Origin of the sequence: Tahibacter harae (assembly GCF_024437735.1) — a bacterium.
Classification (GTDB): Bacteria; Pseudomonadota; Gammaproteobacteria; order Xanthomonadales; family Rhodanobacteraceae; genus Tahibacter; species Tahibacter harae.
Map to the genome: position 1 here is coordinate 169,978 of NZ_JANFQO010000001.1, position 115,343 is coordinate 285,320.

Consider the following 115,343-nt stretch of genomic DNA (forward strand, 5'->3'; position numbering starts at 1 on the left):
TTCTGGCGGGCGATCTCGCCCAGCAGCAGACCGGCAGCGACACGGCGGCGCGCGATTTCGGTGAAGGCTTCCGGCGGGAAACCGCCGGCCTGGCCCTGCTGGCGGGCGTTGGCTTCGGACTGGCGCGCCAGGGACTCCGACTCGGCCTGGATCATGCTGTTAGGCAGTTCCAGGTCGGCATGGGCGGCGACCAGCTTCTCGACCACTTCATTCTTGAGACGGCCCAGCAGGGTGCCCTTGAGTTCGCGTTCCAGGTTGGCGCGCACGTCTTCGCGGAACTTCTCCAGGCCACCGCCGACGATGCCGAAGGCGGCGAAGAAGTCGTCGTCCAGGGTCGGCAGTTCGGAGGTCTGCACGCGCACGATCTTGAGCGCGACGGACGCTTCCTTGCCGGCCAGGTTCTCGTTGCGGAAATCCGCCGGGAAGGTCAGGTTCAGGGTCTTCTCGTCGCCCGGGTTCAGGCCGACCAGGGCATCTTCCAGTTCACGGAACAGCGCGCCCGAGCCGATCACGGTGCCGACGCGGTCCACGCCTTCGGCCGGGAAGCGGTAGTCGCCGGTCTGGGCCGAGTATTCGAACAGGGCCATGTCGCCGGCCGCGGCGGGGTTTTCCGCGGCGCGCCAGCTGCGGCGCTGCTGGCGCAGGGTTTCGATCATCTGGTCGACGTCGGCGTCGGTCACGTCGGCGGCCAGGCGCACAACCTCCAGGCCGGAGACGTCGATGGTGCCCACGTCCGGGATCACTTCAAAGGTGGCGGTGTATTCGATCTCGCCGTTGCTGGGCACGCCCGTGGTGTTCACGGCCGGCGGCATGGCGGCGCGCAGCTTCTGCGTTTCCAGCGCCTGCGGCAGGGTGACACGGATCAGTTCGGAGAGGGCTTCGCCGCGCACCTGGGCGCCGAAGCGCTGCTCGATGACCTTGGCCGGAACCTTGCCCGGGCGGAAGCCGTTCAGGCGGACGCTGCGGCCCAGGTCGACCAGGCGATTGCGCACCTGGCTGTCGAGCTGGTCGGCCGGGACCCGCACGGTGAGCTTGCGCTCGAGTTTGCCCACGTTTTCAACGGAAACTTGCATTGTTGCTCCTCGAACGGCAATCGGCCGCATGCACACCACCGGCGCGCGCGGCCACGAAGTACTGATCTGGTGCGAACGGAGAGAATCGAACTCTCACGGGTTTCCCCACTGGAACCTAAATCCAGCGCGTCTACCAATTCCGCCACATTCGCACGCCTTCACGCCCCCAGGCGGGACCGTGATAACGCCTGCTTTGCGGAAAGCCACATGAGGACCGACGAAAGGAAGGTGGTGGGCCGCCCCAGACTCGAACTGGGAACCTACGGATTAAGAGTCCGCTGCTCTACCAATTGAGCTAGCGGCCCACGAAAAACTGGGGTGGATGATGGGATTCGAACCCACGACCCTCGGAATCACAATCCGATGCTCTAACCGACTGAGCTACATCCACCACAAACTTACGATCGCATTGGCGCGCCCGACAGGACTCGAACCTGCAACCGTCGGCTTAGAAGGCCGATGCTCTATCCGGTTGAGCTACAGGCGCAGTCTCTGGCTTGCGCGGTTGGTCGGGGTAGAGGGATTCGAACTCTCGACATCCAGCTCCCAAAGCTGGCGCTCTACCAGGCTGAGCTATACCCCGTCAGTCCAGACTTCGGTCACCCGTGACTATCCCAAAGAAACGAGGATGTTACGGATGGCTGTCAGTACCGTCAATTGCCGAGGGCGGAACCCGTTGCCTTGCAACAAACCACACGCGACTGAAACACCGCCAAACAAAAGGGTGCCGCAGCACCCTCATGTAAATGGCGCGCCCGGAAGGATTCGAACCTCCGACCACCAAGTTCGTAGCCTGGTACTCTATCCAGCTGAGCTACGGGCGCGCACTAACCTTGCCTTCCTTGCAACATCCGGCGCATCCCTTGCGCCGTCCCGCCGTTTGGTTTGCACCGCGACGAGAAGCGGGATTATTCGGATCCAAGGCTACCTCGTCAATAGGTTTCGTGAATTTTTTTTGGCTGCCGGTGATGCGGGCGCCATGTCACGACCCTGCCGATTGTAGCTTTTTCCACATCATCACAAATTACCGCAACAGCTTTTGCACAGGCGGATGCTTTCACATCGCCCTGCCCTGCACAGCGGGGCATCGCGATTGCAGCACCGCCGCCGGACACCGGCCGCGCATCGGCGCCGATCACGGTCCCCGCATTAAAAAAGCCCCGATCGCTCGGGGCTTTTCGCATCTGGCGGAGAGAGAGGGATTCGAACCCTCGATAGAGCTTTTGACCCTATACTCCCTTAGCAGGGGAGCCCCTTCGGCCTCTCGGGCATCTCTCCGGATTTTTTCCACCGCGGCCGCGTTGCGGTTCGGCGAGGCGCGGAAGAATAGCGGCTAGTCGGCGCCGGGTAAAGCCCGTCGTCAGGATTCGTTGCCGCCCGCTGCCGGATCCTGCTCGCGCTTGATGCGCTGGTAGATTTCCTCGCGGTGCACGGCGACATCTTTGGGCGCATTGATACCAATGCGGACCTGGTTGCCCTTCACTCCGAGCACGGTGACCGTGACTTCGTCTCCGATCATCAGGGTCTCTCCGACCCGGCGAGTCAGAATCAGCATCGTTCGTCTCCTTTCGCCTTACGTCCCGGCCCTACGTCCTGGCTACCGTACATTGATCAAGCGAATGCACACGGGACCGTTTGGCAGCCTGCTCAGCTGATTCCGCGGTCCTCCCCGTTTGTTCCACGATCCGAAGAAAATCAGCGAATCGTTTCAGCCGCCACTGAATTTTTTTCTTGCAGATTAGGGGGCGACCACGCCGGCCGATACTAGCGGACGCCCACCGGCCACGCAATTGAAGTGAGGCATTACTTTCGTCAGATTGCCGCCGCCGCATGCCCCACAGCTAGCGGACATCGGCCAGTACCGCTATCACGTAAAAACCGCGACGAAACCTTCACATCCGCGGCGGCAATCCAACGGTGCCGGCATCACGCCAGCTGCTGTTCCACCCAACCGCGCACCTCGTCCAGCACGCGCGGCAGCTGCGGCGAATCCTCGCCGCCGCCCTGGGCCATGTCGGGACGACCGCCGCCCTTGCCGCCGATCTGGCGCGCGACGAAGCCGACCAGATCGCCGGCCTTGACCTTGCCCAGGGCGGCGCCCTGGACGCCGGCGGCGAGGGAGACCTTGCCGTCCGCTCCGGCGGCAAGCAGGACGATACTGTCCGGCAGGCGCGCCTTGATCTGGTCCACGCCTTCGCGCAGGCCCTTGGCGTCCAGTCCGTCCAGACGCGCGACCACCAGCCTGATGCCGCCCAGGTCGACGGCGGTCTCGGCCAACTGGGCGGTGGCCGCGCCGGCGGCCTTGGCCTTGAAGGATTCCAGTTCGCGCTCCAGACGCTTCTGCCGCTCGAACAGCTGGCGCAGCTTGTCGGCCGCATCGCCGGCGGAGGAACCGAGCAGTTCGGCAACCTCGTCCAGGCGCCGCTCTTCCTCGCGCACGAAGGCCAGCGCGCCGGCGCCGGTCACGGCTTCGATGCGGCGCACGCCGGAGGCGACGCCGCTCTCGCCCAGGATCTTGAACAGGCCTATGTCGCCGGTACGGCCCACGTGGGTGCCGCCGCACAGCTCGGTGGAGAACTCGCCGAACTTCATGACGCGCACGTGCTCGCCGTATTTCTCGCCGAACAGGGCCATGGCGCCGAAATCCAGCGCATCCTTGTAGGCCATGTTGCGCACGTCGGCGGCGGCGTTGCGGCGGATCTCGGCATTGACCAGATCCTCGATCTGGCGCAGCTCATCGGCACCGACCGGCTGGAAATGGGAGAAATCGAAACGCAGCCGGTCGGGCGCTACCAGCGAGCCCTTCTGCGTCACGTGCGTGCCCAGCACCTGGCGCAGCGCGGCGTGCATCAGGTGGGTGGCGGAATGGTTGAGCACCGTGGCCTGGCGGCGGGCGGCGTCGATTTCGCCGTGGAGAGCTTCGCCCAGGCGCAGGGTCTTGCCTTCCCAGCGGCCGACGTGGCCGTGGAAGGTGCCGGCCAGCTTGATCGTGTCGCGCACCAGGAAACGGCCGTAGCCCGTGCTGAGCACGCCGGTGTCGCCGACCTGGCCGCCGGATTCCGCATAGAACGGCGTGCGGTCCAGTACCAGCGTGGCTTCCTCGCCGTCGCCGAGTTCATCGACCAGGCGCGCACCGCGCACGATGCCGACCAGCTTGAGATCGTCGGCAGCGTAAAGCGGTGCGCCGTGGCCGAGGAACTGCGTCGGCGGCAGCTGCTGGATGGCCTCGGCCGAGAGCGAGGCTTTGTTCTCGAACTGGCTGCCCTTGCGGCCGCGCTCGCGCTGCTGCTCCATTTCGGCCTCGAAGCCGGGCATGTCAACCGACCAGCCGTGCTCGCGGGCGACGTCTGCCGTCAGGTCGACGGGGAAGCCATAGGTGTCGTACAGCGTGAAGGCGATCTGGCCGGGCACCGTTTTCGATGCCCCCCCGGCATGCGAGGTGTCGTCTTTCAACGCCGACTCCAGCAGCTTCATGCCGTTTTCCAGCGTCTCGGCAAAACGTTCCTCTTCCTTGCGCAGTGCGCCTTCGACGAACTCGCGCTTCGCGGCGAGCTCGGGATAGGCCTGCCCCATCATGTCGATCAGCGGACCAACCATCTGGTGAAAGAACGGCTGCTTGCGTCCCAGCATGTAGCCATGCCGCAGCGCCCGCCGGATGATGCGGCGCAGTACATAGCCGCGGCCTTCGTTGGACGGCAGCACCCCGTCGACGATCAGGAACGCGCAGGCGCGGATATGGTCGGCGATGACGCGCAGCGACTTGTTCTCCAGGTCGGCCGTACCGGTCAGTGCCGCGGCGGCCTTGATCAGGTGCTGGAACAGGTCGATCTCGTAGTTGGAATGCACGTGCTGCAGCACGGCCGAGACGCGCTCCAGGCCCATGCCGGTGTCCACACACGGTGCCGGCAGCGGCGTCAGCGTGCCGTCGGCGGCGCGGTCGAACTGCATGAACACGTTGTTCCAGATTTCGATGAAGCGGTCGCCATCCTCATCCGGCGATCCCGGCGGGCCGCCCGGGATATGCGCACCGTGGTCGTAGAAGATCTCGGTGCAGGGGCCGCAGGGGCCGGTGTCGGCCATCTGCCAGAAATTGTCCGAGGCGTAGGGCGCGCCCTTGTTGTCGCCGATGCGGATGATGCGTTCCGGCGGCAGGCCGACGACTTTGTGCCAGATGTCGAAGGCTTCGTCGTCGGTGTGGTAGATCGTGACCAGCAGGCGTTCCTTGGGCAGCTTCCAGACTTCGGTCAGCAGCTCCCAGGCGTAGACGATGGCGTCGTGCTTGAAGTAGTCGCCGAAGCTGAAATTGCCCAGCATCTCGAAGAAGGTGTGGTGGCGGGCGGTGTAGCCGACCTGGTCCAGGTCGTTGTGCTTGCCGCCCGCGCGCACGCAGCGCTGCGAGGAGACGGCGCGGGTGTAGCTGCGCTTTTCCGCACCGAGGAAGACGTCCTTGAACTGCACCATGCCGGCGTTGGTGAACAGCAGGGTCGGGTCGTTGCCCGGCACCAGCGGGCTGGAAGGCACGATTTCGTGCCCCTTGCTCTTGAAGAAATCGAGGAAACTCTGGCGGATCTCGGCACTGCTCTGCATGGCGTCATCGTCACTGAGGCGGAATGGCGGACACGCCGCTGGACGACCGGCCAGGATGCCTCGGAAGTGCGGATCAAGCTGCCATCCCGTTGCGGATCGGGATGTGAGTGCGCTGCGACGGGCAATGCCGCACCGGCCCATGACGACCGGCGCGCCCGTTCAGACCATCCCTAATCGAACTCCTCGGCGGAGTCGTCCACGTCGTCGGCGTGGGTGATGGCTCTTACTGTGGCGGCATCAAAGCCCCGGCGCAAGAGGAAGGCCGCGCGGCGCTGGGTTTCCTGGCGGTCCGCCGCGGCACCGGCGCCGTAGCGGCGGCGGTAGATCTGACGCGCCAGAGCCAGCCAGTCGGCGCCTTCCTCGATCAGGGCCTGCTGGGCGGCCGCGTCGTCTATGCCGTGGCTGCGCAGCTCGGCGCGGATGCGCCGCGGCCCCTGGCCCTGGGCGACGCGGCTGCGTACCAGCAGGCCGGCGAAGCGGCCGTCGCTCTGGAAGGATTGTTCCTGCAGCCGGCCCAGCGCTTCGGCGGTCTCGTCGGGGCTGTAGCCGGTACGGGCCAGCTTGCGCTTGAGTTCGCGCCCCGAATGCTCGCGCCGGCTCAGCAGGCCCAGGGCCTTGCCGTAGGCGCTGGGCTGGGGCCGGGTGCGGCGGCCGGTGTCGTTTTCGTCGCCGTCCCGGCATCCGGCAGCATCGCCGCCGAGGGCCTGGCCCGTGGTATCGCCGCCCTGATCGCGGCTTTCGTCATGGCGTTGATAACGACTTCGGCGACCGTCGTCGCTGCGCCCCGCGGCGTAGTCATGGCCCGGGGCGCCGGGGCGCCCGCCTGCATCGGCACTGCCCCGGCTGCCGCCTGCATCGGCACTGCCCCGGCTGCCGCCTGCATCGGCACGGCCCCGGCCGCCGCCTGCATCGGCACGGCCCCGGCCGCCGCCTGCATCGGCACGATCCCGGCTGCCGCCTGCATCGTCAGGGTCACGGCCACCGTGCGCATCGTCTTCGTCGCGGCGGCCGCGTCCGGCGGACGGCCGCGCATTCCATCCGGCCCGCGCGCCCGCCCCGGTCTCCACACCTCGTCGGCGCCCCTCGCCTTCCGGCTCGGCGGCGCGGCCTGCCCGGCCGCGCCCGCCCGGACTGCGCGGCCCGTCGCTGCGGCTGCTCATGCGCCGGCCAGCCGGGCTTCAGCCCGGCTCAGGCTTCCTCCGGCTCGAACTCGGGCTGGGCGCTGGCGCGCTTCTCCGGCAGCATCTTGATGCGCAGCGCCGCTTCGATCTGCTGCGCCACGGCCGGGTGTTCGCGCAGGAAATTGCGCGCATTGTCCTTGCCCTGGCCGATGCGCTCGCCGCCGTAGCTGTACCAGGAGCCGGATTTCTCGACCAGCTTGTGGTCCACGCCCAGATCGATCAGCTCGCCTTCGCGGCTGATGCCTTCGCCGTAGAGGATTTCCGTGAACACCTGCTTGAACGGCGGCGCCAGCTTGTTCTTGACGACCTTGATCTTGGTCTCGTTGCCGATGATCTCGTCGCCCTTCTTGACCGAGCCGATGCGGCGGATGTCCAGGCGCACCGAAGCGTAGAACTTGAGCGCGTTGCCGCCGGTGGTGGTTTCCGGGTTCTGGCCCGGCATCATCATGCCGATCTTCATGCGCAGCTGGTTGATGAAGATGACCAGGCAGCCGGATTTCTTGATCGTGCCGGTGAGCTTGCGCAGCGCCTGGCTCATCAGGCGGGCCTGCAGGCCGACCTGCATTTCGCCCATTTCGCCTTCGATTTCGGCCTTGGGCGTCAGCGCCGCGACCGAGTCGATCACGACCATGTCGACCGCGCCGGAGCGCACCAGCATGTCGGTGATTTCCAGCGCCTGTTCGCCGGTGTCCGGCTGCGACACCAGCAGATCGTCCACATTCACGCCGAGCTTCTCGGCATAGGTGGGATCCAGCGCGTGCTCGGCGTCGACGAAGGCGGCGGTGCCGCCGGCGCGCTGGCAGCTGGCGATGGCCTGCAGGGTCAGGGTGGTCTTGCCGGAGGATTCCGGGCCGTAGATCTCGACCACGCGCCCGCGCGGCAGGCCGCCTATGCCCAGGGCCATGTCCAGGGCGAAGGAGCCGGTGGAGACCGCATCGATGGGCTCGGCAACCTTGTCGCCCATGCGCATCACGGTGCCCTTGCCGAACTGCTTTTCGATCTGGCTCAGGGCCGAAGTGAGCGCCTTGCGCTTGTTGTCATCCACAGTCATGTTGAATCCTCGTCGTAAAGGGTGCGCCGGAGAGTCTGGCGGCCGCGGTTCTCATGCGGCGAGACAGGCCAGGAAGGCGGCTGACCCGGGATTATTCCATACCCGCCGCGGGGGCCAGCGCATGCGGCGGATGCCGCGTCAGGCGCTGAGAATTTTCCGAACTCCGGCGAGCGCGGCGGCAACGGTATGGCGGCGCACGGCTTCGCGGTCGCCGGCGAAATGGAAGATCTCGCTCTGCGCATAGCCGCCGCGGCGCTTCCAGCCTATCCAGATGGTGCCCACGGGCTTGCCCGGCGTGGCGCCGCCGGGCCCGGCGATGCCGGTTACGGCGACGGCGACCGAGGCGCCGTAGCGGGCCAGCGCGCCGGAAACCATCTCGACCACGGTTTCGCGGCTGACCGCGCCATGCTCGGCCAGAGTTTCCGGCCGCACGCCGAGCAGGGCCTGCTTGGCCTCGTAGCTGTAGGCAACCAGGCCGGCCTCGAACCAGGCGGAGCTGCCGGCAATGTCGGTCAGGGTCTTGGCGATCCAGCCGCCAGTGCAGGATTCGGCCGTGACCAGCATCTGGCCGCGCAGTTGCAGGATTTCGGCGACGCTCTTGCCCAGCGCGATCAGAGCGGCGTCGTCAGGTGCGGCGGATTCGGACATCGGAAGGACCTGGTGCAGGAACGGCCAGCACGCTTCTAGCGCAACTGGGGCCGCAAGGAAACCGGCACAAGGCCCGGGCCGGCGATTCCGGCCGGGCGGGATCGGCCTGCGGGCCAGCCGACTTCCGCGGAACTGCGCTGCCTGGCGATCCTCGCGGGTGCAACGCCGCCGCATTCGCACCGCGACACGCCGGCCCGGCCCGCACCTACCGCAACATCGAAACGCGGCCTGGCACCGCAGCGCCACTTATTTATTGCGTTATTGCGCCAGCTCCACCCACCCCGGCTCCGCAAGCAGCCGCGTGCGCGTCTCGTCCAGACGCGACACCCAGACCGCATCCAGGCCGTAGCGGCGTCCCCGGGTCCAGTCCAGCGCCGGCAGGCCGGCCAGGGAAACGCCGCGCCAGCGCTGCAGGTCCTCGAACAGGCTTTCGCGCGAAACTTCCCGCCCCAGCGCGCCCAGGCTTTGCCGCAGGCGCTGCAGCAGGGCGCGGGCGACCGCGGCGCGCAGCGCGGGATCCGGCGGCGCGGCCAGGTACAGGCGCAGGTTGCGCGCCGGCGCGGCCGGCAGGGTACGCACATCGCAGCTGGCGGCCAGTGCCGCGTCCAGGGCCAGGGCGGAAGCCGCGGCAATACCCGGATCGGCGCAACCGGGCTGCGGAATCAGCGCCGCATGCCGCTCCGCCCATTGCCGCAGCGCCTGCGCGCGCCGCGCGGGATCGGCGGTCACGACCAGCGCGGCGGCGCCGGGCGCGGCGGCGCCAGCCTCGAACACGATGGTGGGAATGGCGTCCGCCGCCGCGGCGCGCAGGCTGGCGGCGCCGTCGGCACCGACGTCGATCACCAGCGCCACATCGTCGCGGCGCTCGCGCAGCAGTTCGACACGGCGGCCGTAGATTTCCTCCTGCGGCGCGGCGACAGCATCGGCGCCGAGCAGCGCGATACGGATGCGGCCCTCGTCCACGCCGGCGCTGGCGCGCGAGTCCAGTGCCGCAAGGAAGGCCAGCAAATCGTCCGCATCGGCCTGGCTCAGCGCGTAGCGCGGCATGGCCGGATCCAGCGCCGCGCCGGCGGCGTCCAGGCCCATGGTGACGGCGCGGCGCAGACGCGAGGCATCGTAGGCTGGCCGGCTGCGGCGCTCGTCGCGCAGCGGCCGGCCCAGTGCGCCCGGCGTGATGTCGGCCGGCCGCAGGCCGCCTTCGCTGCGGCCGCGGCCATCGGCGCCATGGCAGTTCATGCACGGCAGCAGCGCCGCCGACACCGTGCCGCCGCCGACCGCCGCCTGCAGCGGCGTGGCGCGCGGCGAAATCCCCTGGCGGTAGATCTGCTCGCCGCCGGCGACGGAACCCGTGCCCGCCGCCAGCGCGAACGCCGCGCCGGCCAGCGCCGCGAGCAGGCTCACTCGCCGCTTTCCGGCTGCAGCCGGTCGCGCAGGGCGCGGGCCAGCACCGCCGCATCGGCCAGTCCGTCCAGGCGCTGCCAGCGTGCGGGCTGCCGGCGCTCGTCCACGATCAGGGCAATGGGCACATGCGAAGCCGGATCGGCCGCCGACGCCCCCAGGGAGCGCAGCAGCTCATCCAGGTCCGCGCGCTCGCCGGTGACCAGGGTCCATCCCGGCTGCGCGCCCAGTCCCTGGCTCCACTGCGCCAGGCGCTGCGGTGTGTCGTTGGCGGGATCTATGCTGACCGAGATCAGGCCGACCCGCGCCATATCCTCGCCCAGCATTTTCTGCAATTGGGAAAAACGCGCACCCAGCAGCGGGCAGACCGCGGTGCAGCGGGTGAAGATGAAATTGATCGCGACCAGGCGCCCCTGCACCAGATCGCGGTAGAAGTGCCGCGGCTCGCCGGCCTGGGTCAGCACCGGCACATCGGGAATGCGCGCAGCGGTCAGCTCGCCCGGCGGCGGCGGCGTAGCCGGCGCATGGTGGATATGTTCCGGTCCGTGAGCGGCGGGCGCAGAAGCCGGCGCGCCAGGTTCATCTTCGTGAGACGCCGCACCCGCGCCGGATGCCGGCGCGGGATGTTCATGTTCGTGAGTTTCCGCATCGGCCGCCTGCGCCGGCGCGGGACTTGCGGAATCGCGCACCGCCTCGCCCGCGGTGCGCGCCGCCGGATCCAGCGCAACCGCCTCGCCGGCCTGCGCAGCTGCCGGCGGCGGCGCCGCCGCACCCATGGCGATCGTCAGCAGCAGCGTCACGAGGCTGCAATGGCGCATGCGTGAGTTCTCCTGATCCGCCCGCGGCAGGCGTGCGCCGCACAGTAGCCCGGCGCCGCCCGCGGCCGCAATCGGCTGCGCGTCGCCGCCAGCCCATGCCGCATCGCGGCGGCGCCGATGATAGTTCCGCGCCTCGTTTTGCGCCTGCCCAAATTGGGGAATCTGCAAGCGTTCATTTTTCGCGTCTTTGAGTTATTGTCTGGCGCGCCACTTTTTTACAAATCTACTACTCCCAGCCATCCGGCACCCGCCAATAGCGAGGTGGATCATGCGCTTATCGTTTCGGTCGTGGTCGTTCATCGGCGCCGTACTGACCCTGGCCGCGGGCCAGGCCGCCGCACAGGAAGCGGCCACCGGGGCGGCGGCGGAAAAACACGGCCATTGCGACAGCGTGGTGCGGGCCGACGTGGTCGCGCTGGACCAGGCCTTCCAGGTCAACCGCTTGGGCACCACCCGCACCGATGGCGAGATCTACGCCCTGCGCGCCGATGTGCAGTCCAGCGACGGCACGCCGGAGCTGAAACCCGGCAAGGTCATGTTGCGGCCGGACAAGCGTCCGCGCCCGCTGGTGCTGCGCGTCAACGCCGGCAGCTGCCTGGAGATCCGCTTTACCAACCTGCTCGATCCCGTCCCCAACGTGCTGCAGCCGGCCACGCGCACCGCGTCGATGCACGCCGCCGGCATGCAGCTGGTCGACACCATCGCCAGCGACGGTACCTGGGCGGGGCAGAATCCGAAGATCGGCAACGGCCAGCTCTCCGGCCTGGTCGAGCCGGGCGCCAGCATCACTTACCGCCTCTACGCCCAGGAGGAAGGTACCAATCTGCTCTACAGCACCGCCGGGCAATACAACAATTTCAATGAAATGCAGGTTTCCACGGGCCTGTTCGGCGCGGTCAACGTGCAGCCGCGCAGCAGCGAGTGGTACCGCAGCCAGGTGTCCGAGGCCGAACTGCGCCTGGCCACCACGGGCACCCTGCCCTCGGGCCATCCGAAGATCGACTACGACGCGGTGTTTCCGCAGGGCCACCCGCGCGCCGGCCTGCCGATACTGCGCATGCTCGACCGCGAAGGCCGCATTGCCCACACCGACCTGACCGCGCTGATCACCGGCCCGGGCCGGGGTCCGCTGCCCGGCGGTGCCGGCGACAACCCGCTGCTGCCCGAGCGCAACCTGCCGTTCCGCGAAGTGACCGTGATCTACCACGAGTCCCAGGACGTGGTGCAGGCCTTTCCTTATTTCATGTCGGCGAAGAACAGCCAGGTGCCGCGCGAGGACGCCGGCGCGGATACCTTCGCCATCAACTACGGCATCGGCGGCATCGCGCCGCAGGTGCTGGCCAACCGCATCGGCGTGGGGCCGGCGGCGGACTGTCCCGAATGCAAGTTCGAGGAATTCTTCCTCAGCTCCTGGGCCATAGGCGATCCGGCCCTGGTGGTGGACGTGCCGGCGAATGCGCCCTGCACGGCGGCGGAACTGACCCAGCTCACGGTGAAGTTCGACCAGGACCCGCTCACCTTCGAGCCGCCGGCCGATGCCTGCAAGCCGCAGACCGGGCGCAAGGCGACCAAGGCCTTCTATCCCGACGATCCATCCAATGTCTATCACGCCTATCTCGGCGACCACGTGCGCTTCCGCGTACTGCACGCCGGGGCCGCGGTGCATCACGTGCATCACCACCATGCGCACCAGTGGCTGCGCAGCCCCGAATCCAGCCAGAGCAATTATCTCGACTCGCAGGCGATAGGCCCGGGCTCCTCGTTCACCGCCGAACTGGTATTCAACGGCAGCGGCAACCGCAACCTGACCACCGGCGACTCCATCTTCCACTGCCACTTCTATCCGCACTTCGCCGCCGGCATGTGGGCGCTGTACCGCGTGCACGATGTGTTCGAGGGCGGCACCGCGCTGGACGACAGCGGCCGCCCGCGCAGCGATGCGCGCGCCCTGCCCGATGGCGAGATCGCCCGCGGCACGCCCATCCCGGCGGTGGTGCCGCTGCCGCAGTACGCCATGGCAGTGATGCCGGGCAAGGTGCATATCGTCGATGGCCAGGCCAAGGTCGACGGCGAAGGCCATCCGGGCTATCCCTTCTTCGTGCCCGGCGTGGCCGGCCACCGGCCGCCGCATCCGCCGCTGGATTTCGCCACCGATCCCAAGAGCGGCGAAAAACTCGACGGCGGCCTGCCGCGGCACCTGATTACCGGCGCCACCATCGCCAACGAACAGCACACCGCGCTGGACTGGTCCAAGGACCTGTTCACGATCAAGGCGTATGAACTGCCCGAGGACGGCACCGCCACCGAGAAGCGCGCCATGGCCTTCTTCGGCCAGCCGCAGCACGCCAGCTATACGCCCGAGGCCCAGCCCGCGCCGTTCAAGGTGAACGGCCTGCCGCGCGGCCCGCAGCCGGGCGCGCCGTTCTCCGATCCGGCCGTGGTCGACGGCAAGGCCGTGGGTAACGAAGTGCGCCGCTACAAGGGCGCCAACCTGCAATTGGACGCGGTGTTCAACAAGGCCGGCTGGCATTACCCGCAGCAGCGCATCCTGTCGCTGTGGGGCGATGTGAAGGATTACGTGCAGGGCCGCCGTCCGCCCGAGCCGCTGTTCTTCCGCGCCCACAACAACGACGTGATCGAGTACTGGCATACCAACCTGGTGCCGGCCTACTTCGAGCTGGACGATTTTGAAGTGCGCACGCCGACCGACATCCTCGGCCAGCACATCCACCTGGTGAAGTTCGACGTGATGGCCTCCGACGGCGCGGCCAACGGCTTCAACTACGAGGACGGCACCTTCAGCCCCGAGGAAGTGCGCGACCGCATCGAAGGCATCAACCGCACCGGCGGCCTGTGGGATCCGGCCCAGCGCAAGCAGCGCAAGCTGCATCCCAAGTCCATCGCCGAACTCGGCGACGGCCCCAGCCAGCACAGCAAGGCCTGGGTCGGCGCCCAGGCCACGGTGCAGCGCTGGTGGCTGGATCCGCTGATGCAGCAGCCGGCCAAGGTCGACGAGAAGGACCGCACCTACATGACCGTGTTCACCCACGATCATTTCGGCCCGTCCACGCACCAGATGATCGGCCTCTACGGCGGCCTGCTGATCGAACCGGCCGGCTCGACCTGGACCAGCCTCGATGGCAAGACCGAATTCGGCAAGCGCGACGACGGCGGCCCGACCAGCTACGCCGCCAACATCCTGTTCAAGTCCGCCGAGAACCAGGCCGACAACTACCGCGAATTCGCGCTGGAATGGGGCGACACCCAGCACGCCTATACCCAGATCAGCCGGCACAAGCCCGACTGCTACCGCTATACCCGGCCCGACGGCGTCGTGGTCGAGCAGGATCCGCGCGATTTCAACTGCGTCCCGCTGACCGCGAGCCAGCAGTACTACGGCTGGTCCGATCCGGCCCATGTGCTGAATTGCCTGAACTGTCCGCCGCAGCCGCTGGCGCAGAATCCGCAGTCGCTGGTGCCCAACCTGCCCGGCGCGGCGCCGTGGCCGCCGCAGCCGCTGCTGGTCACCGATTTCGGCGCCGGCATGATCTCGATGAATTACCGCGGCGAGCCGATTCCGCCGCGCGTGTTCAAGCCGCTGGTGACCAACCCCGACGCCGCACCCGACGCGGCCGACCTGTCCTCGGCCTTCCGCTCCATCCCGCGCCTGGATCCGGCCTATTCGCGCCAGCCCACGCCCGGTGCGCAGATCAATCCGCAATGCCGCGGCGCCGGCTGCTTCACCTTCCCCCTCGATCCCATCGCCCAGGGCATGGGGCCGAACGATCCGTATACGCCGCTGCTGCACGCCTACGAAGGCGACAAGGTGCAGATCCGCCTGCTCGCCGGCGCGCATACCTCCATGCACGACTTCACCATGCACGGCGTGCGCTGGCTGGCCGAGCCGTTCGAACCGGACTCGGGCTACCGCAGCACTCAATTCATCATTCTTTCCGAGCACTACGAACTGCTGTTCGACATGCCGCGGCTGAACGCCAAGGCGCCGGTGGACTACCTGTACAACCCGGATGCCTCCTACGAAGGGCTGACCAACGGCGCCTGGGGCCTGCTGCGCTCGTGGAATCCCTTGCAGCGCCAGTCCTTCCTCAAGCCGCTGTATGCCGACAAACCCGCGGCCGCGCCCGACGCCCACGCGCCGCCGCCGGGCATGAGCACCGACTGCAGCCAGGGCCGGCCCTGTATCCGCGAATACGAAGTGCATGCGATGACGGTGCAGCAGGCGCTGGGCCGGCCCGACGCCGCCCTCGTCTACAACAGCCGCGGCGCCAACCTCGGCGGCGGCACCAGTGACAGCGCCAACCCGCTGCAGGATCCGCTGGGCCTGGTCTACGTCGCCGTGCCCAAGGGCGGCACCTACCAGCCGCGCGACACGGTGGAGCCGCTGGTGCTGCGCGCCAATGCCGGCGACTGGATCCACGTCACCCTGGTCAACACGTTCCGCGGCGACGAACCGGTGTTCTCCGCCTACGAGGCGGCCTCGCGCTTCGGCCTTACCTACGCCGCACCGTATAACTATGTACAGATAGCACCTTCGTCCACGGTCGGCCTGCACGCCCAGCTGGTCAGCTACGACATGCGCGCCAGCGACGGCGCCAGCGTCGGCGGCAACGCCGTACAGACCGCGCCGCCGCAGGGCCGCACCGAATACTGGTGGTATGCGGGCCGCATCGAAGGCGGCAAGCAGACGCCGGTGGAATTCGGCGCGATCAACCTGCTGCCGTCGGATCCGCTGATGCACGTCTACCACGGCCTGTTCGGCGCGCTGGTGATAGAGCCGGCCGGCTCGCGCTGGCAGGCCGATCCGGATTCGGCCGCCCAGGCCACGGTATGGTCCGGCGACCGCGTGTTCCGCGAATTCGTGCTGCTGTACCAGAACGACGCGAACATGCGCACCAACGGCCATTCCTGGTGGGAGACCGGCAATCCGCTGGCCGGCTTCAACTACCGCTCGGAACCGGCCTGGCTGCGCTTCGGTACCCAGCTCAATACCGCCCTCGGCAGCGATGCACCGGCCGACTGGCGCAACCTGACCCAGACCGACCTGCAGAACATTTCCGTCCTGCCCATGTCGCTGGTGGACGAGACCGCGACCACCGCCAACCTGCTGGTCGGCGCCGAACCGCAGACGCCGATACTGCGCGCGCCCGCCGGCATGCCGGCACGCTTCCGCCTGCTCATGCCCGGCGGCGACGGCGACAACCAGATCGCCTGGGAGCTGACCGGCCACCTGTGGCAGGAAGAGCCCTACACCGAGAACTCCACCCGCATTGGCTACAACCCCAAGTCGGCCAGCGCCAGCACCCTGACCGGCTACGGCGCGGCCAGCGCCTACGATGTGGTGCTCGACGCCACGCCCGGCTCCACGCCGTCCGGCGGCCGTTTCGGCGTGCCCGGCGATTACCTCTACCGCGGCTGGACCGCGAACATGTTCCAGGCCGGCGCCTGGGGCCTGTTCCGCGTTGCGCCGTGGACGCCGCGCGCCGGCGGTGCCGCACTGCCCGATACCGTCGGCATCAGCGCGGTGGAGCACGGCAAGGACGGCGTCATCGTGCGCGGCTTCGTCACGCCCTGCCCGTACGCGGTCAGCGACAGCGAAGGCCGCAGGGTCTGCGCGGCCGGCGGCCATGTGCGCGAAGTGGCGATCGAGGGCGTGGGCAAGGCCACGGTGAACAACGGCCGGTGGATCTTGCAGACGCGCCGCGACCTGCCGGCGGAATTCGCTGTGCGTTCGCCCGCCGGCGGCTACGCCCGCTGGGGCGACACGGTGGCGGCACAGAAGGCCTTCGCCAAGTCGCTCAAGGCGCCGGCCGCGACCGCCGCCGCGACACCGGCACAACCGCCGCCGCAGCGCCAGGCGCCCCAGCGCACCAAACGGCTGCCGCGGCAATGAGGCAATCCGTCCTGGAACGGCGGCGCTGCCGGCGCCGTCCCGGCATGGCACTGCTGTTCGCGCTGCTGCCGCTGCCGGCCCTGGCCGGCGGCGGCGTGCGCCAGCAGCACGACGACCAGGGCATAGCGATCGCTTTCGAGACCCGCGGCGATGACACCGACACCCCGGTCGAATTCCGCTTCGCCCTGAGCGACAAGGCCAGCGGCCGTCCCATCAGCGGCATACGCCCGGCCGCCTGGCTGGGCCTGCGCGACGACAGGGCCGCGCCGGGCCAGGCCTGCAAGCAGCGCATCGCCAATTACCTGGCCGGCGATCTGTTCCACCGCGCCGACGTCGATCTGAACAGCTATTTCGTGCTGGCCATGAACGACGAAGCCTCGATCAGCGTGGTCGATCCGCTGTTCGGCTTCGGCGGCTCCAAGCTGCTCGCCCTGCTCACGCTGGAGCAGCCCGGACTGGACTGGCAGCTCACACCCGAACGCGAACGCCTGTTCGTGTCCATGCCGGCCGCGGGCAAGGTCGCCGTTGCCGATACGCGCCTGTGGAACGTGGAACGCAGCATCGCCACCGGGCCGAATCCGCGCCAGCTGCGCCAGAACGACGACTACATCTGGGTTGCCGATGACGCCGGGCTCACGCGCATCGACCGGCGCGATCTGTCCGTGCAGCGCGTGGCCCTGGGCACGGTGCGCGATCTGGAACTGGACGCGCGCGGCGAAAAGCTCGCCGCCCTGGCCGGCAAGAAACTGATCGTGGTGGATGCGCACAGCGCCGCGCGCCTGGCCGAGATCGAACTGCCCGGCACGCCGCAGCAGCTGGCCTACTCCGCCGCCGCGCAGGCGGTGTACGCGCTGGACGCGGAAGCCGGCCAGGTCCACGCCGTCGATCCCGCATCCGGCCGCCTGCGCGCCAGCATCGCCGTGGAAAGCGGCGCCGCGCAGATCCGCTTCGCCCCGGACGGCCGCCACGCCCTGCTGCCCAATCCGCAGCGCAACCGCCTGCAGGTGCTGGACGCGGCCAGCAATGCCATTGTGCAGAATGCGGATATTTCCGGCGCACCCGACCAAGTCGCGTTCACCCCGCTGCAAGCCTATGTGCGCCGGCGCGGCAGCGAGATCGTGCAGCTGATCGCGCTGGACCAGCTCGGCCGCACCGGCCAGCCGCTGAACGTGGCCGAATTCCCCGCCGGGCAGAACCCGCTGGGCCCTGCGCCCGCCGACGGCGGCGACAGCATCGTCGCCGCGCCCGAAGGCCCGGCCGTACTGGTGGCCAATGCGGCCGACAAGATGATCTACCTCTACCGCGAGGGCATGGCCGCGCCGGCCGGCGGCCTGCGCACCTACGGCCGCGTGCCGCGCGCGCTGCTGGTGGTCGACCACGGCCTGCGCGAAGGCCGCCGCGGCGAATACACCGCGCGCATGCCGGTACCGAAGGCCGGCAGCTACGACGTGGCGCTGTTCGCCGATTCGCCGCGCATCGCGAGCTGTTTCCGCCTGGACATCACCGACAAGCGTCCGCCGCCGCCCGCCCCCGCGCGCGTGGTCGCCCTGGATCCGCCGGCCCAACTCAAGGCCGGCATACCGGCGGAGCTGCGTTTCGCCCTGCTCGACGGCGCCGACGGCCGCCGCCGCAGCGGCGCCGACGTGCACGGCCTGGCCTTTCTCGCGCCGGGCATCTGGCAGAACCGCAGCACCCTCGCCGCCGCCGCCGACGGCAGCTACGCCCTGCGCTTCACCCCGCCGCAGGCGGGCCTGTACTACGTCTGGATCGAGGCGGAATCGCTGGGTCTGGCGCGCCGGCACAACCAGTTCCTGGTCTACGAAGCCAAGTAGTCCGTCCACCGCAGTTCTCACTTGCAGTTCCCACAAGGAGCCCCAGCCATGTCGAACGACCCAGGTAACTCCGGCGGCAGTTCATCCAATCCACTGATCGGCCACACCGCAGTACCCGTCGCGCCGAAGTACGTGCTCGACAACGGCAGCTACCAGCTGCAGGCCTTCACCACGCCGGCCTGCAACAACGACTTTCCCGACGATCCGGCCGCCTACGCCCGCCTCGCCGCGCTGTGGAGCCAGAACGTCGACGGCTTCACCAACCAGGCCATCACCGGCAATCCGTGGAATTCGCTGTTCGCCGCGCAGCAGACCGGCTACTACAACCCGCTCGATACCGGCATTCCGGACAAATCCACCATCGTCGATGTGGCCTGGATCGCCTTTCCCAACCGCCTGATCCAGTACCTGGGCCAGAACCAGGTGCCGCCCAATCCCTACAACCTGCCGCAGAGCGTGCTGAACCAGCTCGCCGACACCGGCGAATTGTCCAAATATCCCATTCCGTCCATCCGCTGCCCGCAGGCCGACTGGAGCGGCGAGCTGCAGCCCTACGGCCCCTACGGCCCGCGCGGCTGGCTGGATGAATACTGCGAGTTCAGCGTGGTGCGCAACGCGGCCAACAAGATCACCCGCATCGACTTCACCTGCGAGAACCCGGAGTACTACCAGACCTTGTGGCGCATCAGCCCCGAGCGCGTCTGCCAGGTGTACGAACAGGCGCTCAACGCCGGCGCGCCGCAGGACCAGTGGGTCAGCGTCAGCGTGGCCGACCTGCAGCTGGTGGATCCGGTCAGCGGCCAGCCGGTGATCGATCCGGAAACCGGGCGCCCGGCCTACAACCCGCTCAACCGCTTCAACAACGGCCCCGCGGCCACGCGCGGCGGCAGCGGCGCCAGCGGCGGCGCCATGCACCTGACCGCCACGCCCAATACCTTGCAGACCGAACTGGGCCTGGGCGCCGGCGCCACCGTGCAGCGCAGCTCCGGCAATACCGATCCGCAGGCGCTGATCTGCTGCGGCCAGTACGGCCAGAACTATCGCAACAGCGATCCGCATATCGGCCAGACCATCAACCTCGCCGTGGGCGCGGGGCTCAACATCTCGCTGGCCGATCCGCCGGGCCTGTACATCCAGATGCCCAGCTTCGCCCAGTACCAGCTGCCCAATGACCCCAAGCTGCCCAAGGGCGCCACCGCGGCCGACTGCTGGCACATCATCCGCGGCTTCGAGCAGATCCACGACGAGATCACCGGCCGGCCCTTCCCGGGCTCGCTAATCCTGCACGCCGCCTTCCAGATCCCGCAGTCCTGGATAGACGCCGGGGTCAGCTTCACCGTCGGCGACATCACCATCGCCGGCGAACCCATCGAGTACGGCTCGCAGGTGCAGGCCACGCTGGAAATCGCCCTGTTCGGCCGGCCCATCGCGCCGGTGGCAAAGACGCCGACGCTGGCCTGCGTAGGCTCACCTTCCGTCGTCACCCAGGCCCAGCCGCTGCAAATACTTTTCCAGAATGTGTGGGATGCCTACTACGGCACCACGGTCAACACGCCCTCGGGCGTGAGCATGGTGCTGGCGAGCAATTCCAGCATTATCCCGCCCACGGTATCGCCGGGCGAGAAGAATGTCGCCCTGGCCCTGACCTATGCCGCACCGACCGCGAACAGCCCGCTGCCGCCCACGCAGTGGCCCAGCGTCTACTTCACCCTGCCCGACGGCAGCGCCGATACCAGCATCACGGCGAGCGTCGCCGACTTCGTGCCCGAAGTGACCTACGCGGTGCCGGGCAATACCTATCCCAGCCCGTCGCAGCTGCTCAAGCTCAAGGTCAGCATCGGCATCAATGCGCCCGCCGGCGTGCGCGGCATCGTCATCGTCCCGGCCGGCCAGGTGTTCAGCCCGGCCATTACGCCGGCGCCGGCTTTCCTGGTCGTCGCCGCCACCACTGCCTGAGGAGCGAAGTCATGAAAAATTCCACACTGATGCTTCGTTCCGGCCTGCTCGCCCTGGCCGTGCTGGGCGCCATCTCCTGCAGCCGCGACCAGACGCGCAGCAGCGACACGACGCCCGCGACACCGGCAACGCCCGCAGCACCGGCCGCCCCCGCGACACCGGCCGCGGGCGGCGCCGCCACCATGCCGCAGGGCTCGACCAGCAACTGCCTCGCGCCACCGACGCTGAACTACACCGTGCCCAAGGATTTCGCCCTGACCCGCCAGGCCGACGCCAACTGCTTCGCCTGGCAGCAATTCCTCGCCCTGAACTGGGTCGCCGCCAGCGGCCAGCGCGGCCAGCCCGACACCGGCGTGCCGGCCAGCCAGTTCGGCGACCCCAACGACGAACGCGCGACGGTATGGGAGACCTACAAGGAATCCGACGAAGTCTTCCTGGCCGATGCCAAGGATCCCGGCCCGTGGAACAGCTGGGCCGGCGGCGCCAGTGTGAAACTGCTGGGCGGCATGAAATCCGAAACCGCGCCGGAACCCGAGCTGGATCTCAGCGCCATAGGCCAGGCCTCCCAGGGCAGCCCCTGGCTCACCGCGCAGAGCGGCATACTCACGCTGTACGAGCGCCGCATGAACGAGGACGAGTACAACTACATCGTCAAGAACAAGCTGTACAACGCCAATGTGCAGCAGACCTTCGTCAAGTCGCCCGGCATCAGCCTGCCCGACGGCACGGCCAGCAGTGCGGCCTACGGCAGCATCGGCGCCATCGAGACCAAGGCCGCCTGGCTGGAACTGCCCAACGCCGCCGACTGGCCGCGCTACAAGATCTCCAAGGCCGTGGTCACCTATCCGGGACAGAAGCCGAAACAGGTCATCGTCGGCCTGGTCGGCCTGCACATCATCCACAAGACCGCGCTGGGCCAGCAGTTCATCTGGGCCACCTTCGAGCACCGCGACAACGTGCCCAGCAAGAGCCAGGTCGCCGCGGGCAGGCTGGACCGTCCGTATACCTACTACAACCCCAACTGCAATCCGGCGACCGACTACTACAAGTGCGTGGTGAACGCCAATCCGGCCAAGGTCAACGGCGGCAAGAACCCGTACAACGCGCCCATCCAGGCCGTGCGCGAGACCGACATTCCGACCCGGCCCAACAACGATGTGGCCGGCCTCAACCAGTACGTCTGGTCCCAGGTCATCGCCGCGCAGAATCCCGATTCGGTGTATCTGAACTACGAGCTGGTCAACACCTTGTGGTCCAACCAGAACACCACCATCGCGCCCGGCTCGCGCGTGCCGCTGCCCGCGCCGCAGCTCTCGCCCGGTCCCAGCCAGGAACCGGTCGCGAACACAACGATGGAAACCTATGTGCAGAGCCTGACCTGCCTGGCCTGCCATGCCTCCGCGGCGATCGCGACGGTGAAGCCGAGCAAGTTCACCAAGATCTACGACCCCGCCACCGCCGGCAGCAGCGCCACCGCACAGAACCCATATGCCGCCGACTACTCCTTCCTGCTCAACAACGCGCAGCAGCCGGCGGCGCATCAGGGGAATCGCTGAAGGAGCTTTTTGGCTTTGAGCCGAAGCAGAAAAAGTAAAGAACGCTACCTCTCCCCCGGCTGCGCCGGGGGAGAGGGTTGGGGTGAGGGGGAAACCTCTGAACTCGCGGCCTGATTTGGTTTTCGCGGAAATCCACGAACCGCAAAAAACCAAACTGATCGCAAGATCCAGGCGCCGCCCCCTCACCCAACCCTCTCCCCCCAAGCGAGCTTGGGGAGTGGGCTCCGAGCACATTCCGCTTCACAACGCAGCAGATCAGCGACATCGCCGCCTCACACCAACCGTTTAGGGGGAATGCCATGTCCACACCCGTCCCGTCCTGGATAACCGCGTCCTGGGAGCGTCTCTGGGTCATCAACAACAACCAGGGCCCGCCGGAAAACACTGTCAACGTGCGCAATATCCAGACGCCGACGCTGTTCGGCGACTGCCGCATTCCCAAGGACCGGCCGCGCTATCCGCAGGCACATTCGCTGGCCGACCTGTCCAATGCGGAGCTGGCCACGCTGTATCCGCAGGAAGGCTTCAGCGGCTACACCACCACCGACGGCTACATCATCACCTGGCATCACGAGATCGATTACCAGCCGCCGGACGGCTCCATCGACATAGGCCGCTTTGAGCTGCTGGGCGGGCGCAACGTGCTGGAGCACGGCGTGCAGTCGGTCTATCTGGAGCACTGGTGGCGGCTGGAGGAACCCGGCGGCTACTTTCTCGGCATCAAGGTGATGCGCAACCTCGGCCACGGCCAGCAGCGCGTGCACGAGATACTGTCCGTATCGGGCGATCACTTCATCTACGCGCGCAACCGCGCCTTCGACCTGCCCATGGCCAACAACCTGGCCGACCTGATCAAGAAAGAAAAATACAGCCGCAAGCAGATCCTCGCCGTGCTCGACTGCGAGGTCTCGCACGGCTTCGTGCTCGGCGGCCGCCAGCCCTGGGAAGTGCAGTTCTCCACTTTGCCATTCAAGGAGGACAAGCCGCTCGAATTCGCCCAGCGCATCCGCGTGGATCCGAAGACCGGCCAGCTCAGCCAGCCCGGGCTCGCACCGGACCTGATCTGGTCCGTGCCGATCAACACGCTGGGTGTGGAAGACCTGCTCGTCCTGTTTCCGCCGGCCTGAGCGCCGGCTTTGCTCTGGGGGAATCACCATGAAGCTTCTGATCGCCACGCTGGCACTGGCCGCGCTCGCCGGCCAGGCCCAGGCCGCCGCCGACAAGAATCCCGCCGAACGCTGCCAGATCCAGAACAACACCAGCGGCAACGTGCTGCCGCCCGACGCCCACGGCGACGCGCTGTTCAAGCTGCTCAGCGCCCAGCCCTGGTGTCCGGGCAATGCACTGGAATTCCGCGCCCTGGTGCTGGCCAACAAGATGGTCTCGCGGCCGTCCATGGTCGCCAACCGCGGCTTCCACAATCCGCTGCCACAGGGCAGTTTCAGCTTTTTTGAATCCATCGACGGCAGCTACGCCGGGCAGACCCTGGTCCCCGGCGACTGGTTCTTCGGCCACTTCACCGCGGCCTCCATCGACAATACCGCGCTGACCAGCATCCTGGCGCCGCAGCAGGCGGCGACGCCGGACAACCTGCTGCTGGAAACCCTGGTCTGGGATCCGCGCAAGCAGGCCTACAATTTTTACGAGATCCGCGGCACCGGCCAGGGTGGCCAGTGGTTCTACCGCGGCGATTCCTACGATATCCAGGCCGATATCCAGAACCTCTGGCGCGCCTACGATCCCTCGCAGCCGGTATTCATGGGGCCGCCCGACGCAGGCAAGGCCACGCTGCCGCGCCTGCGCTGCTCCGGCTGCCATATGAACGGCGGGCCGATCATGAAGGAGCTGAGCTTCCCGCATGATTCCTGGTGGCGTCCGGAACGCCCGCTGCCGCTGGGCGCGCTGCGCATCGCGCCGGAATACAAGAACATCATCGACAGCCTGGTCAGCTCGGAAACCTTCTCCGGCTGGATCAAGGCCGGCAACGAAAAGCTCGCCTCGGCCGAGGCCTACATGAAGAAGCGCGCAACGCTGCCGCTGCAGGAACAGCTGCGGCCGGTGTTCTGCGAGCAGGAAGTGAACCTGGATTCCGACCTGCTGCCGCTGCAGGGCGACGCCGCCCAGATCAAGGCGCCGGTCGGCGCCTTCATCGACCAGCGCCTGGCCGGCGACATCCAGGCCATCAGCATCGACAAGACGCTCTACGTCAACGCGCTCAACCTGTTCCAGGCGCAGTTCTTCGACTACCAGAGCGGCAACTTCCAGAACTCGGTGCAGCCGATCAACCAGATCGACGCCGACCACGCCTTCGAGACGCCGGTGAAGTCGCATACCGACATGCTGCTGGCACAGAAGATGATCAAATCCGGCCTGATCGACGAGAAATTCCTCTACGACGTACTCAGCATCGATCCTACCCGGCCCATGTTCTCCGCCGAACGCTGCGGCCTGCTGCAACTGGTGCCCGGCAGCGCGCCCACGCCGGACTGGCGCAAGCAGTTCGCGCAGAACCTGGCCAATTCGCCGCGCCCGGCCGCGCAGCAATTGCTGGCCAATTTCAACGACGCCAGCCGCACGCCGGCCTGGCATCGCGCCCAGGCCAAGCAGATCCTGACCAAGGTGCAGACCCTGGCCGGCCAGCAGCTGCCGGTCAACGGCTACGTGCGCCTGCTGGCCGGACGCCGCATCGCGGTCTACCAGGCGCAGATCTCGCAGCATCCGCAGGGCCAGATCTTCGAGCCTGGTTTCCGCCTGATCTTCCCCACCATGCAGTTGTTCCAGAAGAACCAGCAGCAGATCGCCTACGGCGGCGTGCCGGAGCAGTATTGGCTGAATCCGGCCACGGGCGCGGTGGAGCTGGCGCCCTGAGGGGCGCCGGGATTGGGGATTGGGGATGCCGGGATTCGCGAAAACGGACCCGGCAGCTCGCTCCGGTGCGGGAGCTGTCGAAGCGATGAAGCCGGGAACTGCCTTGTATAAAAACATCAGACCCATAAGTCGGATCGCGCCGGCTCTGCTGCTGGCTGCGGCCGGCGCCGCTTGCGCCGAGCCGGAGACGTCAGCGCGGGAAAAATCCGCTCAGGCGACAACCGCGCAGGAAACGGCAACGCCGCGCAACGGCGCGGCAATCTATCTGGCCGACCTGCCGCTGGTCGATGCGGACGGCAACACCGTGGATCTCTACCGCGACCTGATCCAGGGCCACAGTGTCGTGATCCACAGCTTCTTCGCCCGCTGCGAAGGCAGCTGCCCGGTGATGATGAGCACTTTGCAAAGTCTGCAGAAAAGGCTGGGCGGACATCTGGGCCGCGAGGTGCGCATCGTCTCCATCACGGTGGATCCGAAGCATGACGGCCAGGCCGAACTGGCCGCCTACGCGCGCCGCGTACAGGCCGGGCCGGGCTGGTATTTCCTCGGCGGCTCGGAGCAGCAGGTCAGCACCGCACTGCGCCGTATCGGCCAGTACACCGACGCGCCGCAGGACCACATGAACCTCATCATCGTCGGCAACGACCGCAGCGGCGACTGGCGCAAGCTGCACGGCCTGGCGCCGGCGCGCGACGTGGTCGCCGGCATACTGGAGGCCATCGCACTGCCCGACTGAAACCTGCCGCCACCGCGGCGCGGCCTGGCGCCGCGCTTTCACGCATCGGCCTGCCCTTCGCGCCGGCCGCAGAGGTTTTGCGCATCGTGAAAAAAGCGGCGCAGTTGGTTTATGCTGGCCGCGGGAAAACAGGACGAAACCACAGCCGCACTGCGCGCCGCTCCGGTGCGCGCAGCCGCCCGCCTGCGGTTCCGGCTCACACCAGTGCGTAGGCAGCTCATTCACGGGGGCGCGGGCATGGAGGGACTGGGAGGCGACGGCGAGAATGATCAGCCCTCCGGGACGGCGGCGCTGACCGAATCCGAAATAGCCCCGCACCTGAAAGGCGTCACCGCCATGCTCCTGAGGCGGACCCGCGACGCCCAACTGGCCCACGATCTCACCCAGGACGTGGCCCTGGCCGTGCTGCTGGCCGTCCGCGAAGGGCGCCTGCGCGAACGCGGCGCGCTCTACGCCTACATGCTCCAGGCCGCGCGCAATCTGCTCATGGCCAGCCAGCGCAAGAAGGCGCCGGAGACCGTGGACACACTGCCGGAAGACAGCGCGCTCTGGCAGGAGCAGATCCTGCTGCCCGAACAGGTCTTCGAGCGCGGGCAACTGCATGATCTGATCGTCGAAGTGCTGGGCGGCCTTTCCGTGGAACGCGACCGCCAGCTGCTGCGCGGCTACTACGTCGACGGCCTGGACAAGCCCGAACTGATGCAGATTCTGCAGATGGACGCCACCCTGTTCGACAAGACCCTGTTCCGCGCGCGCGAGCGCATCTGTGAGGCAATGCGCAAAAAAATGCAGCGAAGCCCGGCGAACGTGGAAGAATCCGCGCCCTCGGCCGTCCCTGTCGGCGGCAAGCCGAGGTTTTCATGATCACTGCGCTGGACAAATACCTGCTGCGCGCCTACCTCGACGACAGCATGGACGAGGCCGCGGCCGAGGCCTTCGAGCTGCTGCTGATCGAACGCCCCGAGCTGGCCGAGCTGGTCATTGCCGATGTCGCGCTGGACCTGGGGCTCAAGGCCGAGGCCGACAGCGGCCTGCTGCCGCCGGCGCTGCACCGCGCCGCACCGGCGTCCGCCGCCAGTACCCGGCAAACCGGGGCGGCGCCGAAGGAGCCTGCGCCGCAGACCGCGGCCGTGGTGCCGCTGCGCACGGGCCAGCCCGCCGCGCCGGAAACGTCGCAGACAGGCCCGGCACGCGGCGAAATCCACCCACCCTTGCGCGAGCGCCGCCGCAGCGCGGCACCCTACCTCGCCGCTGCCGCGGCACTGCTCGCCGTGGGCCTGGGCCTGGGACGCCAGCTGCAACCCGGCCAGCCCATGCTCAGCGCCACCGAAGTCGCGGTAGCCGATACCTTGCGCGGCAGCGGCTTACGCCAGGTGCGCCTGCCGGCCGCGGGCGCGCTCACCTTGTCCGTGCCGGTGATACTGACCCAGGAATGTACGCCGCCCCTGCTGCTCAGCCTGGCCCAGGGCGGCCGGCGCTGGGAAATCGAGCCGAACAAGCCGGTGGACGACTATGTCCACGTCCGCGTCGACGCCGGCCGGCTGCAACCCGGCACGGCGGAAATCCAGCTCAGCTGCGCCGGCAAACCGCTGCAGACCACGGGCGTGGAGTTCACGCGCTGAAGCATTGCCGGAGGCAGGCGCCGCGCGGCGCCTGCCCGGTTTTTCCCGCTCAGTCGCCCAGCCTGTCGGCGAAGATCAGCTCGTTGTCCAGCCGCGCCAGGACCAGCTCGGTGATATTGCTCTGCGTATCGCGCTTGGCGTGGCCGACCAGCACCGGCCTGCCCGCCTGCAAGGTCAGGCTCATCGCATCGGCGTACGCTCCCTGGGGCACGATGTCGAACAGCGCGATACCGCCGCTGCCGAAGCTCGCGTCCGGCGTGCCGTGGCGTTCCAGGCGCACCGCGGCAAAGCCGGAGCGCTCGGGGAATACGCCGGTGACCACGCTGAGCACGGCCTTGCCGTCGGACTGCTGGCGCAGCGCCGTGGCGTACTGGCTGCCCGCCTTGGGCAGCACATCGACGGGCTGGAAGCCGGCCAGCAGCGGATCGCCGTAGTTCGCATCCGGCGCGCCGCTGGCAGTACGCCGGCCGACCACCAGTTTGTAGGCCGAATCGCCCGCATCGTAGTGGCCGGCAAACAACACCCCTCCATCGCGCTGCACCAGCAGCCGCTCCACGCTGTCGGCACCCGAAGCCGGCGTGAGCCAGTCCGCGCCGAACAGGTCCCAGCCGTCGCCGGAATAGCTGCTGTCGTAGCCGCCGTCGACATTCAGCCGCACCAGCAGGAAATCGTTGTTCTCCGGCAGTTCCGGCAATGGCACCTGCTGCATGCCGCCGACCATGATGCGGTCGTCCGGCAGCAGGCCCAGCGTGGTCAGGTTGCCGACATGCTCCAGCACCGCGCCGTTCTCGGTGCGCAGCAGCTCCACCATGCCGCCGCTGCCGAAGGCGGTATCCGGCTCGCCGCCGGGCAGGAAACGCGCGACCACGCCGCGCGGGAACGAAACGCCGCCGACGCGCTCGCCGCAGACCACGATGCGGCCCTGGCTGTCCACGGCCAGGTCATGCCACTGCACCTGCGGCGTGAGACGCAGGCCGCGCTCGCCGAAACTGTCGTCATTGCTGCCGTCCGCATGCAGCTTCATCACGAAGCCCTGCGCCGGTCCGCGCACGAAGGCCGAGCCCGCGATCACGATGCCGCCGTCGGCCAGCACCTGCATGCCCTCGGTGATCTGCATGCCCATGGCTTCCACCGGCTCGGGCAGCACGACCACGCCGGGGTTGGCCGGGTCGGCGCCGAAGCCCGTATCCGGCGTGCCGTCCGCATTCGTGCGGATCAGCGCGGGCCGGTAATGCGGCTCCCAGGGATGGGTGGGCTCGAAGTAATTGCGTGCGCCGCCCAGCAGCAATTTACCGTCGGCCAGAGTTGCCGCCGTGGTGGGGCGGAATTCGTGGATGTCGTTGCCGTCGGGCGTGACGAAGGCCACGCCGCCCTGGCCGAAACCGGCATCCAGGGAACCGTCGGCCGCCGCCGCCGCGGCCGCCAGTACCAACAGACAGGTACCGCTTATGTTTGCTATCGATTTGCTCACGATAAACCTCGTTGCGGGGAGATGGCGCCAGTCCTGGCGCCCGACCCGGCTTGCGCCGGGACCGCAGCGGCGGACGCACCGCCGCCGCGCAGGGTCGCAGCCTGGAAAAATTTTTCCGCAAAACGCCAAGGCGTTGGCAATGAATTGAAAACAACCGGTTAAGAAAATCGCGCATGTGACAGTTATTGCGCGCAGCGGCGCAGCGTGACGATCGCGGAACCGCGCTGAAATTCCGTGCCGAATTGCAAACGATGCGGATGGCCCCGGCGCAGAACGCGCGATACGCAAACACGGCTCGCACGCAAACCGGTTGCGGTGTTGCACGCGCGCAATACGCAGACCACGACGGCGACGCACCGACCCGCGGCCTCGCATCGCCCGGCGCAGACACCCGGCGCGCAGGAACAGATATGCCGCGCCGCCGGCGCCTGATCCCGCACTCGCGCCGCCCGCACTCACGCCGCCCGCGTCCGCCGTTCGCGCAGGCAGCGCAACAGCTCTTCCAGGACGAACCCGCCCGACACAAGAAAAACCAGCACGACGACGGCGACCGCCCAGCCCGGCGCCGCAGGCGCCGCGGAGCCCGCGTCCGCATACAGCCACAGCGCCAGCGCCCAGGCCACCACCGGCAGGCTGATGAGGAACGCATGGCAGTGGTTTTCCGCGATCGAGATATAGCGCCCGGGCCGCGCGCAGCGCTCATCCCACCAGGCGGTGAGGCTGTGCGCGAGCACGCAGGCCGCGCCGGCGGCCAGCGTCCAGGGACGCAGTCCGAAGCCCAGTACCAGCAGCACCGGCAATACGATCTGCGTCCACTGCAGCAGATGCAGCAGGGATTCGCGCACGCCGACCGAAGTCGCCGAATTGCGCGCGGCACGGTGGCACAGATAATCGCCCAGGCCGCCCAGCGCCCACAGCGGCAGCAACACGGCGAAGGCGAACCAGCCCAGGCTCATCTCAGCGCACCGGACGGAACACCATGAAATAGAAAATACCCAGGAAGCAGAACAGGGCGACGAAACCCAGCACTACCCACTGGCGCAAACAGCGGCCGAACTGCGCCGGCAGCGCCGTCCCGGCCGCGACCGCCTCGCGCGCCAGCGTGCGCATGCGCAGCTGCAGCACCACTACGCGCAGCCAGCACAGCGCCGCCACGGCGAACAGCAGCAGGGAGCCGCGCAGCCAGGTGCTGCTCCAGGCCAGCCCGGAGCGGTGCACCAGCCAGGCGCCGCTCAGCGGCTGCAGCAGCAGGGTCGTCGCGGTGAACAGCCCGTCGGCCAGCACCAGGGCCTCGGCGACGAAGGCGACGATGCGCGGATCGCGCGAACGCGCGGCGACCAGGAAATACCAGGCCGAGCCCACGCCGGTGCCGAACACGATCGTCGCGGACAGCACATGGATCCACTTAACGACGAGATAGTCCACGGGGAGCCTCCACCAGCAACAGCAGCAGGGTCAGCGCCGCGACCGGCACGTTCTTCGCGACAGGCGCATACGGATGCAGCCAGAACTCCGGCAGCGCGAAGCTGATTACAGCGGTATAGCCCGCCATCAGCAGCAGCTGCAGCCCATAGGCGGCGCGGCGCCAGCGCCGCCACAGCAGCGCCGCGCCCGCGGCGATGTCCAGCAAGGCCGCGCTCCACAGCGCCGCAACGGCAAGGCCGCCGCGCAGGCCCGTGCGCGCAAGCCAGCCCAGGCTGATATCCGGTGGATACAGCAGCGAGGCCACGCCGCTCCAGATCCACAGCAGCACCAGCGATCCGCGCGCCAGCGGTGCCAGCCAGAACCAGGCGGACTGCCAGCGCGCCCAGTCCAGGTCGGCCGCGGCGAGGAACTGGCACGGATCGCGCGGCGGCCGCCCCAGCAGCGCAGCCAGTGGCGCGGCGTCGGCGCAGTTGCCGCGGTCCAGCATGGCCAGCGCTTCAGCGTCGGCGAGATCGCGCAGCGGCGTGAGCCGCGCCAGCCGCCGCGCCACACCGGGCGCCACCGCAATGACGCGCGCCGGCCTTGCGCCCAGTTGTCCGCGCAGCGCGGCGACGTACTCGCGCAGCGTGATGCAGCGCGGACCTGCCAGCGCGATCCGGCCTTCATAGCGGTTCTCCACCAGGCGCAGCAGCGCTGCCAGCGCGTCGTCGCGGTGCAGCGGCTGCAGTCGCTGGCCGCCGCCGCCGGGCAGGAGCAGCAGCGGCAGCCGGGCCAGCGCCAGGAACAGCCGCGCACTCGCGCCGCCCGGGCCGAACACCAGCGAAGGCTGCGCCACCGCGACGCTGAGCGGCAGGGCCAGCAGGAACTCGTCCAGGCGGCGCTTGCTGCGGTGATAGCCGCTGGCCGCCTGCGCGTCGGCGCCCAGTGCAGAAATATGCACAATGCGGCACACCCCGGCTTCGACGCAGGCGGTGTAGAGCGCCTGCGGTCCGTGCACATGCGCCGCATTGAAATCGCCCGGGCGATTTTCACGGAACAGGCCGGCGGCATTGACGACCACGTCCACGCCGCGCAGCAGGCCGGTCCAGTCGGCCACGCCGCGCCGCAGACTGAAGTCGACCTGCCGCAGCGCGATTCCGGCCCAGCGGCGCCGCGCCGCCGCCAGATCGCGCACGCCGGCGGTGACCTGGTGACCCGCATCCTGCAGTGCGGCTACCAGGGCCGAGCCGAGAAATCCGGATGCACCGATCACCAGCACATGCATACGCCTGCTCCCGTCCGTGACACCCCGCGCCCGGGCCTTGTGCGCGCCGCCTGGCGTTCCGGCGCATTCGCCGCGCTGGGTTCCACGCTCGCCGCCGCCGCGCTGAGCCGGCATTTCACCCGGCACGCCGCCAGCACCACCAATGCGACCAGCCACTGGCTGTGGGACCGCGCCGCGTTCCGCGTGCACCGCGTCACGCTGCGCCATACCGTGGCGGGCTATCTGATCCACCACGCCAGTTCCGTCTTCTGGGCGCTGTTCTTCGAAGCCTGGCGGCAGCGCGCGCCGCGCCGCGCCGCGACCAAGGCCGCGACGGTGGCCGTGACCGCGGCCCTGGTCGACTACCGCGTAGTGCCGCGACGGCTGACGCCGGGCTTCGAGGCACACCTGCCGCGGGGCGCGGTCGCCCTGGTCTACGCGGCATTCGCGCTGGGCCTGCTCGCGGGCAGCCGGCGGCGCGGGACGCGGACTCATCGCCGCGCCGCCGCCGCGCCCCGCGCGCCGCAACGGCGCCGGGCCCCATGACGGTGCGCCGCGGGCGGGCTCATTGCCTCGCGCTGCCCGGCCTGGCCACCTTGGCGTGCTTGGCGGCGAGACGCTCGTCCGAGGTGAGGCTGGCCATGGCCACTTCCAGCTTGTTGCGCCAGCCCGCGATCACGTCCGCCTCGCCCCGGTTCATCGCGTCGTAGCCGATGCGGGCGACTTCGGCCGGATCCATCTTGCGGCCGGCGGCGAGCTTGGTGTCGAGCATGCCGGCGCGCTCGAAGAAATCCGTATCGGTCACGCCAGGCATCAGGCAGGACACGGTCACGCCGCTGTCCTTGAGTTCGTCGCGCACGGCCAGCGCGAACGAATCGACGAAGGCCTTGGTCGCGTTGTAGACCGCCTGGTAGCTGCCCGGCTCGAAGCCGGCGATGGAGCCCGTGATCAGGATGCGGCCGCGGCCGGCCGTGCGCATGCGGTTGCCGATGGCGTGCAGCAGGGCCACGGTGCCGCTGACGTTTGTGTCGATCACATGCTGGATCTGCTGCGGCTGCTGGTCCAGGAATGCGCCGCCCAGGCCGTGCCCCGCGTTGGCGAACAGGGCATCGACGCTGCGCGTGTCCAGCGCGGCCAGCAGTTCGCGCAGGCCGCCCGGCGTGGCCAGGTCGGTTTCCACGGCGGTGACCTGCGCGCCCAGGCCCTGCAGCATCGCGCTGGCCTGCGCCAGCGGACGGTCCGCCGCAATGAGCAAGTCGTAGCCGTCGCTGGCCGCGAGCTTGCCAGTTCCAGGCCTATGCCGGACGAAGCGCCGGTGACGATGGCGAAAAGACGGGTAGGCATGGGCATGACGATCTCCTGGCAAGGCCGCTGTCGCTGCCGGTAGTGCCTGCCGCGCAATGGCGCAACGGCGGGCGCGGCAGGTCGCGGCGTGGATGGATGCAGCGATGCCTGCGGCATCGGCGACGGCTGGTTCAGCAACACACATGCCACGGCAGTGCGGCGCGCGCTGCCGGCAATGCGGCGCGACGCGCACGCCGCGCAATGCAGAGCCCGCATAATCCACAAGTCACTTATGCACGAATACCAATGAAAGCCCTTGCAGCCTGCACGAAGGGCGCGATCTGCGTTCACGCACCGCCCACGAGTGGCCGGGACAATGCAGGCCGGTGCCATCCGACGGCTGCGAGGATCGAAAATGACCAGACTGTTGCGCTGCTTCTGCGCCGAGTCCGCCATCAGGCCGCTACCGCATCACAGCGCGGCCTGCAGCAGAAAACGGCGCGCGTGCGCGGCAGTCCGCTGCCGATGAATGATTCCGCTTCCCAAGGTACCGGCCGCCTCGGGCTGATGGCGCGCTCGGCGCAGTTACTGCGCTTCGCTTCGCGCTACCGCCATCTGGCCGGCGCCGCCGGCGAGCGCGGCTCGCGCGAGGATGCCGACGAGTTCGTCGCCGATATTCAGCGCCTGGGCCCGGCCTTCATCAAGATCGGCCAGGCCCTGTCGGTACGTCCCGACCTGCTGCCGCTGAACCACCTCAAGGCGTTGCAGAAGCTGCAGGACGACGTGACGCCGGTGCCGGTGGCCGACGTGCGCGCGGTGATAGAACGCGAACTGGGCGTGCGCCTGTCGAAGATCTTTCCCGAGTTCGACGACGCGCCGCTGGCCGCGGCCTCGCTGGCTCAGGTGCATGCGGCCGTGCTGCGCGACGGGCGCGAGGTGGTGGTCAAGGTGCAGCGGCCGGGCATCGCCGACAGCATGGAAAGCGATATGACCGTGCTGCGCGGCTTCGCCGGCGCGGCCGACCGCTTCACCGACCAGGGCCGCCGCATCGGCTTCGGCGACTGGATCGAGGAAATGGCCGAGACCCTGGCCGAGGAACTGGACTATCGCCTCGAAGCCGCCAACATGCGCGCCCTCGCCGGTCAGCTGGCGGACTATCCCGCCCTGTTCGTGCCGGCGCCCATCGCGGATTTCAGCACGCGCCAGGTGCTGACCATGGACCGCGTGCGCGGCAGCAAGATCAGCCAGCACCCCGGCCTGCAGCGGCTGGAACATCCGCTGGCGGACCTGGCGCGCGATCTGGTGCGGGCCTATCTCGACCAGATCTTCGTGCATCGCCTGGTCCATGCCGACCCGCATCCGGGCAACCTGATCCTCTGCGGCGAACGGCTCGCCCTGATCGACGCCGGCATGGTGCTGCGCCTGGCGCCGCGCATGCGCGACAACCTGCTCGCGCTGATGCAGGCCACAGTGGAAGGCGACAGCGGCCGCGCCGCGCAGCTGATCGAACGCATGGGCGAACGCCTGCCCGTATTCGACGAACGCGCCTGGCAGCGCCGCTGCGACCGCCTGGTGCTGCGCTACTGCAATCAATCCCTCAACGACGAGGTCGGCGCGGGCGAACTGCTGCTGGCGCTGGCACGGCAGAGCGTGGAATCCGGCCTGCGCCCGCCGCCGGAAATGCCCGCGCTGGGCCGCACCCTGCTCGCGCTGGAAGGCTCGGCCAAGCGCCTGGATCCACGCCTGCGGCCGAATCTGCTGGTGCGCGAAAAACTCGACGGCCTGATCGGCCGGCGCGTGAGCGAGGAATTTTCGCCGACACGCCTGCGCGCGCAGCTGATCGAACTGGCCGGTCTGGGCACGCGCCTGCCGCAGCAACTGCGCGACGCGCTGGAGCTGGTCGCGCAGAATCGTCTGCGCGTGCGCATCTCCGGCCTGGGCGAGGCGCGCCTGCTGGAAAACCTGCAGAAGATCGCCAACCGTATCAGCGCCGGGCTGATTTCCGCCGGACTGGTGGTGGCCGCGGCGCTGACCCTGCGCATCGACGCCGGCCCGCGCCTGCTCGGCTATCCGGCGCTGGCACTGATCCTGTTCCTCACCGCCTTCGGCCTGGGCGCCGCGCTGGTCGTCAGCGCGCTGCGTTCGGACCGCCGCAAATGACGCCGGCATGAAGACCGTGCGCATCGGCTGCGCCGGCTGGTCCCTGGGCAGCGCGCACAAGGCGCATTTCCCCGCGGAGGGCACGCAGCTGGAGCGCTATGCGGCGGTGTTCAACGCGGTGGAAATCAATTCCTCGTTCTACCGCCCGCACCGTCCCGAAACCTATCGCCGCTGGAGCGCCAGCGTGCCCGGGGACTTCCGTTTCGCCGCCAAGCTGCCGCGCAGCATCACGCACGAACATCGCCTGGCCGGCACGACGGCGCTGCTGGATAAATTCCTGGCCGAAGTCGGCGCGCTCGGCGCCAGCCTCGGCGTGCTGTTGATCCAGCTGCCGCCCAGCCTGGCTTATGCGGAGGACCGCGCCGGCGCGTTCCTGCGCACGCTGCGCGAACGCCATGCCGGCGGCCTGTGCCTGGAGCCGCGGCACGCGAGCTGGTTCAGCGCGGCGGCCGAATCGCTGCTGGACGAATACCGCGTAGCGCGCGTGGGCGCGGATCCCGCGCTCAACGCCGCCGCGGCCGTGCCCGGCGGCGGCGCCGGGCCGCGCTATACGCGCCTGCACGGTTCGCCGCGCATGTACTGGTCTGACTACGGCCCTGAGCAGTTGCAGGCCGTCGCCCGGCGCCTGCGCGCGGAACAGGCCGCCGGTGCCGACAGCTGGTGCATCTTCGACAACACCGCCGCGGGCCACGCGCTGGGCAATGCACTGGAACTGCGCCGGCTGCTGCGGACGGCAGCGGCAGGCGGCGATCCGTCCTGAGCAGGCGCCGGCTGCGGATGGAGCGTTGCGCCCGGCACGATTTTAATTTTTGCCACTTTTATCATTTTTTCCACAACTGCTGTCACGCACGACCACAGCCATCGCATGGTGCACCCGCGCGCCTGCGACGCACACAGCCCCATTCAGATTGCGCGCAATGCATCGGGCAAAATGCCTGCCATGGCGATGCGATTGCGGACTCTGTTTGCAAAACTCGCAAGAAACCGGCGGTCCGGCGCGGAAAATCACAAACTCGCCACGCCGTGCTGGTTAGAAACACCTACCAGGTTCGTTACTGCGCTCGCTCACGATCATGGACCGCACTCCGCATCCCCGCAGCCCGCCCGCGGCTGCCGCTCCGCCCTCAGGCCGGCCGGCTTCGCCGGATACCGCGCACCCCTCGCAGACCGGCGACCCCAGCACGGCGCGGGATGGCTTCGCACACCGCGTGCTGCTGGTGGAAGACCAGCCGGACGTGGCGCGCGCCACCGCCCTGGGACTGGAATTGCTGGGCGCGCAGGCCGTGATCGCCGCCAGCGGCGAAGAGGCCCTGCGGCAGGCACCGCAGCTGCGGCCGACCCTGGTGCTGCTCGACATAGACCTGCCCGATATCAGCGGCCACGAAGTCGGACGGCGCCTGCGCCAGATGCGCGAACTGGACGCCGCCGTGATCGTCGCGCTGACCAGCTGGAACACGCCGGAAATGCGCCGGCGCTCGGCCGAGGCCGGCTTCGCCGAACACGTGATAAAGCCGCTGGACCTGGACGGACTCAGCGCACTGCTGCAGCGAACCCGTCCAGCGCATTGACCGCGGCGGCATCCGCATCCGGCGCCGGCGCAATTGGCAGATGCACGGAAAAGACCGTGCCTTCGACCGCATCGGATACCACCTCGACCTTGCCGCCGTGGCCGCGCGCGATCTCCTGCACGATGAACAGGCCCAGACCCAGGTGCGCGCCCGGCTTCGCATTCGAGCCGCGCGCCGTCGGCGAGAACAGGCCGGACAGTTCGGCCTGCGCAATCACCGGCCCGCGGTTGTGCACCGACAGCACGACGCGGCGCGGATCCTTGTTCAGCACGACGCGGATCACGCCCTGGCTGTCGCCATGTATCGCCGCATTGCGCAGCAGGTTGGACACGAGCTGCCCCAGGCGCGCGCGGTCCCATTGACCGAAGCACTGGCCCTGCGTCTCCAGCACGAAACGGTGCGAAGGAAACTCGGCGTTCACTTCCGAAACGATCTCGGCCGCCAGCAGGGCCAGATCCATGTCCACCGGCCGCACCGTCATGCGGCTGTGCAGGCTGGCCGCGGCGACGCCCATCAGGTCATCGACCATGGGCACCATGCGCGCCAGCGCGCGGCGCAGCTGGCCCATGGCCTCGTCCTCGCGCACTTGCGGATGACGGTGCGCCAGGATATGCGCGGTCATGGACGCGGTATGCAGCGGGCCGCGCAGGTCGTGCGCAACTATGCCCATCACCAGCGCGCGGTCGCGCTCGGCCGCCTGGGCGAAAGCGAGCACAGCTTCCGCGGTGATGCGGTCCAGCGATTCATTGAACATCACCAGATCGTCGAACGCCTCCGGACTGCGCACAAAACCCGCGCCCGCCCACAGGCGCAGCACCACGGCGCGCAGGGCGCGGAATTCCGACGTCATGGCGACCAGCGACAGCCCCGCGGCGTGGCGTTGCAGGCCGTGCTCGGAGCCGCCGGCGATCATGCTTTCGTTTCTCGCGGCGGACTCCGCCGCGCCGCAGGCGCCCTGCGGCGCACGCATGTCGTCGGCTACCGCATCCAGCAGACGGCCTGCATGGGCATGCAGCTCGGCCGCCGAGGTCTGCCCGTTGAACGGCGGCAGCCCTTCCGCGAACTGCTGCCACGCTTCGACGATGCGGCCATGGTTCGCCTTGATGAACTCTGCCAAGCGCACGACGGGCTCCTCCTGCTGAGTTGGTTGATGCCTCCCCGGCCTCCTGAACTGTGCATGGAACCCAATGCGCGCAGGCGCGTCAACTGGGTGAAATCATTGTGTTACCGCCGCGACCGGCAGCCCGGCGATCTTCATGTTGGAAAGCCGCGGCACCACCGGCGCCGGTCCGTCGATGAACACGCCCGTGGTCCGGCTGTGGGATACCGTGCTGTCGATCAGCTGGACGGCGCAGGGCGCGCCTATGGTCAGTGTGCCGATGACGGACGCTCCGCGCGCCGCGGTTCAGACCGTTTTCCTGCGCCATGCGGCCGCAAGCACGCAAAGCAGCCAGGTGCCGTTGATCGCACCGAGCAGCGTGAGCAGCTGCATTGCCTGCTCGTGCATGGCCTGGGCCGCGTCCGGGCGCCAGGCGAACAGCGCAATGTCCTCGGGAAGGTTCAGGCCGTGCTGTCCGGCTGCGCGGCGCGCGAGCCGCCAGTGCGGCGTGAAGCGGGTGAACCGCACCACTTCGCCGGGACGGTCCCAATCGCTCAGCGGCAGGCGCCCCACCTTGCCGGACAGATAGGTCGACGCGGCAACCCAGGCAATGACCGGATCGCCGCGCTTCCAGCCCGGCGCCAGCAGCGGCGCAATCCAGTAGGTTCCTACGTGCCTGCCGCGTGCCACCGTCATGGGCGTGTCCAAGGCAAATTCGCGCGCGATGCGCCAGCCGGCAGGCCGGTAGGCCGCCGTCAGCGGCGCCTCGCGCAGCAGCTCCGGCGCTGCATCGGCGATGCGGCCCAGCCAGGCGTTGTCGACGCAGAAGACGGCGATGGTGCAGCCGCCGCCGAGAAACACCGCCGCCAGCCGCAGCCCGCGGCTGCGCGGCGCTATCCACCGCGAGAGCAGCGCCGGCAGTACGAACAACCCGCCCAGCGCAACCATCATCACGACAGCAAAGTGCTCCACATCCAGCGCCACCACGCCGCTGCCGGCCAGCACGATGACGAGGCTGAGGACGGAGAATTTGAGAAAAGTACGGATCATGCGGATGGACAGCCTGCGCGGAGTGAGGGCTTGCGCCAGCGCCGTGCCGGCAGCGGAGCCAGATCGCTGAACCAGAACGTCCATCCTGCGCCGGACCGGACATGGCCGCCGCGCGCCGCTGATCCGCGCTGTGCGGACAGGCTTGGCGGCGGTTGTCCGGGCCGTCGCAGCGGCGGTGCCGCGGTACGGCAGCGGGCCGGCTGCACAGCCGGTCTCTCACGACATTGGCATCACCAGGGCACAGCGGCATGGCGCGGGCCGGAGCAGCTGCGGCAACGGAAAAACCCCGCATTTCTGCGGGGTTTTTCCTTGTTGCGTGCCGACGCTACACGGACGGGCCGCAGCCCATCACCGCGTGGCGGGCGCCGCCGTGCCGCCGAGTTCGATGCGCCGGCCGGCCGCCGTCGTGCCGGCTGCGCGGATCACCCAGTTGACCTCGCTGCCCACGCCGGCCTGCGTGGGCTGCAGATGCACCGCGGCGCTGCCCAGTACCGGGTCCTCGCCGGTGTAGGCACCGGCATAGGAGCGGCCGAGGAAGTTCGACAGCTCGCCCGTCGCCGGACGCGGCCCGGTGCCGGACGGGTTGGTCATGGCGATGACGATATCGCCCGGCCCGTCCAGCACGATGGGCTGCTCCAGCACCAGCGTGCGCAGGCGCGCGCCGGCGCTGGCGATGACGTAGCCCTTGCGGGAACCGACCAGGGTTGCGCCGTTGGCGGGATCGCGGTCGTCGTCCTGGTAGACGTAGAAGTCGTAGCGGTCGCCCGCGTGCACATAGGCCGACGAGCCAGTGAGGAAGGTGATCGTCGTCAGGGTGAGCGGGAATACCGCCGCCGGCGGCGAGTAGCGGTTGGCCCAGAGCATGGAACAGGCCGTGCCGCAGCCCACGGCGCTGTAGCCGCTGACGAACTGGTCGGCGCGCAGCTCGCACTGGCCTTCGCTGCATTCCACGCTGACTTCATTGCCGCGCACCGCGACCGGCAATTGCTGCACGGGCACGTCGGCGCCGGCCTCGCGCAGCAGCAGGCGGCCGAAGCTCTTCTCCGCGGGCACCGTGATGTCGTCCACCGTTGCGGTGATGGTCAGCACCTGGCTCGCCCCCGGCGTCAGCGTGAAGCTGGCGGGTTCCACACTGAGCGCGTAGCCGGCCGGATGCTCGAAATCGGCCGTCCAGGTACCGCTGCGCGTCAACCGGCTGCGCACGGTGCGCGTCCACTGGCAGCGCTCGCCGCAGCTCATGTTGCGCAGCGACGGCAGGTTGAGCTGGTGTACGCGCAGCGATCCGCCATTCGGATTGGCCGCATCGTAGTTGGCCATGCTCTCGTCCAGGGTCAGGCCGGCCAGGGCTGCGCGGCTCAGGTCGACGCGGCCGCTGCCGACTTCCTCCGGCGTCCACGGCGTTATGCCGTCTTCCAGATGACCCGCGGTGACCGTAGTCGTCATCAGCGCCGACTTGATCTCGGCCACGGACCAGTCCGGATGTATCGCCCGCAGCAGCGCTGCACTGCCGGCGACGTGCGGACTGGCCATCGAGGTGCCGCTCAGCCACTGGTAGTCGCCCGAGGCCGGATCGGTCGCCGCGTAGATGCCGACGCCGGGTGCGGCGATATCCGGCTTGGCCAGATCTTGCAGCGGCGGCGGCACCGGGCCGCGCAGGCTGAAGTTGCCGATGACATCGGGCTGCTGCGCGCGCTGCAGCGCGGGCTTGAAGTGGCCGCTGCTGCCGGCCCGCGGATCGAAGCCGTCGATGAATACCGCATCCGCCGGGCGCACTGGTTCGGGATGCGCGGCGAGGAAAGCCAGCAATGCCTGGGAAGTCTGCAGCGGCGTGATGCTGAACGCGCCTATCGTCTCCGGCGCACCGGTGGTGTCCATGCGGAACGGATCGGCCTGCTGGTTGACGACGACGACCAGGTCGGCGCCCGCAGCCGCGGCGTTGATGATCTTCTCGGAGAAATTGCAATCGCCGCGCTGTACGACGGCGATCGCGCCGTTGAAATATCCATCGGGAATTACACCGCCGGCGGTGCAGCCGCGCAGGTTTTGCGCGTAGCTGCGCAATGGGCTGCGCAAGCGCTCGCCCACGTCGAGCGCGGACAAGGTGGTGCTGCCGGGCACGACTTCCATGTCGGTCAGCAGCGCCGGCGGCGCGACCGGGCCGGTCACCGACAGCGCCGGCACGAAGGCGATTTCATGCGTGGACGCGGCCACCGTCGTCACCCACGGGCCGAGATTGGCGACGCGGCCGGCGGGATCCAGGCAGCCCGCATCGGTATTGCCGGCGGCGGCGGCCACGAACACGCCGGTGGACGCGGCGCCGCGGAAATCCGGATGGTCGACCCAGGGATTGCCATAACCGCAGGTGGGGCCGATGGAATAGTTGGCCACGTCCACAGCGTCGGCCACGGCGGCCTGCACGCCGGCTTCCAGCGCATCGCTGAAGCAGCCGCCGGCGCCGCAGACCTTGTAGCTGATGACGGACGCGCAGGGCGCGACGCCGGACATGCTCCCGCCCGCCGGCAGTATCGGCGTGGGCACGGTGGCGGCATCCAGCGTGTTGCCGGCGGCGGTGGACGCCACGTGCATGCCGTGGCCGACGCCGGGATCGGGTGCAGGATTGGTTCCGGTGCAGACGATGCCGTTGCTGGCCGTGCAATCGTGCGCCACCAGCTTGGGACGGCTCGCATCGAAGCCGCAGGCCGGATCGTTCGCGAACGAGGGATGGCGCGCATCGGCGCCGGTGTCGATGACGCCGATGCGGATGCCCGCGCCGCGCGTGGCCGCGGCATAGGCCGGCACGGCGCTGCCGTCCCAGAGTTTGTCCGCACCGATGAAGGTCGGGCCGCGATAGGTCAGCGGCTGCTGCACCTGGACCGGAGCGACGCTGACGATGCCGGGCAGCGCCGCGACGGCGGCGGCCTCCTGCGGCGACAGCGGCAGGGAGACACCGTGATGGGTAACCTCGTAGTGGAACTGCGGCGTCACCGCGCGTCCCAGGAGCCGGCCGATCTGCTCCAGATGCAGCGCGCGCTGCGCGGCCAGATGCGCCGAATAGGCCCGCGCCGCCGGCGAGCGCACATCCAGGCGCGCAGCAAACGGCATGCGCAGCGGCGCCGTGCGCGCCAGGCCCGGCAGCGCGCCGTCGTAATCGGCCAGTCCCGGTTCGGCGAAGCGGACCAGATAGCGGCCGGCGGGCGATATCCCGATCTCGCGCACGGCCACGGCATCGGGCAGCGGATTCGCCGCGGCGCGTTCCGCCGCGCCCAGGGCGCACAGCGCCAGCAGGATCGCGGACGGCAGGGCCGAGACGCGGGAAGAAAAACCAAGCAGATTCATCATGGGTGATTCCAGAACAGGGTAAGCACGTCCGTAGGACGGGAAGGTGATCCGGCCGCGGCGAGCGGCCGGATCGCTTCATCGGCAGAGCGCGGAACGCTCAGGGCCTGGCCTCGAAGCCGCTGGCGAAGATCGCATCGCCGCCCGCGGTTACCGTCAGCGCCACCGGCACGCGCACCAGCGACTGCGTGCGGTCGTTGCTGAACACGCACAGGTTGGCCTGGTGCAGGCCCGGTGCGAGTTCGCGCGCATCCAGGTCGACGCTGATCTGCGCCTGCGCACCCGGCGGCGTGGTTCCGGCGGTCTGCTGTACGCGCAGCCACGGCACCTGGCCCGGCACGGCGCAGTCGCCGCCGGCCACGGCGATGCTCAGACCGTCGATGCGCACCGCTTCGTTGCCGATCAGCAGCGGCGGACCGACCAGGGTCGCCGCGCCGGTGACTCGGTTCACCGTGTACAGGCGGCTGCCGTTGGCCAGGTACAGCACGCCGCTGGATTCGTCGAAATCCGCGCTCAGGTTCGCGCCTTCGACAGGAAAGCCCAGCGGACCGACGACGGCCGCGGCGCCGGTGTTCTTGTCGATCGCCACCAGGCTGTTGTTGAAATCGTCGATGCCGTACAGCGCGCCGTCCGGCGCCACTGCAAGGGCGCGGATGCACACGTCCACCGATGCCGCGACGGGCGCGACAAACGTCGCCTGTGCGGTCTGCAGATCCAGGCGGTACAGGTCGGAGGCCGCCGCCGCCGCGCAGCTGCCGAGATCGGCGGCGGTGGTGGCGAACATGGTGTGGGTGCGGCTGTCCCAGGCCATGGACGACCAGCGCATGTACGGCGGCGTCTGTGCGTTCGCCATCACGGCATCGCCTATGCTGGTGGGCAGCAGCGTGTTGGTATCCGACCAGGCAAGGCCGATATCACCGCCGTAGCTGCCCAGGGTGTAGATGCGGGTGAAATCATTGCCGGCGAAATCGGCGACCAGGTAGTCGCCCGAATGCATGGGAATGCCGGTGCCCTGCACGACGCGGTCCGGCCGGCTCGCATCGAAGCTGATCGCGCCGAGGTTGAAACCGTTCCAGAAATTTCTCGCATTGGCGTAGGCCGGCACGGCGAACACGGAATCCGGCGCCGATGCCGACGCGGCATTCGCGGCGGACTGGTGCGCGGCCGCGCGGTAGGCGTGCCTGTCCGAGCGCTGCAGGTCCGCCAGCCACGGGCCCAGGTCGGTCGGCGGGAAATGCGCGCGCGCCTGCGCCTCCTGCAGCGACCAGAGCAGATCGATCTCGCCGGCGTTGCCGATGCGCAGCGTGGCGCTGGTCTGTTCGCCGGCGCCCGCCTGGGCGCTGATCGCCGCGGCGGCAAGCGACAGGCGCGGCGCGCCCACGTCGACCGCGACCGCACCCGAGGCGTGGCGCGGCACGTCCACCGGCGTCCAGGTAATCACCTGGCCTTCGGCGAGCGTCGCGCTGTTGAAGGCGTATTCCCGGTACGGCGGATCGTCGGTCATGGGCGTGAAACCCACCAGACCGACCGTGGCTGAGCCGCCGAAATCCGGATTGGGTTCGGCCAGGACATCGAAGGTCAGATCACGGTAGACGTAGTGGATGCGGCCGGTGCCTTCCTCCAGCACCGTCTGGAAGGTGATGCCGCCGGCCTGGTTCGGATACAGCGCGTGGTCCTTGTCGTCCCACTGCACGATCAGGCGGCGGTTCGGCGCCGTGCCCACGGTGGCGTAGTAGACGGCGCCGTGGCCGCCCAGCAGGTCCCAATAGGCCGCGATGCCGTTGTAGCCGTAGAACGGAAAGCGGGCGTGCGCCACCGCGGCCATGGTGTCGTTGTCGCCGACGAACGGCGGCGGCACCACCAGCGGCTCCGGGCAGCCGTCCGTATCGTCGGCGGTGCGCAGCGTCAGGGTTCCGCTGTTGTTGATGCACAGCACGCTGCTGTCGCCTTCGTGGAAGTACTGGCCGTAGAAGCTGAACGGGAACGGCAGCGCGCCGAGCCGGTAGACGCCCTTCGCGCCCAGGGTCAGCGCCGTGCCGGTGGTGCGTATGTCGGAGAACACGACGGCGGGATCCGAACCTTGCTCATAGCCCGGCCGCGACGCAGTGGCGTTCCAGGTGAAGCGCGGAGACTGGTCGCGGGTGCCGGCGGTGACGACGTGGTTGTAGCGGAAGCTGCCGCCGGGCGGCACGGCCTGCGGCAGCAGGTCGAACAGGCGGTCCCAGCCGGCGTATTCGTACTGGAACGGCGCGCCGGTCAGCATGGTCAGCGTGTGGTAGTTCAGCGTCACCGAACTGCGGTTGATGAGGGTGAAGCAGTAGTTGACCGGCTCGCCCGGCGTCACCGCGATGTGCGTCGCCGTGCCGCAGGCCGGCGGCGGCAGCGTGCTGACGGTGACCTGCAGCTCGATGCCGCCCTGCGCGGCGGATTCGTTGGTCAGTGCGAAGCTGGCCTGCACGCCGGGCACGCTGGCGGTCACGGCGAAGCTGCCGGCCTGTCCGTTGGCGCGGGCGGTGATGCTCGCCAGGCCGTCCGCGCCGCTCACGGCGCTGCTGGCGGAAAGCGTTGCGCTGGCACCGGAGGCCGGCGCGCTGAAATTCACCACGGCGCCGTTCACCGGCTGTCCGTTCGCATCGCTCACGCGCACCGTCAGCGGCGTGGCGAAGGCGGTGTTGATCGCAGTGCTTTGCGCGCCACTGCCGGGCGTCAGCACGGCGGGCTTGTGGAAGCGCGCGACCACCGAGCAATTGGCCAGTATGTGATCGGTGGTATAGGTATTCGCGCTGAGCGTGCCGCCGCAGCCTTCGACACCAGCGAGGTAGTAGCCCGCATCCGGCACCAGCTGGAAGCTCGTGGTCTGCGCGAACAGCACCGACTGCGGCAGCGCCGGAACGATGGCGCCGTGGGCGCCGGCGGCCGGGATCACCGTGTAGGTGACGGTCTCCAGCAGGAATTCGACCGTGACGGTGCAATGGCTGCTGACCGGGCCGGTGGTGTAGACCAGTCCGTTGAGCGTGCCGGCGCAGCCGGTCACCGCGCCGATGACATAGCCGGGATCGGGCACCAGGGTGAATTGCGTCTGCGTTCCGGGCAGCGCTTCCTGCGGCGTGTTCGGCGCAATCGTTCCGTTGGCCCCGGCCAGCGGCGTGATTACGAAGGCGTCCACGTCGATGCGGCCGTCGGGCTTCAGGCGGGCGAGGCCGCGGCGGGCAAGGCCGCTGACCTGGCTGAAATAGCCCGCAATCAGGATCTTGCCGTCGCTCTGCAGCGCGATGTCCTTGACCCAGGTGTTGGGGCGCGCGGTGAAGCCGGCTTCCAGTTCGCCGGCGGCGCTCAGGCGCGCCAGGTTCGGCCGCACCACGCCGCCGATGGTGCGGAAGCCGCCGCCGATCAGGATGGCGCCGTCGGGCTGCACGGCGATGCTCTTCACGCCGCCGAGGCCGCCGTCCACCTGGGCGATGAAACTCGGATCGCGCGTGCCGTTGGCCAGCAGGCGCACGAGTTGGGAATCCACCGGCGAGCCGTCGCCGAGGTTGATCTTGGCGACCGCGCCCACGAGATAGCGGCCGTCCGCCAGCCGGTGCAATGCAGTGACATCGGCAATGGTCGAGGTGGCCGGGAACAGCGTCTGCAGCGAACCGTCGGCGTTGAGCCTGCCCAGGTAGCCGCCGTTGACCGAGCCGCCGCCGACCAGGATGCGGCCGTTGGGTTCCAGCAGCAGCGAATAGATGCTGATGTCGTCATCCTCGCCGAAATCGGCGCTGAATCCTGTGTCCAGCGCGCCGTTGGCGTGCAGGCGCACCAGGTGCGGCACGGTGCTGGCCGTAAGCAGCTGCCGTCCGGCGACCAGGATCGCGCCGTCGGGCTGCACTATTACTTTTTCCACAAAGGCATCCGGCCCCAGCGCCGCGGCGAAGGTGGTGTCGCGGCTGCCGTCGGCGTTGTTGCGGATCAGGCCCTCTTCGCCGCCGAACAGAATCTTTCCATCCGCCTGCGGCGCCACCGCATAGGCCACGGAACCGCCGGTATTGCCTTCCTGGTAGATGCCGCTGCCATCGGCGAAATTCGCCTCGGCGGCGCCATCGGTCGGCGCCAGCCGTGCGAACTTGAGCCGGTCGCGTCCGCCGATGCGGGTAAACCAGCCGGCGGCGAGGATGCGGCCGTCGGCCTGCACCTCGATGGATTCGACATTGGCATTGGGCGCGGGGTCGAACACCGCATTGGCCTCGGGCACGAAGCTGGCCGATACGGTGCAGTCGGCATAGACCCAGCCCGTGAGGTAATCGTTGCCGCTGCGGCGTCCTTCGCCGCAGCCCGAGACCGAGGCCAGCACCCGGCCCGGCGCCGGCGTGAAGGTAAACAGGGCCTTGCCGCCTTCGCTCACCGCCTGCGGCACCGCCGGGCTGGCGCTGCCGCCCTCGCTGACGCGCGGCGTGACCGACAGCGGCGCGGCGGCGGCGTTGTCCACGCGGCCGTCCGCATGCAGGCGTGCGATGCGGTTGCGCGACAGGCCGTTGATCTGGCTGAAATGCGCGCCCAGCACGAGCTTGCCGTCGGCCTGCAGCGCCACGTCGTAGACCGGCGCGGCGTTCATTTCCGCGTCCATCAGACTCGCATCGAGGCTGCCGTCGCTGTTCAGGCGGGCCAGATTGCGGCGGATCACGCCGCCCACGGAGAGGATGCTGCCGGCGATCACGATGCGGCTGCCGTCGATGGCGATGGCGTCGATGTCGCCGCGCACGTTGGGCAGGAAGGCGGTGTCCACACTGCCGTCGGCGTGCAGGCGCACCAGGGTGCCGCGGTCGACGCCGCCCAGGGCGAAGCCGTAGCCGGCGCCGAGCAGGATCTTGCCGTCGGCCTGGAGTTTCAGCGTCCTGAGGTTGGCGTCGGCGGCCACCGGCGGCAAGGGTTGGCCGGTGTCGGCCTGGCCGTTGGGCAGCAGGCGCAGCAAGGTGCCGTAGCCGGCAATCAGGATGCGCCCGTCGGCCTGCACCGCGATGCTTTCGATGGGCAGCGACAAGCCCAGCGTGCCGGCATCGAAACTGGTGTCCAGGCTGCCGTCGGGGTTGAGGCGGGCGAGATTGGTGCGCGGCTGGCCGCCCATGGCGAGGAAGTCGCCGCCGATCAGGATGCGGCCGTCGGCCTGCAGCGCGATGCTGCGGATCGCCGGGGTGCCGCCAGTGGCGGCGTCGACGAAGCTGCTGTCGACACTGCCGTCGGCGTTGAGCCGCAGCAGGCCGCCGTTGCCCTGGACGCCCTTGCCGCCGATCAGCGCCTTGCCGTCGGGCTGCACCGCGATGGCATGGACGTCGCGGGCGACCAGGGAGTTGTGGAACGCGGCGTCCACGCTGCCGTCCGGGTTCAGGCGGGCGTAGTGATCGCGCGGCTGGCCGCCGACCGTGGTGAAGCTGCCGGCGATCAGGAGATCGCCGTCGGGGAAGGTCGCCACCTGGGTCACGAAGCTGTCGGCGTCGGGGTTGAATGCCTGCGCCGCGCCGGTGCCGAACAGGGCCAGGCAGGCCGCCAGCAGCCGCGCGCCGTTCCTCGACCAGGAACCCGGGCGCCGGGGCGCAGTGGAGGCCTCCATGGCGGCTATCTCGATGGCCGTGCTGGCCGGGCCGCCGCGCCGCCCGGGTGGCGGCGCATGGTTCTTGCTGATCACGTCATTCATTCGGGTTTCCATGGAGGTTGTTGCCGCTGCCGCAGGGGCCTGACTGGCGCCCGTGGACCTGGAGCCACCCGCATCGGATGGACGGGGATGGACAGTGCAAAACCTTTACGGGTCAGGCGCGTGACATACATGACAGGCGATGACAGGCGCTGACAGCGGCTGTCCGGCGCGTTTCGGCCGCTGACAGGCGCCCCGCCGGCGGCAGGCGCGGCCGTTTGCTGCGGCGGCGTCCGCCGGCCGCCGCATCCCCGCCCGGCTTCGTCCGTAGCGGTGTCGGCGCGGCACCCCAGCGGGCGGCACTGGCCCGGGCGCGGCCTCAGCGGGCCGGCGGCGGCTCGGTCAGGCGGGCCGGAATGACCCGCTCGCCGGCCAGCTGGCGCGCCTTCTCCAGGGACTGGCGCCAGGCGTCGCGGCTGCCCAGCAGCTGGAACACCTTGACCCGGACCAGGGCGGATTCGTAATCGTCGTTGGCCCAGACGGCGACCCGGCCGGCCAGCTCGGCGGCCTTGTCGCGCCGGTCCTGGGCCAGCAGCCAGTCGACATAGGACTGGGCGACCAGGGACACCAGCACGGGCAGTCCCACGTCCTCGGCACGCGCCAGGGCGCGGTCGAACGCGGCCTGCACCGCGTCGGGTGCGGTCGCCTGCCGGGCCGCCCATTCGGCCTTGGCCAGCAGGAAGACGGCGGATACGCCGTCGCCGTCCGGCGGCAGCCAGGGTTCCACCAGCGCCGCCGTGGCACGGCCCTGGGCCAGCAGCGCGCGCTGGCGCAGCAGTACGAGGTAGGCGTAGCGGTCGAAGGAGGGATCCCGCGGCCAGGTCTCCAGCGCGGCATCCACCGCCGCGACGACCTTGTCCGGCTGGCCCGAGCGCGCGGCCAGTTCCGCCTGCATGTCGTGCAGGTAGCGCAGGCTGCCGGGGCGCAGGTCGCGGAAGCGGCGCTGCGCCTCGGCCACCACCGCGGCCGCCTCGCCGTAGCGCCCCACGCCCATCAGCACGCGGGCCTGGCGGTTGAAGACGACCAGGTTCAGGCCGGGATCGCCGATGCGCTCGCGCGCCTGCCACTGGCGTTCGGCCAGGGGCAGCACATCCGACCAGCGCAGCAGGTCGGTATAGACGTCGATCAGCATGCTGCGCAGCGTGACCACGCGCTCCACCACGCCGAAGGCCTCGTAGCGGTCGATGGCGGTGTTCAGGTGGGGCAGCGCCAGCTCCAGCCGGTGCCGGGCGATCTGCAGCTGCCCGAAGCCCGCCTCGATATGCGCCACGCGCAGGCGGTCGCCGGACTGCTCGGCCAGCAGATAGGCGCGGCCGTAGTCCGAAAGCGCGCCTTCGGAATCATTCAGCGCGACGCGGGTCAGGCCGCGGCGGGTCAGCGCATCGCACAGATCCAGCGGCGCGGTGCCGGCGTCCAGCGCGGCGACGGCGGCGTTGAAATCGGTGAGCGCCTTGGCAAAGTCGGAGCGGCGGAAATTCAGGTTGCCGCGCAACACCAGCGCCCGGCCGCGGTGCACGTCGTCGGGGGCAATCGCCGCATCGGACAGCAGGCTTGCCAATGCCTCGGTAGCGCGGTCGTACTGGCCGGCGCGGAAATCCAGTTCCGCCAGGCGCAGGCGCACTTCGGGCAGGAATTCCGGCGTGTCTGGAATCGCCAGCAGGATATTGCGCGCCCGCTCCAGCTCGTTGGCCAGCGACGCGGCCTGGGCCTGCTGCAGGCGCTCGCGGATGGCATCGGCGGCGGGCGTGGTGCCGTCCCGCGGCGGTTCGCGCAGGGCCGCCGCCAGCAGCAGGTCGGCCGCCCCGCGCGCGGCCTTGATGGCGTCGCTGTCGCTGGTCTCGATGCGGTGTTCGGTGCCGGCGGCATTCACGGCCGCCAGTTCGACTCGCCAGCTGCCGTCGGCGCGGGCGGCCTTTCCCTGGATGATGAGGTCGGCGCCGAGCACGTCGCGGATTTGTGCGTAGTCGCTGGGATTGATCGCCGCGTGGGTGCCGTGCAGTGCAGTAACCACGGTGCGGCTGGGCGAAACGCGCAGGCCCGCCACGCGCAGGCGTTCGGCCACCAGGTCCATCGCACCCAGTTCCAGCCAGCCGGATTCGGAAGGCGCATCGACCAGGAACGGCAGCACCACGACGGCCTTGTCGGCAACCAGCACGTCCTCGGCCGGGGCCGGCACGACAGCGGCGCGCTGGCTGCGCAGCGCCCAGATTCCCGCGAGCACCACCAGCACGACGATGACGGCGTACCACCCGTAGCGCCGCCGCTGCACGGGCGGGCGCTGTGCGGCCTGGGGTTGCGTCGGCGCTTCCGGCGCAACCGGCGCAGCGGTGGCGGCAAGTACGGGCGTTTCCGGCGGTCTGGGCGCGATTTCCTCCGCGCTCCTGGCTTCGCGGATTTCCACCTCGCTCACCCAGCGATAGCCGAACCCCGACACCGTGCGGATCAGGCGCTGCGCCTGGGCGTTGTCGTCCAGCGCGCGGCGGGCGCGGGCGATGATCTGGTTGAGATGACCGTCGGTGATTTCAACGCGGCCCCAGACCGCAGCGACCAGCTCATCGCGGCCCACCGCCCGGTCGCGATGCTCGATCAGATAGGCGATGCAGTCGAAGACATGGCGGTTGACGGGCAGCAGCGCGTCGCCGCACCAGAGTTCGCGCTCGGCGACCTTGACGCGAAAACCTTCGAAGGAATATTCCGGCGCGGTCACTGGCGTCAGCCGGCTCCAGGCGCTGCGGGAACGTCGCGGGCGGCCCCGTGCGGCCCTGCACCGGTCGGAATAGCGTGCGCTTCAGGCGCCGGCCGCCGCTGGACCGCCGGTGCGCGCAACAGGATCTGCGCCCGGCGATGCTTCGCCACGTTCTTCTTGCTCATGCTGCGTGCCTCGTCGCCCGGCTGGTGTCATAAGAGTTCACGACACCCGGCAACGCGATTCCTCCAGACACCGGGATCTTACCCCGTCCGGCCGGCGGGGACGCAATATGACCATCGGGCCGGAACCGGCCGCCAGCGGGTGCTGTTTGCGTTCGCAAACGCGGCCGCCGCCGCGCCCCGGCCCGGCGACAAGAAACCGGCGGCCAGCCCCGCAAAGGTGCCGACCGGCAGCCTGCAAGTGCGGTTGATCACGCAGCCGCACAGGCAATGCGTGCAGCGAATCTACGCCGTGGATGTGCTTCGGCAGCCTGGCCGGCGCTGCATTGCCGGAGCCATCGCCACAGGCCGGCGTTCCGCAACGCCCGCCGCCAACCACTGACGGACACCATGAATTGCAAACCTATGCACAAATAAACAGTTGCACAAACCTTGAACCTTCCGGCGCGGCAGGGATGCCGCCTGCCGCTGCAGCACGGGCGCGCCGAATTGCATCGCCCTGCCCCTCTGCGGCCATCCGGACCGCTACAGCAGCGCGCGCAGCCGGTACAGCGCTTCCAGCGCCGCCTTGGGCGTCAGCTCGTCCGGATCGATCTCGCGCAGCGCCCGCTCCGCCGCACTCGGCGCCGCAAACAATCCCATCTGCTGCGGCGCGGCCAGCGCCGCCGGCGTGGTTGCGGCCGTTGCCGGCGCGGGCTGCTGTTCCAGCGCGGCCAGGTAGCGCCGCGCGTTGCTGATGACGCCCTTGGGCAGGCCCGCCAGCGCGGCGACCTGCAGGCCGAAGCTGCGGTTGGCCGGACCTTCCTTGACCGCATGCATGAACACCAGCGTGTCGCCGTATTCGACCGCGTCCAGATGCACGTTGGCGATGCCGCTGTACTGCGCGCTGAGTTCGGTCAGCTCGAAATAGTGCGTGGCGAACAAGGTGTAGGCGCGGTTGCGTTCAGCCAGCTGCACGGCGCAGGCCTTGGCCAGGGCCAGGCCGTCGTAGGTTGAGGTGCCGCGGCCGACTTCGTCCATCAGCACCAGGCTGTGCTCAGTGGCATTGTGGAGAATGTTGGCCGTCTCGGCCATTTCCACCATGAAGGTGGACTGGCCGCGCGACAGGTCATCGCCGGCGCCGATGCGGGTGAAGATGCGGTCTATCGGCCCTATGCGCGCCGCATCTGCCGGCACGTAGCTGCCGATGTGCGCCAGCAGCACGATCAGCGCGGCCTGGCGCATGTAGGTCGATTTGCCGCCCATGTTGGGGCCGGTGATGACCAGCATGCGGCGGCGCTCGTCCAGCACCAGGTCGTTGGGCTCGAACGGATCGTCGCGCACCTGCTCGACCACCGGATGGCGGCCGCGAGTGATGTGGATGCCGGGCTCGTCGCCCAGTTCCGGCGCGGCCCAGTTCAGCGCATCGGCGCGGTCGGCCAGGGCGGCGAGCACGTCCAGCTCGGCCACCGCGGCGGCGGCCTGCTTGAGCGCGTGCAGCTGCGCGTTGAGCGTATCCAGCACGCTGTCGTACAGCGCGCGCTCGCGCATCAGCGAGCGTTCGCGCGCCGACAGCACCTTGTCCTCGAACGCCTTGAGTTCCTCGGTGATGTAGCGCTCGGCGCCCTTGATGGTCTGGCGCCGGGTGTAGTGGGTCGGCGCGCGCGCGGAATGCGCGTTGGTGATCTCGATGTAGTAGCCGTGGACGCGGTTGTAGCCGACCTTGAGCGTGGGGATGCCGCTGGCCTCGCGCTCGCGCTGCTCCAGGTCGAGCAGGAACTGGTCGGCATTGGTGGACAGCGTGCGCAATTCGTCCAGTTCCGCGTCGAAGCCGCTGCGCACCACGCCGCCGTCGCGCAGCAGGGCCGGCGGCTGCTCGACCAGGGCCTGGGCGAGGTAGTCGGCCGTCTGCGCGTGCTCGCCGATCTGCGCGACCAGGCTGGCCAGCAGCGGATTGTCGGCGCCTTCGAGCTGGCTGCGCAGAACCGGCGTCAGCAGCAGGCCGTCGCGCAGGGTGGACAGGTCGCGCGGCCGCGCCGAGCGCAGCGCGACCCGCGCCAGTATGCGTTCCAGATCGCCGATGCCGCGCAAGGTGTCGCGCAACGCAGCGCCGCGGCGCTCCTCGATCAGCGCGGCGATGGCCTGGTAGCGGTGGCGCAGCAGTTCGCGGCTGCGCAGCGGCCGATGCAGCCAGCGCTTGAGCAGGCGTGCGCCCATCGGCGTGACGCTGTGATCGAGCACGCCGAGCAAGGTGTGCTCGCTGCGGCCGCTGGCGTGCGTATCCAATTCCAGATTGCGGCGCGTCGCCGCGTCCAGCGCGATGGTCTCCGCGGCGTTTTCCACGGCCAGCCCGGACAGATGCGGCAGCGCGCTCTTCTGCGTTTCCTCCACATAGCCGAGCAGGCAGCCCGCCGCAGCGACCGCCAGCGGCAGGCCCTCGCAGCCGAAGCCGGACAGATCGCGCGTGCCGAAGAAGCGGCACAGCTGGCGCGTGGCGGTATCGCCGTCGAAATGCCAGGGCGCGCGCTTGCGCAGGCCGGGCAGCTCGGTGACGAAGCGCGCCCAGGCCACGTCCTCGCTGACCAGGGTTTCCGCCGGCTGCAAGCGCGCCAGTTCCGACGCCAGCGCCTCGGGCGTGGCCGCCTCGCTAAGCAGGAAGCGGCCGCTGGCCAGATCCACCCAGGCCAGGCCGTAGCCGTTCTTGCCGGCGGCGATGGCGAGCAGGAAATTGTCGCGCCGCTCTTCCAGCAACGCTTCGTCGGTCACCGTGCCCGGCGTAATCACGCGCACGACCTTGCGTTCCACCAGGCCCTTGGCCAGGGCCGGATCGCCGATCTGCTCGCAGATCGCCGCCGATTCGCCCAGCTTCACCAGGCGTGCCAGATAGCCTTCGGCCGAATGATGCGGAATGCCGGCCATGGGAATCGGCTGCCCGGCGGAATTGCCGCGCTGGGTCAGGGTGATGTCGAGCAGCCGCGCCGCCTTGCGGGCGTCGTCGTAGAACAGCTCGTAGAAATCGCCCATGCGGAAGAACAGCAGCGTGTCCGGATAGTCCGCCTTGGCGGCGAAGTACTGGCGCATCAGCGGCGTGTGTTCGCCATTACCCGGCTTGCCGGACGAATTTTCTTTTGAAACAGTGTTTTGCTCGATGGTGTCGGCGGCCATGATCACGGGGGCTTTGCTTCGGAATGTCGGTTCGCGTACGTCGGCATGTCCACCGGGGGTCCACGCGCGGCGGACGCCCGGGCGCGCAGGTCCACGGTCCGCGCCGGCGTACCGGCAGGGGACTCACGGAAACCGTGACGCCGCAAACCAAGGCCGTGGAGTATCGCCTGTCGCAGGCCCGGCTGCAGGTCTTGACGCGGGGCCAGGCCTGCGCGGCCTGCATGGCGAGACAGGGCGCCCCCGCACCGCGGGCCTTGCCGGTCCGCCGACAGCTCGCAAGGTGCTCCGGCCGGCCCGCCGCGTGCGGGCCCGGCGCTACGGCGGCGAGGACGACGCGGGATGCCGCCGATACCGCGGCCGGCGGGCCTGGGCACCGGCGAACCGGAATGTCGTGGGCACGGCTGCGCCGGGATGCGACGGATCGGTGGACAGGACCGTGCGGCCGTTGCGGCCGTCGCCATTGCTGTCGTAGGCGGCGCAGGCCTGGTTGCGGATCGTCGCCGGCGGGGTGGCCACCACGTCCGCCTCAATGCGGATGGCGACCGCTGCCGCGCCGGAGGCCAGCGCACCGTTCCAGCGCACCCGGTTGCCGGCGAGATCGACCGTGATCGTGCCGGCGTCGGCATCCACGCGACGCAGCGCCAGTTCCGCGGGAAGCACATCGACGAGTTCATCGCTGACCGGATCGTCCGGCCGGTCGCCGCTGCCGCGGTTGAACAGCAGAATGTCGTAGATCACCGGCCGGCTCGCCGTGCCGGCCTGGGCGACGGACAGGATGGCCGCGACCCGCGCGGCCGGCGCTTCGCCGCCGCGCGGGTTCGCTGCGGCATCGCACGCGAACGCCGGCATGTCCAGGAGCAGGAGCAGCAGCCAGCCCAGCGCCAGGCCATGGCGGCAGCAGCTCCTCACGGGCTTCCGCTGCCTGGCGCCCACGCGACGACGAGCCGCGCAGCCGTCAGCGCAACCCCGCGCCGCCGCCGGCCGCCGCGCTGCGCGCCGGATCGGTCACACCCGCGCCATCGGCATACGGAACATCGACGCCGTCGCGGAAGATGACCAGCGTATTGCTGTCGGCTGCGTTCGTTGCGCCGGCGGCATGGGCGACGAAGGTGGCCGCTTCGGCAGGGCTGTCGCCGCGGACCGGCACCCGCACGATCCACACCAGACTGGTTCCGGGCGGCAGCGTCGCCATGTCGGCGAAACCGCCCGCACCGCCCAGTTCGTTGCAGGCAGTGCCGGGCGCGCCGCCCACACAGCGCCATTGCACGTTGGCTGCGTCGAAGGCGGGATCGAGGCTGGCGCCCAGTGCCACGTTCGCAGCGGTATCGTTGCCGCTGTTGGCGAGGGTGACGAAGTAGTCGCGCACCTGGCCGTAGCGCGCATAGTCGCCAGCATCGGTGACGCTGAGCTGCAATCGCGCGCCGCCCGCCGCACAGGTCACGCCGACATTGCTGACATTGGCACTGGCCAGCGTGCCTGCGGCGCCGGCCAGCGTGCAGTGCTGGCCGGCCGGCTGCGTGGTCACGCTGACGACGTAGCTGTCGCCCGGGGCGAAATGCGGTGTGAACACGTAGGAGCCGTTGGCCGAGAGGGTCAGCGGATTGCCGCCGTTGATCGCCAGCGTGACCGTCGCCCCCGCTGCCAGACCGCTCAGCGTGCCGCCGACGGTATACACAGCCGCGGCGCCGCAATGGATGACCACATTGCCGATATCGCTGTTGCCGACCGTGCCGCTGCCGTTGACCACCACGCAGGCTTGCGGCGGCAGGCTCGGCTGCGTGCCGACCGTCACGGCGTAGGGACTGCCGCTGGTGAGCGTGGTTCCGAACGCAAACGTGCCGTTCGCCTGGATGGGCAGGGCTTCATTGCCGCCGAGCAGGAGTACGAGACCGCTGCCGGCAAGTCCGGTGACGGTGCCGCCGATCGCGTACTGCGCCGGCGCGAACACCACCGCCAGCGTGCAACCGGTTTCCAGCGCTGCCGTGGTGAACATGCTGCCGACAAGACTGCCGCCGCAGCCGCTGACCGACTGCAGCACATTGCCGGCCGCGGGATGCAGCACGAGAGTGACCGCCGCTGCATCGGGCTCGGCGCGATACCACGCGCTGCACGTGCCGCTGCTTTCTGCGCAATCGACCACGGCTGCACCCAGCAATGCCTGCGAAGCAATCGCATCCACGTCGCCGGCCCCGGTGACGTCGACGACCAGCTGCGCCTGGCGCACTTCCACCGCGCCGATATCGCAGCCCGCGCCCTGCGGACGGGCGATGCCGCGCTGGTCGGCCGCCGGCGCGTCGGCGCAGGTTGCGGCATCGAGCGCGGCGCTGGCCGCGCCCGGCAGCATCACCGGCGTCGCGGCGCCGGCATCGTTCAGCGCGCCCAACTGTGGATCGCCGGCGACCAGATCGGCACAGACACTGCTTGCGGGGCAGCCGCCCTGGATGAGGCTGCGGCGCACGGTCACCCCGGTGCCGGTGATTGCATTCGGTCCGTTGTTCCAGACGATGGCGTTGACGAGCAGCGCAGCTGCAGTGCCGGTCTCGTCGGACGTCCAGTTGTAGACCGCGCCGGAGCCATCTTGGGGACCGATGTTGCCGCTGAACGTGACATTGTGCAGCACGGCAGTGCTGTCGCCGCCGGTGCCGCCGACGTTGGCGAAGGCAGCGCCGCCGAACGAAGCGCTGTTGCCGCTGAAGCTGCTGTTGCGCAGAACCGGGCTGGCACTGCCGTCGTCGATGCCGGCGCTCGCCAGCGCACCGCCGAAGCCAGCGCTGTTGCCGACGAAGGCGACGCTCTCCAGCGTCGCGCTGCAGCGGCCCTGGTTGCGTCCCAGACAGGCCATGCCGCCGCCGGTTGTCGCGCTATTGCCGCGGAAAACCAGCTGACGCAGGGTTGGACGGCAATCCTGTCCGGTGCCGGCGGCATGGCAGAGCAATCCGCCGCCGACGGCGTTTTCCATGCCGTTTGTGTCGTTGGCGAGACCGCCGCTGAGGATGAAGCCGTCCAGCACGGTGCTTGCCGCAGTGCTGCCATTCACTACGACGACGTGGTAGCTGTTGTCGCCGACGATGCCGGCTGCGCTGGTAGTGACGCCCTGCGCATCGACGACATCGTCGCCGCCGATATCGCCGGACAGCACGCTGCGGTGGACGGCCGGATCGCGTTCGTCGCGGTTACTCTCGTTGCCGCCGAAGCCGCCGTATGCGGCAACGCCGGAGCGGAGCGCGAAGGCCGCCGTGCGATCCGTGCCGGCCGCCGGCGTGTACACGCCGGCGGCCACCCAGATTTCGCTGCACGCCGGACTGGCCAGCGCGGCCGGCAGAGGCTTCGCCTGCGCCCAGCTGCTGCCGTCGTTGCCCGCCACGCCGCTCGTGGTGACGCGGCAGGTGGCAGCCTGTGCCGAGGCGCCGATAACCAGCAACGCAACGCCAAGCAGCCGCGCTGACCAGGCGGATGCAGCAACGGCGACGGGCCGCGCGACGCCTCCGGACCGCACCAGATCCGGGCGCTGTCCCGCGCACGCCAAGGCCGGCAGCATCCCTTTCGCATCGAGGCGGCTCATTGCAGTTCTCCGGTGGCATGGCTTGCGGGTTGCGGCAGCGCGAGCGGGCGCTGCGCGCCTTCGAGCAGCACGGTGGACGTGCCCGCCGCACCGGCGACACGGCCGGCGGCGAGCCGGGCGCCGGCGACGATGCGCGCCCAGCCGCTGGCCTGCTGCCGGCCGGCGCGATCCGTTCCGAGCAGACGCACGAACTCCGCGCCGAGGTACGCCAGGCGCTGCACCGCGACCTCCCCTTCCGGTGTCTGCAGCACACGCACGACGCTGATGCCGTCGCTGCGGGCGCGCGGCCAGTCGACCGTCACGCTTTGTTCGTCGGGCAGTTGCAGCGGTTCCACCGCGCGCGTGCCGTCGCCGTACGGCAGGTCCAGGCTGTCGCGGAAGAGGACCAGTGCATCGGTATCGGCATCGGAAAGGCCGCTGCCGGCAGGCGGCGGCAGCAGATTCACCGCGAACGTAGCGTCGATTGCGTCGCTGCCGCCCAGCACAGGCACGCTGACCAGCCAGGTGACGCTGCTGTTGGGCGGCAGGTTGGCCGTGTCAGAGAAACCGCCGGCGCCGGCGCCGCCGCAAAGACTCGCGCCGCCCAGGCATTGCCACTGCACGTTCGCCACGTCGAACGCGGCGCTGAATACACCGGCGAGCGCCACACCGTTGGCCGCCCTGTTGCCGGTATTGCCCAGCGTGACGAAGTAGTCGCGCACGTAGCCGTAGCGCGCGAATGCGTGGCCGTCGTCGACGTCGAGGTGCAGCTCCGCCGCCAGCGGCGCGCAGCTCGCATCGACATTGGTGACGTCGGCACCCTGCACCGTGCCGCTGGCGTGGGTCATCGTGCACCAGTGTCCCTGCGGCTGCGTCTTCACGGTGACGACGTAGTTCGCACCGTCGACCAGCCGCGCCGCGAACGCATAGCTGCCGTTGACCGACCGCACGAGATCGCCGCCGCCGTTGAGTTGCAGTACCAGGCTGCCGCCGCCAAGGCCGCTCACCGCGCCGCCGATCGCGCGGGTGTCCGCCGCACCGCAATTGACGACGACATTGCCGACATCGGCGCTGCCCATCGTGCCGCTGCCGTTGATGACGACGCAGGACTGCGCCGGTGCCTGCGGCTGGGTGGCGACGCTGACCGCATAGGCCGCACCGGGCGCAAGCGCCGTCGTGAAGGCGAAACTGCCATCCGCGCCGACAGGCAGCGTTTCGCCGGCACCGGCCAGCGACAGCACGAGACCGTTGCCAAGCAGGCCGATCACGGTGCCGCCGACACGGTGCGGCGGTATCGCCGCTTCTTCGTTGACGGCCGATACATCCGGCGGGTCGATACCGGCGTAGGCCGGATCGGTACTGCCCGCCGGCCCGATCACAATGGTGTAGGCCTGGTCGCCGTCGCTGACGCCGTCGTCCAGTCCGGTGACGGTGATGGTCTGCGGCCGGTTCCAGTTGGCCTGCGTGATGGTCAGGCTGGCCGGGAAGACAACGCCTTCGCTGGCGTCGCTGCTGGCCAGGGCCAGGCTGACATCGGCTTTCGGGTAGCGCGCGAGCACGATGCTGAAGGTCGCCGTGCCGCCGGTCTCGGAGGTGACCAGGCCGCTGGTCGGCGTGACGCGGATGCCGGCGGCGACGGAGTTGGCTTGGTATTCGTAGGCGCCTATGTCCAGGACAGGTGCGGGACCGTTGCCGGTATCGGCCACGCCGCTGTCGTCGAGCGGACGCGGGTTGCCGTCGAGATCCGGCCCGGCCCATCCGTAGCTGTTGTCGCCCGCGTCGATGGCCGGGCTGCCGGCATCCAGGTGATAGTCGTTGGGTCCGGCGAAGCCGGGCGGCTGGTCGAGGCTGCCAGCGGCAGCGCCCGCGCCGGGCATGATGTTATGGACGGACGTGACGTTGCCGATGCTGCCGTAATCGTTGTCCCAGACGATGGAATTGCGCACCTGCACGTTCAGCGCCGGCCGCACGAACAGCGCGCCCTGCACCGAGTTGCCGGCGATCGTGACGTTGCGCAGTTCCGCCACGGCGGCGTCCTCGTGGAACTGCATCAGCGCGCTGCCGGCCGCGGCCAGATGGTTGCCGGTGACAAGGCTGCCGAGCATCCCGAAATGGCTTCTGTTCCAGATGACCGAGCGGCTGTCGGCGGCGCCGTTGTCCTCGAAACGCGAGTGCACGACGGAGGTCACTTCCCCGCCGGGGATCGCATCGCCGTCGTCGCCGGCGATGGCGGCACCGTCCGGGGCAGCATTGCGCATGAAGCGCGAAGTGTTGATGTTCACCCTGGCCCGGGACGACAGCGCACCACCCAGCGTCGAGGCGACGTTGCCCTCGAATACGCAATCGTCCACCGTCAGCGCGCCCGCGGCGCGAATCGCGCCGCCGTCCGTCAGCGAGCGGCCGTTGCGCAGCTGCACCGCGCGCAGGCTGAGGTCGCCGCTGGCGCGAACATCGAGAAAGCGGAACGCCGGTGCCGATGCGCCGCGTTCCAGCACACCGTTGCGCAGGGCGAGCGTGCTGCTGACGAAGGGCAGCGCGTTGGCGCCGTTCGCATCGGTATACGGCGCATCGCCCAGGACCAGCGTGTTGCCGCCAAGATCAATCGTGTCGTCGGTCGTGTTGGCGTTGGCGCAGTCGATCGCCTGGCGCAGTTCCGCCACCCGCGCAGCGTTATTGGTGCCGGCCAAGGCGTAGGGGAATGCGAATCCGGCGCAACTGCCCGCCGTCTCCCCGCCTGCGCGGCCAGCGCCGGACACCGGGTCGCTGTCGCCGCTGCGCGGAACGCCGACGGTCTGCGCCGGCGCCGGCCCGCCGGCGCCGCACAGCAGCATCGCCAGCCACAGCAGCGGGCGCTTTGCGCGAGGCGCGAAAATCTTCATCGCTGTTCTCCGTGTGATCGGCCCTGCACGACCGGTTTCGCGTGCCGATACGGCAGGCGCGGATCGCAGCAGCCCCAGCGCAAGCGTGGTCGGATCGTTCGCGAATGCCCATGTCCTGAGCGGACATGCGCATGCACGCAGCGGACATCGCCCATCGCCGCGACGAAGGATCAATCACTTGCGCGCGGCCGCTCCGCGGCGGCGCCGGCGGATCAGTGCTCGCCGAAGCGGGCGCGGTAGCTGCGGTAGAGCCAGGCCGGGTTGTCCAGGCCGCAGCGTGCGCCGGCCTCGGCCATGGTCTTGCAGGCGCCGCTGCGCAACAGGTGGCGCACGCGCAGCAGACGCTGTTCGCGCAGCCAGGTCTGCGGCGACAGGCCGGTGAGTTCGCCGACGCGGCGGCGCAGCTGCCGCTCCGACAGATGCGCCAGTTCCGCCCAGCGGGCTATCGCGAACGCGGCGTCGCCGAGTCCGTGCACGGCGATCGCGAGCAGCGGATCCAGCGTGGCCGGATCGGCGGGCGGCGCGATCAGGCGCGCCTGGGCTTCGGGCCAGGCGCACGCGACCGCGTGCAGCAGCGCCTCGAAACTGAAAGGCTTGGCCAGATACGCCGCCGCGCCAGCGGCGAGGCCGGCCTCGCGGTCGGTATCGGCGGCCCGCGCCGAAATCAGGATCACCGGCCGCTGCCGCGGCGCTGCTTCAGCGGAAATCTGCCGGCACAGTTCCAGCCCGCTGGCACCGGGCAGGACGACGTCGCTGACCACCAGCCGGATGTCGGCGGCATCCGCCAATACCTGCATGGCCTGTTCGGCACTGCCGACGCAGGTCACCGGCAGGTGTTCGCCCAGCCGCTCGGCGAGATAGGCGGCCAGGTCGGGATGGTCCTCGACCAGCAGCAGGCGTCCGTCGCCGCGCTGCGCCGGCGGGACCGGCGGCGGCGCGGCATCGGGCGCCGGATCGAGCGCCAGATCGTCGAGCGCGACATGGGCGCTGCCCAGCGGCAGCTCGACGCGGAATGTCGCGCCGGCGCCGGGCGTGCTGTCCGCGGCGATGCGGCCGCCGTGCAGCTCGACCAGCTCGCGCGCCAGCGCCAGGCCTATGCCCAGTCCCTCGCGCCCCTGGCGCGGCGGGCCCTCCGCCCGGTAGAAACGCTGGAACAGGTGCTGGCTCGCGGCGGAATCGAAACCGGGCCCCTGGTCGCACACCTCGACGGTCGCGCATTCGTCGCCGGCAGCGAGCCGCAGCGTGATCGTGCTGCCGTCCGGCGCGTACTTGATGGCGTTGTCGACCAGGTTGCCGAACACCGTGGTCAGGCGCTCGCCATCGGCGAACAGCACTACGCCTGCGGGCGGCCCCTGCACCAGCAGCCGGACGCCGGCGTGCTCTGCGGCCGGCCGGTAGCCCGCGGCAATATCCTGCAGCAGCCCGGCCAGATCGAACCGGCGCAGGCGCAGCCGCGCCTGCCCGGCCTCGACCTGCACCAGGTCGAGCAGCTGTTCGACCAGGCCGCCCAGGCGATCCAGCTGCTTGAGCGACAGTTCGAGCCGGCTGCGGTCCGCGGTCGCGAGCTGGCCGGCGTGCGCCTGCAATTCGCGCAGCGGCAGCGACACCAGCATCACCGGCGTGCGCAGTTCGTGGCTCACGTCGGCAAGCACGCGCGTACGGAACTGGTCCAGCGCCGCGAGCCGCTGCGCCTGTTCGGCCAGGCGCTGGTTGCTGTCCTCGATTTCGCGATGCGTCAGCGCCAGTTCGGACAGGGCCGTTTCCACGCGCGCTTTCTCGGCTACCAGTTCGCCGGTGCGCAGGCCGACCTGCCGATCCAGCTCGGCCGCGCGCCGGTGCAGGCGGCGCAGGCGCAGGCGTACCAGCGCGAGCGCGAGCAGGCCGGCGGCAACGAGTGCGGACCCGCGGAAGGTGCGTGTCTCGTGCCAGCGATGGGGCACGTCGAAGTCGACCGCAGCCGGTTCCTGCGCCCAGATGCCGTCGCTGTTCCCGGCCAGCAGCTCGAAGCGGTAGCGGCCCGGCTGCAGGGCCGGAAACGCGGCCGAACGCGCGCCAGCCGCATCGGTCCAGTTGCGTTCCTGCGGCAGCAGCCGGTAGCGGAAACGTGTCTGGCTGCCGCTGCTCAGGTCGGAGGCGCCGTAGCGCACGAGAATGCTGCGCACGCCGAGCGGCAATTGGCCGGCCGCAGCGGGATGCAGCGGCTGGCCGTCGCTCTCCAGCCCTTCGATGATGGCGTGCGGCGGGTGTGCGCGCAGCGGTATCGCCAGCGGATCGAAGCGGACGACGCCCCGCTGCGACGGAAACCACAGCCGTCCGCGCCGGTCGAACGCGGCTGCCGGCTGCACGCCGCCATTGCCTTCCAGTTCGGTGAGTCCGTCGGACAGGCCCAGCACCAGCGGCGACAGGCGTGCTCCGCCATCGGCCAGAAATGCGAGCAATCCCGCACGGCTGATGCGGAAGATGCCCTGGTTGCTGTTCACCCAGACGTTGCCGTGCGCATCCTCGCGCACGGCATGGGGGCTGTTCGACGGCAGTCCCTGCGCCCGGCCCATCTGCCGCGCGCGCTCGCCCAGCGGATCGTCGGCCGCCACGCGCACCAGCCCGCGGCCGTCAGTGCTGATCCACAGCGCACCGTCGGAGGTCCGGTACAGGTCGCGTACCGAGGTTCGCGACAGCAGCGCATCGGCCACCGCATGTCCCGACGCGCCCTGCTGCCGCCAGACGCCCTCGGCGCCGCCGAACCAGACCTCGCCGTGCTCCGACAGGGCCAACGCGCCTATGCGCAGCCGGCGCGGCGTGGATGGCCATTGCCGCTGCCACTCGCCGCCGTCCCTGCGCCAGGCACCGGCTGTCGTCCCCAGCCACAGCCGCCCGGCGCTGTCGAAGGCGATTGCCAGCACCTGTTCCCCGAGCAGTTCCGCAGGCAGCGCGACGGCGTCGAACCGCTCCGCGCCGGCCGCCAGGCGCCACAGCCCGGGGGCGTAGGTGCCGGCATAGACGCTGCCATCGGCCCCGGCGGCGACCAGCCAGGGGTTGTCGCCGGGCAGTCCTTCGGGACGGCCGAAATGCCGCACCTGCTCGTTGCGGTCGATCACGCTCAATCCGCCGCCGAGACTGCCCAGCCACATGCGGCCGTCGCGGTCTTGCGCCACGCTGTAGACATTGCCGCCGGCGATGCCGGCGGATGCATCGAGCAGGTCCACGCGCGCGCGGTTGAGGCGGTAGATTCCGTCCCGCAGCGTCATCACCCAGACGACGTCATCGTCGCCGAACAGCACATTCTGGATCACGCCGGAACTGATCAGCACCGGCGCGCGCGCCAGGGCCGATTCGCCCTGGGGCTTCGGAACTTGCCACAGGCGGCCGCCGCGGCTGATCCAGAGCACGCCGTCCGGTGCGCGCCAACTGCGGTAGCTGGCGGCGGTACTGGTGTCGTCTTGTTCTGCGAAGACCCGGCGCGGACGATCCGCGGCCGCCGCGAACAGGCCGTTGGCCGCGCCTATCCACAGTTGTCCGTCATCGTCCAGACGCAGCTGCGAGAGATCGGACGGCATGTCGCGGTCGAGCCAGCGCGTGGCCTCGCCCGCGGCCGAGACGCGCAGCAACCGCCCGGCCGCATCGGTCCACAGCGCGCCATCCGCCGTTGCAACCGCATCGCGCGGCGACTGCGGAATGGATACGGCCTGCGCGCGCCACACCACGCGCCACGCACCTCGACTGCGCAGCCATACGTCGCCCGTGGTGGTAATCATCCAGGCGGCATCGGCGGCACCGGGCAAGGCCATCGCTGGTTCGGTATCCGGCGGGAAACGCAGGCGCAGCGGAAACGCGCCGCTGCCGTCCGGGCAGTACAGCGCCTGCAAGGTGGTCACGCACAGGCTGGCCTCATCGACATGCCGCACGTTCTGCCGTGCGTCGTCGCCGAGCGGCACCCGCTCGATCCGGCCCGAGCGCACCGCCACCCAATCGCCATGCGCGGAATGCGCAAACAGGCGCTGGCGCGCGTCCCTGTGCAGCGACAGCATGCGATTGCCCGACAGCGCGGGAAAGCGCATCGATTCGTGCACGTCGAAACGCTGGCCGTCGAAGCGCGCCAGGCCGTCGTGCGTCGCCAGCCACAGGAATCCATCGGCATCGATGCGCGCGGAAGCGGCGCTGCTGACCGGCAATCCGTCAGTGGAGCCGTAATGGCGCCGCACCCAGGACGGCTCCGGCTCGTCCGCGCGGGCGCCGCACAAGAATCCCATCGCAGCCGCCGCCATCGCCAGGATGCGGGCGACACGGCGCAGGCGTGAAGGCGAAACAAGCGCAGGCCGCACCGATGCGGCCGCGCCGGCGTCCGGTGCCGCTTGAGCGCACGCCGTGTTCGCGATGACAGCCCGCAACGGACTCCTGCAACGAATGCCGCCGGCTTGTCGGGCGCTGTAGCGGATCTCCACTCCCCTCATCGGGCCATCGCCGGAAACGTCATCCCGTTCGCCAGGGTCGGGAACGGCCAGGATAGCAAGCGGCAATCACCGCAGCGATGAGCCGGAACTCCTGGGCTGCGGTTGCCGTAGTGAACTGCGCGGTACGAGTCCAGCCCCCATTCCGGCCCTGAAAGCTCAGCAACCGCCCTTCCACAACGCGGCGGCGCATGCCACCCGGCAGGCGAGGCCCGGCTTCAAGTCGCCTTCGGCAATCTGCCGATGCCGCAGAGACGCGAGCCGGCGGCCGCGGCGCCCGCCGTCCTGTCAGAGGCTGTCGATATCGCCCAGCGCGCGTATCAGCCGCCGTGCGCGCTTGTCCGGCTTGGTCGCGGGCCTGGCATAGCCGGTGGCTTCGAGACGGCGCTGTTCGGCGGCCTGCTGGCGTGCCAGGCGGCTTTCTTCCGATTCGGAATACAGCGTTTGGGCGACGCTCGCCGGCCCGCGCTGTTCGCTCAGGCCGAGCACGACGATGGAATAGCGGTCCTCGCCGCGGGCAATGTGCAGGCGGTCGCCGACGCGCACGCTGCGGCTGGGTTTGCAGGCGGCGTCGTTCACCTGGATCTTGCCGCCTTCGATCATCTGCTTGGCCAGGCTGCGCGTCTTGAAGAAGCGCGCGGCCCAGAGCCAGATATCCAGGCGTACGCCGGGTGCGGGGGTCTCGGTCGGATTCTGCATGGTGTTTCGTTTCAGCTCGTGAGCGTGCCGGTTTGCAGCACCGCGGCCAGCGCGGCCAGGCCGCCATTGTCCTCGAACAGGCGCGGCGCACGCAGGCGCAGCTGTTCGCGCAGCTCCGCGGCGGCGGCCGGCCTGGCGAGCAGGTCGGTCACCTTGGCGATGTAGTCATCTTCGCCGGCGGCGATGGTCTGCGGCAGATCCAGCAGTTGCAGCATGCCGGCGGTCTGGCGCGAACGCATGAACTCGCCGGGCCAGGTCACTACTGGCGCGCCGACGTGGCAGGTATCCAGGCTGGTGGCGCCGCCGCTGAACCAGGGGGTATCGAGGATCGCGTCGGCGTCGGCGAGGCTCTGCAGGTAGTCGGCGTAGTCGTTGCGCCGGCGCAGTTGCAGATGTTGCTGCGGGTCCAGTCCCTGCGCGCGGAAGGCGGCGGAGACGCGCTCCAGGAAGCGCCGGTCCAGCGGCTGCGCGCCCTGGGCGCCGGCGAAGAAACTGATGCAGCCGCCGGTTTCGCGCGCAAGGCGCGCCAGGGTGTGGTCGAAGTGCGGCGTCACCTTGGCCAGGTTCTGTATGCACAGGAACTGCGGCGCACCGCCGCGGCGCGGCGCGGCAGCAATCGCCGGCCCCGGCCGCGCCGGCAGCGCGCCCAGGCCCGGCAGGCGCAGCAGGGGTTCTACGTAATGCGCATCGGCCTGCGGCGTTTCCAGCGCGGCGCCGCTGAGAAAGCCGCTCAGGCTGGTCATGCCGCTGCTGACCGGATGGCCGTAGGCCAGGTATTGCCGCGGCGCCAGCGCCAGGGCGGCCAGCGCGTGCATCTGCGGATCCATGCCCACGTCCAGCAGCACGACCACATCGAGTTCCGCGGCACGGATCTGCGCGGCCAGTTGCAGCGGCGCCAGGCGCACGTGAGCGAAATGCTCGACCTTGTGCGCCAGACGCGCAGTCATGGCGTCGGCGACGAAGCCGCAATGCCAGGCCCAGCGCTCGAAGCGGGTGGAATCGAGTTCTTCCAGCCAGCGGCTGAAATAGCGCGTGATGGTGTGCTCGCGCAGCTCCGCGCTGACGAAACCCACGCGCAGGCGTCCGTCGTGGCGGCGCGCTGGCGGCGGTTGCGCCAAGTCGCCGCCGGCGGCCTGCATCACGCGCTGCACCAGTTCGCCGAAACGGCGGCCTGTGGCGCGGTTGTCGCGCGGCAGGTAGTGCAGCGGGAACGGCAGCACGCGGCTGACGGCGGCGCAGGCGGATTCGATCTGGGCCGGGGTGTCCAGGCGCAGTTCGGCATGGATGCGTTCCAGTTGCGCGGCAAAATCGGCGCAGACGGCGTCGATCATGGCCTCGCTCTCGACCAGCGCCGGCAATGCCAGTGCGCCTATCCAGTCGATCAGGCGATGCTGCGGGTCCAGCGCGGCGGCACGGCGCAGGCTGGCGCGGCCGGTGGCGAAATCGGCGGCCTCGATCTGCGCCTGGCCCAGGTCGGCCAGCAGCGCGGCGTCCTGCGGCGCCTGCGCCACGGCCTGCTGCAAGGCCGGCAGGGCGCTGTCCAGATCGCGCCGCTCGCGCGAGGCCGCACCCAGCGTGCGCAGCGCAGCCGCATGCTGCGGCTGCTGCGCCAGCACCTGCCGCGCCAGCTGCTGCGCGGCAGCGGTTTCGCCGGCCTGCAAAGCGTGGCCGGCGGCAGCGGCGCACAGTTCCAGATCCTGCGGTTGCTGCTGCAGCAGTTGCCGCAGCAGCGGCCAGGCCTGCGCGGCGCGGCCGTCGCGCGCGAGCAGGCCGGCGAGATTGCGCAGGCTGTCGGCGTGGTCGGGCTGCACGGCCAGGGTGCGGCGGTAGAGGTCCTCGGCCGCGGCGGTGTCCTTGTCCAGCTCCAGCAGATAGCCCAGGTGGAACAGCAGGGCCACATCGCGCGGCCAGCGCTGCAGGGCGTTTTCCAGCAGCTGCCGCGCCAGCGCGGACTGGCCGCACTGGAACGCGCTCACCGCAGTCTGCAGCCACAGCCCTGCGTGCTGCGGCTGCAGCTGCAGGCACTGGCGCAACGGCGCCAGCGCGGCGGCCGCATCGCCGCGCTGCAGGGCTTGCTGGGCCTGTTGCCAGGCCGCCGCGAACGCGGCTTGCGCGCTGCTCATGAGTGCGGCGCAGCGCGCAAGGCCGGGCTCAGACCGCGCCCAGCAGGGCGTTGATGCGGCGCACGAAGCCGGCCGGATCTTCCAGCTGGGCGCCGTCCATCAGCTGCGCCTGTTCAAACAGCAGCTGGCTGTATTCGCCGGCGCGGGCGGCATCCGTCTCGGCTTCGATGCGGCGGACCAGGGCGTGCTGCGGATTGATTTCGAGGATGGGCTTGGATGCCGGCATCTCATGGCCGGCTTCGCGCATCAGGCGCTGCATGTGCGAGGCCATGTCGAATTCATCCAGCACCAGGCAGGACGGCGAATCGGTCAGGCGCTGGCTGACGCGCACGTCGCGCACGCGCTCGCCCAGCAGTTCCTTCAGCCGTGCCACGACGGGCTCGGCGGCCTTGGCCGCATCCTCGCGCGCCTGCTTGTCCTCGCCGCCGCCGATGGCATCCAGGTCCAGGTCGCCCTTGGCCGCGTTGCGCAGCTTCTTGCCGGCGTAGTCGTTGAGATAGCCCAGCATCCATTCGTCGATGCGGTCGAACATCAGCAGCACTTCGACGTTGCGCGCGCGCAGCGCCTCGATCTGCGGGCTGCCCTTGGCCGCGGCGTAGCCGTCGGCGCTGATGTAGTAGATCGCTTCCTGGCCTACCGGCATGCGTGCGATGTAGTCGTCCAGCGACACGGTGCGGGCCTGGCCTTCCGAGGCGGTGGAAGCGAAGCGCAGCAGCTTGGCGATGCGCTCGCGGTTGGCCGTGTCCTCGGCGATGCCTTCCTTGAGCACGTTGCCGAAGCTGTCGATGAAGGTCTGGAACTTTTCCTTGTCGTCGTTGGCCAGCTTTTCCAGCAGGTCCAGCGTGCGCTTGACGCAGGCGGCGCGGATCTGCGCGACCAGACGGTTGTCCTGCAGGATCTCGCGGCTGACGTTGAGCGGCAGATCGTCCGAATCCACCACGCCGCGCATGAAGCGCAGATAGGCCGGCAGCAGTTGCTCGCTCGCATCCATGATGAAGACGCGGCGGATGTAGAGCTTGAGGCCCTTGCGCTCGTCGCGGCCGCTGAACATGGCGTCGAACGGCGGCTTGGACGGCAGGTACAGCAGCAGGGTGTAGCTCTGCGAGCCTTCGACGCGGTTGTGCGACCAGGCCGCGGCGTCGTTGAAATCGTGCGACAGCGACTTGTAGAAGCCCTGGTAATCCTCGTCCTTGAGTTCGGACTTGGGCCGGGTCCACAGTGCGGCGGCGTGGTTGACGGTCTCGTATTCGTCGGTCGATTTGCCGTCCTTCTGCACCGGCAGGCGGATCGGGAAGGCGATGTGGTCGGAATACTTGGCGATCAGGTCGCGCAACTTCCAGGCGCTGAGGAACTCGCTCTCGTCGGCCTTGAGATGCAGGATCACGCTGGTGCCGCGCGGCGCCTCGATCGCCTCGATGGTGTATTCGCCGCTGCCGTCGGATTCCCAGCGCACGCCGTCGGCGGCCGGGCTGCCGGCGCGGCGCGTAATCAGGGTGACCTTGTCGGCAACGATGAAGGCGGAATAGAAGCCCACGCCGAACTGGCCGATCAGCTGGGTGTCCTTGCGTGCGTCGCCGGACAGGGATTCGAGGAACTTGCGCGTGCCGGAACGGGCGATGGTGCCGATGTTCTCGATCACCTCGTCGCGGCTCATGCCGATGCCGTTGTCGCGCAGGGTGAGGGTGCGGGCATCGGGGTCGAAGCTGATGTCCAGGCGAAGCTCGGCGTCGCCTTCGGTCAGGGCCGGGTTCGCCAGCGCCTCGAAGCGCAGCTTGTCGCAGGCGTCGGAGGCGTTGGAGATCAGCTCGCGCAGGAAGATTTCCTTGTGCGAATACAGCGAATGCGTGACCAGGTGCAGCACCTGGGCGACTTCGGCTTCGAACTTGCGGGTCTGGGCGGCGGTTTCGGTCATGGTCGGTGCTTCGGATGAATCGGTGGGTGCGCGTTGTATAGGGCCTGGCGGGACGGTTTCAACAGGCCGGGCGGGATCGGCCGCCGCCGGCTCCGCCTGTTGCAGGTTCCACAACGCAAAAAGCCGCCCTGCGGCGGCTTCTTGCGTTCCAGGTACGGCAGATTACTCGGACTTGCCGCCGTGCTTGGCCAGGTCTTCCTGGATGCGGGCAGCCTTGCCTTCCAGACCGCGCAGGTAGTACAGCTTGGCACCGCGCACCTTGCCGCGGCGCTTGACCGAGACCGAGTCGATCACGGCGCTGTGGGTCTGGAACACGCGCTCCACGCCGGTGCCGTGGGAGATCTTGCGCACGGTGAAGGCCGAGTTCAGGCCGGCGTTCTTCTTGGCGATGCAAACGCCTTCGTAAGCCTGCACGCGCTCGCGGTTGCCTTCCTTGACCTTGACGTTGACGACGACGGTGTCGCCCGGGCTGAAGTCCGGCAGGGAACGCTTGATCTGGGCGGCTTCGAACTGTTGAAGGAGGTTGCTCATGACACTCACCAATCTGGTCTGAATTTATCTTTCCGGCGCCGTGCCGGCCCTTGGCTCTTGGCGCTGCGCCGCCGCTTCCGGCTCCGCAGCCCCGGCCGCGAGCCACTCGCGGCGGAATTCGTGCAACAACTCGCGCGCCTGCTTGTCCAGCGTCACGCGGGCGAGCAGGTCGGGACGGCGCAACCAGGTCCTGCCCAGCGATTGTTTCAGGCGCCAGCGCCGGATCATCGCATGGTTTCCCGATTGCAGCACTTCGGGTACCGCACCCAACTCGTCCTGCATGGGCCGCGTGTAGTGCGGGCAGTCGAGCAGGCCGTTGGCAAACGAGTCCTGTTCGGCCGACGCCGCATCGTTCAGCGCGCCTTCCTGCAGCCGGCCGACCGCGTCGATCAGCACCGCTGCACCGAGTTCGCCGCCGGACAGCACGTAGTCGCCGATGGAGATTTCCTCGTCGACCTCATGCGCCAGCAGGCGCTCGTCAACCCCTTCGTAGCGGCCGCAGAGCAGGATCAGTCGCTCCTGTCCCGCCAGTTCCACCACCTTGGCCTGAGTCAGCCGGCTGCCCTGCGGACTCAGGTAAATCGTTCTTGCCTTGCCGGCCGCCGCCTGCCTTGCCGCCGCCAGGGCGGCGCGCAGGGGCTGAATCAGCATCACCATACCCGGACCGCCGCCGCAGGTGCGGCCGTCCACGGTGCGGTAGTTGTCGGTGGCGAAATCGCGCGGATTCCAGGCTTCCACCGCCAGCAGGCCGCGTTCCTGCGCCCGGCCTATGACGCCTACCGCCGCGGCCTGGCGCACGAATTCGGGAAACAGCGTGATGACGTCAATGCGCACCGCGCCCTGCCCCTTCAACTCAAAAATCCGGATCCCAGTCGACCACGATGCGGCGCGCGTCGAGATCCACCTGCTTCACGTGATGCTCAAGCACGAAAGGCACCATGCGCTCGCGCTCGCCGTCGCGGATCACCAGCACGTCGTTGGCGCCGGTCGCGAACAGATGCGACACCTTGCCGAACGGCACGCCTTCCAGATTGACCACGTCCAGGCCTTCCAGGTCGGCCCAGTAGTATTCACCGGGCTTGGGCCTGGGCAGCGCCGAACGCAGCACCCAGATCTCGGTACCGATCAGCGCCGCCGCCTGCTCGCGGTCGTCGATGCCGGGCAAGGTGGCAATCATGCCCTTGCCCTGCTCGCGACCGCGGCAGCCGCTCAGCTGCCGCTCGGTCTGGGCAGATTTCAGGATCCAAGGCTGGTACCTGAAGATCTGCATGCGGGGATCGGTCCACGATTCGAGCTTGACCGCTCCGGCCGTTCCCGAGACCCCGACTATCCTGCCGACCAGAACGCGGCGTTCTTCCTCCGCGCCCATGTCTGCCGGTGCTTAGGCCGCAGCCGCCGCAACCTGCTTGGCGGCCTGCTTGAGCAGCGCGCGCACTTTCTCGGTCGGCTGGGCGCCCTTGGCGATCCACTCATTCGCGCGGGTGACGTTCAGCTCCAGCGGCACTTCCTTGCCGGCGGCGACCGGGTTGAAGAAGCCCAGACGCTCGATGCTGCGGCCGTCGCGCGCATAGCGCTCGTCGGCAACCACGATGTGATAGAACGGGCGCCCCTTGGCGCCGCCGCGGGACAGGCGAATCTTGACCATTTGCTTGATCTTCTCTGTGAGATGGGCCGGTCGCGGACGCAACGAGCCCCGGGAAACGCGGCATTCTATGCCAAGGCCCGCCAAAAACAAAGCGGGCCGGCGAGGATACAGCAAACCGGCCGCCGCGGCAGCCGGCAGCCGGCAGCGGGCTCAGCGCATCATGCCGCCGCCCGGGAAGCCACCGCCGCCCATGCCCTTCATGGCGGAAGACATGGTGCGCATCAGACCCTTGATGCCGCCGCCGGCCAGCTTGGACATCATCTTTTCCATCTGCTGGTACTGCTTGAGCAGCTTGTTCACGTCGGCCGGCTGGGTGCCCGAGCCGCGCGCGACGCGCGCCTTGCGCGAGCCGTTGAGCAGGTCCGGATGGCGCCGTTCCTTCTTGGTCATGGAGTTGATGATGGCGATCATGCGGTGCACTTCGCGGTCGTTGGCCTTGGCCTTGACGTGGTCCGGCAGGGTGTTGACGCCGGGCAGCTTGTCGATCAGCGAGCCTATGCCGCCCATGCTCAGCATCTGCTGCAGCTGATCGCGCATGTCGTTGAGATCGAAGCGCTTGCCCTTCATGACCTTCTCGGCCAGCTTCTGGGCTTTTTCCTGGTCGACCTTCTGCTCGACCTGCTCCACCAGCGACAGCACATCGCCCATGCCCAGGATGCGCTGGGCCAGGCGGTCGGGATGGAAGGGTTCCAGCGCCTCGGTCTTCTCGCCGGCGCCGATGAACTTGATCGGCCGGCCGGTGATGTAGCGCACCGACAGGGCCGCGCCGCCGCGGGCGTCGCCGTCGGTCTTGGTCAGGATCACGCCCGACAGCGGCAGCGCCTCGGCGAAGGCCTTGGCGGTGTTGGCCGCATCCTGGCCGGTCATGGCATCGACCACGAACAGGGTCTCGATCGGGCTCAGGGCCGCGTGCAGGGCCTTGATCTCGGTCATCATGGCCGCGTCGACGTGCAGGCGGCCGGCGGTGTCGACCAGCAGTACGTCGGCGAAATTCTTCTTCGCCGCATCCAGCGCGCCGCGGGCGATGGCGACCGGATCCTGTTCGCCGCTGGACGGGTGGAACAGCACTTCGACCTGCTCGGCCAGCACGCGCAGCTGCTCGATCGCTGCCGGGCGGTACACGTCGCAGCTGACCACCATCACTTTCTTCTTCTTGCGCTCCTTGAGGAAGCGCGCGAGCTTGGCCGTGGTGGTGGTCTTGCCGGCGCCCTGCAGGCCGGCCATCAGCACCACGGCCGGGGGCTGCGCTGCGAGGTTCAGGTCGGTATTGACCGTGCCCATGACCGCGGTGAGTTCGTCGCGCACCACGCGCACCAGGGCCTGGCCCGGGGTGAGGCTCTTGAGCACGTCCTGGCCGACGGCGCGCACCTTGACCCGTTCGATCAGGGCCTGCACCACGGGCAAGGCGACGTCGGCCTCCAGCAGGGCGATGCGCACCTCGCGCAGCGACTCGCGGATATTTTCCTCGGTCAGGCGGGCGCGGCCGCGCAGGCGCTCGATGGTGGAAGACAGGCGCTGACTCAGGGACTCGAACATGGAGACGCTTCGACGCTGGACAAAAGGGCGGCGATTATAGCAGCGGCGGCCGCCCGCCGTTGCGCCGGCCGCGGCGGCGGCCAATCGGTATTGCGAATCAACAGCAGGCAGCCCCGCGCTGTGCCACACTTGCTGCCATGCCGATCTCGTTCCTGGCCGCCCTGGCGGTCGCCGCCTATCTGGTCGCGACCCTGCTCGCCGCCCTGCCCGCCCTGCGCGACAGCAAACTGCCGCGTTCGCTCAACCTGGGCGTCGCCGCCGTCGCGGTGGTCGCCCACGCCGTCTGCGTGCTGGGCGCGCACCGCGGCGGCATGGATCTGCACTTCTTCGCCGCCCTGTCCTTCGTCGCTCTGCTGATCGCCGCGACCACGCTGCTGGTCAACCTGGCGCGGCCGGTGGCGGCGCTGGGCGTGATCGTGTTCCCGCTGGCCGCGGCCCTGCTCGGCGTGGATGCCTGGATCGCACCGCCTACCCAGCCCAACAGCATGGGCTGGCAGATCAAGCTGCATGTGATCGTGGCCCTGCTGGGCTATGCCCTGCTCAGCGTGTCGGCAGTGCTGGCCCTGCTGCTGCTGGCGCAGGAGCGGGCCCTGCGCACTCGCCGGGTGGCCGGGCACTGGCTGCGCGTGCTGCCACCGCTGACCCTGACCGAGGCGCTGATGTTCCGCCTGGTTGGCGCCGGCTTCATCCTGCTCACCGTCACCCTGCTCAGCGGCGTGCTGTTCGTGGAGAACCTGTTCGCCCAGCACCTGGTGCACAAGACCCTGCTTTCGATCGTCGCCTGGCTGGTGTTCGGCACCCTGCTGCTGGGGCGCTGGCGCTTTGGCTGGCGCGGCCGCCGCGCAGTGCACCTGCTGCTGTGCGGCATGGGTGTGCTGCTGCTGGCTTTCTTCGGCAGCAAGTTCGTACTGGAACTGCTGCTGGCGCGCACGCCCTGAGCGCCCGGCCCGGCGCTGGAGCCGGTGCTTGCCGGCGATGCGGCTGCAAGCGCAGAATCCCACGCCAGCAGCGACTTATGCGACTGACTTGAGACCCATTCGCAGCCCATGAAGCCCGAATCCGCCGACGAACGCCGCCGCTTCCAGCGCTTCAATTTCGAGGGCACCGTGCGCCTGTACTCGGGCACGGCAATGTGGGAGACCAAGCTGGTCGACATCTCGCTCAAAGGCGTGCTGATCGAGCGGCCGGTCGAGTGGAACGGCAAGATCGGCGGCGGCTACCGCATGGATCTGCGCATCAACAACAGCGTGATCATCAGCATGGGCGTGTCGATCGCCCACATCATGCCGCACCGCCTGGGCTGCCGCTGGGAAAAGATCGACCTGGACAGTTTCTCCCAGCTCAAGCGCCTGATCGAACTCAACCTCGGCGATCCGGCCCTGCTCAACCGCGAGCTTTCCGCACTCGGCAGCTGAGCCCGCTCCACTACGACCAAGGTCGGATGGCACACCCGGGGTTTTAGATAGCCTGCTCCAGCGCGCTGCGGCATGTTGCGGTGCATGAAAACGTCCGCCAGTCGTACCGCCACCATGAGCACCTACCGGTCCAGGACACGCCCGCCGGAACGCCTGCGTTTCGACGCCGCAAACGATGCTCCGGCGCCATCCGGCGAGATCATCCACAGCCGCGACGGGGTTCCGCTGAGCATCCGCCCCATTCATGCCGATGACGTTGCTGCACTGCAGCGCGGCTTCTCTCATCTGCAGCCCGAGGAAGTGCGCATGCGCTTTCTGCATACCCTGAGCGAACTGTCCGCGCCGCTGGCCCAGCGCCTGTGCCAGCTCGATCCGGAGCAGGAGCTGGCCTTCGTCCTGGCCAGCCCGGCCGGCACGGCCGAGCCGGAAATCCACGGCGTCGCCCGCGCCTACATCGATCCCACCACCGACAGCGCCGAATTCGCCCTCATCGTGCAGCGCCGTTTCACCGGCCAGGGCTTCGGCAGCCGCCTGCTCAAGCGCGTGATCGCCGCCTGCCGCGCCCGCGGCGTGCAGGAGATCTGGGGCGACGTGCTGACCGAGAACCACGCCATGCTGGAACTCTGCGACGAGTTCGGCTTCCGCCGCGAAAGCGTGTTCCACGACGCTTCGCTGACGCGGGTACGCCTCGCGCTGTGACGCATCACCGGCGGCGGCCATGCCGCCGCCGTGTCCGCTCCGCAGCGCCAACACCATCGTCGTCCTTACTCGCGACGACGACACCAGCACCACTGCCGGCGCAGCGATCTCTGCAGCAGGAGCACCGCTCCGGCCCGGCCCGCGCCGCCATGCCAGGCGGTTGCGGCCTGCTAGACTACGCGGTCCCGCCGTCCGCCCGCCTGGCCGACGGCGCCTACCTGTGCCGCGATGAATCCGATCCTGCTCTGCCCGCCGCTACCTACGTCCGCCAAAGTCCGCCGCTACTGGGAGACGCCGCCCGGCTCCGCCCTGGCCCTGGTGCTGGAGGAACTGGGACGCAGCCACGCCGGCCTGGTCGTCACGGTCACGCGCGACACGCATGCCGCCCACGCGCTTGAAACCGAACTGGCCAGCTTCGCCGGCGATGCGGTGGAGATCCTGCATTTTCCCGACTGGGAAACCCTGCCCTACGACCTGTTCGCGCCGCATCCGGAAATCGTCTCCCAGCGCATAGCCACCTTGTACCGCCTGCCGGCGCTCAAGCGCGGCGTGCTGGTGGTGCCGGTGGCGACATTGATGCAGCGGCTGGCGCCGCGCAGCTATATCGGCGGCACCGGGCTGGTGCTGCAGGTCGGCCAGAAGCTGGACCTGGGCGCCGAGCAGCGCCGCCTGGAAGCCGCCGGCTACCGCAACGTGCCGCAGGTGCTGGAACCCGGCGATTTCGCCGTGCGCGGCGCGCTGATCGACATTTACCCCATGGGCGCGGCCGAGCCTTACCGCATCGAGCTGTTCGACGAGGAAATCGAGTCGATCCGCAACTTCGACGCGGAAACCCAGCGCTCGCTGCACAAAGTGGAATCCGTGCGTCTGCTGCCGGGGCGCGAATTCCCGCTCACCGATGAATCGGCCAAGGCCTTCCGCACCCGCCTGCGCGAGCGCTTTCCCATCGATATCCGGCGCTGTCCGCTGTATCAGGACATCAAGGAAGGCGCGACGCCGGCCGGCATCGACTACTACCTGCCGCTGTTCTTCGAGCAGACCGCGACGCTGTTCGACTATCTCGCCGAAGGCGCGCTGTTCGTGCTCGGCGACGGCACGCTGGAGGCCTCGGAACAATTCTGGCGCCAGACCGCCGAACGCTACGAGCAGCGCGCCCACGACATCGAACGCCCGGTGCTGCCGCCGCAGGAGCTGTACCTCGCCCCCGACCAGCTGCGCGAGCGCCTCAACCGCGAGCTGCGCGTGGACCTGGTCGCCCGCGGCCACAACGAGCACGTCAAGGCGCTGGGCGTACAGCCCGCACCGATGCTGCCGATCAACCGCAAGGGCGATGCGCCGGCCGAGGAACTCAGCCGCTTTCTCGCCGCCTATCCCGGCCGCGTGCTGATCGCGGCGGAAACCGCCGGCCGGCGCGAGGCGCTGATCGAACAGCTGCATGCCGCCGCGCTGCGCCCGGTGACGATTGCCTCATGGCAGGAGTTCGCCCGCGGCAGCGAGCGCTTCGCCATCACTGTCGCGCCGCTGAGCGCCGGCTTCGCCGTGACCGAGCCCGCGCTCGCCGTGCTGACCGAACGCGAGCTGTTCGGCGAACGGGTGCAGCAGCAGCGCCGGCGCAAGCGCGCCGCGCGCGATCCGGAAACCATAGTCCGCGACCTGAGCGAACTGGCAATGGGTTCGCCCATCGTCCACGTCGACCACGGCGTGGGCCGCTACCAGGGCCTGATCAAGCTCGACGTCGGCGGCAGCGCGAATGAATTCCTCGCCATCGAATACGCCAAGGGCGACAAGCTCTACGTGCCGGTGGCCCAGCTCAACCTGGTGTCGCGCTATTCCGGCACCTCGCCGGAGCTGGCGCCGCTGCATTCGCTGGGCGGCGACGCCTGGGAGCGGGCCAAGCGCAAGGCCGCGGAAAAAGTGCGCGACGTGGCGGCGGAACTGCTCGCCATCTACGCCCAGCGCGAAGCGCGCCAGGGCGTGGCGCTGCAGATCGACCGCACCAGCTACGAGCAGTTCGCCGCCGCCTTCCCGTTCGAGGAAACGCCGGATCAGGTCAGCGCCATCGACGCCGTCATCGCCGATCTCGCCACCGGCAAGCCCATGGACCGCGTGGTCTGCGGCGACGTGGGCTTCGGCAAGACCGAAGTCGCCCTGCGCGCGGCCTTCGTCACCGCCATGGCCGGCAAGCAGGTCGGCGTACTGGTGCCGACCACGCTGCTGGCGCAGCAGCATTACCAGAATTTCCGCGACCGCTACGCCGACTGGCCCATCCGCGTCGACGTGCTCAGCCGCTTCAAGACCAAGAAAGAGGTCGAGGAAGCCATGGGCAAGCTCGCCGCCGGCCAGATCGACGTGATGATAGGCACCCACCGCCTGCTGCAGCAGGATGTGAAGTTCAAGGAACTGGGCCTGGTCATCGTCGACGAGGAACAGCGCTTCGGCGTGCGGCAGAAGGAACAATTGAAGAAATTGCGCGCCGAGGTCGACCTGCTCACCCTGACCGCGACGCCGATCCCGCGCACCCTGAACATGGCCATGGCCGGCATGCGCGATCTTTCGATCATCGCCACGCCGCCGGCGCATCGCCTGGCGGTGAAGACCTTCATCGCGCCGTGGGATCCGGCGCAGCTGCGCGAAGCCTTCCAGCGCGAGCTGCAGCGCGGCGGCCAGGTGTATTTCCTGCACAACGAGGTCGACACCATCGAGAAGATGGAGCGCGACCTGCAGGCGCTGGTGCCCGAGGCGCGCATCCGCATCGCCCACGGCCAGATGCCGGAGAAGGAACTGGAACAGGTGATGCTGGATTTCCACCGCCAGCGCTTCAACGTGCTGCTGTGCACAACCATCATCGAATCCGGCATCGACATTCCCAGCGCCAACACCATCATCGTCAACCGCGCCGACCGCTTCGGCCTGGCCCAGCTGCACCAGCTGCGCGGCCGCGTCGGCCGCTCGCACCACCGCGCCTATGCCTATCTGATCGTGCCGGACCGGCGCCAGATGACGGCAGATGCGGAGAAGCGCCTGGAAGCGCTGGCCTCGATGGAAGAACTCGGCGCGGGCTTCACCCTGGCCACGCACGATCTGGAAATCCGCGGCGCCGGCGAACTGCTGGGCGAGGAACAGAGCGGGCAGATGCAGGAAGTCGGCTTCTCGCTCTATACCGAGCTGCTGGAGCGCGCGGTCAAGGCGCTGCGCAGCGGCAAGGTGCCGGATTTCGAGCTGGTCAGCGCGCACGAGACCGAGGTCGAGCTGCATCTGCCGGCGCTGATTCCGGACGATTACCTGCCCGACGTGCACGCCCGCCTGACCCTGTACAAACGCATCGCCAGCGCCCGCGACGCCGAACGCCTGCGCGAACTGCAAGTGGAGATGATCGACCGCTTCGGCCTGCTGCCCGATCCGGTCAAGCACCTGTTTGCGGTGACCGAGATCAAGCAGCGCGCGACCGAGCTGGGCATACGCAAGATCGACTTCGGTGCCCAGGGCGGCCGCGTCGTGTTCGCGCCGCAGCCCAATCTGGATCCGCTCAACGTCATCAAGCTGATCCAGAGCCAGCCGCGCGTATTCACCCTGGACGGCCAGGACAAGCTCAAGGTCAAGCTGGAAATGCCCGGCGCGGCCGAGCGCCTGCGCTCGGCCAATGATCTCCTTACCGCGCTGGGCGCGCGCAAGGCCGCCTGACCACTGCGCGCCAGCCCGGCGCGCCCGCACCGGAGTCTGAACCACGAACATGCATACGCGAGCCGAAGAACTGATCCGCGCGCTGCAGCTGGAACCGCATATCGAAGGCGGCCACTACCGCCGCATCTACGAATCCTCCACCCGGGTGGCCTACGGCGACAGCAGCCAGCGCGCGGTGGCGACGTCGATTTATTTCCTGCTCGCCGACGGCGAGCTGAGCCGCTGGCACCGCGTCGACGCGGACGAAGTCTGGCATTACTACGAAGGCCAGCCGCTGGAACTGCTGCGCTACGACCCGGCCGAAGGCGTGCTGACCACGCATACGCTGGGGCCGGCCTCACGCGAATCCGCGCCGGTGTTCGTGGTGCCCGCCGGCATGTGGCAGGCGGCGCGGCCGCGCGGCGCCTATACCCTGGTCGGCTGCACCGTCGCGCCGGGCTACGAATACCGCGGTTTCGCCCTGCTCGACCAGGCGCCGGAAGTGGCGCGCCAGCTTGGCGCGATCGACGACAGCCTGCTGGACCTGGCCTGATGGCGCTGACCGCGACGGTATACAAAGTCGAGCTGCAGGTCAGCGACATGGACCGGCACTACTACGCCACCCACGCGCTGACCGTGGCGCGGCATCCGTCGGAGACCGAGGAACGCCTGATGCTGCGCGTGCTCGCCTTCGCCCTGAACGCCGATGAAGCCCTGGCCTTCGGCAAGGGCCTCAGCGACACCGACGAGCCGGACCTGTGGCGCAAGGATCTCACCGGCGCGATAGAGCAATGGGTGGAACTGGGCCAGCCCGATGAACAGCGCCTGCGCCAGGCCGCCGGCCGCGCGCGCGACGTGCGCGTCTACGGCTACGGCCGCGCTGCCGCTATCTGGTGGGACAAGAATGCCGCCGCGCTGAACCGCCTGCGCAACCTGCGCGTGTTCGAGGTGATGCCGGCGACCTGCCAGGCCCTGGCCGCGATCGCCGCGCGCAAGCTCGCGCTGCAATGCCTGATCCAGGACGGCGCGATCCAGCTGCTGCACGACGGCGGCTGCATCGACGTGGAACTGAAGACCTGCAAGGAATGAGGCGGCGGCACTAGTGGAAAACGCAGCGCCCGCAGCGCTGCGCCTCCCATCCCACTCAGTACTCTGCCACCGGTTCGCCGCCGGAAAGCCGCAGCTTCAATGCACCCTCGCCGCTGTCCTCCAGCCGCTCCGGCGTCAGCTCGGCGCGTTCGTGGCCGACGCGGTCGGCGCGCAGGAACACCACGCCGCTGGCGCGCAGTGCGGCGGTGTAGTGGGCGAACACTGCCGCGCGCAGCTCGCCGCTGAGATCCAGCTCGCATTCGGCCCAGTCGGCCCAGGCGAAATAACGTTCCTCGCCGGTTTCCTCATTCATTTCGGGCTGGAAGAAATCCACCAGGCGCTGATGCGCCCGCGCATCGGCGCAGGACTGCGGATGGACGGGCACGATCAAATAAATGGCTTCGGGAAACAGCGCCGCGAGGCGGTCCTGCTGCCAGTCCTTTGCCAGGCGCTGGCGCACCTTGGCCAGCTCGGAGGAAAACACGCGGAAGCTGTCGAGCATGTCGTGGTCGCGCGTAGGCAGCGCCGCACCCTGGTCCAGTTCGGGTACGCGGGCCAGGCTCTGTTCCACCCAGGCATCCAGCGTGACGAACTGCTCGGGCGGATACAGCGCCACGGCCGGATAGCGCCCCTGCGCCGCGCCCAGCGCGAAGGCGCCGTATTCCTGCAGCGCCTTGCGATAGGCCTGCGGCAGCTTCCAGCCCTGCTTCTGCTCGAAGGCATCCAGCGCGGCGGCCTCCGGCGCGGGCCGGCTGCGCAGTTCGGCGCTGGCATCCAGCTGCGGCAACACCGCGCGCACCGCGGCCATCGATTGCTTGTACGCGCCCAGTGCGCCGCCCGTGGCCATGGCCGTGTTGAACGCATCTTCCACGCCGCGGCGGGTGACCACGATGGCGCCCTTGCCCGCGCGCTTGCGCGTACCGGCCTCGCGCGTGCGCATCTCGCCGCGCAGTTCGTAGGTGTGGATGCCGGGCTTGAGTTCCAGCACGGCCTGGCCGCGGTGACTGCGCGGCGTCGTCCGGTCCAGCTGCAGCACCGCGGCCTGCCTGCCGTCTATCCAGAGTTCGCTGCGCTCGTCGAGCTGGTCTTCGCTGAGTTCGCTGGTGAACACGAATTCCGCCGCGCCGGCCTTGACCGCGGCGCTGGGCGCCGGCGTCTGCCGCGTCACATCCAGGACGACCGGCAGCAGGTTGTCGTCAGCGCCGCCGGCGTAGAAACCGCCGACCGTGGGCGAATTGCGGCCCCAGCCCAGCACACTGCCGTCGGCCAGACGCGCGTAGGCGTTGTAGCTGCCGGCAAACAGTTCCACCACATTCCTGCCGTCCAGCGCCTCGATGCGGCGCAGGTCGCCGACCAGTTCGTCGCCGCCGTCGCCAAGCGTGCCGTAGACATTGCCGCCGCGCGCCCACACGCTGCCGTCGCGCTTGAGCACCAGGCTGTAGTCGTCGCCGGCCGCGATCGCCACGGCGCCGTCCAGGCCGCGCAGGGGCTTGGGCGGCTGCGGATAGATGTCCACTGCCGGCGTGGCCAGCTGGGCCGAATCGTTGAGGCCCCAGCCCCACACCTGGCCAGCGCCGTCCAGCGCCAGCGCGTGAAAGCGGCCCAGGCTGATCGCCTTGATGTTTTCCAGGCCGGCGATGCGCAGCGGCTGCGCATGCGGCGGGTCGTTGAAATCCAGCGGCTTCCATTTGCCCTGCTTGCCCAGCAGGCCGGCGGCGCCGCTGCCCATGCCCCAGACCGTGCCATCGGCGCGCAGGATCAGGCTGGTGTCGTTCTGCGCCGCGACGGCGACCGCATCGTCCAGGCCGGCGACGACCTGCGGCACGCGGCCCTGCTCCAGCCAGGCGCCTTCGCGTACGGGCTGGCCCAGCTGGCCGACATCGTTGCGTCCCGCCGCGCGCACCTTGCCGTCGCGGCCGATGGCGATGACGTGATCGTTGCCCAGGGCGACGCTGCGCACCGCGCCGATGGCGTCGAAACGGCGCGGCCGATGGCGTTCCTCGCAGTCGTCCTTGGCGCAGGCCAGGGCGACCAGGTCGCCCCACAGCCACAGGCCGCCGTCGGCGTCGATGGCGGCGGCGGAGTCGGAGGAATCGTGATTCAGCGCGATGCCGGTGATGCGCGCCAGGCCTTCGATGCGGCGGAAGTCATTGCGCGGCGTGTTGTCGCGGTCGCCGCGCACATGACCGTCGTCGCCGCTGGCCCAGACACTGCCGTCGGGCTGCAGCCACAGCACCTGGCTGTCGGCGGCGATTTGCGCCGGCACCTGGGCCGCAGCCCACAGCGGCAGGCAGAACAACAGACTCGTCAACATCCTGTACATGGGCCGGGAAAACGCCGCGGAAGTCCGAAGGCCACGAAGTATAGCGGGGCCATGCGCAGGGAAGGCACCGGCGCCGCGCCGGCGCGCAATTCAGCCGCGCCGCGCCAGCTGCTGTCCTATGCAATCGTCCTTGTCGCGCCAGAGCGCGTTCAGCCATTCCTGGAAACGGGCGCGGAACGCCGCATCGTTCTCGTAGTCGCCGTCCAGCAGCTCCGGCGGAATCGGCCGCTGGCGCACGATGATGCGCACTTCGCGCACGCGCCCGGCGAGCAGGTCATACATGCTGGGCCGGCCGCCGGGATAGACCAGGGTCACATCGACCAGGGCCTGGAACAGACCGCCCATGGCCTGCAGCACGAAGGCCGTACCGCCGGCGCGCGGCAGCAGCAGATGGCGATAGGGCGAGCCCTGCTGCGCGTGCTTGGCCGGCGTGAAGCGCGTGCCCTCGACGAAGTTCATCACCGATACCGGAATGCGGCGGAATTTCTCGCAGGCCGCGCGCGTGGCCTGCATGTCCTTGCCGCGCCATTCGGGATGCTTTTCCAGCTGCGCCCGCGTGTAGCGGCGCATGAACGGGAAATCCAGCGCCCACCAGGCCAGGCCCAGCAGCGGCACCCAGATCAGCTCGCGCTTGAGGAAGAATTTCAGCAGCGGGATGCGTGTGTTGAAGGCCTGCTGCAGCAGCGGAATATCGGCCCAGCTCTGATGATTGCAGATCACCAGATACCAGCCGCGGCGATCGAGTTCACCCTCCTGCTGCACCGTGGTGCGCGTGCCCACCGCCTGCAGCAGCCAGCTGTTGACGGCGATCCAGCTGTGCCCGATCGCACTGAGCATGGCGGTGATGCGGTCGCGCCAGGCCGGCAGCGGCAGTACCAGCTTGAACAGGGCCAGGGCCAGCAGCGGCGTTGCATGCAGCACGGTGCTGACGGCGATGATCAGGAAGGCGACAGCGGCGCGCAGCGGCTGTACGAAACGGGAAAGCATCGGCAAGAAATCGCGGCGGCGGAGGCGGAAGCCCGCAGCATAAGTCAGCGTCCGCCGAAGATTCCATCAACCCGGCCCCGATAAGCGCCGCCGCAAATCACGGCGGCACCAGCTTGTGCACGGAGGCCACGGCCGCATCGCCGAGCAGATGCCGGGGCAGCATCCAGGCGTAGCTGGCGCCGCTCATGCCACTGTGCAGCAGCAGGGTGGAACGGCGCTCGGCCGGACAGATCGCCGTGGCCAGCAGCTCGTCGGCCAGGCTGTGGGCGTACAGCTCGGCCAGCACATCGCCGCGTTTGCGCGCTTCCTCGTGTATGGCGCCCAGCGCACGCCCGGCCTGCTCGCGCCGGCCGTGGGCATAGTCGAGCACCACGCCCACATAGCGCAGGCGGGTGCTGGCAAACCAGTCGTCCGCCGGCAGCAGCGCCGCGGCGGCCCGGGCCTGATGCTCGGCTTCGCTCAGCTCCCCGCTGGCCAGGGCGATCTCCGCCAGCGAGGTACGCGCATCCAGCTCCACCGCCGCATAGCCCGAGTTCACGATGGCCGGCATCAGTGGTTCCAGCAGGCTGCGCGCGGCGTCCTGGTCGCCCAGGGTGGAATAGGCCCGGGCCAGATTGGTCGACAGCACCCAGCGCTCGGGCTGCACGGGTTCGCTCTCCACTTCTGCACGCAGCACCTGCAACTGCCGCCGCGCCGCTTCCTTGTCGCCGCCCAGCATGTCCAGCACCACCTGGCCTATGCGCGCATAGCGGGCGAAATACGGAAACTCCGGCGCCTGGCAGGCCTGGAACGCGGTATGCGCATCGGCCAGGCGGCCCTGGTAGACGTAGATGGTGCCGCGCTGGCAGGCCAGGCCGGCGGCGATCTGCGGCAGGCTGCGCGTCTCGCCCGCGCGCAGTTGGTCCTCGGTGCGCTGCAATGTCGCCAGACCGGCCTCGTACTGGCCCCGGCGGGTCTGCAGACGCAGGCTGAGCATGCCCACCCAGTAGGCCATGGCGCCCTGCAGCGGTTCGGCGCCCAGCGCGTCTATGCGCCGCTGCATCGCGGCCAGCTCGTTGCGATAGCCGTCCTGGCGCAGCAGCAGCACCTCGACGGCGCGCTGCTGGTAGGCGTCGCCCGCGGCGGCGGCCACCGCCCGGGCCTGCTCGAAGCGCTCGCGCGCGAGCCGGGCGTCGCCGTGGCGGAAATGGAACTGGCCGGCGCGGCGCAAGGTGTCGACTTCCACGGCCACGTTGCCGGCGGCGCGCGCTTCCACCAGCAGTTCGTCCAGATGCGAGCCGGCCGCCAGGCTGTCGGCATCGCCGCGCAGCTCGCGGTAGACCTGGGTGCGCAGCACGCCCAGGCGGTCGCCCGCGAGCGTGAAGGCGGCAGCGGCATCCTCGAACAGGCTGTCCGCGACCGGCCGGCCGGCGGCGCCGAGCACGTCGGCCAGCAGCAGCGCCGCCTGTGCGCGCTCGCGGTCCCAGCCCAGGTTGCGCGCCACCTCCATCGCACTGCCGGCGGCGGCCTGAGCCAGCGCCTGGTCGCGATTGGCCAGCTGTATCTCGGCGCGCTCCAGCAGCCAGGGCACCGCCTGCGCCGGCGAGCGCGGTTCGAGCTGGGCCAGGCGTTCCTGCGCATCGCGGCTGCGTCCGGCCTTGCGCAGGTTGCTGGCTTCGGCCAGGCGGAAATCGGTGCGCTCGCCGGCACTGTTCTTCCACAGCGCGCCGAATGCCGCCGCGGCAGCGACGTATTCCTGGCGTATGGCCAGCGCCTGCGCCCTCAGCGGCGGCTGCAGCGCCGCCGGCAGTTGCTCCATCCAGGAGCGGGCCTGGGCCAGCTCCGCCTTGGCCGCGTTGGACTGGCCCAGCTCGGCCAAGCACTGCGCCAGGCGCAGGCGGGCGAAGCCGAATTCCGGCGCATTCAGCAGCACCTTGCGATAGGAGGCGACCGCGTCGTTCCAGCGCCGGCGTTGCTCGGCGGTGGTGCCGCGCACCAGCTCCGCGGCGGAAGCCGCGTCGAGCTTCAGCACCGGCGCGGCCTGGTCCAGGGCCTGCGGCACCAGCCGCTGCAGCACGGCATGGCTGACCTGGCCTATGGTCTCGACCAGTTTGTCCGGCGCGGTGCGGCGCACGATGTCGTTTTCGTATCCCGCGCCATGAAAGTTCGCGCGCACCTGCCAGTCGCCGCGGCTGTCCGCCGGCATCTCCACGCTGAGCAGCACGATGAGTTCTTCCTTGCCGTCTTCCTCGCGATTGTCGCGGCCGACGACGACGCGGTCGGAAACGCTGCGCAGCTGCCAGTCCAGCCAGCCGTGCATCAGCTCCAGCGGCCAGCGCGCCTCGCTGGAAAGCGCCGCGTCGGGCTGGGTCACCAGCACGATGCGGCCGCGGGGCGCGCGTTCCACGCCGGCATGGAGGAAGCCCAGCAGCAGCAGGCACAGCGCGCCGGCAGCGATGCCGATGAACCAGGGCCGGCGCCGCAGGCGCGGCGGCGGCGCGGAGGCAACGGCGGCGGCGGCGGATTCCGGCCGGGCCGCCGTTTCCACCGGCAGCACGGGTTCGGGCGGGCCCGGCGGATCGAAGACGTAGCCTTGCTTGGGAACGGTGCGGATCCAGCGCTTGGCGCCTTCGCCGAGCGCCTTGCGCAGCACCCAGATGCTGGTGGTGATGTTGGCATCCTCGACCACTACGCCCGGCCAGACGCGGCGGAAGATTTCCTCGCGGCTGTGCACCACGCCGGGTTCGCTCAGGAACAGCTGCAGCAGGTCGAAGCAGCGCTGGTTCAGCTCATGGACCGAACCCAGCCTGTGGATGCTGCGAAAGCGCAAGTCGATCTCGATTTCGCCCAGGCGCAGGCGATGCGTATTCGCAGGCCACAGCTGGCTGAATCCCTCGGACATTGCCTCTCCCGCCCGGCGCGCCGGAATCAGGCTGCGATACGACAGCCACGCTTCGGCGCTGTCGCCAACCATACAATGCAGTACGTCAAATTTTGCCTAAGTTTTTGCACCACAAATACCCCTGCGCGGTGAAAACCATGAACCTGTGTAAATAATTCTTCCGGCATTGAAAACGATCCGGCGCATTCAGCGATACAGACACCAATAATCATTTGACGCAGGAATTTGAGTGCCGCGACGGCGATCGAAAGTTGCCTTGGCACCGGCAGAGCCTGGAAAAATTACAAAAAACGCTGCCGCCGGACAACGCAGCAAAAACTGGACATAACGGCAATTCTGTTCAGCGGCACTTTCATCGCCGGCGCAAACGGCGGGCGCTGCGGCGCGGCTGCCCCCCAGCCAGCCTGTGCACGCCCTCCGGCGCGAAGGGCACTGCCAGGAAACCAGCGGCGCGAAAACACGGCGCACCGCAGCGCAGGCCCCGGACGCAAAAAGCCTGCACAAAGGCTTTTTGCAATCCACGGCAGGTTCACGGCTGCAACCCGTCGGCAAAGATGCGGTCGTCGGCGCCGCTGAGCTGCGCCAGCATTGCGGCGTTGGTCTTGAGTATGGCGCCGCCCATGGCCTGGGCGTTGATGCCCATGTTCGCCGGCGTGTCCGTGCTGCTGTGGTAATGCGGATAGACGTCCCAGTCCGATTCGATCGCGAGCAGGGTTTCCTTGCCCGCATTCAAATACGGCATATGGTCGGAACCGAACGGATTGGTGCTCAGCGTAACGTTCAGCGCAGGCACGTAGGTCGCCGCCGCCGCGGCGAAGCGGTCGAGGAAGGATTGGTACAAAGCCTTGCTTTCGTACAGCACATCCAGCGTGCCATCGGCGCTGTAGCCGATCATGTCCATGATCACGACCGACTTCACCTTGGCCAGGTCGCCGGCGGAAGACAGGGCCGAAACATGCGCGGCGCTGCCCAGCAGGCCCTGTTCCTCGCCCGCATAGCACATGAACAGCACTGAGCGGCGCGGCTTGAACGGCAGCAGCGCGCGGGCGAGTTCGATCACGCCGGCGCAGCCGCTGGCATTGTCCTCAGCGCCGGGCGTATTGCTCACGCTGTTGCCGTTCGCATTGCGCGAGTCGTAGTGCGCGCCGACGATGATCCATTCGTCCGGCAGGCGAGTGCCGGTCCAGCGCCCGATCACGTTCTGCCGCGAGATCGTGCCCGTCGGCCCCTGCATGGTGAACGAAGGCTGGCTCACGGCCAGGCCCAGTTGCTGGAACTGCTGTCCCAGCCAGTCGCGCGCGGCGGCGATGCCGCTGCTGCCGTAGCTGGAACGGTCCCAGGAAGCGAGCTGGCTGACATCGGCAAACCAGCGCGCGGCATCGACACGCTGCACCACGGGCAGGATCAGCGGATCCGGCGCCGCGCGCGCCGCGGCGTCGAGCCGGTACTGCCGCGCCAGCACTTGGCCGCCGGCCTGCACGCGGCGCCATTCGTCGTGTCCGGCGCGCGCGGCGGGCAGGCTGCCTCCCGCCGGCAGCAGGCGCAATTGCCAGCGGCCGCCGCGGGCAAGCAGACGGCCGGGCGCGGGCTCCTCGTCGTTGCAGCCGATCGCGCGCAGGGCGAGATCGCGGCGGTCCACTTCGGCCAGCTCGCCCCGCAGCGGCGCCTCAGCCGCGAGCGCCCGCAGCGGCGCAGCGGCGCCGCCCACGACCAGGCTGTCGCCCAGTTCTATCCACCAGTCCGCGCCGGGCGCATGGCGATAGCTTTCCACCTCGGCGGCGCTGGCATGGCGGATGTCGATGACCAGCGCGTGCCCGGGCGCACTCGCGGCGGGCAGGGCCAGGATGAGGGCAAGCGCAGGCAGCATCGCGGCGATCCGCTGGAATGACGCGCAAGTCTAGCAACGCGGAACGGCCACTCTGCTGTGTGTTTCGCGCCCATCGTTCCTGCATCCGGTCACAGGTTTTGCCGCAGGCGAGCGTTGGCGCCGCTTTGCGTGCAAAGCGCGCGGTGGCATTGCTATACAGCCGGCCAGCCAGATCCTGGCGTCATCGCTCTTTTTTCCGAGGAAATTTGCATGTTGCACCTTCTACGCACGGTCGCCGCCTGTGCCGGCCTGTTCCTGCTCGCCAGCCAGGCCCCGGCTGCACCGCCGGCCACACCGCAGCAGGCCGTCGATGCGCTGCTCGCCGCCGACCGCGCCTACGCCGCGGCCAGCGCCAGGACCGACCTGATCAGCGGCCTGAGCGCCATGTTCGCCGACGACGTGGTCATGCCCGTGCCCGGCAACCGTTTCGCCCGCGGCGCGGCCGAAGTACGCGACTACCTGCGCAGCGTGCCGGACAACGCCAAGTCGCGCCTGGAATGGGCGCCGCAGCGCGGCGGCATTTCCGCCGACGGCCAGCACGGCTTCACCTTCGGCTACATGACCCTGCACAAGCCCGACCAGAGCACCCAGGCGCAGAAATACCTGGCTTACTGGATACGCCGCAACGACAGCTGGCGCGTGGTGGTTTACAAGCGCAGCCGCAGCAACGCCGCGCCGGCGCAGCCCGCGCCCCTGCCGCCGGCGCTGCCGGCCCAGCTCGCCGCCACGCCGGCCGACGCGGCACATACGCAGGAATACGCGCGCAGCCTGGACCAGGCCGAACGCACCTTCTCCGATACCGCCCAGCGCATTGGACTGGGCCCCGCCTTCGCCCAGTACGGCAGCGCCGACGCGATCAACCTGGGCGGCCCGGACGATGCCGAAGTGGTGCTGGGCGCCGACAAGATCGCCCTCGCCGTCGGCGCCGGATTGGCGCCGGGTACCAGCCCGGTAACCTGGGCACCGGACGAAGTCATCGTCGCCGGCAGCGGCGATCTGGGCATCACCATCGGTTTTCTGCAGCCCAACGCCGGCGCGGCGGACACCGGCCGCAAGCCGGTGCCGTTCTTTACGATCTGGCGCCGCGCCACTACCGCCGATCCCTGGCGCTACGTCGCCGAATGAACCGCGCCGGCGGCCAGGGGTACGGCAGAGACTGGTAGACTCCGCGGCGCTGCCGTCCGGCAGCGCCGCGCGCCCTATGCATGCTCCGCCGCCAGATTCCGTCCACAGGGATAATTTGCGCGCTTTTCGCAATTGTCTATGCGGCAGCTTTCTTCCCGGGCTACGTCTCCTTCGACAGCGCCTACCAGTGGTGGCAGGCGCGCAGCGGCGAGATCTCCACCATCAACGGCGTCGGCATCGTGCTGCTGTGGCGGGCCGGCGGCCTGCTGCACGACGGGCCGGCGCCGCTGCTGCTGTTCAACCTGGTACTGTTCTGGACCGGCGCCGCCTGGATCGCCCAGGCCGCCGGCGCGACGCCTGCACGGCGCCTGCTGCTGCCGCTGCTGTTGGGACTGGCGCCGGCGAGCTGGCTGCTGGCGCATATCTGGTCGGATATCAGCCTGCTCGCCCTGCTGCTGTTCGCAACCGGCGCACTGCTGCGGCAGCGCGAACGTCCCGGCTGCGGCTTTGCGCTGCTGGCCGGGCTGGCCTGCGCGTTCGCGCTGGCGCAGCGCCATAACGCCGTATTCGCAGTGGCGCCGCTGCTGGCATTGCTGGCCCGCGCCGACCAGGCCGAGGGTGCGGCGCGCCGGCGCCGCCTGGGCGCGGCGGCGCTGGCCGGGCTGCTGCTGTTCGGCGGCGTGCAGCTGCTCGCCGCGCAGCTGACCCGCGTGCATTATCCGGTGCTGCCTTCGCTCACCCTGTGGGATCTCGCCGGCATGTCGGTGCGCGAGCAGCAGATCCTGCTGCCGGACTACGTGATCGAAGCGCGTACCTCGCTCGACGACCTGGCCTCGGCCTACGTGCCCTGGAGCAATACACCGCTGTTCGCCAGCCCCCGCGCCGGCGTGCGCTATCCGTTCCAGAGCTGGCCCGAGGCCGATCTGCGCCGGCTGGACCGCGACTGGCTGCAGCGCCTGGCGCAGCATCCGCGCGCCTACCTGGCCCACCGCGGCGAACTGCTGGCCGGCCTGTTCGGCACGCGCCCGCGCAGCCTGCCGATGGAGCTGACCTATGTCGCCGGTCCCGTGGTGTACAAGGACAACCCGCCTGTCAGCGTACCCGACACCGCGCTGCGCCGCCTGGCCCTGGCCGGCTTCGATACGCTGCGCGCGACGCCGGCCTTCGCCGCCTGGCCTTACCTGCTGTTCGGCCTCTGCGGCGCCTGGCGCGCCTGGCGCCGGCGCGATGCGCTGAGCGCACCGGCGCTGTGGCTGTGCGCCAGCGCCTGGGCCTATGCCCTGCCCTACGCCGTGCTCGCCCCGGCGGCGGAATTCCGCTATCTGGCCTGGAGCTGCGGCATCAGCCTGGTGCTGGGCTGGCTGGGTTTTTTCGCCCGGCCGGCGAAATCCGTGCCGGCTGCGCAGAGCATCGAACGGCCTGAACGGGATTCACTCCGCCGCCCCACGCTCGGCCCCGCCCCCTGCGGCCAAACCCCGCCGGCCGCTTGACCGCGTTCGGCTGCGCGGTACCGCAATCCGCGCCGCTGTTCTAGCATCGCGGCGCCGGCACCGTTCTTCGTCGTCCGCACCGTGCCTCAGGGGAGTACGCAATGGCCTCGTTTCCGAAGATCGATTCACCCTGTCCGCTGCGCTGGAAGGAAATGCCCAGCGCCGGGCGCGATTTCTGCACGCTGTGCAAGCGTCAGGTGCACAACCTGGATGCCATGAGCCTGGATGAGCGCCGCGCTTTCCTCGCCTCCTGCAGCGGCGAGGTCTGCGTCGCCTACACCGTGCCGCGCAAGCCGCTGCGCGCTGCCGCCGCCGGCCTGGGCCTGGCCGCGGCGCTGAGCCTGACGCCGGCCCTGGCCGAGCCGCCCGCAGCAATGTCGCCGGTGGCACAGCAAAGCCTGCTGCCGGGCGAGCCCAAGGCGGATTGCGATACGCCGCCGGAGGAAGAAGAATTCCTGCCGATCGTTTATTTGGGTGGGGTGCGCAATCCCGCCGCCGCGCAGCTGGAACTGGAAACCGCGGACAACGACCTGCCGGAGCTGCCTGTGATTGACGACGACGCCTTGCTGCCTGCGGCAGAATTCGTCGCGCCGCCGCAGGATGCGGCGAAACCGCGTTGACGCCTGCCCTACCTGACGCCATCCGCCGGCGCGCGACGCAAGTCCGCGCCGGCGCAGTACGCAGCCGTTGCAGAAAACGGCGATTTTCACCGGTGTTTCAAGGCACTTTCGTCGCACCGCCCAGCGGACGGCGCGGCGCCACCTGACCCGCGTCCACCAGCCGCAGGCGGCGCATGCGCTGCAGCACACCGGCATAGTCGTCGGGCGAGCCGTCACCCACCACCAGCACGACATGGGTGGACTCGAATCCGCCCAGGCCGGCGTCGAAACTGCGCCAGCGCTTGCCGTCCCAGACCTGTACCCAGCTGTGCGGGCTGAACACATCGCGCCCGCCGGCAAAACGGCTGGAATAGGCCAGGCCGCCGACCACGCGCGCGGGCAGTCCCAATGCCCGCGCCGCGGCGGCCAGCAGCAGGGCGAATTCGGTGCAGTCGCCGCTGCGGTTATGCAGGGCCTGCAACGCGCTGGCATAGCCCAGGACCTCGCGGCTGCCGCTCATATGCACATAGACCGCCGTCTCCAGCCGGCGCATGCGCCCTTCGATGGAACCGCCAGGCCCGGCCGCGGAACGCGCAAATGCGCGGATTTCCCCCTCCTCGCTCTCCACCCAGGCATTGGCACGGCGATAGCGTTCCAGCTCGGCCGGCGTGGGCGCGGCTTCATCGCCGCAATCGGCACAGATCGTGACCACACTGCGCCTGCCGTCCACCACCACGCGCTGTTCGCCGGTGGATGGCAGTGCCGGCGCACCGCCGTCGCTGTCCTCGAATACGTAGCGCAGCTTGCCGTGGCGGGCCTGGGCCGGAAAACGGTACGGCGTGGCCACCGCCAGGCGCTGCAACAGATCCAGGTCCTGCACGGGCGCCGGCGCGCAGGCTTCGGCGCAGGGCTGGCTGGTGAGCACGGCGCCGCCCAGGTTCCAGCTGGCCAGCACGCGCTGCTGCACCAGCGACCAGCGCAGCAGGCGGCGCCCGCCGATGCTGTCGCGCTGCAGCTCCAGCACACCGTCCACGGCGAGGCCGTCGCTGCTCAGGCGCACCGGCACCAACTGTGCGGCAAGCAGATCCAGTTCGGTGTAGTCGAAAGCCCAGGCCTGCCCGGCCGGCTGCGCCGCAATGCGCCGCACCAGCCCGACATCGAGCAGCAGGTCCGCCGGCAGCGCCAGCGTACGCCGGCTTTGCTGCTTGCCCACACGCTGTTGCAGCACGATGCGGCCGTCGCCGATGCGGGCCTCGGCCTCGCTGCGCTCCAGCCCCGTGACAGTGCGCTGCCAGGCCGACAGCGGCCGGCCATCGCTGCTTTCGGCACTGCGCCGCTCGCCTTCGAGGGTTTCGCGCGAACCGTTGGCGCTGACTTCGATGCGGAACTGCTCGCGCGTGCGGCGCAGGCCGTCCTGTTCACGCAGTTCGAATACCGACTCGCCGTAGCGCGCGCCGGCGTGTTCTATCGATGCCCTGTATTCGCGCGCCGCCGCACCGGTACAGACCAGTGCCAGCAGCACCATTGCCAGGCAGCGCCGCATGCCATCCCCTGTCCCGCCGCAGCGGCCGGCGCGGAACGCGCGCGGCCGCCGGCGATGGGAGCAACGCTAGCGCAAAACGGACTCAGGCGGCGATGCCGAAGGGATCGTCTATCGAATGCGCCGGCTGGGTGAACCAGCGCGGGCCCTGCTCAGTCATGTAGAAATGGTCTTCATGGCGGATGCCGAACTCGCCCGGCACGCAGATCATGGGCTCGTTGGAAAAACACATGCCGGCCGCCAGCGGCGTGCGGTCGCCGCCGACCAGGTAAGGCCATTCGTGGATGTCCAGGCCTATGCCGTGGCCGGTACGGTGCGGCAGGCCCGGCAAGGCATAGCCCGGGCCCAGGCCCTGGGCTTCCAGATACTGCCGCGCGGCCGCATCGACCGCCTCGCAGGGCACGCCGGGCCGGGCCGCGGCGAAGGCGGCGGCCTGGGCAGCTTTTTCCACATTCCAGATTTCGCGCTGGCGCGCCGTGGGTTCGCCGAAGACATAGCTGCGCGTGATGTCGGACATGTAGCCGTGCACCAGGCAGCCGGTGTCGATCAGCACCATGTCGCCGCGCTGCAGCGCCTTGGGCGTCTTCACGCCGTGGGGGAAGGCGCTGTCCGGACCGAACAGCACGATGCAGAAATACGAGCCGGACGCGCCGACGCGGCGGTGCGCCTCGTCGATGAAATCTTCCACCTCGGCCGCGCTGATGCCTTCGTACAGCATGCTGGCCACGGCCTTGTGCACGGCCAGGGTCATGTCGTGGGCGCACTGCATCAGGGCGATCTCGCTGGCCGATTTGCGCATGCGGCAGCCGGCGGTGACCGCCTTGGCATTCACCAGCTGCAGCTGCGGCGCCAGCTGGCGCAGGCCGTCGACGGTGAAGAACGGCGTGCTCTCGCACAGGCCCAGGCGCGCGTCCGCGGCGACGCCGTGGGCGGTCAGGCGCTGCAGCACCAGTTCGTAGGGGCTCTCGTGCTCGTGCCAGGTGTGGATAGCGCCAGGCACCACCTGGTAGCCGCGCACCGTGCCTTCCTCGAAAGCCGGAGCCAGGTATTCCAGCTCGCCTTCGGCCGGCAGCAGGGCGCCGACCAGGCGTTCGCTGGACCGCCAGACCAGGCCGCTGAAATAGCGCAGGCTGGTGCCGGCATGCAGGTACAGCGCAGCCAGGCCTTGCTCGCGCAGCAGCGCCTGGGCGCGCGCGATGCGCGCGCGGTATTCGTCCAGGCCTATCGGCGCCACGCCGTCGTTCATGCGGTGCAGGCCGGCCAAGGCCGCTTCGCGGCTGCTGCCGCCGATACCCAGGGTCATTGCAGGATTCCCGCCATGGCGCGCCGCGCCGGATCGGTCGAAATTACGTCCGACTAAAATTCAGGTCAAATGAAATCTTAGGTCCCACTAAAATTCGCCCACGCTCCAGCCTGCCCCTAAACTGCCATCCACCGCGCCGGGGCGCTTACGCAGACAGGGAGGCGGCATGAGCATGGAGCAGATCGGCCAACGGCTGCGCCGCTACCGGCGCGCGGCCGGCAAGACCTTGCTGGAAGTCGCCACCGAGGCCGGCCTCTCGGCTGGCTTCCTGTCCCAGGCCGAGCGCAATCTGTCGGGCCTGTCGATCACCTCGCTGGCCGCCATCGCCAAGGCGCTGAACGTGCCGCTGCGCCTGCTCATCGACCAGCCGCCGCAGCCCTCGCCCGATTCCCACGCCGGCCAGCGCCTGCGCTATTCCACCAGCGACCGCGGCCAGAGCTACGAACGCCTTTCCAGCAGCTTCCCCGGCAGCCAGATCAATGCGGTGAAGATGACCCTGCCGGTGGGCTACGAATCCGAGGAAGTCGCCCACGGCGGCGACGAATTCGCCTACGTGCTGTCGGGCTGCGTGCGCTATCGCATCGCCGGCGTGGACTATCTGCTGCGCAGCGGCGATTCGCTGCATTTCGACAGCCGCCAGCTGCATCTGCTGGCCAATGCCGGCGAGCAGACGGCGGAAATCGTCTCGGTGGGCACCCTGGCCATCTTCGACGATACGCCGGCAACTCCGTAGCCCGCGCCGCGCGGCGCCATCGTCAGCCCACTTCCCTTCGCCCACGGATCCCGATGCAAACACCGCGACTGCTGCGCCGCCACCCATCCGCCCTGCTGCTGGCCGCGCAGCTGGCCAGCCTGGTGCTGTATCCGCTGACCGACGCGAACGAGGACGGGCGCATCCTGTTCGGCGCCATCGGCGTGGTCGCCGTGTCGCTGTCCGTATGGGTGGTGGACCGCAGCCCCGCGCGCACCTGGATCGCCCTGCTGCTCGCGCTGCCGGCCGTAGGCATGACGCTGGCCGCGATCCTCTTCGACAGCAACGCGCTGCTGGTGCATTCGGCCCTGCTCGAATCCGCGCTGTACTTCTACGCCGCCGGCAGCCTTATCGCCTACATGATGCGCGACCACCGCGTCACCAGCGACGAATACTTCGCCGCCGGAGCCACTTTCACCCTGCTCGCCTGGGGCTTCGCCTATGCGTTCTTCGTCTGCCAGGCCTGGTATCCGGACAGCTTCACCGGCCTGCGTGCGCCGCAGGAGCCGCGGCGCTGGATGGAGCTGCTGTTCCTGAGCTTCACCACGCTCTCGGGCGTGGGCATAGGCGACGTGATCCCGCTGGGCATGCCGGCGCGCGCCCTGGTCATGCTGGAGCAGTTCGCCGGCATCGGCTATATCGCCGTGGTGGTGTCGCGCCTGATCGGCCTGGGCATGCTGCGCATCTCGCGGCGCGCGGAACAGGAACAGGACAAGGGCTGAGGGGCAGGCCGCAACCCGCGGCCCCGCGCCGTTTCACTGCAGCGCTTCCTCGCCGACCATCGCCACGTACAGGCCCAGCAGAACCAGCAGCCAGAGCAGCACGCCGACTACCATCCAGACGATATTGGCCGCGGTCAGCGTATTGTTGCTTTCGCCCTGCGGATCGCCGGCAGCGGAATTGGCCGCCTTCTGCGCCGCGAGCAGCGGGAACATCACCGCCGGCACCATCAGCAGCGAGGCGAAGTCAGTCAGCGGCGAGCCTATGTCGCGGTTCGCCATCTGGCCGATCAGCGAACTGACGATGGACAGGATCACATAAACCGTCGCCGTGCCCGCCGCATTCCAGACGTGGCGCACGGCGCTGGACTGGAGCACGCAGTCGATCTCCGCGAACAGGGAATGGGTGAAGAAGATGGAGAAAATCGCACGCGGCACCGGCCAGACATTCAGGTTGTGCTGGCGCTTGATCAAGGCCCAGTTCTGGTAGAACCAGTACAGCGCGTACATGCCCACCGTGAACAGGTACAGCAGGACGAACTTGCGCGGGGAGACGATGTAGAAAGGCCGTCCCGCCGCGGGATCGTCGTCCACGCGCGCGGCGGGGGGCTGGTAATAGTTGTCGGTCATGGCTGCGTCCAGGTTGCAGTGGGAAGGCGCCGTTGCGCCCGGCTAGCCTAGCAGGGCCGCCGGTCCGCGCAACGCGGGTGACCCTGGCGAAGGCGGCTGCGCGGGCAACGGCGCCAGCCCCGATCCGGCAATACGGAGCCGCCATCTGCGCGGCCCCGGCGGCGCCCGACTCCGCCGCGCCGGCGCTAGCGCGCAGCCGCCAGCGCGGCCACGCAAGCCGCCAGCGGCTTTGGAATTCCCGGCACGTTTTCAACAAGCCAGCGCGCGGTCGCGGCTTCGCCTTGCGGCAGGGCGAAACTGCCTATGGCTTCGACGAAACGCTGGCTGTGCGGATCGCCGGACCAGAACACGTAGCTCTCGTCCATGTTCCGCGCCGTCACCTGCAGCACGCGCCAGTCGCCGCTGCGCAGCGAGGCGTGCACGGCGACGCCGCGCACTTCCAGCTGACGCGCGGCCAGGGCGACCAGGCCGGGGCGCTCGGCCTCGTCCAGCGCGCGGTCCACGCCGGCGCAAGGTTCCGCCGCCGGCGCCACGAGGAAGGCCAAAGCCAGCCAGAGATTCATGCGCATGCTCCCCAGGGTCCTGCCGCGACTGTGGCAGCAAAAACCGGCACCGGCACCATGGCAATGGTGCAGAGATTGCGCATAGGCCAGGAGCCGCACCGAATCGCGGATCAGCCGGAACTGGAGCATCGGGCACGGCGCGCAGCGGCCTCCTGTTGCCGCCGCACCGCGATGGCAAGGAATTCATGGCCTGCCGGAGTTCGCCCCGGCGCCTGCTCAGCGCACCGGCGGCATCGGCGGCGTACCACGCAGATCCGATACCCGGACGATCGCCCCGCCAGCGCCGCCGCTCAATCCCGGCGGCACAACGCAATCGCCAGCCCGCCCGTCTCAGCGAAACAGCGCCAGCAATCCCAGTCCCAGGTGATACCAGCCTGTGCCCAGGCCGAAGAACAGCAGCAGCAACAGGGCGAGCTGGCCGTTGAGCGGCCCGGCGACCAGTTCCTGCAGATGCGCGCCGAGCTGCTCCACCGCACTGATGCGCACCTTTTCCAGATCTATGCCGCCACCGCCCTGGGCGCCCTGCTCGGCGCGGAATGCGCGCAGCAGCCAGGTTTCCACTTTTTCCGTGACCAGCCGGCGCGCCTTGCGCAGCACCCAGGCGAACAGGCCGCGGCCGCGGTCGGTTTCCTCGCTGCCCAGGTAGCTGCGTATCGCCTGCTTGAGCTTTTCCTCCAGCGTGGCCAGCGGCAGGTTGGCCAGGCGCGTGCCCAGCTGCTGCTGCAACAGATCGATGACCCGGTCCACCACCTGGCGCACCAGGCCCCACTGCGCCTCCAGCGCCAGCGCCGCGCGGGCGACGCCGCGGTTCATGCCGTGCAGTCCGAACAGGAACAGGCCGGCCAGCGGCACCAGCACGAATACCGCCAGCCGCGGACCGCGCAGCAGGTCGGCCGCGCCGCCGGGCAGGGTCAGCCATCCCAGCAGCAGGCAGAGGCCGTCCGCGAGCAGGCCTGCCCCCAGGCCCAGCAGCGCCCACAGCAGCACGCGGGTAGGCACATGGCGGGCGATGGTCAGTGCGGCATTGCCGGCGCCGCCGAGCAGAGCGGCGGCCTGGGAGCGGAGCGGATCGGCGTTCATGGGTTTCGGAATTGGCGATTCGGGGTTCGCAAAGGCCCTGGATGCTGCAGGCTGTTGCGCTCAAGTGCAATTGCGGAAGTCCGCATCCGCAAGAGCGACGAGGCGCCGCGGTCCGCCGCAACGCAGCGCGAATCCCGAATCACCCATCCCGAACCACCGATCTCCTATCATCCCGGCCTGCTCCGCCTCCGTCCCGGGACTGCGACGCGCTACGCCGCCAAGCCGTCCGGAACGGCCGGCCCCTGCCCGCCACAAGGAAGATCGCATGCCTGCCACCGACGCCGCCGCGACCATGCCTTCGGCCGAGGCCGCGGCCATCGCGCGCGCCTTCCTGCCGGCGCGGCGCCTGGGCAATCGCACGGCGTATTACTACGTGCGCGGCAAGCTCGCCAGCGATCCGCTCTACGGCGGCATCTGCCACGCGCTGCGGACCAGCCGCGCGCCGTTGCTGGACCTGGGCTGCGGCCTGGGCCTGCTCGCCCATGCCCTGCGCCAGGCCGGGCTGGACCTGCCCTACCGCGGCGTGGACAACGATGCGCGCAAGATCGCCCTGGCGCGCACGGCAGCCGGGCGCAGGGAGCTGCGCGACGTCAGCTTCGATCTGGTCGACCTGGCCGCGGGCGCGCCGGCCCACCAAGGCAATGTCGCGCTGCTGGACGTGCTGCAGTTCATCTCGCCGCAGGCCCAGGACCAATTGCTCGATGCCGCCATTGCCATGCTCACGCCCGGCGCCTGCCTGGTGCTGCGTACTGGCCTGGAAGACGGCGGCTGGCGCGCGCGCGTGACCCGCTCGGTGGATAACCTGTCGCGCTGGGCCGGCTGGATGAATGCCGGGCCGCGCCGCTATCCCGATGCTGCCGAGCTGCGCGCGCGCTTTGCCGCAGCCGGGCTGCACAGCGAGTTCTCGCCGCTGTTCGGCCGCACGCCGTTCAACAACTGGCGCATCGTGGCGACCAGGCCGGCGAACGCCGCCGCGTAGTTGGAAAATCGCTCACGAATTCATTGAATCGCCGCGCGGCGGCCGGCGTGCGGCACACCTACACCGCCGCCCCACCCGCCGCCGCCGCGCTTTGCTGCGGCTCCAGCGCCTCGGGCTGCACGGTTGCATAGCCCTGCGCGCGCAGCAGCTCCAGTACCGCCGCGACGACGGCGACGCTGTTGCCGTGCGGCGCGCCCTCATGCAGCAGCACGATGGCGCCCGGCCGCAGCCCCTGGGCGATGCGCGCCGCGACGCGGGCCGGGTCCGCCTCGCGCGCATCGAAGCCGCGCGCGCACCAGGCCGCACGGGCCAGGCCCAGCGGCTTGAGCGCCGCGGCGACGAAGGGATTGGCCATGCCGACCACGGCGCGGAACCAGCGCGGCGGCGTACCGGCCAGCGCGGTGAGCGCCTGCTGCGCGCGCGCAACCTGGACCTGCATCGCCGCTGGCGGCAGCGCCCAGAACCACTTCTCCGGATGGCTGTAGCTGTGATTGCCCAGCTGATGGCCGCGGCGCAGGATTTCGCGCACCAGCCCGGGCCTGGCCTCGGCGCGTTCGCCGACGACGAAGAAACAGGCCTTGGCCTGGTGAGCGTCCAGCAGATCGAGCAGGGCCGGCGTATCGGCGGAAGGACCGTCGTCGATGGTCAGCCAGACCACGCGCTCGTCCGTGGGCAGGCAGGTGAGCACGGGACTGAACAGACGCGACTGCGGCCACAGGGTGGCCCAGAACACCGTTGCCTGTCCGCCCAGCAGCAGCGGCAGGCCCCAGCGCCAGCCCCACTGCCACCAGACCGCGAGCGCGCCCAGCTGGGCGGCGCCGAAGATCCAGGCCCAGGCCTGCGCAAAACGTGGCGGGCGATGCAGCTTCAGGCGCGGCGGCGACTCGGCAGTCTCGGTCATGCGGACACGTTTTCCTCGCGCGGCCGGCGCGCCGCCGCCGGATCCTAGCGCAAGCCGCGGGGCAGCGTGGACGCCGTCCCGTCCCTTGATGGCGCGATCTGTCCGTTTCTGGTCCTCGCCCGGCGTTTCGGCGCCGCCCGGCCGCGGCGAAGATGGACTACCATCAACTCAACCGGAGCACACCATGTCCGACTCAGCCACCGCGCTCATCGTCATCGACGCGCAGGAATCGTTCCGCCACCGTCCCTATTGGAGCGACGCCGATGTGGCGGCGTATATTGACCGCCAGCAGGCCCTGATCGACGGCGCACAGCGGCAGGGCATCCCTGTCGTGCAGATCTTCCATGTCGAAGCCGAAGGGGCCTTCTCCCTGGCCTCGGGCTGGGTGCGCGCACTGGAGCCGCTGCGGCTGCAGCCCGCCGCGGTGTTCCACAAGACCCGCCACAGCGCCCTGGTCGGCAGCGGCCTGGATGTGTGGCTGACCGAACACGGCATACGCCGCCTGCTGATCAGCGGCATACGCACCGAGCAATGCTGCGAGACCACCACCCGGCACGCCTCGGACCTGGGCTACGCCGTCGATTTCGTCAGCGAAGCCACCCTGACCTTCGCCATGCGCGACGCCCGCGGCCGCGACTGGAGCGCGGCGGAGATCAAGGCGCGCAGCGAACTGGTGCTGGACGGCCGCTTCGCCCGCATCGTCAGCGTGGCGCAGGCCCTCGCCGGCAACCCGCAGCGTCATGCCGCATGAACAGGGCGCGGCGGATACCCGTATGGGTGGTGGTGCCGCCGCGCTGCCTGCTGCTGGATCTGGCCGGCCCGGCCGAGGTACTGCGCCGGGCCAATGTCGAGCAGCAGGAATTGCAGTTTGAAGTCCGCTATCTTGCCGCGCGCCCGGCGCTGACCAGCTCCATAGGCCTGCAGCTGGCCGGACTGCAGCCGCTGCCGGCCGCGCTGCCCGGCGAGGCCAACGTGCTGGTCTGCGGCAATGTGGACGATGTTGCCTTTGCACCGCCTGGCGATCGCCCCCGCGACGATGCCGACGAGGCGCTGATCGTGGACTGGCTGCGCCGCTGCGTGCGGCCGCAGCACCGCCTGCTGTCGATCTGCTCCGGCAGCCTGCTGGCGGCCCGCGCCGGCCTGCTCGACGGCCACGCCTGCACCACGCATTTCAGCTGCCTGGACGCGCTGCGCGCCGCCGCGCCATTGGCCCGGGTGCAGGACAACCGCCTGTTCGTCGAAGACGGCAACCGTGCCAGCAGCGCCGGCGTCACCGCCGGCATCGACCTGCTGCTGCACTGGGTGGCCGGACTGACCTCGCCGGCCTGCGCACTGGCGGTGGCGCGCCACTTGGTCGTCTACCTGCGCCGCAGCGGCGCCGATCCGCAGCTGTCGCCGTGGCTGGAAGGCCGCAACCATATCCATCCGGCGCTGCACCGCGCCCAGGACCTGATCGCCGCCGCACCGCAGCAGCCCTGGAGCCTGGCCCGCCTCGCCCGCGTGGCCAGCACCAGTCCGCGCCATCTCTCGCGCCTGTTCAACGAACACGCCGGCATGAGCCTGCCCGACTACGTCAACCGCCTGCGCGTGGCGCTGGCGCGCGAGCTGCTCGCGCATACCCGGCTGGACATGGAGCGCGTGGCCGAACGCAGCGGCTTCGGTTCGGCGCGCCAGCTGCGCCGCGCCTGGTCGCGCTCGCAGCCGGGCACGCCGCGCCAGACGCGCTGAAAAAACAGCGGCGGCGGAACACCTCCGCCGCCGCCGTGACCTTCCCTGGCCGTCCCGCCGGATCAGTTCGGGTCAAGCGCGCAGCAATAGCCCTCGTCCTTGGTATCCACGAACGGCGCCTCGACCGCGCTGATGCCCGTCAACACTTTCACCGGCGGGGTGAAGCGCTCGTACGGCAGCTGCGCCGGCGACCAGTCCTGCGTCCATTCGCGCACGCACTGGGTCTTCTTGTTGGGATCGGTCTGCACCAGGTAGAAATCCTGGTTGTCGCCGCTGCCGTCCCAGTCGGTGAAGGTGCTGCCGGCCATCACGAAGCGCGAACCCTTGTTGTCGATCGCGAACAGGTTCTCGCGCTGCGGGCTCTGCGTGCTGTAGCGGAACTGGCCGCCGACCGGGCTCAGGTTGGCGTCGGTGGCGGTCAGCGCGAAGCCGTCCCCCTGGGTGACGCTGCCGCTGATCGCGCCGGTGGCGACGATGCTGGGCGGGAACAGCGTGGTCGTCGGCGGCGATTCGACCACGTCGTAGGCAATGGCGCCGTCCTGCGGATCGCGCCACACCGACTGCACCAGCGGCACGCAGGCGCCGGCGCTGAAGCGGGTCAGGTAGACCGAGGCGGGGCCCAGCGTCGCACTGGCCGGCTGGGTCGCGCCGACCAGCACGCTCTCGGCGGCGAAATTGCCGATGCTCAGCGCGGTGATGCCGTAGTAGTCCTCGTTGGCGTTGTCGGCCGTACCCAGCAGGGCGTTGCACACCGGCGCGCCATTGAAGGCGACGCGGAACATCAGTCCGCGGCGGTCCGCCACCCAGCTGGTGCCGCGCGCGGCGGAGCCTGCGACGACGATATCCGGCTGGCCGCCGCTGGCCGACTTGTTCTCGGTGAGCGCGCGGAAACGCAGGCCCAGCGGCTGGTTGGGCTGGCTGTAGGCATGGTTGAACACCAGCCCGCCCGCGGCGGTCACGCGCGCGATGCGGCCGTGCACCGCGCCAGCCGGCGCGGCCAGGTTCTCGTCGCCGACCACGATCAGCTGGCTCACCACACCGGTGACACCGCCAGCCTCGACGATGTCATAGCCCACCGCGCGATTGCCCGTGGCCTGGTTGGGCAGCACGCGCGCCCACAGCGGCTTGCCGTCGCAGTCAATGCGCATCACATAGATGAACGTATCGACCAGGTTGGGCGAGCGCCGCACCGTGCCGGTCAGTGCGAAACCGCTGCCGTCGCGCAGTTCCACCACCGCATTGGCCGTGCTGTTGTTGCTGCCGGCGATGCGGTAGGCGCGCTGCCACAGCGCCGCGCCGTTGTCGTTCACGCGCGTGGCGCGCGCCTCGATGCCGTTGCTGACGCGGCGCGTGCCGACCACGATGCTGCCCTTGTTCGGGCAACGGTTCACGGCTTTGACGTCCTCGCCGCCATCGTTGGCCGGCTGCTCGCCGTAATAGCTTTCAAAGTTCTGCGCCTGGGCCAGCGGCGCCAGCAGGCCCAGCAGCGGCAGGGCCAGCAGGCCGGCCAGCTGCGCACGCAGCGGATTTCCTTTCAGGGTTTTCATGCAAGATCTCCGTCAACTGCGGGTTGTCATTGCGAAAATTGCAGGACACGACGCCCCCTTCACGCCGTGGGGACAGAACACCCGCGCCCCCGCCGCGATGCCCTCTCCGTATCGAACGCCGCCCCTGGCGCCATCCGAACAGTGTGCATAAGCACAATGCGAGAGGATGATAAACCGCAACATTTGCAAATATGCATACGCAATGCACAGCCGCACGGGCTCATGCTTCACGTCCGGCGGCGGAAGCCGGTCACACAATTCCGGCGGACCAGGCCGGCGCGGCAATTCCGCGCCGCGGCAGGCCCGGCGAAATCTCAATGGCTTGGCGGAGATTGCTGCGGCACTATCCCGCTTTGGGGAAAAACGCCCGCGCGACCGGGTCGGATTGCACCCGGTGCTTCTGCCGACGAACCGCCGGGCCCGGGTGCCCCGCGGCGGCGCAATCCGCCCCGCGCCGGCACAGTTGAGACAATTCCTCGAAGTATTCGCCTGAGCTTTGTCCGGCAAGGAAAAACCGTGATTTCCCCTGATGCGGGAAAGGCGCGTCTGGCCTAAGATCGGAGCCGGGTACGGTCCTGCCGGCACGGGAGTCGCCGCCGTACTTCGCCGGCTCCGGCCGGTGCAGACCGCCGCCTGCCGTGCCGGAAGCACGCCCGCCGGCGCAAGGGGCCAGCCATGTTCCGCATCCTGATCGCCAACAGCAAAGGCGGCTGCGGCAAGACCACCGTCACCAGCACGCTGGCCGGCTACTACGCCCGCAGCGGCCGCCAGACCTGCCTGATCGACTGTGACCCGCAGGGCTCGTCCCTGGCCTGGTGCCAGCAGCGTCCGGCCCACCGCCCGCCGCTGCGCGCCATGGCCGGCAACGATTCCGGCCACGGCCTGGGCGCCGGCTGGGTGCTGCGTCTGCCGGCGCAGACCCAGATCCTGCTGATCGACACACCCGCCGGCCTGCGCGCCCACGAATTCGCCCCATTCGCCCGCCACGCCGATGTGCTGCTGGTGCCGCTGGTGCCCTCGGCCCTGGACCTGCGCGCCAGCCTCGCCTTCCTCGACCACGTGCGCCGCCTGCCCGAAGTGCGCCGCGGCGAGCTGCGCGTGGGCCTGGTCGCCAACCGCGTGCGCGAGCGCGCCATGTCCACGCGCGAACTCGACGCCACATTGCAGCGCATGACCCAGATCGCCCTGGCCCGCGTGCGCGACGCGCAGATCTACGTGCGCAACGCCGCCCTGGGCCTGAGCCTGTTCGAGGACGACGGCAGCGCCGCCCGCAGCCACCGCGAAGACTGGGCGCCCCTGCTCGCCTGGCTGCAGCAGCGCGAAACCGAGCGCAGCAGCAGCGGCAAGGTCGCGTTTCTGCCGGCACGGCAGTCAGGGTGAGTTCGGGATTCGGGATTCGGGATTCGGGATTCGGGATTCGGGATTCGGGATTCGGGATTCGGGATTCGGGATTCGGGATTCGGGATTCGGGATTCGGGATTCGGGATTCGCAGGGAGTGTGCGGCGGAATCCGGAGTTTCCGGCAAGTGAAATTTGCCGGATTTCTTCGAGAAAAAGCGAAAGCTCCCTCTCCCCCAAGCTCGCTTGGGGGAGAGGGCCGGGGTGAGGGGGCAACGACCAACGCGCCTCTACGTCTGGATTTTCGCCAAAATCTTCAACACGAAAAGAACACCGCGAAAACCGGAGTTCTTCGCAACCTGAAGCGTCCCCTCACCCGACCCTCTCTCCCAAACAAGTTTGGGAGAGAGGGCTTTCCAAGGCGGGATTCAAGCTTCGGCACACCAGCCACCCGGAAAACCAAGGCAAGCGTTCCTGCAGACGGCCCTGCACTCGAATCCTTGATCCCCAATCCCCACGCCACTTCCACGAAACCGCCCCCCAGTCGCGAATCTCGACTCCCGAAAGCCGAACCCGGACCCCGATCCCTGCAACCGAACTTCCCTCCCGATCATCCGAACCTCAAATCCCGGATCACGCCCCCTCGACCACAGCCCCGTGAAACCAGCTCGCCACGCTATACCGCCGCCCATGCACCACCGGCAGCACCTCATGCGTGGTCTCCGCACGGAAAGCCAGCAGGCTACCGGCGGCGGGCACTTCGCGGCAAGGCTCGCCACCGCCGCGCGGATGGAACAGCAGTTCGCCGCCGCCGTAGCTGCCATCGCACGGCGCATCCGCGGCGGCGTTGAGCAGCAGGATCACCGATACGCGCCGCGTCAGCGACGCATCGCGCAGCAGCGGCGTATTGCCGTCCTGGTGGGCGACGAAAAAATCGCCGGTCTCGTAGCGCAGGAACTGGGCCGCTTCACAACGGCCCAGCGCGACATCGAAGCATTCCTGCAGCCGCGGCCGCAGCGACTGCAACAGATCCATGGCCTGGGCATGCAAGGGCGGCGGCGCCTGCAAGCGGGCCGCGCGGCGCATCTGCGGCGCAACGCGGCCGCCGTAGTGGTTATCCAGCACCTGGGCCGGAGCGGCGCCGGCCTGTTCCAGCTGCGCCAGCCAGTCCAGGCACTGGGCCGGCGTGAGCAGGGCGGCGATACGCAGCAGATCCATTATTCCAGCCCCAGGGCGAGACGCCGGCGCCGGCTCAGTGAATGCACGGCGTGGCGGTACGACCAGCCGACCAGTTCGCGCAGGTAGTCCGGCGGAAATTCTTCCACCTTGACGATGGTGACCCAGCGGAAGCGCGCCATGTAGCGCGCCGGTTTCACTCCGGGCATGTCGGTGAGTTCGACGAAGCGCTCCGGCGTCACGCGCAGGCTGAAGCGCCAGCGTTCGGGTTCGCTGGTCTTGAACCAGGCGAAGTTACGCCCGCCCACCGAATAGACCAGGATATTGCTAGGCTCACCCAGCAGGCGTTCTGTGCTGGCCGGCAGCCGGCGCAGATAGTTCTTCAGCTGCTGCAGTTTCATCCGGCGCGGCGCGGCAAGAAAGACAGGCCGGCAAAGCTACACGCTGCGGCGGCGGCTGCAAACCGCCGGCGGCGCAGATGCGGCGGAAACCGGCCGGGCCGGACCGCTGCCGCCCTCGGGCGCAGCCCTGTGCGCAGCGAGCGGCGGCGGCCAATATCGCCGCCGCGCGCTGCGGCCAGAACCAGCGCGGCGGCGCTCGGCAATCGCATGGCTGTCGCTGCGCGCAGATACCGGAACCCCATGCCGACAACGCCATGCGCGCGCATGGCCGCGAATCGCGCGGAAAGCCGCGGCGGCGCCGCAACGGCATTCATAGCCGCGTATCGGGCGGCGCGGCACCGCAGTCCATCGCCCGCCAGGGCGCCGGACTCGAATACACTTTGCCCGCTAGTGCTTTTTTCAAAGCCGGCACGAAATCCACAAACGCCGTCCAGCCGCCGCCAGAGGGAAAACCCATGCAGACTGCCAGCCGCCGTCCCAATATCCTGCTGATCCTGGTCGACCAATTGCGCTTTCCGCGCTACGCCTACGGCGCCGGCGGCGGTTTCGCGCCGGATCTGAAGGACATCGTCGGCGTGCAGGGCAGCACGCAGCAGTCCAACAGCTATCGCGACTACTTCCCCGGCCTGTGGTCGCTGCGGCGCGACTCGGTGGTGCTGCGGCGGCATACCATCGCCGCCTCGGCCTGCACGCCCAGCCGCGCCACCCTCTTCACCGGCCAGTACGGCACGCGCACCGGCGTGACCCAGACGGACGGCCTGTTCAAGAACGGCGACGCCGAGGCGTTTCCCTGGCTGGCCGCCGACGGCATTCCCACCCTGGGCCACTGGTTCCGTGCCGCCGGCTATCGCACCCACTATTTCGGCAAGTGGCATGTGAGCAATCCGCCGCAGCACAACCTCGAGGAATACGGCTTCGAGGACTGGGAGCTGTCCTGGCCGGAGCCGCATGGCTCCAGCATCAACAACCTCGGCGCCTACCGCGATTTCGGCTTCGCCGACCTGGTCTGCGGCTTCCTGCGCGGCCAGGGCCTGGCGCTGGACTACAACCGCCGCCTGGCGCAACAGCAGCAGACCGCACCGCTGGCGCCGCCGCCCTCGACCGAGCCCGAACCCTGGCTGGCCGTGGCGTCCTTCACCAATCCGCACGATATCGCCACCTATCCCGGCCTGCCGCGCGGGCTGGATCCGAACGCGCCCAAGTTCGGGCCGCTGCCGGTGCCCAACGCCGGCACCTTCAGCAATCCGCCCCAGGGCGGCAGCCTGCGCTTTGATCTCAACCCGCACGGCTTCCCGCAGGACAACGCCGCGAACGCGCCCAGCCTGCACGACGACCTTCGCAACAAGCCCGCCTGCCAGTACGACTACGCCTACAAGATGGGTCTGGCCCTGGCCAGCAAGACCGGCGTCAACGCCGGCGACCAGACCGGCCGCGATCCGCTGGACCTGGCCCTGCTCTCGGGCATTCCGTTCCAGCTCACTGCCGATCCGGACCAGGCCGCGCTGAATTTCGTCCAGTACTACGCCTGGCTGCAGCACCTGGTCGACGGCCATATCCACCGCGTGCTGACCACGCTGGACGAATCCGGCCTGCGCGAGGACACCGTGGTGGTATTCCTGGCCGACCACGGCGAATACGGCGCCGCGCACAATTACATGCTGGAAAAATGGCATACCGCCTACCAGGAAGCGCTGCACGTGCCGGTAGTGGTGCAGTCGCGGCGTTATCACCAGGGCGAGGAGCCGCGCCAGATCGACGCGCTGACCAGCCATGTCGATATCCTGCCCACCCTGCTAGGCCTGGCCGAGATTCCGCCGCAGGAAGTCGAGCGCATCGCCGCCGAACTGCGCCGCACCCGGCCCGTGCCGCCATTCGCCGGCGCCGACCTGGCGCCGCTGATCCGCGGCTGGACCGATCACGTCAAGGAAGCCGACGGCAGCCCGCGCGAAGGCGTGCTGTTCGCCACCGACGACGAGATCACGGAACCGCTGCAGGCCGGCGCCGATCCGCACGAATTCCATTCTTACCGCGAATACAAGCTGTTCCTGCAGATGGTCGATACCGTGCGCACCGGCGACACGCGCATCCCGCACAGCGGCCCGGTACCGCGCCTGGCGCCGGGGCCGGTGCGCCAGCCCAACCATGTGCGCTGCGTGCGCTCGGGCGAATGGAAACTGGTGCGCTATTTCGATCCGTCCGGCCGGGAAGCCGATCAGTGGGAGCTGTACGACCTGGAGCACGACGGCTGCGAGATGACCAATCTGCTGGTGACCGACGCCGTCTTTCCCACGCCCATCGCCGCGCTGCCGCCGCAGTACACCGACGCGGGCATCCGCGCCACCGCGCAGCGCCTGCACGCGCTGCTGCGGCGCTACGAGGCCGAGAAGCTTTCCTGGCCGGCCTGAGCGCGTCGCCAGGCGTCCCGCGTCAGCTGGAACACCAGGCAGTCGTCCGCGCCGAAACGGCGCGGACCCACGGCCTCGAAACCGAGCCGGCGGTAGAAAGCGTGGGCGCGGGTGTTGCTCGCCAGCGGATCGATCAGCACCGCGCTCACGTCCTGCGCCGCGAAGCAGCGCGCCAGCGCCTGCGCCATCATCTGGCTGCCCAGGCCGCGGCCGAGGTAGGCGGCCTCGCCTATCCAGATATCGACGGCGCGCAGGCCGGCGGCGATGTCGCCCCAGTAATGGCTGTCCTCGCGCGCCGGGTCGATGATCTGCACGAAGCCAATCGGCACGCCATCGGCCTCGGCGATCAGCTGTTCGCGCCAGTCCACTTCGCGGCCCAGTTCTTCTTCCCAGCCCCAGTCGTCGTTGGGATCGGCGGCGATCACCTGGGGCTGCTCGTCCCAGTGGCGCAGCAGAGCCAGATCGGCGGGCGTGGCGGGGCGCAGGCGGATTTGCATGGAACAGTCTCCGGAACCGGGGAAGTGCGAACTGCGGGCCGCCGGCGCAGTGCGCAAGAGGCGCGCAGATGACGCCAGGACGCGGGTGCGGCCGACGCGCGGAATGGCCCGGCCAGGCTGCCGTTTCCGGTGCAGGATCAACCGCGCGGCGCCGCTGCCGCCGTCGCGGTTTCAACCCACCGCCGCGCCGTCGCGGAACCATTGCTCTGTCGCCGCATCCGCCGGCACCAGAAATTCCACCCGCAGATGCTCCACGCGCGTATCCAGCGGCGCGTGCAGGCTGGCGATGACGACGAACAGGGCCAGGCGCACCGCGTCGAAGCGATAGCGCAGCAGCACCACCGGCGCCGCCTGCGCAGCCGGATCGTTCTGCAGCAGCTGCTTCACTTCCGGATTGGCCGCCAGTTGCGCCACCAGTTCGTCCAGCTCGGGCCGGCGCAGCTGGGCGTGCTCGGCCATGTAGCGGCGCAGCAGGCAGGCGGCGGCCTCGCTCCAGTTTTCCAGCCGCTCGCGCCGCGCGCCGGGGCGCAGCATCAGCTCGAACACGTTGTCGCGCGGCACTTCGCGCAGCGGTTCGCCGCGCACCGCCGACCACAGCCGCGCGGCGCCGCGATTGCCCTGTTCTATCCAGGCGCCATCGCGCAGCAGCAAGGCGGGAAACGGCTCGTGCGCGTGCAGGAAGGCCTGCATGGCGCGGCCGACCAGATCCGGCTCGGGCGCGGGCTTGGCATCCGGCTGGTACAGCGGCGCGAAACCGGCGGCGAGCAGCAGCTGGTTCTGCCGGCTCAGGCACAGCCCCAGGGCGGCGCTGAGCGCCAGCACCACGCCGCGGCCGGGCCGGGCGCGGCCGCTTTCGAGAAAACTCAGATGCCGCTGCGAGATGCCGGCCAGCAGCGCCGTCTGCAATTGCGAACGCCCGGCGCTGCGCCGGTGCACGCGCAGTACGGCGGGGAAATCGTCGGCGGCGGGAACCAGGTCGGCACGCATGCGGCAGTCGGCACGAAGCAGAGGCGCGCCATGCTAGTGCAGCGCTGCCGCCGCAGCGGACACGGCCGCGGCCGAAAGCGCAGCAGCGCAACACCGCGCCATCCGGCCGCGCGGCGCGGTCATGGTCATTTCTGCACATTGCGATTTTCCGGAAATTGCGCAGTCGCCGCGGCCAGTCCCGCCGCAGCGCGGCGATTACCTGCGCGGTAATTGGCGCCATCCGGCCGCGGCGCCGAGGCTGGCGCCGCGGCCACCCTGCGCCGTCAACGGAGAATCGCCATGAAGCACACGACCGCCACCTGCCTCGCCCTGGCCCTGCTGCTCGCCGCCCAGGCCGCCGCCGCCGACGACACGGATCCGAATTCGCACCAGCCGCGCTGCCGTCCGCTGCGCGGCCTCATCGTCGACAGCCAGGTCACCGAGGGCTGCACCAGCCCGAACGGCTTCTGCGCCGCGGGCACGGTCGACGCCAATCAGGGCTTCAACGGCACCACGTATTTCGTGATGGACGGCGCCGTGCGCGGACCGGCCAGCGCGCCGGGCACGCTGGGGACTTCGGGCCTGCTCACCTACACGCTGCGCCACGGCACCTTGATCGTGCGCGAAAGCGGGCTGTCCGGCCTGCGCGTGGGTACGGACGGCTATTTCGCCGCGTTCCAGCAGGTGCTGTCGGGCACCGGCCGCTACGAAGGCGCGACCGGCTATGCCTACGTGCTGGGCCAGGCCCTGCCGGATCATTTCGAGGCGGAGATCCAGGGCGAGCTGTGCACGCGCTGAACTCGCAGGAACGCAGCGCGGGCGGGCACCGCGCCCGCGCTTGAAGGCATCGCCGCCGCCCGCGCTCCGGGCGGCGGCGGACGACGGTTACGCCGCAGAAAAAACCGCACGGGCTGCCACGCTCGCCGCCCCGCATCCGTCTGTTCCGCTTTTGCGCGCCGCTGCAGCGACGCCGCCGCACAGGCCCGGCGGTGGTCGCGTGCAGCGGCGCTTTTTTCCATCGCCGCGCAACCAGGGCCGCCCGGATTCCACGGCTGGCGACGCAGGCGCCATCGGCAAGCCTGCGCCCGCTCCGGCCAATGCGCCTGTCATCGTCGCCGCCCTGTCCGTATTAGCTCAGTGGCAAGCCCACTCAACTGACGGAGAAACCCATGCGCCATCTGCCCCGCCGCCGGCTGTCCGCACTGCTGTTCGCCGCCCTGCCCCTGGCCGCCGCGGCCCAGCCGGCGGATACGGCCACGACCGAACTCGCGCGCAGCGCCGCCGCCCAGGCCCAGGCCTACCGCCGCCAGCAGAGCGCGCGCCTGGCCGCGGCGACGGACCGCGACAGCCTGATCGCCGCGGTGCTGCTGGCCCTGCCGGCCGATGTGGAGCACGCGCCCGACGACGCCGCCGCCGCGCCGCTGCAACGCCTGCAGCAGCGCTATCCCGACGACCCGCTGGCGCTGTACACCGCGGCCCTGGTCTGCCATCTGCGGCCGGATTGCAGCGACGCCGGTGCCGCAACGCGGCTGCAGGCGCGCGCTCCGGCCAATGCCGTGCACTGGCTGCTGCAGCCGGCCATGGGCAGGCCCACGGCCGCGCAGCTGCAACAGGCCGCGGCGGCCGGCGGCGCGCAGCCGCATCTGGGCGAATTCGTCGCTATCGTCGGGCGCGTGCTGGACGGCCAGCCCGCACCGCAAGCGGAACACGATCCCGCCGCCCTCGCCGCGCAGTTGCGCGTGGATGCAATCGACGCGCTGCCGCAGCCGCGCTTCGCGGCCATGTTGCAGGCATGCAAGGACGCGGCTGCCGCCAAGGACTGCCGCACGCTGGGCCAGCGCCTGCTGCACGACGCCCAGGGCAGCATCCTGTCGCGCATGATCGGCAGCACGCTGCTGCGCCGCCTGGCCAAGGGCGGCGCCGAGGAAACCGCCGCCAGGGCGTTCCGCCGCGACTATGTCTGGCTGGGCGGGCACGAGCTGGGCCGCGGCAGCACCGAAGGCCGCGCGCGCCTGCAGCGCGATCTTGCCGCCTACGGCGAATGGCAGGCGCTGCAGCGCGCCGCGAGCGCGGCCGGCATCGCCGCGAGCGCGCCGGAAGGCTGGATGCCGGCCGATCCGCAGCAACTGCTGCTGCCGGAAGAACGCCAGCCGGCCAGCCGCTAGACTGGCCCCATGGCGGCCTTTCCCACCACGCGCTGGAGCCTGATCCGCGCCAGCCGGCAGCCGCCGCGCGATGCCGCGGCGGCCTGGTCGGCGCTGGTGCGCGACTACCAGCCGGCCATCGTCGCCTATTTTCGCCGCAGCCCGCTGGCGCGCGAGGCGGAGGACCTGGCGCAGGAATTCCTGCTCGCGTCCATGCAGGCCGGCTGGTGGTCGCGCGCCGACGACCAGGCCGGCAGTTTCCGCCGCTTCCTGCTCGCCCTGCTCGGACGCTTCCTCGCCAACCGCCGCGACAACGCTGCGCTGCGGCGCGAGGTGCCGGGCGGCGAGGCCATGGAAATCGCCACGGAGGATTCACCCGAAGCCGAGTTCGATCTGCAATTCGCCCTCTGCCTCACCCGCCAGGCACTGGCCGCGCTGCGCGAACGCTATGCCGCGGAAGGCCGCGCGGCGCTGCTCGATCAGCTGCAACCCTGGCTGGTGGAGACGCCGGCCCACGGCGAACTGGCCGCCGTCGCGCAACAGCTGGCGCTGGCGCCGAATACGCTGGCGGTGCAGCTCAAGCGTCTGCGCGAACGTTTCCGCCAGGCAGTGCGCGACGCGCTGGCCGAACTCTGCCTGGACCGCGCCCAGGCCGCTGCGGACCTCGCCGCGCTGCGCCAGGCGCTGACGCGGAGCGGCTGAGATGCAGGCCGCCGACGCCACCTTGCTGCAACTCGCCCGCGGTGCCCTGCTGGCCGACGATCCGGCCGATTCGGTACTGGCCGCGCTGGATCTGGACGACCCGCAGCAGCGCCGCTTCGGCGACTACGAACTGCTGCAGCGCCTGGGCCGCGGCGGCATGGGCGTGGTGTTCCGTGCGCGCCAGCTCAGCCTGCAGCGCGAAGTCGCGCTCAAGGTCATCGCCGGGCTGGGCGAGGACGCAGCCGCTGTCGCGCGCTTCCTCGGCGAAGCCCGCGCCGCGGCGCAGCTGCATCATCCGCATATCGTGCCGGTGTACGAAGTCGGCCTGATCGGCGATGTGCATTTCTTCTCCATGCCGCTGGCCGCGTCCACGCTCGCCACGCAGCTCGACGGCAGGGCGCTGGCGCCCGCCGCCGCACTGGAACTGATGCTGCAACTGGCCGGCGCGGTCGGCTATGCCCACAGCCTGGGCCTGCTGCACCTGGATCTGAAACCCGACAACGTGCTGCTGGACGAACAGGGCCGCGCGCAGATCGCCGATTTCGGACTGGCGCTGGCGTTCGATCCGCAGCGCCTGGCGCCGGCGCAGGAAATCTCCGGCACGCCGGCCTACATGGCGCCGGAGCAGCGCGATCCGGCGCTGGGCCCGCTGGGGCCGGCCAGCGACGTCTACGCCCTGGGCGCGATGCTGCTGCAATTCCTCGGCGGCCGCCTGCCCGATGCCGCCGGGCGCGACGCGCTGCTGGCCGGGCTCGACGCAGACCTGGGCGCGATCTGCCGCCATTGCCTGAACGAGGATCCGCGCCGGCGCTATGCCAGCGTGGCCGAATTCGCCACCGACCTGGCCCGCGCCCGCGACGGCAATGCAGTCAGCGTGCGGCCGCGGCGCTGGGCCGAACGCGCCTGGCGCGGCCTGCGCCGGCACCCGGCGCTGAGCCTTGCCGTCGCCGCGGCCCTGCTCGCGCTGTGCGCCGGCCTGGCCGCGACGGCCTGGCAATGGCAGCGCGCCCAGGCCGCACTGGCCGCGGCCGAGACCGCGCGCCAGCAGAGCAGCGCCCGCGCTGAACGCTTGCGCCAGCTGGCCGGGCTGATGGCTGCCAGCTTTCCCAGCGGCAGCGCCAGCGAAGCCCAGCGCCGCGCCGGCGCCGAGGCCGCCGTGGCCTGGCTCCGGCGCGAGACCGCCGATCCCGCCGCCCAGCGCGAACTGCTGGACGCCTTCGGCCAGGCCCTGCGCAGCGCCGGCAAGGACGACGCGGTGGAAACGCTGCTGGCCGAGATCATCCGCCAGCTCGGCCAGGACTACCGCCGCGCGCAATTGCAGCAGCTGATCGCCCGCGGCGACCGCGACAGCCTGATCGCCGCGGTGCTGCTGTCCAGCACCCAGCCGGAGCAGGCCGGGCTCGCCGCACAGGCGCGGACGCAGCTGCGCCAGGGGCATCCCGGCGACGTGGCCGCCCTGTCCGCACTAGCCCTGGCCTGTCATGTACAAAATAACAATTGCGAAGAAATACAGGATTTCCGCAACCTGACCCGGCTGGCGCCGGACAACGCGGTGCACTGGGTGCTGTGGCCGCAGGGCCTGGCCGAATCCGAGCGCGCGCTGGCCCGGCGCCTGGCCCAGGCCGCGGCCGCAACTACCTTCGACGACCACGCCGCAAGCCAGGCCGCCCTGCTGCAGCGCATGCTGCAGAAGCCGCCGCTGCCCGAATCGCTGCGCCAGCCGCTGCAGGCGGTGCTGGATCCGGCCGACATGGCCGCGTCCCTGCGCCGCACCGCCGTCGACGCCGTGCCGCTGCCGCGCTATGCGGATTTCGTGCGCCTGTGCCGGCCGGACTATGGCGCGCTCGCGCGCCAGCCGGGGCTGCGCGAACACTGCATCGCCTTTGCCCAGCGCGGGCTGACCGCACCCGGCGCCGCAGTGCTTTCGCGCATGGTGGCCAGCGCCATGCTGCGCCGCCTGTACAAGGGCCGGCCCGAAGCCGGGCCGGCCTACGCCGCGCGGCGCCAGTACGTCTGGCTGGCCGAGCAATTCACCCGCCGCCGCATCGACCCCGAGCAACTGCGCCAGGACTTCGCCCGCTACGGCGAGTGGCAGGCCATGGAACGCATGGCGCAGCGCCACGGCATCGCCGCCACGCCGCCAGCGGACTGGCAGCCGCAGGATCCGAAGATGTTGTTGCTCAGCGAAGATCGCTGAACGGGCCTCGGGATTCGCAGGCGGGCCGCCGCTGCGTCTACCAATCCCGGATCCTGTCATCCCGGATCCCTGCTCAATCCACACTGAAGCGCTGCAGCGCCACCGGCGTCAGATTGACGCCGAAGAACACGTTGTCGACATTCGCCATGGCGCCGCCGGCGGCGTTGTCGCGCATCAGGTATACGCGCAGCTGCGCGCTGGCCGCGGTCTTGGGCGAGACCAGGCTGGCCGGCGTGCCCGGCACGCCGGCGGGGAGGCCGCGCCAGGCGCTGTCGTCCAGCGGAAAATCCGTGCCTATCAGCAGCGACTGGCTGCCGCCTGTGCCCAGCGAGGCTTCGCAGGCCGGCGCGGAATAGAACGCCACCTCGATATGCACGCGCGCCTGGCCGGTGGGCTGCCCTGTGGGCAAAAGCACGCGCGCGCCGTAGTTGTAGCTCTGGCTGGGCACTACCGCGAAACACTGGCTCAGGCCGATGGCGACGCCGTTGCCGGCCTTGGCGCTGAGCAGGAACTGGGCCGAACCCGATCCGGCCACGCCGGCCACGTCGGCGCCGGTGTAGTTGCGCTGGCCGTTGGAGAGTTCCTGCGAGCCGTAATCGCTCCAGCTGTCCAGGCCGCCGCCGAAGCCGGGATTGCCGAGCAGGTTCTGCGCCGCCGCCGGCGCGCTGGCCAGGGCCGCCGTCAGCCCCGCCAGCAGTGCGCGGCGAATCACCGGTGTATTTCTGCCAAAGTCCATGAATGTCTTCCTGCCTGGTGAAAAACGCCGGCCGCGGGTCC

At 69.5% G+C, this 115,343-nt stretch carries 82 protein-coding genes and 7 tRNA genes (1 of these 89 running past the window's edge); 33 read left to right on the top strand and 56 right to left on the bottom strand.

The window, feature by feature from the left end; genetic code table 11:
• The 16 genes from tig to NM961_RS00885 all read right to left on the bottom strand — a co-directional run.
• Positions 1-1,073: the 5' portion of a trigger factor gene (gene tig, locus NM961_RS00810; RefSeq protein WP_255910274.1), read on the bottom strand. Its footprint begins 226 nt before the window's first position; 1,073 of the gene's 1,299 nt are visible here — the first part of the coding sequence; its start codon is at positions 1,071-1,073; its stop codon lies beyond the left edge, outside the window.
• 67 nt (positions 1,074-1,140) lie between these two features.
• Positions 1,141-1,225 (bottom strand) — tRNA-Leu (locus NM961_RS00815).
• A 77-nt stretch (positions 1,226-1,302) separates the two neighbouring features.
• Positions 1,303-1,378: transfer RNA gene (locus NM961_RS00820), tRNA-Lys, on the bottom strand.
• A gap of 9 nt (positions 1,379-1,387) precedes the next feature.
• Positions 1,388-1,464, bottom strand: a tRNA-His gene (locus tag NM961_RS00825).
• A gap of 19 nt (positions 1,465-1,483) precedes the next feature.
• Positions 1,484-1,560, bottom strand: a tRNA-Arg gene (locus NM961_RS00830).
• Positions 1,561-1,579: 19 nt separating this feature from the next.
• Positions 1,580-1,656 (bottom strand) — tRNA-Pro (locus tag NM961_RS00835).
• Positions 1,657-1,820: 164 nt separating this feature from the next.
• Positions 1,821-1,897, bottom strand: a tRNA-Arg gene (locus NM961_RS00840).
• A 108-nt stretch (positions 1,898-2,005) separates the two neighbouring features.
• Complete coding sequence (locus NM961_RS00845) at positions 2,006-2,212, bottom strand: hypothetical protein (protein ID WP_255910275.1); 207 nt, start codon at positions 2,210-2,212, stop codon at positions 2,006-2,008.
• A 46-nt stretch (positions 2,213-2,258) separates the two neighbouring features.
• A tRNA-Ser gene (locus tag NM961_RS00850) sits at positions 2,259-2,351 on the bottom strand.
• A gap of 82 nt (positions 2,352-2,433) precedes the next feature.
• The gene (gene csrA, locus NM961_RS00855) at positions 2,434-2,628 is read right to left on the bottom strand and encodes a carbon storage regulator CsrA (protein WP_255910276.1); all 195 of its coding nucleotides are present in this window, start codon (positions 2,626-2,628) and stop codon (positions 2,434-2,436) included.
• Between the two features lie 371 nt (positions 2,629-2,999).
• Positions 3,000-5,660: an alanine--tRNA ligase gene (gene alaS / locus NM961_RS00860; RefSeq protein ID WP_255910278.1), complete on the bottom strand. Its 2,661-nt coding sequence runs from the start codon at positions 5,658-5,660 to the stop codon at positions 3,000-3,002.
• 170 nt (positions 5,661-5,830) lie between these two features.
• A complete protein-coding gene (locus tag NM961_RS00865) occupies positions 5,831-6,820 on the bottom strand; it encodes a RecX family transcriptional regulator (protein ID WP_255910279.1) in 990 nt (329 codons plus the stop codon).
• A 28-nt stretch (positions 6,821-6,848) separates the two neighbouring features.
• Positions 6,849-7,886 carry a recombinase RecA gene (gene recA / locus NM961_RS00870; RefSeq protein WP_343231898.1) on the bottom strand — a complete coding sequence of 346 codons (1,038 nt, stop codon included), beginning with the start codon at positions 7,884-7,886 and terminating at the stop codon, positions 6,849-6,851.
• Positions 7,887-8,030: 144 nt separating this feature from the next.
• Positions 8,031-8,540, bottom strand: coding sequence for a CinA family protein (locus tag NM961_RS00875; RefSeq protein WP_255910281.1), 510 nt, complete (start codon positions 8,538-8,540; stop codon positions 8,031-8,033).
• Between the two features lie 258 nt (positions 8,541-8,798).
• The gene (locus NM961_RS00880; RefSeq protein ID WP_255910283.1) at positions 8,799-9,941 is read right to left on the bottom strand and encodes a c-type cytochrome; all 1,143 of its coding nucleotides are present in this window, start codon (positions 9,939-9,941) and stop codon (positions 8,799-8,801) included.
• A complete protein-coding gene (locus NM961_RS00885; protein WP_255910285.1) occupies positions 9,938-10,756 on the bottom strand; it encodes an SCO family protein in 819 nt (272 codons plus the stop codon). Before NM961_RS00885 ends, NM961_RS00880 begins: the two co-directional genes overlap by 4 nt.
• A 268-nt stretch (positions 10,757-11,024) precedes the next feature.
• Here NM961_RS00885 and NM961_RS00890 point away from each other — a divergent pair, with 268 nt between their 5' ends.
• The 9 genes from NM961_RS00890 to NM961_RS00930 all read left to right on the top strand — a co-directional run bounded on the left by NM961_RS00890 (position 11,025) and on the right by NM961_RS00930 (position 27,237).
• A complete protein-coding gene (locus NM961_RS00890; protein ID WP_255910286.1) occupies positions 11,025-16,667 on the top strand; it encodes a hypothetical protein in 5,643 nt (1,880 codons plus the stop codon).
• A gap of 44 nt (positions 16,668-16,711) precedes the next feature.
• Positions 16,712-18,499: a YncE family protein gene (locus NM961_RS00895; RefSeq protein WP_255910287.1), complete on the top strand. Its 1,788-nt coding sequence runs from the start codon at positions 16,712-16,714 to the stop codon at positions 18,497-18,499.
• A 48-nt stretch (positions 18,500-18,547) separates the two neighbouring features.
• Positions 18,548-20,455, top strand: coding sequence for a DUF8225 domain-containing protein (locus tag NM961_RS00900; protein WP_255910289.1), 1,908 nt, complete (start codon positions 18,548-18,550; stop codon positions 20,453-20,455).
• A gap of 11 nt (positions 20,456-20,466) precedes the next feature.
• A complete protein-coding gene (locus NM961_RS00905) occupies positions 20,467-22,011 on the top strand; it encodes a hypothetical protein (RefSeq protein WP_255910290.1) in 1,545 nt (514 codons plus the stop codon).
• A gap of 299 nt (positions 22,012-22,310) precedes the next feature.
• Positions 22,311-23,138, top strand: coding sequence for a hypothetical protein (locus NM961_RS00910; RefSeq protein ID WP_255910291.1), 828 nt, complete (start codon positions 22,311-22,313; stop codon positions 23,136-23,138).
• A gap of 28 nt (positions 23,139-23,166) precedes the next feature.
• On the top strand, positions 23,167-24,879 hold the full coding sequence (locus NM961_RS00915; RefSeq protein ID WP_255910292.1) for a hypothetical protein: 1,713 nt from the start codon (positions 23,167-23,169) through the stop codon (positions 24,877-24,879).
• 85 nt (positions 24,880-24,964) lie between these two features.
• A complete protein-coding gene (locus NM961_RS00920) occupies positions 24,965-25,615 on the top strand; it encodes an SCO family protein (RefSeq protein WP_255910293.1) in 651 nt (216 codons plus the stop codon).
• A gap of 111 nt (positions 25,616-25,726) precedes the next feature.
• Positions 25,727-26,479, top strand: coding sequence for an RNA polymerase sigma factor (locus tag NM961_RS00925; protein ID WP_255910294.1), 753 nt, complete (start codon positions 25,727-25,729; stop codon positions 26,477-26,479).
• Positions 26,476-27,237 carry a hypothetical protein gene (locus NM961_RS00930; RefSeq protein ID WP_255910296.1) on the top strand — a complete coding sequence of 254 codons (762 nt, stop codon included), beginning with the start codon at positions 26,476-26,478 and terminating at the stop codon, positions 27,235-27,237. The genes NM961_RS00925 and NM961_RS00930 overlap by 4 nt, the downstream gene beginning before the upstream one ends.
• Positions 27,238-27,286: 49 nt before the next feature.
• On the opposite strand, the gene NM961_RS00935 is transcribed toward NM961_RS00930, so the two are convergent.
• From NM961_RS00935 to NM961_RS00950, 4 genes are all read right to left on the bottom strand, one after another.
• On the bottom strand, positions 27,287-28,708 hold the full coding sequence (locus NM961_RS00935) for an NHL repeat-containing protein (protein ID WP_255910298.1): 1,422 nt from the start codon (positions 28,706-28,708) through the stop codon (positions 27,287-27,289).
• A gap of 455 nt (positions 28,709-29,163) precedes the next feature.
• Complete coding sequence (locus NM961_RS00940) at positions 29,164-29,664, bottom strand: hypothetical protein (protein WP_255910300.1); 501 nt, start codon at positions 29,662-29,664, stop codon at positions 29,164-29,166.
• Position 29,665: 1 nt separating this feature from the next.
• Positions 29,666-30,133, bottom strand: a complete 468-nt coding sequence (locus NM961_RS00945) for a DUF2269 family protein (RefSeq protein WP_255910303.1) — start codon at positions 30,131-30,133, stop codon at positions 29,666-29,668.
• The gene (locus tag NM961_RS00950; RefSeq protein WP_255910305.1) at positions 30,114-31,397 is read right to left on the bottom strand and encodes an SDR family oxidoreductase; all 1,284 of its coding nucleotides are present in this window, start codon (positions 31,395-31,397) and stop codon (positions 30,114-30,116) included. Before NM961_RS00950 ends, NM961_RS00945 begins: the two co-directional genes overlap by 20 nt.
• Between NM961_RS00950 and NM961_RS00955 the strand changes: the two genes are divergently transcribed.
• Positions 31,392-31,922: a hypothetical protein gene (locus NM961_RS00955; protein ID WP_255910307.1), complete on the top strand. Its 531-nt coding sequence runs from the start codon at positions 31,392-31,394 to the stop codon at positions 31,920-31,922. The genes NM961_RS00950 and NM961_RS00955 overlap by 6 nt on opposite strands.
• A 19-nt stretch (positions 31,923-31,941) precedes the next feature.
• Here the strand turns inward: NM961_RS00955 and NM961_RS00960 are convergent, their stop codons facing one another.
• Positions 31,942-32,865 carry an SDR family NAD(P)-dependent oxidoreductase gene (locus NM961_RS00960; protein ID WP_255910309.1) on the bottom strand — a complete coding sequence of 308 codons (924 nt, stop codon included), beginning with the start codon at positions 32,863-32,865 and terminating at the stop codon, positions 31,942-31,944.
• A gap of 320 nt (positions 32,866-33,185) precedes the next feature.
• Here NM961_RS00960 and NM961_RS00965 point away from each other — a divergent pair, with 320 nt between their 5' ends.
• The 3 genes from NM961_RS00965 (at position 33,186) to NM961_RS00975 (ending at position 36,388) form a co-directional block, all read left to right on the top strand.
• Complete coding sequence (locus tag NM961_RS00965) at positions 33,186-34,820, top strand: ABC1 kinase family protein (RefSeq protein ID WP_255910311.1); 1,635 nt, start codon at positions 33,186-33,188, stop codon at positions 34,818-34,820.
• Between the two features lie 7 nt (positions 34,821-34,827).
• Complete coding sequence (locus NM961_RS00970; protein ID WP_255910312.1) at positions 34,828-35,580, top strand: DUF72 domain-containing protein; 753 nt, start codon at positions 34,828-34,830, stop codon at positions 35,578-35,580.
• A gap of 313 nt (positions 35,581-35,893) precedes the next feature.
• Positions 35,894-36,388: a response regulator gene (locus NM961_RS00975; protein ID WP_255910313.1), complete on the top strand. Its 495-nt coding sequence runs from the start codon at positions 35,894-35,896 to the stop codon at positions 36,386-36,388.
• Here NM961_RS00975 and NM961_RS00980 read toward each other — a convergent pair.
• The 18 genes from NM961_RS00980 to ffh form a co-directional block, all read right to left on the bottom strand.
• The gene (locus tag NM961_RS00980; protein ID WP_255910314.1) at positions 36,351-37,511 is read right to left on the bottom strand and encodes an ATP-binding protein; all 1,161 of its coding nucleotides are present in this window, start codon (positions 37,509-37,511) and stop codon (positions 36,351-36,353) included. The two genes, NM961_RS00975 and NM961_RS00980, sit on opposite strands and share 38 nt — an antisense overlap.
• 282 nt (positions 37,512-37,793) lie before the next feature.
• Positions 37,794-38,537, bottom strand: coding sequence for a hypothetical protein (locus tag NM961_RS00985; protein ID WP_255910315.1), 744 nt, complete (start codon positions 38,535-38,537; stop codon positions 37,794-37,796).
• A 348-nt stretch (positions 38,538-38,885) separates the two neighbouring features.
• Positions 38,886-41,876, bottom strand: coding sequence for a S8 family serine peptidase (locus NM961_RS00990; RefSeq protein WP_255910316.1), 2,991 nt, complete (start codon positions 41,874-41,876; stop codon positions 38,886-38,888).
• A 97-nt stretch (positions 41,877-41,973) separates the two neighbouring features.
• A complete protein-coding gene (locus NM961_RS00995) occupies positions 41,974-47,544 on the bottom strand; it encodes an NIDO-like domain-containing protein (protein WP_255910317.1) in 5,571 nt (1,856 codons plus the stop codon).
• 316 nt (positions 47,545-47,860) lie between these two features.
• Positions 47,861-50,248: a winged helix-turn-helix domain-containing protein gene (locus NM961_RS01000; protein ID WP_255910319.1), complete on the bottom strand. Its 2,388-nt coding sequence runs from the start codon at positions 50,246-50,248 to the stop codon at positions 47,861-47,863.
• Positions 50,249-50,934: 686 nt separating this feature from the next.
• Entirely contained in the window at positions 50,935-53,553 is a 2,619-nt protein-coding gene (gene mutS / locus NM961_RS01005; RefSeq protein WP_439334187.1) for a DNA mismatch repair protein MutS, read from the bottom strand.
• A 315-nt stretch (positions 53,554-53,868) separates the two neighbouring features.
• Entirely contained in the window at positions 53,869-54,462 is a 594-nt protein-coding gene (locus NM961_RS01010; RefSeq protein WP_255910321.1) for a hypothetical protein, read from the bottom strand.
• A gap of 46 nt (positions 54,463-54,508) precedes the next feature.
• Complete coding sequence (locus tag NM961_RS01015; RefSeq protein WP_255910324.1) at positions 54,509-56,974, bottom strand: choice-of-anchor Q domain-containing protein; 2,466 nt, start codon at positions 56,972-56,974, stop codon at positions 54,509-54,511.
• A 137-nt stretch (positions 56,975-57,111) separates the two neighbouring features.
• Positions 57,112-59,973 carry a choice-of-anchor Q domain-containing protein gene (locus NM961_RS01020; protein ID WP_255910327.1) on the bottom strand — a complete coding sequence of 954 codons (2,862 nt, stop codon included), beginning with the start codon at positions 59,971-59,973 and terminating at the stop codon, positions 57,112-57,114.
• A 212-nt stretch (positions 59,974-60,185) separates the two neighbouring features.
• The gene (locus tag NM961_RS01025; protein ID WP_255910329.1) at positions 60,186-64,220 is read right to left on the bottom strand and encodes an ATP-binding protein; all 4,035 of its coding nucleotides are present in this window, start codon (positions 64,218-64,220) and stop codon (positions 60,186-60,188) included.
• Positions 64,221-64,706: 486 nt separating this feature from the next.
• Positions 64,707-65,117, bottom strand: a complete 411-nt coding sequence (locus tag NM961_RS01030; protein WP_255910330.1) for an RNA-binding S4 domain-containing protein — start codon at positions 65,115-65,117, stop codon at positions 64,707-64,709.
• An 11-nt stretch (positions 65,118-65,128) separates the two neighbouring features.
• Entirely contained in the window at positions 65,129-67,240 is a 2,112-nt protein-coding gene (locus tag NM961_RS01035) for an O-linked N-acetylglucosamine transferase, SPINDLY family protein (RefSeq protein ID WP_255910331.1), read from the bottom strand.
• Positions 67,241-67,268: 28 nt separating this feature from the next.
• Complete coding sequence (gene htpG / locus NM961_RS01040) at positions 67,269-69,152, bottom strand: molecular chaperone HtpG (RefSeq protein ID WP_255910332.1); 1,884 nt, start codon at positions 69,150-69,152, stop codon at positions 67,269-67,271.
• A 162-nt stretch (positions 69,153-69,314) separates the two neighbouring features.
• Positions 69,315-69,683, bottom strand: coding sequence for a 50S ribosomal protein L19 (gene rplS / locus NM961_RS01045; RefSeq protein WP_255910333.1), 369 nt, complete (start codon positions 69,681-69,683; stop codon positions 69,315-69,317).
• A gap of 24 nt (positions 69,684-69,707) precedes the next feature.
• A complete protein-coding gene (gene trmD / locus NM961_RS01050; protein ID WP_255910334.1) occupies positions 69,708-70,517 on the bottom strand; it encodes a tRNA (guanosine(37)-N1)-methyltransferase TrmD in 810 nt (269 codons plus the stop codon).
• A 19-nt stretch (positions 70,518-70,536) separates the two neighbouring features.
• Positions 70,537-71,052 (bottom strand): ribosome maturation factor RimM, encoded by a 516-nt coding sequence (gene rimM, locus NM961_RS01055; protein WP_255910335.1) that lies wholly within the window; start codon positions 71,050-71,052, stop codon positions 70,537-70,539.
• A 12-nt stretch (positions 71,053-71,064) separates the two neighbouring features.
• Entirely contained in the window at positions 71,065-71,328 is a 264-nt protein-coding gene (rpsP, locus tag NM961_RS01060; RefSeq protein ID WP_255910336.1) for a 30S ribosomal protein S16, read from the bottom strand.
• A 150-nt stretch (positions 71,329-71,478) separates the two neighbouring features.
• Entirely contained in the window at positions 71,479-72,864 is a 1,386-nt protein-coding gene (ffh, locus tag NM961_RS01065; protein ID WP_255910337.1) for a signal recognition particle protein, read from the bottom strand.
• 137 nt (positions 72,865-73,001) lie between these two features.
• On the opposite strand from ffh, the gene NM961_RS01070 reads away from it, so the two are divergent.
• The 6 genes from NM961_RS01070 (at position 73,002) to NM961_RS01095 (ending at position 79,727) form a co-directional block, all read left to right on the top strand.
• Positions 73,002-73,802 carry a cytochrome C assembly family protein gene (locus tag NM961_RS01070; RefSeq protein WP_255910339.1) on the top strand — a complete coding sequence of 267 codons (801 nt, stop codon included), beginning with the start codon at positions 73,002-73,004 and terminating at the stop codon, positions 73,800-73,802.
• 108 nt (positions 73,803-73,910) lie between these two features.
• On the top strand, positions 73,911-74,279 hold the full coding sequence (locus tag NM961_RS01075) for a PilZ domain-containing protein (protein ID WP_255910341.1): 369 nt from the start codon (positions 73,911-73,913) through the stop codon (positions 74,277-74,279).
• Positions 74,280-74,363: 84 nt separating this feature from the next.
• Positions 74,364-74,978 carry a GNAT family N-acetyltransferase gene (locus NM961_RS01080; RefSeq protein ID WP_255910343.1) on the top strand — a complete coding sequence of 205 codons (615 nt, stop codon included), beginning with the start codon at positions 74,364-74,366 and terminating at the stop codon, positions 74,976-74,978.
• Positions 74,979-75,206: 228 nt separating this feature from the next.
• Positions 75,207-78,659, top strand: coding sequence for a transcription-repair coupling factor (gene mfd, locus NM961_RS01085; RefSeq protein ID WP_255910345.1), 3,453 nt, complete (start codon positions 75,207-75,209; stop codon positions 78,657-78,659).
• A gap of 49 nt (positions 78,660-78,708) precedes the next feature.
• Positions 78,709-79,191, top strand: a complete 483-nt coding sequence (locus tag NM961_RS01090) for a cupin domain-containing protein (RefSeq protein ID WP_255910346.1) — start codon at positions 78,709-78,711, stop codon at positions 79,189-79,191.
• Positions 79,191-79,727, top strand: a complete 537-nt coding sequence (locus tag NM961_RS01095; protein ID WP_255910347.1) for a YaeQ family protein — start codon at positions 79,191-79,193, stop codon at positions 79,725-79,727. Before NM961_RS01090 ends, NM961_RS01095 begins: the two co-directional genes overlap by 1 nt.
• Before the next feature lie 55 nt (positions 79,728-79,782).
• Here NM961_RS01095 and NM961_RS01100 read toward each other — a convergent pair whose 3' ends face one another.
• The 4 genes from NM961_RS01100 to NM961_RS01115 form a co-directional block, all read right to left on the bottom strand.
• Positions 79,783-82,050: an RCC1 domain-containing protein gene (locus NM961_RS01100; RefSeq protein WP_255910348.1), complete on the bottom strand. Its 2,268-nt coding sequence runs from the start codon at positions 82,048-82,050 to the stop codon at positions 79,783-79,785.
• A gap of 90 nt (positions 82,051-82,140) precedes the next feature.
• Positions 82,141-83,037: a 1-acylglycerol-3-phosphate O-acyltransferase, YihG family gene (gene yihG, locus NM961_RS01105; RefSeq protein WP_255910350.1), complete on the bottom strand. Its 897-nt coding sequence runs from the start codon at positions 83,035-83,037 to the stop codon at positions 82,141-82,143.
• A gap of 97 nt (positions 83,038-83,134) precedes the next feature.
• Positions 83,135-85,918, bottom strand: coding sequence for a winged helix-turn-helix domain-containing protein (locus NM961_RS01110; protein WP_255910352.1), 2,784 nt, complete (start codon positions 85,916-85,918; stop codon positions 83,135-83,137).
• Between the two features lie 529 nt (positions 85,919-86,447).
• A complete protein-coding gene (locus NM961_RS01115) occupies positions 86,448-87,785 on the bottom strand; it encodes a M28 family metallopeptidase (RefSeq protein ID WP_255910357.1) in 1,338 nt (445 codons plus the stop codon).
• A 210-nt stretch (positions 87,786-87,995) separates the two neighbouring features.
• Here NM961_RS01115 and NM961_RS01120 point away from each other — a divergent pair, with 210 nt between their 5' ends.
• From NM961_RS01120 to NM961_RS01130, 3 genes are all read left to right on the top strand, one after another.
• Positions 87,996-88,910 carry a nuclear transport factor 2 family protein gene (locus tag NM961_RS01120; protein ID WP_255910360.1) on the top strand — a complete coding sequence of 305 codons (915 nt, stop codon included), beginning with the start codon at positions 87,996-87,998 and terminating at the stop codon, positions 88,908-88,910.
• An 80-nt stretch (positions 88,911-88,990) separates the two neighbouring features.
• Positions 88,991-90,400 carry a hypothetical protein gene (locus NM961_RS01125; protein ID WP_255910362.1) on the top strand — a complete coding sequence of 470 codons (1,410 nt, stop codon included), beginning with the start codon at positions 88,991-88,993 and terminating at the stop codon, positions 90,398-90,400.
• Between the two features lie 101 nt (positions 90,401-90,501).
• Positions 90,502-91,020, top strand: coding sequence for a hypothetical protein (locus NM961_RS01130; protein ID WP_255910364.1), 519 nt, complete (start codon positions 90,502-90,504; stop codon positions 91,018-91,020).
• 97 nt (positions 91,021-91,117) lie between these two features.
• On the opposite strand, the gene NM961_RS01135 is transcribed toward NM961_RS01130, so the two are convergent.
• Together NM961_RS01135 and NM961_RS01140 are read right to left on the bottom strand one after the other, a co-directional pair.
• Positions 91,118-92,542: a transglutaminase-like domain-containing protein gene (locus NM961_RS01135; protein WP_255910366.1), complete on the bottom strand. Its 1,425-nt coding sequence runs from the start codon at positions 92,540-92,542 to the stop codon at positions 91,118-91,120.
• An 82-nt stretch (positions 92,543-92,624) separates the two neighbouring features.
• Positions 92,625-93,842 (bottom strand): M24 family metallopeptidase, encoded by a 1,218-nt coding sequence (locus NM961_RS01140; protein ID WP_255910368.1) that lies wholly within the window; start codon positions 93,840-93,842, stop codon positions 92,625-92,627.
• Between the two features lie 166 nt (positions 93,843-94,008).
• On the opposite strand from NM961_RS01140, the gene NM961_RS01145 reads away from it, so the two are divergent.
• On the top strand, positions 94,009-94,575 hold the full coding sequence (locus NM961_RS01145; protein ID WP_255910370.1) for a helix-turn-helix domain-containing protein: 567 nt from the start codon (positions 94,009-94,011) through the stop codon (positions 94,573-94,575).
• Positions 94,576-94,628: 53 nt separating this feature from the next.
• On the top strand, positions 94,629-95,315 hold the full coding sequence (locus tag NM961_RS01150) for a potassium channel family protein (RefSeq protein WP_255910372.1): 687 nt from the start codon (positions 94,629-94,631) through the stop codon (positions 95,313-95,315).
• Positions 95,316-95,348: 33 nt separating this feature from the next.
• Here NM961_RS01150 and NM961_RS01155 read toward each other — a convergent pair whose 3' ends face one another.
• The 3 genes from NM961_RS01155 to NM961_RS01165 all read right to left on the bottom strand — a co-directional run bounded on the left by NM961_RS01155 (position 95,349) and on the right by NM961_RS01165 (position 97,585).
• Positions 95,349-95,942, bottom strand: coding sequence for a hypothetical protein (locus NM961_RS01155; protein ID WP_255910374.1), 594 nt, complete (start codon positions 95,940-95,942; stop codon positions 95,349-95,351).
• A gap of 185 nt (positions 95,943-96,127) precedes the next feature.
• Positions 96,128-96,505 (bottom strand): hypothetical protein, encoded by a 378-nt coding sequence (locus tag NM961_RS01160; protein ID WP_255910376.1) that lies wholly within the window; start codon positions 96,503-96,505, stop codon positions 96,128-96,130.
• 330 nt (positions 96,506-96,835) lie between these two features.
• Positions 96,836-97,585 (bottom strand): hypothetical protein, encoded by a 750-nt coding sequence (locus NM961_RS01165; protein WP_255910378.1) that lies wholly within the window; start codon positions 97,583-97,585, stop codon positions 96,836-96,838.
• 265 nt (positions 97,586-97,850) lie between these two features.
• Here NM961_RS01165 and NM961_RS01170 point away from each other — a divergent pair, with 265 nt between their 5' ends.
• The gene (locus NM961_RS01170) at positions 97,851-98,564 is read left to right on the top strand and encodes a methyltransferase domain-containing protein (RefSeq protein ID WP_439334182.1); all 714 of its coding nucleotides are present in this window, start codon (positions 97,851-97,853) and stop codon (positions 98,562-98,564) included.
• Positions 98,565-98,622: 58 nt separating this feature from the next.
• Here NM961_RS01170 and NM961_RS01175 read toward each other — a convergent pair whose 3' ends face one another.
• Positions 98,623-99,465 (bottom strand): polysaccharide deacetylase family protein, encoded by an 843-nt coding sequence (locus tag NM961_RS01175; protein WP_255910380.1) that lies wholly within the window; start codon positions 99,463-99,465, stop codon positions 98,623-98,625.
• 184 nt (positions 99,466-99,649) lie between these two features.
• Between NM961_RS01175 and NM961_RS01180 the strand changes: the two genes are divergently transcribed.
• Together NM961_RS01180 and NM961_RS01185 are read left to right on the top strand one after the other, a co-directional pair.
• A complete protein-coding gene (locus tag NM961_RS01180; protein ID WP_255910382.1) occupies positions 99,650-100,216 on the top strand; it encodes an isochorismatase family protein in 567 nt (188 codons plus the stop codon).
• Positions 100,213-101,193: a GlxA family transcriptional regulator gene (locus NM961_RS01185; protein ID WP_255910384.1), complete on the top strand. Its 981-nt coding sequence runs from the start codon at positions 100,213-100,215 to the stop codon at positions 101,191-101,193. The genes NM961_RS01180 and NM961_RS01185 overlap by 4 nt, the downstream gene beginning before the upstream one ends.
• 62 nt (positions 101,194-101,255) lie before the next feature.
• On the opposite strand, the gene NM961_RS01190 is transcribed toward NM961_RS01185, so the two are convergent.
• Positions 101,256-102,740 carry a hypothetical protein gene (locus NM961_RS01190; protein ID WP_255910385.1) on the bottom strand — a complete coding sequence of 495 codons (1,485 nt, stop codon included), beginning with the start codon at positions 102,738-102,740 and terminating at the stop codon, positions 101,256-101,258.
• Between the two features lie 675 nt (positions 102,741-103,415).
• Between NM961_RS01190 and NM961_RS01195 the strand changes: the two genes are divergently transcribed.
• Positions 103,416-104,120 carry a nucleotide-binding protein gene (locus tag NM961_RS01195; RefSeq protein WP_255910386.1) on the top strand — a complete coding sequence of 235 codons (705 nt, stop codon included), beginning with the start codon at positions 103,416-103,418 and terminating at the stop codon, positions 104,118-104,120.
• Between the two features lie 591 nt (positions 104,121-104,711).
• Here the strand turns inward: NM961_RS01195 and NM961_RS01200 are convergent.
• From NM961_RS01200 to NM961_RS01210, 3 genes are read right to left on the bottom strand one after another with little or no spacing between them, the layout of a single operon-like run.
• Positions 104,712-105,296 carry a 2OG-Fe(II) oxygenase gene (locus NM961_RS01200; protein ID WP_255910387.1) on the bottom strand — a complete coding sequence of 195 codons (585 nt, stop codon included), beginning with the start codon at positions 105,294-105,296 and terminating at the stop codon, positions 104,712-104,714.
• Entirely contained in the window at positions 105,296-105,655 is a 360-nt protein-coding gene (locus tag NM961_RS01205; RefSeq protein ID WP_255910388.1) for an MmcQ/YjbR family DNA-binding protein, read from the bottom strand. Before NM961_RS01205 ends, NM961_RS01200 begins: the two co-directional genes overlap by 1 nt.
• Positions 105,652-105,969 carry a hypothetical protein gene (locus NM961_RS01210; RefSeq protein ID WP_255910389.1) on the bottom strand — a complete coding sequence of 106 codons (318 nt, stop codon included), beginning with the start codon at positions 105,967-105,969 and terminating at the stop codon, positions 105,652-105,654. Before NM961_RS01210 ends, NM961_RS01205 begins: the two co-directional genes overlap by 4 nt.
• A 141-nt stretch (positions 105,970-106,110) precedes the next feature.
• Between NM961_RS01210 and NM961_RS01215 the strand changes: the two genes are divergently transcribed.
• A complete protein-coding gene (locus NM961_RS01215; RefSeq protein WP_255910390.1) occupies positions 106,111-108,060 on the top strand; it encodes a sulfatase-like hydrolase/transferase in 1,950 nt (649 codons plus the stop codon).
• Here NM961_RS01215 and NM961_RS01220 read toward each other — a convergent pair.
• Together NM961_RS01220 and NM961_RS01225 are read right to left on the bottom strand one after the other, a co-directional pair.
• Positions 108,027-108,557: a GNAT family N-acetyltransferase gene (locus NM961_RS01220; protein WP_255910391.1), complete on the bottom strand. Its 531-nt coding sequence runs from the start codon at positions 108,555-108,557 to the stop codon at positions 108,027-108,029. The genes NM961_RS01215 and NM961_RS01220 overlap by 34 nt on opposite strands.
• Before the next feature lie 171 nt (positions 108,558-108,728).
• Entirely contained in the window at positions 108,729-109,544 is an 816-nt protein-coding gene (locus NM961_RS01225) for a helix-turn-helix domain-containing protein (RefSeq protein WP_255910392.1), read from the bottom strand.
• Between the two features lie 279 nt (positions 109,545-109,823).
• Here NM961_RS01225 and NM961_RS01230 point away from each other — a divergent pair, with 279 nt between their 5' ends.
• From NM961_RS01230 to NM961_RS01245, 4 genes are all read left to right on the top strand, one after another.
• Positions 109,824-110,321: a hypothetical protein gene (locus NM961_RS01230; RefSeq protein WP_255910394.1), complete on the top strand. Its 498-nt coding sequence runs from the start codon at positions 109,824-109,826 to the stop codon at positions 110,319-110,321.
• A 371-nt stretch (positions 110,322-110,692) separates the two neighbouring features.
• Positions 110,693-111,688: a hypothetical protein gene (locus NM961_RS01235; RefSeq protein WP_255910397.1), complete on the top strand. Its 996-nt coding sequence runs from the start codon at positions 110,693-110,695 to the stop codon at positions 111,686-111,688.
• A 9-nt stretch (positions 111,689-111,697) separates the two neighbouring features.
• Positions 111,698-112,369 (top strand): RNA polymerase sigma factor, encoded by a 672-nt coding sequence (locus tag NM961_RS01240; RefSeq protein ID WP_255910399.1) that lies wholly within the window; start codon positions 111,698-111,700, stop codon positions 112,367-112,369.
• 1 nt (position 112,370) lies between these two features.
• Positions 112,371-114,566, top strand: a complete 2,196-nt coding sequence (locus NM961_RS01245) for a serine/threonine-protein kinase (RefSeq protein WP_255910401.1) — start codon at positions 112,371-112,373, stop codon at positions 114,564-114,566.
• Positions 114,567-114,639: 73 nt separating this feature from the next.
• Here the strand turns inward: NM961_RS01245 and NM961_RS01250 are convergent, their stop codons facing one another.
• Positions 114,640-115,302, bottom strand: coding sequence for a hypothetical protein (locus tag NM961_RS01250; RefSeq protein WP_255910403.1), 663 nt, complete (start codon positions 115,300-115,302; stop codon positions 114,640-114,642).
• Positions 115,303-115,343 lie beyond the last annotated feature (41 nt).

Coding starts and splice junctions, on each gene's coding strand:
- csrA (WP_255910276.1), bottom strand. CDS start 2,628: ATGCTGATTCTGACTCGCCGGGTCGGAGAGACCCTGATGATCGGAGAC.
- alaS (WP_255910278.1), bottom strand. CDS start 5,660: ATGCAGAGCAGTGCCGAGATCCGCCAGAGTTTCCTCGATTTCTTCAAG.
- NM961_RS00865 (WP_255910279.1), bottom strand. CDS start 6,820: ATGAGCAGCCGCAGCGACGGGCCGCGCAGTCCGGGCGGGCGCGGCCGG.
- NM961_RS00875 (WP_255910281.1), bottom strand. CDS start 8,540: ATGTCCGAATCCGCCGCACCTGACGACGCCGCTCTGATCGCGCTGGGC.
- NM961_RS00885 (WP_255910285.1), bottom strand. CDS start 10,756: ATGCGCCATTGCAGCCTCGTGACGCTGCTGCTGACGATCGCCATGGGT.
- NM961_RS00890 (WP_255910286.1), top strand. CDS start 11,025: ATGCGCTTATCGTTTCGGTCGTGGTCGTTCATCGGCGCCGTACTGACC.
- NM961_RS00895 (WP_255910287.1), top strand. CDS start 16,712: ATGGCACTGCTGTTCGCGCTGCTGCCGCTGCCGGCCCTGGCCGGCGGC.
- NM961_RS00900 (WP_255910289.1), top strand. CDS start 18,548: ATGTCGAACGACCCAGGTAACTCCGGCGGCAGTTCATCCAATCCACTG.
- NM961_RS00905 (WP_255910290.1), top strand. CDS start 20,467: ATGAAAAATTCCACACTGATGCTTCGTTCCGGCCTGCTCGCCCTGGCC.
- NM961_RS00910 (WP_255910291.1), top strand. CDS start 22,311: ATGTCCACACCCGTCCCGTCCTGGATAACCGCGTCCTGGGAGCGTCTC.
- NM961_RS00915 (WP_255910292.1), top strand. CDS start 23,167: ATGAAGCTTCTGATCGCCACGCTGGCACTGGCCGCGCTCGCCGGCCAG.
- NM961_RS00920 (WP_255910293.1), top strand. CDS start 24,965: ATGAAGCCGGGAACTGCCTTGTATAAAAACATCAGACCCATAAGTCGG.
- NM961_RS00925 (WP_255910294.1), top strand. CDS start 25,727: ATGCTGGCCGCGGGAAAACAGGACGAAACCACAGCCGCACTGCGCGCC.
- NM961_RS00930 (WP_255910296.1), top strand. CDS start 26,476: ATGATCACTGCGCTGGACAAATACCTGCTGCGCGCCTACCTCGACGAC.
- NM961_RS00940 (WP_255910300.1), bottom strand. CDS start 29,664: ATGAGCCTGGGCTGGTTCGCCTTCGCCGTGTTGCTGCCGCTGTGGGCG.
- NM961_RS00955 (WP_255910307.1), top strand. CDS start 31,392: ATGCATACGCCTGCTCCCGTCCGTGACACCCCGCGCCCGGGCCTTGTG.
- NM961_RS00950 (WP_255910305.1), bottom strand. CDS start 31,397: ATGCATGTGCTGGTGATCGGTGCATCCGGATTTCTCGGCTCGGCCCTG.
- NM961_RS00960 (WP_255910309.1), bottom strand. CDS start 32,865: ATGTGTGTTGCTGAACCAGCCGTCGCCGATGCCGCAGGCATCGCTGCA.
- NM961_RS00965 (WP_255910311.1), top strand. CDS start 33,186: ATGAATGATTCCGCTTCCCAAGGTACCGGCCGCCTCGGGCTGATGGCG.
- NM961_RS00970 (WP_255910312.1), top strand. CDS start 34,828: ATGAAGACCGTGCGCATCGGCTGCGCCGGCTGGTCCCTGGGCAGCGCG.
- NM961_RS00975 (WP_255910313.1), top strand. CDS start 35,894: ATGGACCGCACTCCGCATCCCCGCAGCCCGCCCGCGGCTGCCGCTCCG.
- NM961_RS00985 (WP_255910315.1), bottom strand. CDS start 38,537: ATGATCCGTACTTTTCTCAAATTCTCCGTCCTCAGCCTCGTCATCGTG.
- NM961_RS00990 (WP_255910316.1), bottom strand. CDS start 41,876: ATGATGAATCTGCTTGGTTTTTCTTCCCGCGTCTCGGCCCTGCCGTCC.
- NM961_RS00995 (WP_255910317.1), bottom strand. CDS start 47,544: ATGAATGACGTGATCAGCAAGAACCATGCGCCGCCACCCGGGCGGCGC.
- mutS (WP_439334187.1), bottom strand. CDS start 53,553: ATGGCCGCCGACACCATCGAGCAAAACACTGTTTCAAAAGAAAATTCG.
- NM961_RS01020 (WP_255910327.1), bottom strand. CDS start 59,973: ATGAAGATTTTCGCGCCTCGCGCAAAGCGCCCGCTGCTGTGGCTGGCG.
- NM961_RS01025 (WP_255910329.1), bottom strand. CDS start 64,220: ATGGGATTCTTGTGCGGCGCCCGCGCGGACGAGCCGGAGCCGTCCTGG.
- NM961_RS01030 (WP_255910330.1), bottom strand. CDS start 65,117: ATGCAGAATCCGACCGAGACCCCCGCACCCGGCGTACGCCTGGATATC.
- NM961_RS01035 (WP_255910331.1), bottom strand. CDS start 67,240: ATGAGCAGCGCGCAAGCCGCGTTCGCGGCGGCCTGGCAACAGGCCCAG.
- htpG (WP_255910332.1), bottom strand. CDS start 69,152: ATGACCGAAACCGCCGCCCAGACCCGCAAGTTCGAAGCCGAAGTCGCC.
- rplS (WP_255910333.1), bottom strand. CDS start 69,683: ATGAGCAACCTCCTTCAACAGTTCGAAGCCGCCCAGATCAAGCGTTCC.
- rimM (WP_255910335.1), bottom strand. CDS start 71,052: ATGGGCGCGGAGGAAGAACGCCGCGTTCTGGTCGGCAGGATAGTCGGG.
- rpsP (WP_255910336.1), bottom strand. CDS start 71,328: ATGGTCAAGATTCGCCTGTCCCGCGGCGGCGCCAAGGGGCGCCCGTTC.
- ffh (WP_255910337.1), bottom strand. CDS start 72,864: ATGTTCGAGTCCCTGAGTCAGCGCCTGTCTTCCACCATCGAGCGCCTG.
- NM961_RS01070 (WP_255910339.1), top strand. CDS start 73,002: ATGCCGATCTCGTTCCTGGCCGCCCTGGCGGTCGCCGCCTATCTGGTC.
- NM961_RS01075 (WP_255910341.1), top strand. CDS start 73,911: ATGAAGCCCGAATCCGCCGACGAACGCCGCCGCTTCCAGCGCTTCAAT.
- NM961_RS01080 (WP_255910343.1), top strand. CDS start 74,364: ATGAAAACGTCCGCCAGTCGTACCGCCACCATGAGCACCTACCGGTCC.
- mfd (WP_255910345.1), top strand. CDS start 75,207: ATGAATCCGATCCTGCTCTGCCCGCCGCTACCTACGTCCGCCAAAGTC.
- NM961_RS01090 (WP_255910346.1), top strand. CDS start 78,709: ATGCATACGCGAGCCGAAGAACTGATCCGCGCGCTGCAGCTGGAACCG.
- NM961_RS01095 (WP_255910347.1), top strand. CDS start 79,191: ATGGCGCTGACCGCGACGGTATACAAAGTCGAGCTGCAGGTCAGCGAC.
- NM961_RS01100 (WP_255910348.1), bottom strand. CDS start 82,050: ATGTACAGGATGTTGACGAGTCTGTTGTTCTGCCTGCCGCTGTGGGCT.
- yihG (WP_255910350.1), bottom strand. CDS start 83,037: ATGCTTTCCCGTTTCGTACAGCCGCTGCGCGCCGCTGTCGCCTTCCTG.
- NM961_RS01110 (WP_255910352.1), bottom strand. CDS start 85,918: ATGTCCGAGGGATTCAGCCAGCTGTGGCCTGCGAATACGCATCGCCTG.
- NM961_RS01115 (WP_255910357.1), bottom strand. CDS start 87,785: ATGCTGCCTGCGCTTGCCCTCATCCTGGCCCTGCCCGCCGCGAGTGCG.
- NM961_RS01120 (WP_255910360.1), top strand. CDS start 87,996: ATGTTGCACCTTCTACGCACGGTCGCCGCCTGTGCCGGCCTGTTCCTG.
- NM961_RS01125 (WP_255910362.1), top strand. CDS start 88,991: ATGCTCCGCCGCCAGATTCCGTCCACAGGGATAATTTGCGCGCTTTTC.
- NM961_RS01130 (WP_255910364.1), top strand. CDS start 90,502: ATGGCCTCGTTTCCGAAGATCGATTCACCCTGTCCGCTGCGCTGGAAG.
- NM961_RS01135 (WP_255910366.1), bottom strand. CDS start 92,542: ATGCGGCGCTGCCTGGCAATGGTGCTGCTGGCACTGGTCTGTACCGGT.
- NM961_RS01140 (WP_255910368.1), bottom strand. CDS start 93,842: ATGACCCTGGGTATCGGCGGCAGCAGCCGCGAAGCGGCCTTGGCCGGC.
- NM961_RS01145 (WP_255910370.1), top strand. CDS start 94,009: ATGAGCATGGAGCAGATCGGCCAACGGCTGCGCCGCTACCGGCGCGCG.
- NM961_RS01150 (WP_255910372.1), top strand. CDS start 94,629: ATGCAAACACCGCGACTGCTGCGCCGCCACCCATCCGCCCTGCTGCTG.
- NM961_RS01155 (WP_255910374.1), bottom strand. CDS start 95,942: ATGACCGACAACTATTACCAGCCCCCCGCCGCGCGCGTGGACGACGAT.
- NM961_RS01160 (WP_255910376.1), bottom strand. CDS start 96,505: ATGAATCTCTGGCTGGCTTTGGCCTTCCTCGTGGCGCCGGCGGCGGAA.
- NM961_RS01165 (WP_255910378.1), bottom strand. CDS start 97,585: ATGAACGCCGATCCGCTCCGCTCCCAGGCCGCCGCTCTGCTCGGCGGC.
- NM961_RS01170 (WP_439334182.1), top strand. CDS start 97,851: ATGCCTGCCACCGACGCCGCCGCGACCATGCCTTCGGCCGAGGCCGCG.
- NM961_RS01175 (WP_255910380.1), bottom strand. CDS start 99,465: ATGACCGAGACTGCCGAGTCGCCGCCGCGCCTGAAGCTGCATCGCCCG.
- NM961_RS01180 (WP_255910382.1), top strand. CDS start 99,650: ATGTCCGACTCAGCCACCGCGCTCATCGTCATCGACGCGCAGGAATCG.
- NM961_RS01185 (WP_255910384.1), top strand. CDS start 100,213: ATGAACAGGGCGCGGCGGATACCCGTATGGGTGGTGGTGCCGCCGCGC.
- NM961_RS01190 (WP_255910385.1), bottom strand. CDS start 102,740: ATGAAAACCCTGAAAGGAAATCCGCTGCGTGCGCAGCTGGCCGGCCTG.
- NM961_RS01195 (WP_255910386.1), top strand. CDS start 103,416: ATGTTCCGCATCCTGATCGCCAACAGCAAAGGCGGCTGCGGCAAGACC.
- NM961_RS01200 (WP_255910387.1), bottom strand. CDS start 105,296: ATGGATCTGCTGCGTATCGCCGCCCTGCTCACGCCGGCCCAGTGCCTG.
- NM961_RS01205 (WP_255910388.1), bottom strand. CDS start 105,655: ATGAAACTGCAGCAGCTGAAGAACTATCTGCGCCGGCTGCCGGCCAGC.
- NM961_RS01210 (WP_255910389.1), bottom strand. CDS start 105,969: ATGAATGCCGTTGCGGCGCCGCCGCGGCTTTCCGCGCGATTCGCGGCC.
- NM961_RS01215 (WP_255910390.1), top strand. CDS start 106,111: ATGCAGACTGCCAGCCGCCGTCCCAATATCCTGCTGATCCTGGTCGAC.
- NM961_RS01220 (WP_255910391.1), bottom strand. CDS start 108,557: ATGCAAATCCGCCTGCGCCCCGCCACGCCCGCCGATCTGGCTCTGCTG.
- NM961_RS01225 (WP_255910392.1), bottom strand. CDS start 109,544: ATGCGTGCCGACCTGGTTCCCGCCGCCGACGATTTCCCCGCCGTACTG.
- NM961_RS01230 (WP_255910394.1), top strand. CDS start 109,824: ATGAAGCACACGACCGCCACCTGCCTCGCCCTGGCCCTGCTGCTCGCC.
- NM961_RS01235 (WP_255910397.1), top strand. CDS start 110,693: ATGCGCCATCTGCCCCGCCGCCGGCTGTCCGCACTGCTGTTCGCCGCC.
- NM961_RS01240 (WP_255910399.1), top strand. CDS start 111,698: ATGGCGGCCTTTCCCACCACGCGCTGGAGCCTGATCCGCGCCAGCCGG.
- NM961_RS01245 (WP_255910401.1), top strand. CDS start 112,371: ATGCAGGCCGCCGACGCCACCTTGCTGCAACTCGCCCGCGGTGCCCTG.
- NM961_RS01250 (WP_255910403.1), bottom strand. CDS start 115,302: ATGGACTTTGGCAGAAATACACCGGTGATTCGCCGCGCACTGCTGGCG.